At 63.5% G+C, this 115,343-nt stretch carries 75 protein-coding genes and 2 tRNA genes (2 of these 77 cut by a window edge); 34 read left to right on the top strand and 43 right to left on the bottom strand.

Annotation, left to right across the window (positions count from 1 at the left end; translation table 11 throughout):
• On the bottom strand, positions 1-318 hold the 5' end (the start) of the coding sequence (locus tag AB4Y82_RS13550; protein WP_441603696.1) for an AraC family transcriptional regulator. 567 nt of this gene lie to the left of the window's left edge; only the first 318 of its 885 coding nucleotides appear in the window; it begins with the start codon at positions 316-318; the stop codon falls past the left edge of the window.
• A gap of 194 nt (positions 319-512) precedes the next feature.
• Here AB4Y82_RS13550 and AB4Y82_RS13545 point away from each other — a divergent pair, with 194 nt between their 5' ends.
• The 5 genes from AB4Y82_RS13545 (at position 513) to AB4Y82_RS13525 (ending at position 6,204) form a co-directional block, all read left to right on the top strand.
• A complete protein-coding gene (locus AB4Y82_RS13545) occupies positions 513-2,438 on the top strand; it encodes a CocE/NonD family hydrolase (RefSeq protein ID WP_441611398.1) in 1,926 nt (641 codons plus the stop codon).
• Between the two features lie 113 nt (positions 2,439-2,551).
• The gene (locus tag AB4Y82_RS13540) at positions 2,552-3,214 is read left to right on the top strand and encodes a TetR/AcrR family transcriptional regulator (RefSeq protein WP_441603694.1); all 663 of its coding nucleotides are present in this window, start codon (positions 2,552-2,554) and stop codon (positions 3,212-3,214) included.
• A complete protein-coding gene (locus AB4Y82_RS13535; RefSeq protein WP_441603693.1) occupies positions 3,211-4,179 on the top strand; it encodes an HlyD family secretion protein in 969 nt (322 codons plus the stop codon). The genes AB4Y82_RS13540 and AB4Y82_RS13535 overlap by 4 nt, the downstream gene beginning before the upstream one ends.
• Positions 4,180-4,186: 7 nt before the next feature.
• Positions 4,187-5,116, top strand: a complete 930-nt coding sequence (locus AB4Y82_RS13530; RefSeq protein WP_441603776.1) for an ABC transporter ATP-binding protein — start codon at positions 4,187-4,189, stop codon at positions 5,114-5,116.
• Complete coding sequence (locus AB4Y82_RS13525) at positions 5,113-6,204, top strand: ABC transporter permease (RefSeq protein ID WP_441603692.1); 1,092 nt, start codon at positions 5,113-5,115, stop codon at positions 6,202-6,204. Before AB4Y82_RS13530 ends, AB4Y82_RS13525 begins: the two co-directional genes overlap by 4 nt.
• A gap of 64 nt (positions 6,205-6,268) precedes the next feature.
• On the opposite strand, the gene AB4Y82_RS13520 is transcribed toward AB4Y82_RS13525, so the two are convergent.
• The 9 genes from AB4Y82_RS13520 to AB4Y82_RS13480 all read right to left on the bottom strand — a co-directional run bounded on the left by AB4Y82_RS13520 (position 6,269) and on the right by AB4Y82_RS13480 (position 17,338).
• Positions 6,269-6,763, bottom strand: a complete 495-nt coding sequence (locus AB4Y82_RS13520; RefSeq protein WP_441603691.1) for a DUF3761 domain-containing protein — start codon at positions 6,761-6,763, stop codon at positions 6,269-6,271.
• Between the two features lie 261 nt (positions 6,764-7,024).
• A complete protein-coding gene (locus AB4Y82_RS13515) occupies positions 7,025-7,426 on the bottom strand; it encodes an RcnB family protein (protein ID WP_441603690.1) in 402 nt (133 codons plus the stop codon).
• Between the two features lie 256 nt (positions 7,427-7,682).
• Entirely contained in the window at positions 7,683-9,191 is a 1,509-nt protein-coding gene (locus AB4Y82_RS13510; RefSeq protein WP_441603689.1) for a chemotaxis protein CheW, read from the bottom strand.
• A 14-nt stretch (positions 9,192-9,205) separates the two neighbouring features.
• Entirely contained in the window at positions 9,206-9,682 is a 477-nt protein-coding gene (locus AB4Y82_RS13505; RefSeq protein WP_441603688.1) for a chemotaxis protein CheD, read from the bottom strand.
• Positions 9,675-10,508: a CheR family methyltransferase gene (locus AB4Y82_RS13500; RefSeq protein ID WP_441603687.1), complete on the bottom strand. Its 834-nt coding sequence runs from the start codon at positions 10,506-10,508 to the stop codon at positions 9,675-9,677. Before AB4Y82_RS13500 ends, AB4Y82_RS13505 begins: the two co-directional genes overlap by 8 nt.
• Positions 10,509-10,519: 11 nt before the next feature.
• Positions 10,520-12,217, bottom strand: coding sequence for a methyl-accepting chemotaxis protein (locus tag AB4Y82_RS13495; RefSeq protein ID WP_441611396.1), 1,698 nt, complete (start codon positions 12,215-12,217; stop codon positions 10,520-10,522).
• Between the two features lie 405 nt (positions 12,218-12,622).
• Positions 12,623-14,245, bottom strand: a complete 1,623-nt coding sequence (locus AB4Y82_RS13490) for an alpha/beta hydrolase (RefSeq protein WP_441603685.1) — start codon at positions 14,243-14,245, stop codon at positions 12,623-12,625.
• Positions 14,246-14,336: 91 nt separating this feature from the next.
• Positions 14,337-15,611 (bottom strand): alpha/beta hydrolase family protein, encoded by a 1,275-nt coding sequence (locus tag AB4Y82_RS13485; RefSeq protein ID WP_441603684.1) that lies wholly within the window; start codon positions 15,609-15,611, stop codon positions 14,337-14,339.
• 71 nt (positions 15,612-15,682) lie between these two features.
• Positions 15,683-17,338: a serine hydrolase gene (locus tag AB4Y82_RS13480; protein ID WP_441603683.1), complete on the bottom strand. Its 1,656-nt coding sequence runs from the start codon at positions 17,336-17,338 to the stop codon at positions 15,683-15,685.
• A gap of 138 nt (positions 17,339-17,476) precedes the next feature.
• Between AB4Y82_RS13480 and AB4Y82_RS13475 the strand changes: the two genes are divergently transcribed.
• The gene (locus AB4Y82_RS13475; protein WP_441603682.1) at positions 17,477-18,280 is read left to right on the top strand and encodes a phosphatase PAP2 family protein; all 804 of its coding nucleotides are present in this window, start codon (positions 17,477-17,479) and stop codon (positions 18,278-18,280) included.
• A gap of 420 nt (positions 18,281-18,700) precedes the next feature.
• Here the strand turns inward: AB4Y82_RS13475 and AB4Y82_RS13470 are convergent, their stop codons facing one another.
• The 5 genes from AB4Y82_RS13470 to AB4Y82_RS13450 all read right to left on the bottom strand — a co-directional run bounded on the left by AB4Y82_RS13470 (position 18,701) and on the right by AB4Y82_RS13450 (position 24,048).
• Positions 18,701-19,225, bottom strand: coding sequence for an Ivy family c-type lysozyme inhibitor (locus AB4Y82_RS13470; RefSeq protein WP_441603681.1), 525 nt, complete (start codon positions 19,223-19,225; stop codon positions 18,701-18,703).
• An 86-nt stretch (positions 19,226-19,311) separates the two neighbouring features.
• A complete protein-coding gene (locus AB4Y82_RS13465) occupies positions 19,312-21,579 on the bottom strand; it encodes a thiamine pyrophosphate-dependent enzyme (protein WP_441603680.1) in 2,268 nt (755 codons plus the stop codon).
• Between the two features lie 230 nt (positions 21,580-21,809).
• Entirely contained in the window at positions 21,810-22,304 is a 495-nt protein-coding gene (locus AB4Y82_RS13460) for a hypothetical protein (RefSeq protein ID WP_441611394.1), read from the bottom strand.
• Positions 22,301-22,840 (bottom strand): GNAT family N-acetyltransferase, encoded by a 540-nt coding sequence (locus AB4Y82_RS13455; RefSeq protein WP_441603678.1) that lies wholly within the window; start codon positions 22,838-22,840, stop codon positions 22,301-22,303. The genes AB4Y82_RS13460 and AB4Y82_RS13455 overlap by 4 nt, the downstream gene beginning before the upstream one ends.
• 38 nt (positions 22,841-22,878) lie before the next feature.
• A complete protein-coding gene (locus AB4Y82_RS13450; protein WP_441603677.1) occupies positions 22,879-24,048 on the bottom strand; it encodes an acyl-CoA dehydrogenase family protein in 1,170 nt (389 codons plus the stop codon).
• A gap of 254 nt (positions 24,049-24,302) precedes the next feature.
• Between AB4Y82_RS13450 and AB4Y82_RS13445 the strand changes: the two genes are divergently transcribed.
• From AB4Y82_RS13445 to AB4Y82_RS13420, 6 genes are all read left to right on the top strand, one after another.
• On the top strand, positions 24,303-25,178 hold the full coding sequence (locus AB4Y82_RS13445) for a DMT family transporter (protein ID WP_441611392.1): 876 nt from the start codon (positions 24,303-24,305) through the stop codon (positions 25,176-25,178).
• Between the two features lie 374 nt (positions 25,179-25,552).
• Entirely contained in the window at positions 25,553-26,716 is a 1,164-nt protein-coding gene (locus AB4Y82_RS13440) for an efflux RND transporter periplasmic adaptor subunit (RefSeq protein ID WP_441603675.1), read from the top strand.
• 19 nt (positions 26,717-26,735) lie between these two features.
• Complete coding sequence (locus tag AB4Y82_RS13435) at positions 26,736-29,846, top strand: efflux RND transporter permease subunit (protein WP_441603674.1); 3,111 nt, start codon at positions 26,736-26,738, stop codon at positions 29,844-29,846.
• Entirely contained in the window at positions 29,843-33,136 is a 3,294-nt protein-coding gene (locus AB4Y82_RS13430; protein WP_441603673.1) for an efflux RND transporter permease subunit, read from the top strand. Before AB4Y82_RS13435 ends, AB4Y82_RS13430 begins: the two co-directional genes overlap by 4 nt.
• A complete protein-coding gene (locus AB4Y82_RS13425; RefSeq protein WP_441603672.1) occupies positions 33,133-34,596 on the top strand; it encodes an efflux transporter outer membrane subunit in 1,464 nt (487 codons plus the stop codon). Before AB4Y82_RS13430 ends, AB4Y82_RS13425 begins: the two co-directional genes overlap by 4 nt.
• Before the next feature lie 608 nt (positions 34,597-35,204).
• Positions 35,205-36,083, top strand: coding sequence for an aldo/keto reductase (locus tag AB4Y82_RS13420; protein WP_441603671.1), 879 nt, complete (start codon positions 35,205-35,207; stop codon positions 36,081-36,083).
• 148 nt (positions 36,084-36,231) lie between these two features.
• Here AB4Y82_RS13420 and AB4Y82_RS13415 read toward each other — a convergent pair whose 3' ends face one another.
• The 4 genes from AB4Y82_RS13415 to AB4Y82_RS13400 all read right to left on the bottom strand — a co-directional run bounded on the left by AB4Y82_RS13415 (position 36,232) and on the right by AB4Y82_RS13400 (position 43,727).
• Positions 36,232-37,161, bottom strand: a complete 930-nt coding sequence (locus AB4Y82_RS13415) for a 5'-nucleotidase (RefSeq protein ID WP_441603670.1) — start codon at positions 37,159-37,161, stop codon at positions 36,232-36,234.
• Between the two features lie 122 nt (positions 37,162-37,283).
• Positions 37,284-38,045: an NAD kinase gene (locus AB4Y82_RS13410; RefSeq protein ID WP_441603669.1), complete on the bottom strand. Its 762-nt coding sequence runs from the start codon at positions 38,043-38,045 to the stop codon at positions 37,284-37,286.
• Between the two features lie 127 nt (positions 38,046-38,172).
• Entirely contained in the window at positions 38,173-43,107 is a 4,935-nt protein-coding gene (locus tag AB4Y82_RS13405) for an NAD-glutamate dehydrogenase (protein ID WP_441603668.1), read from the bottom strand.
• 338 nt (positions 43,108-43,445) lie between these two features.
• Positions 43,446-43,727, bottom strand: coding sequence for a hypothetical protein (locus AB4Y82_RS13400; protein ID WP_441603667.1), 282 nt, complete (start codon positions 43,725-43,727; stop codon positions 43,446-43,448).
• Positions 43,728-44,218: 491 nt separating this feature from the next.
• Between AB4Y82_RS13400 and AB4Y82_RS13395 the strand changes: the two genes are divergently transcribed.
• From AB4Y82_RS13395 to AB4Y82_RS13385, 3 genes are all read left to right on the top strand, one after another.
• Positions 44,219-45,433, top strand: a complete 1,215-nt coding sequence (locus tag AB4Y82_RS13395) for an efflux RND transporter periplasmic adaptor subunit (RefSeq protein WP_441603666.1) — start codon at positions 44,219-44,221, stop codon at positions 45,431-45,433.
• Positions 45,434-45,448: 15 nt separating this feature from the next.
• Positions 45,449-48,739 carry an efflux RND transporter permease subunit gene (locus AB4Y82_RS13390; protein ID WP_441603665.1) on the top strand — a complete coding sequence of 1,097 codons (3,291 nt, stop codon included), beginning with the start codon at positions 45,449-45,451 and terminating at the stop codon, positions 48,737-48,739.
• Positions 48,740-48,878: 139 nt separating this feature from the next.
• On the top strand, positions 48,879-49,940 hold the full coding sequence (locus AB4Y82_RS13385) for an FUSC family protein (RefSeq protein ID WP_441603664.1): 1,062 nt from the start codon (positions 48,879-48,881) through the stop codon (positions 49,938-49,940).
• A gap of 4 nt (positions 49,941-49,944) precedes the next feature.
• On the opposite strand, the gene AB4Y82_RS13380 is transcribed toward AB4Y82_RS13385, so the two are convergent.
• Both AB4Y82_RS13380 and AB4Y82_RS13375 read right to left on the bottom strand, forming a co-directional pair.
• The gene (locus AB4Y82_RS13380) at positions 49,945-50,889 is read right to left on the bottom strand and encodes a GGDEF domain-containing protein (RefSeq protein ID WP_441603663.1); all 945 of its coding nucleotides are present in this window, start codon (positions 50,887-50,889) and stop codon (positions 49,945-49,947) included.
• A 426-nt stretch (positions 50,890-51,315) separates the two neighbouring features.
• Complete coding sequence (locus AB4Y82_RS13375) at positions 51,316-52,476, bottom strand: acyl-CoA dehydrogenase family protein (protein ID WP_441603662.1); 1,161 nt, start codon at positions 52,474-52,476, stop codon at positions 51,316-51,318.
• A gap of 255 nt (positions 52,477-52,731) precedes the next feature.
• Between AB4Y82_RS13375 and AB4Y82_RS13370 the strand changes: the two genes are divergently transcribed.
• Genes AB4Y82_RS13370 through metH form a run of 3 tightly spaced genes read left to right on the top strand, consistent with a single transcriptional unit; the run spans position 52,732 to position 57,457 of the window.
• The gene (locus AB4Y82_RS13370) at positions 52,732-53,658 is read left to right on the top strand and encodes an ArsR/SmtB family transcription factor (protein WP_441603661.1); all 927 of its coding nucleotides are present in this window, start codon (positions 52,732-52,734) and stop codon (positions 53,656-53,658) included.
• A 16-nt stretch (positions 53,659-53,674) separates the two neighbouring features.
• The gene (locus AB4Y82_RS13365) at positions 53,675-54,754 is read left to right on the top strand and encodes a homocysteine S-methyltransferase family protein (protein WP_441603660.1); all 1,080 of its coding nucleotides are present in this window, start codon (positions 53,675-53,677) and stop codon (positions 54,752-54,754) included.
• A 6-nt stretch (positions 54,755-54,760) separates the two neighbouring features.
• Positions 54,761-57,457 carry a methionine synthase gene (gene metH / locus AB4Y82_RS13360; protein WP_441603659.1) on the top strand — a complete coding sequence of 899 codons (2,697 nt, stop codon included), beginning with the start codon at positions 54,761-54,763 and terminating at the stop codon, positions 57,455-57,457.
• Between the two features lie 235 nt (positions 57,458-57,692).
• Here the strand turns inward: metH and AB4Y82_RS13355 are convergent, their stop codons facing one another.
• A complete protein-coding gene (locus AB4Y82_RS13355; protein WP_441603658.1) occupies positions 57,693-58,034 on the bottom strand; it encodes a lipid-A-disaccharide synthase N-terminal domain-containing protein in 342 nt (113 codons plus the stop codon).
• 132 nt (positions 58,035-58,166) lie between these two features.
• Here AB4Y82_RS13355 and AB4Y82_RS13350 point away from each other — a divergent pair.
• The 7 genes from AB4Y82_RS13350 (at position 58,167) to AB4Y82_RS13320 (ending at position 76,592) form a co-directional block, all read left to right on the top strand.
• Positions 58,167-58,241 (top strand) — tRNA-Val (locus tag AB4Y82_RS13350).
• A gap of 632 nt (positions 58,242-58,873) precedes the next feature.
• Positions 58,874-60,520 (top strand): ShlB/FhaC/HecB family hemolysin secretion/activation protein, encoded by a 1,647-nt coding sequence (locus tag AB4Y82_RS13345; protein ID WP_441603775.1) that lies wholly within the window; start codon positions 58,874-58,876, stop codon positions 60,518-60,520.
• Positions 60,521-60,579: 59 nt separating this feature from the next.
• Entirely contained in the window at positions 60,580-70,845 is a 10,266-nt protein-coding gene (locus tag AB4Y82_RS13340; RefSeq protein WP_441611390.1) for a two-partner secretion domain-containing protein, read from the top strand.
• A complete protein-coding gene (locus AB4Y82_RS13335; RefSeq protein WP_441611388.1) occupies positions 70,842-71,183 on the top strand; it encodes a DUF6966 domain-containing protein in 342 nt (113 codons plus the stop codon). Before AB4Y82_RS13340 ends, AB4Y82_RS13335 begins: the two co-directional genes overlap by 4 nt.
• A gap of 314 nt (positions 71,184-71,497) precedes the next feature.
• On the top strand, positions 71,498-75,967 hold the full coding sequence (locus AB4Y82_RS13330; RefSeq protein ID WP_441611386.1) for an RHS repeat-associated core domain-containing protein: 4,470 nt from the start codon (positions 71,498-71,500) through the stop codon (positions 75,965-75,967).
• 18 nt (positions 75,968-75,985) lie between these two features.
• Positions 75,986-76,354 carry a hypothetical protein gene (locus tag AB4Y82_RS13325; RefSeq protein ID WP_441603654.1) on the top strand — a complete coding sequence of 123 codons (369 nt, stop codon included), beginning with the start codon at positions 75,986-75,988 and terminating at the stop codon, positions 76,352-76,354.
• A 28-nt stretch (positions 76,355-76,382) separates the two neighbouring features.
• Positions 76,383-76,592, top strand: coding sequence for an antitoxin Xre/MbcA/ParS toxin-binding domain-containing protein (locus AB4Y82_RS13320; RefSeq protein ID WP_441603653.1), 210 nt, complete (start codon positions 76,383-76,385; stop codon positions 76,590-76,592).
• A 541-nt stretch (positions 76,593-77,133) separates the two neighbouring features.
• On the opposite strand, the gene AB4Y82_RS13315 is transcribed toward AB4Y82_RS13320, so the two are convergent.
• Positions 77,134-77,400: a hypothetical protein gene (locus tag AB4Y82_RS13315; RefSeq protein ID WP_441603652.1), complete on the bottom strand. Its 267-nt coding sequence runs from the start codon at positions 77,398-77,400 to the stop codon at positions 77,134-77,136.
• A 415-nt stretch (positions 77,401-77,815) separates the two neighbouring features.
• On the opposite strand from AB4Y82_RS13315, the gene AB4Y82_RS13310 reads away from it, so the two are divergent.
• On the top strand, positions 77,816-78,832 hold the full coding sequence (locus tag AB4Y82_RS13310) for a transporter (protein ID WP_441611384.1): 1,017 nt from the start codon (positions 77,816-77,818) through the stop codon (positions 78,830-78,832).
• A gap of 68 nt (positions 78,833-78,900) precedes the next feature.
• On the opposite strand, the gene AB4Y82_RS13305 is transcribed toward AB4Y82_RS13310, so the two are convergent.
• From AB4Y82_RS13305 to AB4Y82_RS13295, 3 genes are all read right to left on the bottom strand, one after another.
• Complete coding sequence (locus tag AB4Y82_RS13305) at positions 78,901-79,857, bottom strand: hypothetical protein (protein WP_441611383.1); 957 nt, start codon at positions 79,855-79,857, stop codon at positions 78,901-78,903.
• 391 nt (positions 79,858-80,248) lie between these two features.
• Positions 80,249-81,517, bottom strand: a complete 1,269-nt coding sequence (locus tag AB4Y82_RS13300; protein WP_441603648.1) for an MFS transporter — start codon at positions 81,515-81,517, stop codon at positions 80,249-80,251.
• Between the two features lie 197 nt (positions 81,518-81,714).
• Positions 81,715-83,013, bottom strand: a complete 1,299-nt coding sequence (locus AB4Y82_RS13295; RefSeq protein ID WP_441603647.1) for a threonine/serine ThrE exporter family protein — start codon at positions 83,011-83,013, stop codon at positions 81,715-81,717.
• Positions 83,014-83,381: 368 nt separating this feature from the next.
• Here AB4Y82_RS13295 and AB4Y82_RS13290 point away from each other — a divergent pair, with 368 nt between their 5' ends.
• On the top strand, positions 83,382-85,091 hold the full coding sequence (locus AB4Y82_RS13290; protein WP_441603646.1) for an NAD-dependent malic enzyme: 1,710 nt from the start codon (positions 83,382-83,384) through the stop codon (positions 85,089-85,091).
• Between the two features lie 45 nt (positions 85,092-85,136).
• Here AB4Y82_RS13290 and AB4Y82_RS13285 read toward each other — a convergent pair whose 3' ends face one another.
• Genes AB4Y82_RS13285 through AB4Y82_RS13275 form a run of 3 tightly spaced genes read right to left on the bottom strand, consistent with a single transcriptional unit; the run spans position 85,137 to position 91,034 of the window.
• Positions 85,137-86,648, bottom strand: coding sequence for an efflux transporter outer membrane subunit (locus AB4Y82_RS13285; protein WP_441603645.1), 1,512 nt, complete (start codon positions 86,646-86,648; stop codon positions 85,137-85,139).
• A gap of 17 nt (positions 86,649-86,665) precedes the next feature.
• Complete coding sequence (locus AB4Y82_RS13280) at positions 86,666-87,829, bottom strand: efflux RND transporter periplasmic adaptor subunit (protein ID WP_441603644.1); 1,164 nt, start codon at positions 87,827-87,829, stop codon at positions 86,666-86,668.
• A 13-nt stretch (positions 87,830-87,842) separates the two neighbouring features.
• Positions 87,843-91,034: an efflux RND transporter permease subunit gene (locus AB4Y82_RS13275; RefSeq protein ID WP_441603643.1), complete on the bottom strand. Its 3,192-nt coding sequence runs from the start codon at positions 91,032-91,034 to the stop codon at positions 87,843-87,845.
• A gap of 146 nt (positions 91,035-91,180) precedes the next feature.
• Here AB4Y82_RS13275 and AB4Y82_RS13270 point away from each other — a divergent pair, with 146 nt between their 5' ends.
• The gene (locus AB4Y82_RS13270) at positions 91,181-91,861 is read left to right on the top strand and encodes a heavy metal response regulator transcription factor (RefSeq protein WP_441603642.1); all 681 of its coding nucleotides are present in this window, start codon (positions 91,181-91,183) and stop codon (positions 91,859-91,861) included.
• Entirely contained in the window at positions 91,861-93,252 is a 1,392-nt protein-coding gene (locus tag AB4Y82_RS13265) for a heavy metal sensor histidine kinase (RefSeq protein ID WP_441611381.1), read from the top strand. Before AB4Y82_RS13270 ends, AB4Y82_RS13265 begins: the two co-directional genes overlap by 1 nt.
• 67 nt (positions 93,253-93,319) lie before the next feature.
• Here the strand turns inward: AB4Y82_RS13265 and AB4Y82_RS13260 are convergent, their stop codons facing one another.
• Entirely contained in the window at positions 93,320-93,931 is a 612-nt protein-coding gene (locus AB4Y82_RS13260; protein WP_441603640.1) for a TetR/AcrR family transcriptional regulator, read from the bottom strand.
• 152 nt (positions 93,932-94,083) lie between these two features.
• On the opposite strand from AB4Y82_RS13260, the gene AB4Y82_RS13255 reads away from it, so the two are divergent.
• The 3 genes from AB4Y82_RS13255 (at position 94,084) to selD (ending at position 96,460) form a co-directional block, all read left to right on the top strand.
• On the top strand, positions 94,084-94,485 hold the full coding sequence (locus tag AB4Y82_RS13255) for a nuclear transport factor 2 family protein (RefSeq protein WP_441603639.1): 402 nt from the start codon (positions 94,084-94,086) through the stop codon (positions 94,483-94,485).
• Between the two features lie 21 nt (positions 94,486-94,506).
• Positions 94,507-95,268, top strand: coding sequence for an SDR family oxidoreductase (locus AB4Y82_RS13250; RefSeq protein WP_441603638.1), 762 nt, complete (start codon positions 94,507-94,509; stop codon positions 95,266-95,268).
• Positions 95,269-95,419: 151 nt separating this feature from the next.
• Positions 95,420-96,460 (top strand): selenide, water dikinase SelD, encoded by a 1,041-nt coding sequence (selD, locus tag AB4Y82_RS13245; RefSeq protein ID WP_441603637.1) that lies wholly within the window; start codon positions 95,420-95,422, stop codon positions 96,458-96,460.
• Between the two features lie 15 nt (positions 96,461-96,475).
• Here selD and AB4Y82_RS13240 read toward each other — a convergent pair.
• From AB4Y82_RS13240 to selA, 3 genes are all read right to left on the bottom strand, one after another.
• Positions 96,476-96,572 (bottom strand) — tRNA-Sec (locus AB4Y82_RS13240).
• A gap of 12 nt (positions 96,573-96,584) precedes the next feature.
• Entirely contained in the window at positions 96,585-98,519 is a 1,935-nt protein-coding gene (gene selB, locus AB4Y82_RS13235) for a selenocysteine-specific translation elongation factor (protein WP_441603636.1), read from the bottom strand.
• Positions 98,516-99,934: an L-seryl-tRNA(Sec) selenium transferase gene (selA, locus tag AB4Y82_RS13230; RefSeq protein ID WP_441603635.1), complete on the bottom strand. Its 1,419-nt coding sequence runs from the start codon at positions 99,932-99,934 to the stop codon at positions 98,516-98,518. Before selA ends, selB begins: the two co-directional genes overlap by 4 nt.
• 317 nt (positions 99,935-100,251) lie before the next feature.
• On the opposite strand from selA, the gene AB4Y82_RS13225 reads away from it, so the two are divergent.
• Positions 100,252-101,304, top strand: a complete 1,053-nt coding sequence (locus AB4Y82_RS13225; RefSeq protein ID WP_441603634.1) for a permease — start codon at positions 100,252-100,254, stop codon at positions 101,302-101,304.
• An 18-nt stretch (positions 101,305-101,322) separates the two neighbouring features.
• Here the strand turns inward: AB4Y82_RS13225 and fdhE are convergent, their stop codons facing one another.
• From fdhE to AB4Y82_RS13200, 5 genes are all read right to left on the bottom strand, one after another.
• Positions 101,323-102,273, bottom strand: coding sequence for a formate dehydrogenase accessory protein FdhE (fdhE, locus tag AB4Y82_RS13220; RefSeq protein ID WP_441603633.1), 951 nt, complete (start codon positions 102,271-102,273; stop codon positions 101,323-101,325).
• Positions 102,270-102,929, bottom strand: coding sequence for a formate dehydrogenase subunit gamma (locus AB4Y82_RS13215; RefSeq protein ID WP_441603632.1), 660 nt, complete (start codon positions 102,927-102,929; stop codon positions 102,270-102,272). Before AB4Y82_RS13215 ends, fdhE begins: the two co-directional genes overlap by 4 nt.
• The gene (gene fdxH / locus AB4Y82_RS13210) at positions 102,926-103,840 is read right to left on the bottom strand and encodes a formate dehydrogenase subunit beta (RefSeq protein WP_441603631.1); all 915 of its coding nucleotides are present in this window, start codon (positions 103,838-103,840) and stop codon (positions 102,926-102,928) included. Before fdxH ends, AB4Y82_RS13215 begins: the two co-directional genes overlap by 4 nt.
• Before the next feature lie 10 nt (positions 103,841-103,850).
• Positions 103,851-106,925, bottom strand: coding sequence for a formate dehydrogenase-N subunit alpha (gene fdnG, locus AB4Y82_RS13205; RefSeq protein WP_441611379.1), 3,075 nt, complete (start codon positions 106,923-106,925; stop codon positions 103,851-103,853).
• 274 nt (positions 106,926-107,199) lie between these two features.
• Positions 107,200-108,597 carry a serine hydrolase domain-containing protein gene (locus tag AB4Y82_RS13200; protein WP_441603629.1) on the bottom strand — a complete coding sequence of 466 codons (1,398 nt, stop codon included), beginning with the start codon at positions 108,595-108,597 and terminating at the stop codon, positions 107,200-107,202.
• Positions 108,598-108,844: 247 nt separating this feature from the next.
• Between AB4Y82_RS13200 and gnd the strand changes: the two genes are divergently transcribed.
• A complete protein-coding gene (gnd, locus tag AB4Y82_RS13195; protein WP_441603628.1) occupies positions 108,845-109,750 on the top strand; it encodes a phosphogluconate dehydrogenase (NAD(+)-dependent, decarboxylating) in 906 nt (301 codons plus the stop codon).
• Between the two features lie 24 nt (positions 109,751-109,774).
• Here the strand turns inward: gnd and tkt are convergent, their stop codons facing one another.
• From tkt to AB4Y82_RS13170, 5 genes are all read right to left on the bottom strand, one after another.
• A complete protein-coding gene (gene tkt / locus AB4Y82_RS13190) occupies positions 109,775-111,823 on the bottom strand; it encodes a transketolase (RefSeq protein ID WP_441611377.1) in 2,049 nt (682 codons plus the stop codon).
• A gap of 50 nt (positions 111,824-111,873) precedes the next feature.
• The gene (gene tal / locus AB4Y82_RS13185) at positions 111,874-112,956 is read right to left on the bottom strand and encodes a transaldolase (RefSeq protein WP_441603626.1); all 1,083 of its coding nucleotides are present in this window, start codon (positions 112,954-112,956) and stop codon (positions 111,874-111,876) included.
• A gap of 3 nt (positions 112,957-112,959) precedes the next feature.
• Positions 112,960-113,688: an HAD family hydrolase gene (locus tag AB4Y82_RS13180; protein ID WP_441603625.1), complete on the bottom strand. Its 729-nt coding sequence runs from the start codon at positions 113,686-113,688 to the stop codon at positions 112,960-112,962.
• Positions 113,682-115,073 (bottom strand): glucose-6-phosphate dehydrogenase, encoded by a 1,392-nt coding sequence (gene zwf / locus AB4Y82_RS13175; RefSeq protein WP_441603624.1) that lies wholly within the window; start codon positions 115,071-115,073, stop codon positions 113,682-113,684. Before zwf ends, AB4Y82_RS13180 begins: the two co-directional genes overlap by 7 nt.
• 140 nt (positions 115,074-115,213) lie before the next feature.
• Positions 115,214-115,343: the end of a RidA family protein gene (locus AB4Y82_RS13170; protein ID WP_441603623.1), read on the bottom strand. It continues 356 nt past the right edge of the window; only the last 130 of its 486 coding nucleotides appear in the window; its start codon lies beyond the right edge, outside the window; it ends in the stop codon at positions 115,214-115,216.

Here is a 115,343-nt window from a genome sequence, read left to right as displayed (position 1 = left end):
ATCGAAGGCCTGCCGGAACGCGCGTGCAAACGCCTGCGGTGTTTCGTATCCCACCGCCAGCGCCGTCTCGGTGACACGCTCGGCGGGCTCGGACAACAGCTGCAAGGCGCGCAGCCAGCGCAGGCGCGCAACCGTCTGGCCGATCGTTTCGCCAGCGAGCGCGCGGTAGATCCGATGAAAATGGAACGGCGAAAGATGGGCAGCGGCCGCCAGTTGCGCCAACTCCGGCAGCGCTTCGCCCTGGGCCACCGCCGACTGGAGCAGGGCGACCACGCGATCGATGCGTTGCAGATAGTCCTGACGCGTATGGGTTTTCATGACTGGGCTTCCTCTGGGAGTGGGCCCAGTGTGGTCGGCGCCTTCGGCGGCAGCGTTCCCATTCTTGCGCACTGGGCATCGTATAGGCAGGAAGTCATGGTGGGAGCTTGGGGGCCACTCGCTTACAGTCGTACCGGGGCTCCATCCACTCACTCGCCCGAACGGCTATCGCTAGCCGCTCGCCTGGAGGATTCATGCGTATCCGCCGTACCCTGCTCGCCGTTGCTCTCGCCACTGTCGGCGTCTCCTTTGTCCATGCGCAGACGGCGCCGCTCACGCCGGATATCACCTCCAAGGCCTACGCGGCCGACGCCGCCGGCTACGACTACGTGAAACGCGAGGTGATGATACCGATGCGCGACGGCGTGAAGCTGCATACGGTGATCGTGATACCAAAGAGCGCGCACAACGCGCCGATCCTGTTGACGCGCACGCCGTACGACGCGAGCGGCCGCGCCGAGCGCTTCACCTCCCCGCATATGGATGCCACCCTGCCGCAAGGTGACGAGGTGTTCGTGCACAGCGGCTACATCCGCGTGTTCCAGGATGTGCGCGGCAAGTACGGCTCCGAAGGCGACTATGTGATGACGCGTCCGTTGCGCGGGCCGCTCAACGCCAGCGACGTGGATCATTCCACCGATGCCTACGACACCATCGACTGGCTGGTGAAGAATCTGCCCGAATCGAACGGCCGCGTCGGCATGCTCGGCTCCTCCTATGAAGGCTTCACCGTGGTGATGGCGCTGATCCATCCGCATCCGGCGCTCAAGGTGGCCGCGCCGGAAAGCCCGATGGTCGACGGCTGGATGGGCGACGACTGGTTCCACTACGGCGCCTACCGCCAGACCAACTTCGACTACATCTACGGCCAGACCAGCAAGAAGGACGGCAAGAAAGGCGGCATCCCGCGCGTGGGCTACGACGACTACAGCAATTTCCTCAGCGCCGGTTCCGCCGGCGATTACGCGCGCGCAAACGGCCTGGAGCAGTTGCCGTTCTGGCGCAAGCTCGACGAACACCCCGCGTACGATGCCTTCTGGCAAGGCCAGGCGCTGGACAAGATCATGGCCGGGCAGCCGGCGGCCGTGCCCACCATGTGGCTGCAGGGATTGTGGGACCAGGAAGACATGTGGGGCGCGATCCACAGCTACGCCGCCACCGAAGGCAAGGACAAGGGCAACGACAAGAACTTCCTGGTGATGGGACCATGGCGGCACAGCCAGGTGAACTACGACGGGCGTTCGCTGGGCCCGCTGCAGTGGGATGGCGACACGGCATTGCAGTTCCGCCGCGATGTGCTCAAGCCCTTCTTCGATCAATACCTGGTCGCCGGCGCGCCGAAGGCAAACACGCCGCCGGTGCTGATCTACAACACCGGCGAAAACCATTGGGACCGCTATAAGTCGTGGCCGCTCAGCTGTGACAAGGGTTGCAGCAACAAACCGAAGTCGCTGTATCTGGGCAGCAACGGCTCGCTCTCGTTTACCGCACCCGCATCCGACGCCGCGAAATACGACGAGTACACCTCCGACCCGGCCAAGCCCGTGCCTTACCAGCCGCGCCCCGTGCATTTCGCCGATCACGATGCGTGGACGCGCTGGCTGGTCAACGACCAGCGTTTCGTGGATGGACGTCCGGACGTGCTGACCTACGTGAGTGAACCGCTCACTGCGCCCCTGCATATCGGTGGCGCGCCGCAGGTGAATCTGTATGCCTCCACCAGCGGCACCGACAGCGACTGGGTGGTGAAGCTGATCGACGTCTATCCGGATACGGTGCCGTCCAACCCCGAGATGGGCGGCTATGAGCTGGCCGTGTCGCTGGATATTTTCCGCGGCCGCTATCGCACCAGCTTCGAACATCCGCAAGCGCTGACGCCCAACCAACCGCTGCTTTACGCGTTTGGCCTGCCCACCACCAACCACGTGTTCCAGCCCGGCCACCGCATCATGGTGCAGGTGCAGTCGAGCCTGTTCCCGTTGTACGACCGCAATCCGCAGACCTTCGTGCCCAATATCTTCGACGCGAAGCCGGCCGATTACCGGAAGGCCACGCAGCGCGTATGGCACTCCCCGGGGACGGCCAGCTCCATCAGTCTGCCGGTGGTGCCCAACGGCTGACCGGCCGTTCAATCCACCCCGAAAGGCCGGCTCATGCCGGCCTTTCTTATTGGTAAATACCTATACCTTCCAGCCACTTGAAAATTAATTAAAGCTATGATTAATTAATGGGCATGACGACCAAACCACGCCCTCCGCAGTCGGCCGCCCGCCGCACCCCTGGCCGCCCCACCACGGACAGCCCCGACTTGCGCGCCAGCTTGATCGAGGCGGCCCTCGCCTGCTTCGTACGGGACGGCATCGCAGCGACCTCCTTGCGCAACATCGCCAAGGAAGCCGGCGTGACCCCCGCCATGCTCAATTACTACTTCGGCAGCAAACCGGCCCTGCAGAACGCCGTGTTCGAGGAACGCCTGCTACCCGCCGTCATGAGCCTGCGCGAAGTGGTGAGCACTGCAGGCGATGACGTGCACGCCATGGCCAGGCAATTCGTGCAGGGCGTGCTGGGACTGGTCGACGCCTTCCCATGGTTTCCCTCGCTATGGGTCCGCGAAGTCCTGTGCGAAGGCGGCGCCCTGCGGGAGCTCCTGCTTTCGCGCATCGGGCCCGAGCTGCCACAGATGCTGGCCCGCCGTTTTGCACAGGCGCAGCAGCGCGGACAGATCCATGCCTCGCTTGATCCACGCCTGATGGTCGTATCGCTGATCGGCCTGACGTTGTTCCCGGCGGCCAGCGCCCCGATCTGGCGGCAGATGTTCCAGGCCGACCTGGGCACGGACGTGCTGGTCCGCCACGCGCTTGCCCTGCTCGAACATGGCATGGGAGTCCCGCCATGAACATCCATCATCGTTTGGTCGCCACGCTGGTCGCCTCGCTGCTGCTGGCCGGCTGCCAAGACTCGCCCCCGCAGACGCTGGGCACCGTGGAATTCGACCGCATCACGCTACCCGCGCCGGCGGCCGAGCACATCGTGAAAATCGACGTACGCGAAGGCCAGTACGTTCCCGCCGGCACGCGCATCATGCAGCTGGAAACCACGCGTACGCAGGCCGCACTCAACTCCGCTCGCGCCGACCTGCAACAACAGCAGCAGGCTTTGCTCGAACTTCAACGCGGTCCGCGTGAAGAGCAGATTCGCCAGGCGCGTGCCAATCTTGCCGGCGCACAGGCGCAGTCCCGCGACGCCAATGCCTATTACCAACGGCTGTCCGCCCTGGGCAAACAGCAATTCATCTCCGCGGCGGATCTTGACCGCGCCAAAGCCTCGGCCGGCAATGCCGACGCAGCCGTGGCGGCCGATCGTGCAGCGCTCGATCAGCTCGTCAACGGATCGCGCGTGGAAGACATCGCCCAGGCACGCGCCGCCGTGACCGCGGCAACCGCCAACGCAGCTTCGCGAGCGGTCGATCTGGACAAGCTCGATCTGACCGCGCCGCGCGATGTACGCGTGGACAGCCTGCCCTACAAGTTGGGCGACCAGGCCCAGCCCGGCACGCCGCTGGTCATCCTGCTTGCCAGCGACACGCCCTATGCACGCGTCTACGTACCGTCGGCGCTGCGTCCGTCGATCAAGGTCGGCGACAAGGCGATCGTCAAACTGCACGACGGCAAGCAGCAATTCCATGGCACGGTGCGCATGATCCGCAGCGAGCCCACCTTTACGCCGTACTACGCCTTGAGCGGCGAGGACGCGACGCGACTGAGCTATCTGGCGGAGATTGCCCTGGGCACCGATGCCCGCGATCTTCCCCAGGGCTTCCCCGTTGCCGTTGCCTTCCCGGGCAAAGCCAGCCATGACTGACAACGCCATTCACGCGCAGGGACTGACCAAGCGCTTCGGCGCGCTGGTGGCCGTGAACAGCGTCAACCTGGACGTGCCGCGGGCCTGCGTCTATGGATTTCTGGGGCCCAACGGCTCGGGCAAATCCACCACGATACGCATGCTGTGCGGGCTGCTGACACCCAGCGAAGGCAAGATCGACGTACTGGGCTTGCGCATCCCCGAACAGGCCGAAGCGCTGAAGCGGCGCATTGGCTATATGACGCAGAAGTTCTCCCTGTTCGAAGACTTGTCGGTGCGCCAGAACCTGGAATTTCTCGCCACCGTGCAGGGCTTGTCGCGCCATGAGACGCGTGCACGCGTGGACGAGCTGTTGCAGCGCTATCGGCTGGACGATCGTCAGCAGCAACTTGCCGGCACCATGAGCGGCGGGCAAAAGCAGCGCCTGGCGCTGGCGGGTGCCATCGTGCACAAGCCGGAACTACTATTCCTGGACGAGCCCACCAGCGCGGTCGATCCCGAGTCGCGACGCGATTTCTGGGAAAAACTGTTCGAGCTCGCCGATGCCGGCACCACCATCCTGGTATCCACGCACTACATGGACGAGGCCGAGCGTTGCCATCGCCTGGCGATTCTCGACACCGGCAACCTGGTCGCCGACGGCACGCCCAAAGAACTGACCGAGACGTTGCTCGGCCGGACCTTTGTGATCCGCGCCCACTCCCCTCGCCAGGCGAAGGCAGCGCTGGATGACCGGCCCGAGGTGTTGAGCGTGGCCCAGATCGGCAACGAGCTGCGCGTACTGATGCGCGATGACAAGGTCACCGTGGAAACCCTGCGCCATGCGCTTGGCGATGCCGATGCCTCCATGGACATCCAGACCGTGGCACCCAATCTCGAAGACGTCTTCGTGGTCGCCACGCGCAGGCTCGGTCGACCTCAGGAGCGAGCGGCGTGAATCTGCGACGACTGTGGGCCATCATGGTGAAGGAGTTGCGCCAGATGCGGCGCGATCGCGTCACGCTCGCCATGATCATGGGCATGCCGATCCTGCAATTGCTGCTGTTTGGCTACGCCATCAATCTCAACCTGCGCAATCTGCCGGCGGCAGTCGTCGACCAGGCACATACGGCTGGCTCGCGCGCTGCCGTACAAGACATGCTGGCCAGCGGCGTCATCGAGCTCAAGGCCAGCGCGCAGTCGCCGCAACAGCTGGTCGACCTGCTTCGCGAGGGCCGCATCAGCGTGGGCATCGCCGTGCCGCCAGACTTCGAGCGTCGCAAGCTCGATGGTCGCGAGGCCATCCAGGTGATGGTCGACGGCAGCGACAACGTCGTCCAGTCCGCTGCCGCACAGCTGGCGCTGTACCCGCTCAACCAGCCGGACAATTTCCACGCGCTTGCGCCAACGCCGATCAGCGTGGTGAGTTTCTACAATCCGGAACGCCGCTCGCCGGTCAACATCGTGCCGGGACTGATCGGCGTCATCCTCACCATGACCATGGTGCTGTTCACCGCCGTCGCCATCGTGCGCGAAACCGAGCGCGGCAATATGGAGTTGCTGATCACCACGCCGGTCAGCCGCACCGAGCTGATGATCGGCAAGGTGCTTCCGTATGCCGCGATCGGCCTGGTGCAGACCACCGTGGTGCTACTGCTGGGCGTGTGGCTGTTTCGCGTGCCGATCCGCGGCAGCCTGTGGGACGTCTACCTGGCGTCGGGCCTGCTGATCCTCGCCAATCTGTCGCTGGGTCTGCTGATCTCGACGCGTGCACGCTCGCAGTTCCAGGCGATGCAGATGACGTTTTTTGTGTTCCTGCCATCGATCCTGCTCTCGGGTTTCATGTTCCCTTATGCCGGCATGCCGCTGCCCGCCCAGTGGATTTCCGAGGCCTTGCCGCTAACCCATTTCATGCGCCTGATCCGCGGCATCATGCTGCGCGGCGCTGACCTGGGTGATCTGTGGCATGACGCGGTCGCCCTGGTGGCGTTCATCGCAGTCATGCTCACGCTGGCCATTCGCCTGTTCCACAAGCGACTGGATTGAACCCTGCTCACGCCGGGCACAAAAAAAAGGCCCGCACGCGCGGGCCTTTTCAGGCGACACAGAATTACTGCGTACAAGCCTTGCCGTGATCCCCGTGATAACCCTTGGCCTTGGCATCGGCCTCGCTCATATACGCGCCCGACTTCGTCTTGCCGTACCACTTGTCGCCCTGGCAGTGATAGACCTTGCTGCTGTCGTTGACCCATACCATGCCCGGACCACCGCCCGGCGCGGCGTTGGCCGGCGGCTGCGGTCCCGCCGACTTGGCAGCGGCAGCGGGCGCAGCCGCCGTGCTCTTGGGCGCCATGCTGTTGCTGGCCGCAGCAGGCGCCGCTGCCGGCGCGGCTGCCGCTGCCGGAGCAGCCGTGGCTGCAGCGGTGTACCACTCCTTCACGCCCTGATGGCCCGAGCAGGCACCCTTCTTGGTGGCGTGATTGGTGTAGCTGCCGTCCTTGCACTGGCCGGTGGAACCGGCGGGTGCGGCGGACTGCTGAGCGTAGACGGCCGGCCCGGCCAAAAGACCTGCGAACAAAACGGCGATCAGACCATACGATTTCATCTTCGATCCCTCCTGCGAATGTCGCCTGCCTGATGGGCTGCTGCCCGGCGTGGCTGGCATGTCCCGGCGCCATCGACATCGACGGACCCACTGCCGATGCGTGACGCTTCCCAAGCGCCCGAGCGCTTGCGCGCAATATGCGCCTACCCCGTGACGCTTGGATCACGCTGCCGCACTCGGCGTTCATCTGGCGTGATGCTGTTTCGCAACTTCATACGACAACGGACCGCATCGCGATGCGCGCGATGCGGTCCGCGATCATCAGTGATTGATGACCAGGTCGGCGATCACGCCCGTGGCCACGGCAACCAGCAGGAAATCGCCGGTATCGCTGCGCACCCACACGTGTTCCGGCGGCGGCGGCGCGAGGTGGTAGGCGTGGTAGTCCACGTAGTAGCGACGGTCGTGGTAGTACTCCTCGGGCACGCGGCCACCGCGGTGATACCAGCCTTCGTGGTTGCCGCGGTCGTGCACGATCACGTAGTCGTGGCGATCGTGGTCGCGATCGCGGTCGTGGTCCCGGTCGTGACCCTGATCGCGGTGATCGTCGTGGCGATCCTGATCGTGCTGGTCATGGTGGTCGTCGTACTGAAACGGTGCTGCTGCGACGGTGGTGGAAGCCATCACTGCGCCCAGCATCAGTGCGAACAAGGTCTTCTTCATGCGAACTCTCCATGGGGTAGTGCCGTGGAGCAGGCGCGCCCCCTGGCGCACGTTTCCACGGCGGCGCCATGATGTGATTCGCAACGATGCACGATGGGTGAATCCGTTCGCAAAACGGTGCGCTTCAGGCGCGCAAGTTCATGCGTTGATGTGGCGTTAGGTTTGGGTGGTGCGATGCATCACCCGATAGAAGAAGCCATCCCTGGCCAGCCCCTGTTCCGTATGCGTAGATCAAGGGACATCCAAACGCGCCAACTCAATGCACCATCCGGCTGCTCAACCGCTGCTTGAGCGGCGCGGCATCGAGCAGCAGCAGGGTGCGGCGATCGGGCAGTTCCACCACTTCGCGCATGTCGTTGCGCAAATCCTGATCGATCTGGTTGCGCAGCACGCGGGGCACGCCGATCTTGTCCGCCGCGTCGATCGTCACGATGTTCTCGATCGCATCCACGATCAGGCCGAATTTTTCTTCATCGTTCTCCACCACCAGCACCTTCGCGCCATCCAGATCGGCATAGCCCTTCATGCCGTAGAGCGCACGCAGGTCAATGATGGTGATCAGTTTGCGGCGCAGATTGAGCATGCCGCGCACATAGTCCGGCGCTCCCGGCGGCTGCATCACCTCCGGCGGAAAATCGATCACCTCGCGCAGCTGGTCGATGCGCATGCCCATGAGCTGGTCGAGCTTGAAGGTCACATAGGTTTCGCGCGCGCCGCCGCGACGCTTACCCTGGCCGCGATCCGCCGCCGATTCGCTGGCGTACAACTCGCGATGGCCTTGGGTGAGGTCGGCGACCGTGGCGTCACTCAACAGAGCGGTCTCATCGATCAGGATGATGTCGGGCGCGCCCTCGCGACTGATGCAGCCGGTGAACAGCTGCGGCCGATCTGCATTGAATGATGGAATGGCCAGCAGTTCCTCGTCGCGATAGCCGACGATGCTCTCCACGTCATCTACCAGCAGACCGAAATCCATCGCCTGCTGGCGGATCACCACGATGCGCCGCGGATCCTCGAAGTCGCCGCAGGCCGCCGTCGCGGCAGCCGTGCCTGGCAGGCCAAGGAAACGGGCGAAATCCACGACGGGCACCGTATTGCCACGCAGATTGAGCAAGCCAATGCACAAATCGCTGGCCAGCACTGACTTGAGCAGCTCCGGCACGCGGATGATTTCGTGGATGGCGCCCATCGGCAGGGCAAGGCGCGTGTCGCCCACGCGGAAGGACACGCCCTGGCGACGCTGCCCCATGGCCGCACGCTGCCGGGCCGGTTCGGATGCAAGGCTGTCTGCCCTGGGCACCGGCATATCGTGCAGTTGATGGAGCGCGTCCACGCTCAGTATCTGCAGGATGCGGTTGCCGCCGTCGAGCTTGAGCGCGCCGCCTATCAGCGACGCTGCTTCGCCATCGCTGAAGATCACTTTCTGCTCGCTGGTCACGCGCAGGATCTCGCCGGTGGCATCGAACAGCAGGCCGATGCGGCCCTGGCGAAACTCCACGATGGCGATCTTCGAGGCATCGCGCGCGCCGCTCTCGGGCAGCTTCAATAACTGACCCAGATGCACGATGGGTATCAGGCGACCACGCAGGTTGAACAGCCCGAGCAGGTAGCTGGGAGCCAACGGCACCTGGGTGACCACGGCCGGGTAAGTCACCACTTCCTGCACCGCCGTCACCGGCAGTACGAGTTCGGTATCGCCCAAATGGAACGAACCGAACAGTTCAGTGGCTTCCTGCCGGGCCGACTTGGTAATGGAAGAGTCCATGACGTTGCTCCGGTTCACGTCGTGCGGCCGATGGTCTTGACCGCGTAGTGGTGTTGCGCGCAATCGATCACGAGCTGGCGGCCGTTCTCGCCACCTACGTCGAGGTGCACCAGCCTGATCCTGGTCTGGCCAATCAGCTGCTGCGCCATGCGCGCGTTCTGTTCGCCGATCAACCCGTGCCGTGGCGCCGCGGTGTGCTGCACCATGCAGGCACCGCCAACGATCACGGCTTCCACTTCATCCTGCCGCACGCGATCGAGCTCCATCATCGACAGCAAGGTGGGCACGGCGCCGGTGACGTATTTCGCGCCCTCGCCTGCCGGCCCCTGCGGCGACTCCGGCAACAGGCAGTGCGCCATCCCGTAGATGCCGCGACGACGCCAAAGCAGGCCGATGCCGACGCATGAGCCCAGGATCGCGCGCAGCACGTCATTGCCCCGGCCGATCCTCACCTCGCACATGCGTACCTGGATATCTTCCCCCTCAGGCATGCATGCGCTCCTGCCGGCGATAGATCAGCGGCTGCTCGAAATCGAATCCCACATTGAGCCGGGTCAGCGATTCCGATTCCCCGATGATCAGCACGCTGCCGGGCGCCATGGCGCGGCGCACGTTCTCCAGCGCGCTGCACTGCCCTTCCTCGTCGAAATAGATGAGGACATTGCGCAACAGGGTGATGTCGAAGCGGGTCGCGCCATCGAGCCGTTTATGCAGGTGATGCTCGCGGAACACGATGTGCGAGCGCAGCGTGGGCGACGCGAGATAGCCGTCGCTGCTCGGCTGGAAATACTTGGCCAACCAGCCGGGCCGGGCGCGCTTGAGGCCTTCGATGCTCTTGCCCTGATAGAAACCCGCCTTGCCCACGGCCAGCACCTGGCTGGCGATGTCGGTGGCGAGGATCTGGTACTTGAAGGCCGGATGATGTTCGCGAAATTCCTCGCACATCATGGCCATCGAGTACGCCTCCTCACCAGTGGACGCCGCCGCCGACCACAACTGCAGCGTGGCGCCGCGATGCTCGCGGAACCACTCCGGCAGCAGCTGCTGCCAGAGCTGATCCCAGATGCGCGGCGTGCGGAAGAACGAGGTCTCGTTGGTGGTCACCAGGTTGATGAAGGCAGACACTTCGTCCGGCTGCGCATCCAGCACCGCGAGATAGTCGCGGTACCGGTTGAGCGACAGCGCCTGCAGGCGGCGGCGCAGGCGCCCCTGCAGCAAGGTCCACTTGCGGTCCGCCATATGGATGCCCGTGTGGCGCTGCACCTTGTCCAGCAGCGCGCGCTGGGTGGCCAGGTCGATGTCGCTCTCGATCTCCATCGGCGCGATCCTCAGACCACGAACCGCTGGACCGTCCGATTCAGTTCATCGGCTCCCTGGGTGAGCGAGGTGGTGGAACGGGCAATGGTGTCGCAGGCAGTCGCCGACTTCTCGGTTTCTTCGGCCACCTGCTGGATCGCCGCGCTCACTTCGCGCGCCGCCACCAGTTGTTCGTCTGCGCCGCAGGAGATCTCGGAGATCGCCTGGGTAGTGCGGCCCACGCCGGCAACGATTTTCTCGAACGCTTCGCCGGCCTGCTTGGAGATCTCGCTGCCCTGCGCCACGCGCTTCACCGATTCGTTGATCAGCTTGGAGATTTCCTTGGTGGCCTGCGAGGAGCGTTCCGCCAGCTTGCGCACTTCGTCCGCCACCACCGAGAAGCCCAGGCCGTGCTCGCCCGCACGCGCCGCTTCGATGGCGGCGTTGAAGGCGAGCAGGTTGGTCTGGCTGGCGATCTCGCCGATCACCTTGATGATCTCGCTGATGTCTTCGGAGGATTTGTTGATCAGTTCCATCGACTCGATCGAGCGCGCAATCGCCTTGGCGCCGCGTTCGGCTTCCTGGTGCGTGTCCTTGGCGAGCTGGTCGGCGCTGCGGGAGTTGGTGGCGATGGAATTGATCGAGGCGGTGAGTTCTTCGATCGACGCATTCATTTCTTCCACCGTGGCGCCGAGCAATTGCGCGCCACTGGCCACGCCGCTGGCGCGGCCGGCGATCTCCTGCGAACTGCCGGAGAAGCCGCCGGCGTTGTCGACCACCTTGCCGATCACGCTGCGCAGGTCGCTCATCATTTGCTGGATGCCGTCGGCGAGCTGATCGATGGGATCGCTGCCCTCGACGCGTACTTCGCCGGTGAGATCGCCTTCCGCGGCCAGTCGCACCGTTTTGAGCAGGGCCTCGACCTTGCGCTGGTCGTCGGCGGCGCGGAGCTTCACGCCCTCTTCCATGGCCACTTGCGCGGTGACGTCGGTGGCAAACTTCACTACCTTGCTCAGTCGACCGTTGCCGTCGTAGATCGGGTTGTAAGTGGCCTGGATCCAGATCACCCGACCGCCCTTGCCCATGCGCTTGTAGCGGCCTGCGTCGAATTCGCCGCGGTTGAGCTTGGCCCAGAAGTCCGCGTAGGCCGCGCTGGCCGTGTAGCTGTCCTCGCAGAACATGCGGTGATGGTGGCCCTGGATTTCCTCCAGTTCATAGCCCATCGCCTTGAGAAAGTTGTCGTTCGCGCTGATCACGTGGCCACCGAGATCGAACTCGATCATCGCCTGGGCCTTGTCGATGGCGTTGACCTTGCCTTCGAACTCCGCCTTCTGCTGGCGATTGGCGGTCACGTCCGTGGCGAACTTGATCACCTTGTACGGCTTGCCGTTCTCGTCGAATACCGGGTTGTAGGAGGCGTTGATCCACACTTCGCGGCCGTCGCCGCCGATGCGCTTGTACTCACCGCGGTCGAGCACGCCTTTGCCGAGGTTTTCCCAGAATTTCTTGTACTCGGCGCTGGCCGCGTAGGCAGGTTCGCAAAAGATGCGATGGTGCTGGCCGCGAATATCCTCCAGCGTGTAGCCCATCGCCTTGAGAAAGTTGTCGTTGGCGTGGAGCACCTTGCCCTTGAGGTCGAACTCGATCACGGCCTGCACGCGATGCAATGCGTCACTGACGGCGCGAAGCTCATGCGGCACGAGCTGCAACTCCGGTGTCTCTTTTCCCATGGCCCTCTCCCCCGGTTTTTGAGCACGCATTGACTGCATGCCCGTGAAATCTCTGCGGGAGGGCGCTGGCACGGATCGCTGCGCGCAGCGATCCGGCTCCTCTTCCAACGACACAGCGCCGCCCCAGACACGTCGCGCGTGGGGCGTCGGCTACTGCGTTTGTCTCTCCCGCGTGAGAGGTATCGGCGTGGGAAAGATGCCCTTGAGGCCTGAAAACAAGGTGAAAAAGCGTGAGATTCGCAAGATGCGTGAGATTGGCGTGCCGATGGCTACCGCGTTGTCCGTTTCCCGAAAGTTGGATCGAGGCAATGTGATGGCCATCACAATGGATGGCCATCACATCATCAAGCATCACACCGACGGTCTATGGCTTAAGACATAGCAGTTTCGTCGGCGCGACGAACCTCAAGGTGCCGCTGCCCGCTTCAGATTCGACTGCGGACGCGCCACCGCATACATCTCCCAGGCGATCTGCTTGAGCAAAGCCGTGCGGTCCGCACCGACGGCGTACAGATCAAAGTGGGTCTTATTGGGCAGGAAGCGGATGTCCGACTTTGCATGCAGTCCATCGAGCACCGTCTTGAGTCGATGCGCCGAGCCATCCAGGTAGAACGTGTCGGCCGTACCCACGATGAGGTGGATCTTGCCGTCCAGGTCCGGCGCCAGCTGCGGCCACTGGGCCTGCAGGTGATGGGCGATGTCGTAATGGTCGCGCCAGTAGTCGACCACGTTCGTGTTCACCTCACCGGTATCGCGATCGAACATCGCCAGCGGACGGCCATCGGCGCCGCGCGGCGAAAACACCCATTCGAACGACGCCATCTGGCCGCCGTAGCTGCCGAACACGCGTTCCATCTGCGCGTACTGCTGGAAAGAGGCGACCACCTTGCCCTGGTCGCGGATCAGCGGGTACGCGGCGCCCTCAGGGTTGCGATAAACGTTGGCGTGCGCCGCATACAGATCGACGCCGGTGAAATCATGGAAGTCGCTGGAATCGGGCGAGGTGGACCAGGTGCCTCCAAACGTCTTCGGATAGCGCGTCTGCAGCCACAGCGTGGCCCAGCCGCCGGACGAGTGGCCGTTGAGGAACCGGCCCGACACTTTGGCGTCCATGCGATAGCTCGATTCCAGCTGCGGAATCAGCTCTTCGGTGAGCGCCTTGCCCCACGGTCCGTTGTTCACCGAGTCGGCAAACTCGTGTGTGCCGGTGGGCAATGATTCGTCGAGCAGCACCCAGATCATCGGCGGCATCTGGCCGTTGGACATGGCCAGCCAGGTGTTGGCGACGACGCCGGCGAAGTGATCCATGCCGCCGCCAAAGCCATGCGTGTAATACACCACGGGATAGGTCACCTTGGCCTTGGCATCGTAGCCAGGCGGCAGCAGGACCAGGCCGCGCATATGGATCGGCCGGCCCCAGAAAGCAGTGAGTGCGGGACTGACGAAGTCGATGGTCTGCACGTGCTTGCGCGCTTCGGGCAGCGCCTCGCGCGCGGCCGGATTGATCGAAGGCGACAGCGCCCAGGGATCGGCGGCAGGCAATCGGGTCGCGAGTTTGATCGGCGGCAGGCCGGTGGCCGGCAGATGCACCTTCATCACGCTGCTGACCAGATCGCCTTCGCCGCGGCCGCCATAGTTGTAGCTGTGGTTGGCGTCGAGCACCGCCTGCACGTAGTAATCGCCGGGCGCCAACTTGCTGAAGGCCGCCGGATAGGCCAGCTGGTCGGCGTCGATGTCGACGCCCTGCCCCGCCACCAGGCGATTCACTTCGCGCGCCGCCACATTGACCTTGTCCGGCGAGAGCTGATCAAGATCCACCTCCGCGACCTTGCCGTTCTTGGCTTCGGCCTCGGCGAGCTTGGCCGGTTCGGCGAACACCAGCAGCCGACCGGACGCGACGTCCGTGCCCGCTACCGCCAGGTCCACGTGGAAACGCTGCGCCACGCTGGCCGGCTCGGCGGCCATGCAAGTGGCGGTGGCCAGTCCCAGGCACAGCAGGACGGCAAGCTTCGATCGGTGTGACAGCATGACTAACTCCCTAGTGGGTGATCCCCTTTTAAACGAACCTTCAACGGAATCGCCGACAAAGTCCATCACCCTGGCTCACGCCGAAGCAGCGTCAGGGGATGCGTTCACCGGTGCCATACGGCGGCGCGTCCTGCTGCCTGATCCAGTCCGCGAGCAGGCGAAAATAGCCCTCGGTGATGCGCGTGACGCGGCGGCTGCCATCCGGGTTCTGCACGAATTCGTACATGCCGTGATCGGTGTGCGGGAACACATAGAGGTCGATAGGCTTGCCTGCGTGTTTCAGCGCGACCAGGCGTTCGCGCGTCACGCTGCCCGGCGCTTCGCGGTCGTCACCGGCCAGCACCCATAGCTGCGGGATGTTCAGCGCGCGGATGGCGGCTGTCGCGTCGTAGTTCCAGAGGATATTGAGATTGTCGTGGCGGGGCGCCCCAGTGCGGCGCAGATCAGCTTCCTGTTCGGCCAGCAACTCGCCGGTGAACTCACCTTCGATGGTGTGCAGCCAGGGTTCGTTGGCGAACTTGCGCTTCACCGCGGCCAGCTGGTCGTAGCCGGCGGTGAAGTGCGAGGCCATCACCGCGTCGGTGGCGTCGGTCACTTCGCGTGCCTTGGCGATCGCCGCCGTGTCATAGCCTTTCTCCTGCACCTCCAGCGCGACTTGCTGCTGGTCTTCCTCCAGCGGTGTCATCACCAGGCCGAAACCCACGGCCACATAATCCGCATGCGCCAAGGCCGCCGCGCGCGGCGCCACCCAGCCGCCCTGGCTGCCGCCGAAGAAACCGGCACGCGAATAGCGGCCCGCCGCCAGCTTGCGCGCCTGGTCGAGCGCGGCGGCGGCATCGTCGGCGAGCAATTCGAAATTCTGCGTGTAGTCACCGGCGGATGCACCGGTGCCGCGTTTGTCGTACGCAAACACGGCCAGGCCTTCGGCAGCGAACACCAAGGGGTAATAGCCGCCGATGCCAGGCGTCTTTTCCGAACCATGCACAAACACCACCAGTGGCGGCTTGCCGTTGGACTGCGCCGGTTCGATCAACACGCCCGCCAGTTCGGTGCCGTGGCTGGTGAAGTGCGTCGGCGTTTCGCGCAACGCCACTTTTGGCTGCGCGAGGTAGCGTCCATCCGACTGACGCACGCTCACCACGCCTTGTTCGCAGCGTACCGGTGCGTCTGCGCCGTTGACGTCGCCGCGATGGCCATCCACAAACGTATAGCGTTCCGGTGCACTCGCACCGCTGGCCGTGGGATTGGAGATGACGACGAGCGGCTTGCCCGCCTCGCCATACACACCGTAGTCGCACGTGGCCGGAGCGGCGAACGCGATACCGGCAACCGAAACACACAGCAAGCCTGCAACGAACCGTTTCATGCAACCTGCACTCCACCGTGGGGACGCCGCCACTATAGGCAGCGTCCCGCACGCATCGCCCCTGCTATTGGTCAGGGCGCGCTGGAGGTCTTGGCCGCCTTGGCGGGCGTCAGGCGCAGATCCTGGAAGTCGAAACTGAAATCGGTGAGTGGCGACACCGGTTCCATGCGCACGTCGCGAATCTTGCCATCGGCATCCAGCGCGTAGCTCACGAAGGCATCGGCGTTGAGCGCGCGATCATCCCAGCGCACGATGAAGGTGTCGTGCTGCCACGGCGTCATGGTGCCCACCAGTTGCGCGGTCTTTGAGAAACGCATGCGCAGCTTGCCGCCCTGCTGGCTGACCTCGATATCGCCGTACCACGGATCGTGGAACGTGCCCGCATAACTGGCCAACGGCAGCGTGGGCTTGCCGCTCTTGGCGCGCGCCGCCTCGTGCTTGCTCCAGCTGTCGTCGGCATTGCCTTCGGACTTCTTCACCGCAGCGGCATACGCGGCACACCAATCCTTCTTGTCCTTGCCCAGGTAAGCATCGAGCACGCGATATGTCACTGCGTTGAAAGCCGCGCCCGACTCCTGGTTGGTGAGCACCACAACGCCCAGGTGAAGTTCCGGCACCAGCGTCACGCGCGACACCATGCCCGGCCAGCCACCCGTGTGCCACACCAGGCGTTGACCCTGGTAATCGGAGAGGAACCAGCCTTCGCCATAGCCGGAGAAATTCGGGCGCATCGATTTGAGTTCCGGCACCGGCGGCTCGGAAATCTTCATCGGCGTGAGCATCGACCACATCTGCTTCTGGCTGTCTTCGGAGAACAGCGCCTTGCCGTCCGGCAGCTTGCCGCCGGCCAATTGCACGTTCATCCACTTGGCCATGTCGTGCACGCTGGCGTAAATGCCGCCCGCGCCGGAGTTGTTCGACCAGGCCATCGGCGGCACCGGTTTGAGTTCGGTGAAGTTGAACTTGGCGTGGCCCATGGCCACGTCCATCCCGGGTTTGAGCTGGGTCATGTCGACCAGCGACTCATCCATACCCACCGGCGCGAAGATGCGCTGGCTGATGAAGTCGGCATAGCTCTGGCCCGACACCTGCTCGATCACCAGGGTGGCCACGGCAAACAAAATATTGTCGTAGGCATAGGCGCTGCGGAAGCTGGTGGCCAGCGGCACGTTGCGCAGGCGCTGCACCACTTCCTTGGTCGAGTACGAAGTGGGCGGCCAATACAGCAGATCGCCTGCGCCCAGGCCCAGGCCGCTGCGGTGGGCCAGCAGATCGCGGATGCGCATCTCGCGCGTCACATACGGATCGGACATCTGGAACCACGGCAGATGATCGATCACGCGATCGTCCATGCTGAGCTTGCCCTGTTCGGCCAGCATCTGCAGCGCTGCAGACGTGAACGCCTTGGTGTTGGAGGCGATGGCAAAGCGCGTGCGCGCATCGACCGGCTCGGGCTTGCCCACTTCGCGCAGGCCGTAGCCCTGCTCCAGCACGATCTGGCCGTCCTTGACGATGGCGACCGCGATGCCCGGCACGTCGAACTGCTTGCGCACGCCGTCCACGTAGGCGGTGAAATCCTGCAGCTGGGCCGGCAAGGCCGGCTGTGCGCTGCTGGAGACGACGGCCGTCGGCACGCTCGCCGAGGTGGTCTGCGCACAGGCCGGCGCGGCCAGCACCAAAAGCGCGATACAGCCCGCCAGTCGCGGGGAAAGGGTACGCAAGAACATTCGGCCACTCCGCCAGGGCAAAGGGCAACACTATCGCGGCAAAGGCCTTGCTGATCCAGCACTGAAAGTCATGCTGGCGACCATCTCGACGCGGAGGCTCGCGCCCCGGATCATGCAACGTTGCATCGAGGACTGCGCATGAACGACTGGATTGAATGGATCGCCAAGCACGCCCTGCCGCTGTGGGCGGTGTTGCTGGTAGCGGCCTTGCTGGCCGGCGATCTGGCATGGCAATGGAATCGCCATCACGGGGTAAAGACCTTGGCCGCCGGCCGTGAGCCCGTGGCATTGCGCGGCTTCACGGCGTTTCTGCTGCTGGTGACGATGTGCCTGTTGTTTGCGGCCATCGCCATCGCGCTCAAGGAGGAAGCCACGCGCTGGCTGCCGACCTTCGACGAGACGCTGGCCGAAGACCTGCGCAGCGCCGTGCAGCCCGGCGCGCTGCGACTGGTGGCGGCCGTGTCCCACCTGGGCGATCTCGGCACGGTGGCGGCCATCACGGTGGTGGTCCTTGGCGTGTTGTTGTTCAAGCGGCAGCTGCGGCTTGCCGCTTGCTGGACGCTCGCCATGGCCGGCGTGGTGCCGATCAACAGCGGCCTGAAGGCATGGTTCGAGCGACCGCGTCCGCTGCACAACCATGGCTACCTGGTGGAACACGGCTGGAGTTTTCCCAGCGGCCACGCGTTTGGCGCGATGGTGTTCTACGGCATGCTCGCCTATGTGCTGCTGCGCCTGCTGCCGCATCGCTGGCATCGCTGGGTGGTGGCCGGCGCGGTAGCGATGATCAGCGTGATCGGCCTCAGTCGCATCGTGCTGCAAGTGCATTACTTCAGCGATGTGATGGCCGGGTATGTCAGCGGAATGGCGTGGTTGGTGGTGTGTATTGGGGGTGCGGAGTGGTGGAGGTTGCGGGGCGCGCGGAACCCGCCATCGTCGTTGTAGGAGCGAACCCTGTGCGCGAGAGCACCACAGTTCCGCCCTTGTGGGAGCGCACCCTGTGCGCGACTGCCTCAGTTCTACCTAAGACATCGACCTCATCGCGATAACCAGTCGCGCACAGGGTGCGCTCCCACAGGGAAACGGTCAGCGATGTGATGGCTGGGTATGTCAGTGGGATGGCGTGGTTGGTGGTGCGTATTCGGGGGGGGGGGGCGGAGTGGTGGAGGTTGCGGGGCGCGCGGAACCCGCGATCGTCGTTGTAGGAGCGCAGCCTGTGCGCGAGAGCACCTCAGTTTCGCCCTTGTGGGAGCGCACCCTGTGCGCGACTGCCTCAGTTCTACCCAAGACTTCGACCTCATCGCGATAACCAGTCGCGCACAGGGTGCGCTCCCACACAGGGGAAACGGAACGCGAGGGCTGCCCTCAATTCGGCGAATAAAGCTTCCGCCGCAGCAACTCTTTCGACGCCTCATCCGGCGACCCCAGCCACAGCAAATCGTCATTGGCCGGATCATTGCTGTCCGCATCGTTCAACGCATTGGCCTTGCGACGCGCAAACAACCCGGACATCGCGTGCGTGTTCTCGTCGTAGAGAATCAAAATGCGTTCGGCCGGGCAGTCATGCGGCTTGCAGGCGGTGGCGAGCAGTTGCGTGTGGCCATGGACGATGACCTGCTGCGCCGGTGTCGCGACGCCGCCCTGGCTGGTCCAGGCAGGCAATTGGTCGCCGCCGTACAGCGCGGCGAATGCCGTGGAGAAATCCGGGCGCTGCATCAGGTCGTAAAGATAGGTCAGGCCGCTGGGATTGCTCGCGCTCGTGGCGAGCGCGGGCGCTGCGGCAGCGACCGTGGCCGGCGTTGCGGCGGCGGCCGTCTTGTCTTCCGGCTGCTGCGAACAGGCGGCGCTGGCAAGCACGAAACCCAGCATCACTACGTAGCGGTAATCCATGAACGCCTCCTCGCGTGGCCGTGCACTCGCGCCCGTCGCGATGGAGACGACGTGGCGCCGGCAACCCGGCGCCACCATGCCACAGCTCAGCCCAGCTTGCGCGCCGCGGCGACCACATCGGCATCGCCGGGCAACACCAGCAAGGCAGCGCCAGCCAGCGGCGTATAGGTGTCGGCACCTACCACGCGCTCCAGCGGCGTGCCACCGCAACCGCCTTCGGCGATGGCGGTGATGATGCCCTCGCCCACGCCAGCACTCTTGCGACCTTCGTCCAGCACGATGATCCGTTTGGCGGACTTTGCCTGCGCCGCGATGAAGGCGTCGTTGAGAGGCGCCAGCCAGCGCAGGTCCACCACGCGCACCTTCCAGCCCAGCTCCGCTTCGATCGTGCGGGCGGCGCGCAAGGCCATCGTCACGCCATTGCCAAAGGTGAACACCACCAGGTCGTTGGCGTCCTGGCCGTAGACGCGGCCTTCGCCCAGCGTCATGGCCTCGCCCGGCGCGGGATAGCCGAATTGCCACTGGCCATCGCCCGCCTCGTACAAATCCTTGGTCATATACAGCGCGATCGGCTCGAGGAACGCACACACGCGGCCGTCGACCTTGGCCAGCGCCGTCATCGTGCGCAGCATCGTTGCCGCGTCGTCGCCGCGGCTCGGGCAGCCGACCACCAGGCCGGGAATATCGCGCAGCGCGGCGATCGAGTTGTCGTTGTGGAAATGCCCGCCAAAGCCCTTCTGGTAACCCAGGCTCGCCACGCGCATCACCATCGCATTGCGGAACTGGTCGTTGGAGAAGAACTGCAGCGAGGCCGCCTCGCCGCGGATCTGGTCGCATGCGTTGTGGAAATAGGCCAGATACTGGATTTCCGGCAGCGGCAGCATGCCCATGTTGGCATAGCCCTGCGCGAGACCGAGGATGATGGTCTCGTCCAACAGCGTGTTGAACACGCGGCTGCCCTTGAAGGTTTTGTTCAAGCCCTTGGTGACGGTGTAGACGCCGCCCTTCTGCGCCACGTCTTCGCCGAACAGCAGCGACTCGGGATACTTGGCCATGATGTCGTGCAGCGCCTGGCCGATCTGGATGGCCAGATGACGCGGCGGCTGATTCTCCGGCAGCTTCTCTTCGCTGCCGAAGGCGGCAAGGCGACGCTCCTGATAGTCCGTGCGCTCCGCTTCGGCCTTCACGGCCGCCGGCGTGTACGGCGCGAGCGGCTTCATCACCTGCTCCAGCGTGCTCAGGCGCGGGCGGCGGTCGGCATCTTCGGCCGCCTCGAAGCAACGCTTGCGCGTGGCTTCGTACAGCGCGAGCAGCGACTCCTTGGTGTACAGACCCGACGAGAGCGCGATCTCCGCCGAGCGCAGCAGCGGATCGGAGGCTTCGACGGCAAACAACTCTTCCACGCTGCGCCACTCGATTTCGAAATCGGTGCCGGCATGGCCCATCACGCGCGTGGTGCGCAGATGCAGGAAGGTCGGTCGGCGCGTGGTGCGGCAGTGTTCCACCGCCTCCTGCACCTGGGCATAGCCTTCGGCCAGGTCCAGGCCGTCGGCGTAGAAATAATCGAGATCGGCGCGATGACGGAAGTTGTTCGCGACCCAGCCGTTGGGCGTCTTCACCGAGATGCCGATGCCGTTGTCTTCGCACACATAGAGAACGGGCGCCGGCAGCTTCTGGTAGGCCGTCCATGCCGCGGCGTTGAATGCAGTCTGCGCGGTGGCGTGGTTGGACGAGGCATCGCCGAACGAGCAGACGGCGATGCTGTCCTCCGGAATCGGCAGCTTGTGGCCGATGCGGCGCGCCTGCTCGATGGCCACGGCCGTCCCCAGTGCCTTGGGCAAGTGCGAGGCGATGGTGGAGGTCTGCGGCAATACCCACAACGGCTTGCTGCCCCAGACCTTGTGGCGGCCACCGGAAGCGGGATCTTCCATGCTGGCGGCGAACGACAGCGCTGAATCCATCACCGGATCCATGCCCGGCAGCTTGCGGAAGCGCTCGGCCATGAAGCCGCCGGAACGGTAATGCAGGAAGGCCGGATCGGTATGCCGCGTGAGGCGCGCCACCATCGCATTGCCTTCGTGGCCGCTGGAGCCGATGGTGTAGAACACCTTGTTCTGCACGCGCAGCACGCGCGCCATCAAATCGAGATGTCGACTGATCAGCTGCGATTCGAGCAGCTCGCGAAAGCCCTGGCCGTTGAGCGCGCTACCCGGCAACACCGGCGAGTGGCCGCCCAGCGGCGCATGCACATCGCCCTGCCAGAGCTGCACGAACTCGATGAAATTCTGGTCGACGATCTCGGCGCGGTTGAAGCCTTTATGGCGGGCCGTGAGGGTGTAGGGGATGGCAGTCATGGTGGCTTGAGGTCTCGTCAACGAGTGGCCGTTTGGACGGCTGAAATTTGGTGTGTCAATTCGAAGCGAAGCAGCGCGAGCGGGCTGCGCCTTTGCTCCCTCTCCCCTGCGGGCGACCCGAAGGTAGTCCCCTCTTGGGAGAGAGGGCTGGGGTGAGGGGCCACGGTCGCGGCATGGCCTGTTCGAAGCAGGCTTCGTAGCAGCGTCATCGCGAGCACCCGCCCCTCACCTCAGTCCTCTCCCCGCAGGGGAGAGGAAGCTAGAGCGCGCAGCGCTTTCGCACGTTGTGCGTCCTTCTCACGTCCGAAGCTTTCAAGTATGCGAATCTGATCGTCGAGCGAAGGCACCGGCACCGCGAGACCATTGAGGCCCACCAGGGTCAACCGTCCGGCCTCCACCGGCCTCCAGCCATCGCCCTGATTGAGCTCCAGCCCGCCCATCACCTCGACGGGCAGCCCAGGAAACCGAAAGCGTGCGAAATGCGAACGGAAACGTTCGGCGCCTGCCGGTTCGTAGACCGATTCACGTCGCTCAGCCCACAGCGTCATCAAAGTATCCGCATCAGCGCGCGACACCAGCAGATCCACATCGGCCACGCCGACATCCGCACCGGCAAGCAAGGCCGCAGCACTGCCGATCACGCACCACGGCTCCACGCAATGCACGTGCAGCTCCGGCACGATCTCGGCCAGGGTGGCGTAGAGCGCGGGAGTGACGTGGCTCATGCGCGTTGCCGCCATTGCTCGCGGGTCTGTCCCCAGATTTCGATGGGGATATGCTCGAACGGTTCGGGCAGCCGACCGGGCCCACGCAGTGCGGAGCCGAGTTTTTTGGCCAGGGCCTTGGACGATTCGTTGGCCGGATCGATGCTGTGGATCACTTCATCCCAGCCCAGCCGATCGAAGGCAAAGTTCATGCAGGCGGTCGCGCCTTCGACGGCGTAGCCCTTGCCCCAGGCGTGGCGCGCGAGGCCCCAGCCGACTTCGCGACCGGGCCAGCCTTCGGGAAACCAGGGGCCCATGCGGCCGATCCACTGGCCGCTGCTTTTCTCGATCACCGAGAACATGCCGAAGCCCTGCACCGCCCATGCACCCACCATGGTGAGGAAGCCGCGCCACGCGACGGCGCGCGACTGCAGGCCGCCGATGAAACGCGCGGATTCGGCGTTGGCCAGGTTGGCGGCCCAGGCGTCGAAATCCTCCGCCTGCGGCGGGCGCAGGAGGAGGCGTTCGGTTTCGATGCGGGTGGTTTGCCAGCTCATGCCGAAAATCCCAACGTCGTGGCGATCAACGGGCAACCTCAGAACGCGTTGATCCCCGTCAACTCACGGCCCACCACCAGCTGATGCACCGTCTCGGTGCCCTCATAGGTGATCACCGATTCCAGGTTCAACGCATGGCGAATGGCCACGTGTTCGGTGGTGATGCCCGCGCCGCCGAGGATGTCGCGGCATTCGCGCGCGATATCGATGGCCATGCGGCAGTTGTTCCACTTGGCCATCGACACCTGGGTCGGCTGCATATTGCCGGCGTCCTTCAGGCGGCCGAGCTGCAGCGACAGCAGCTGCGCCATGGTGATGCGACGGGCCATCTCGGCCAGCTTGATCTGGATCGCCTGGTTGGAGGCCAGCGGGCGACCGAACAGGATGCGGTCCTGGGTGTAGTTCAGCACTTCCTGCAGGCAGGCCTGGGCCGCACCGATCGGGCCCCAGGTGATGCCGTAGCGCGCCTGCGTGAGGCAGCCCAGCGGACCCTTCAGGCCCTTCACGTTCGGCAGGCGGTTGGCCTCGGGCACGCGCACGTTGTCGAAGAACAGGCCCGACGTCACCGACGCACGCAGGCTCATCTTCTTGTGCACTTCCTGCGCGGCGAAACCCTTGCTGTCGGTCGGCACGATGAAGCCCTGGATGCCGTCCTCGGTCTGCGCCCACACGATGGCGATGTGCGCGACGTTGCCGTTGGTGATCCACATCTTGGCGCCATTGATGACCCAGTCGCCGCCGTCCTTCCTGGCGTTGGTCTTCATATTGGCCGGGTCCGAGCCGCCGTGCGGTTCGGTCAGGCCGAAGCAGCCGATGATTTCGCCCGCCGCCATCTTCGGCAGGTAGTGCATTTTCTGCTCTTCGGTGCCGTAGGCGTAGATCGGGTACATGCACAGCGAGCTCTGCACCGAGGCGAAGCTGCGCAGGCCCGAATCGCCGCGCTCCAGCTCCTGGCAGATCAGGCCGTAGCTCACGCCGTTCATGCCGGCGCAGCCGTATTTCTCCGGCAGCGTGGCGCCGAGCAGGCCCAGGCTGGCGATTTCAGGCACCAGTTCCTTGGGGAAACGGGCCTGGTCGAAGCAGTCCCCGATGATCGGCAAGACGCGCTCGTCGACGAAACGGCCGACGGTGTCCTGCACCATGCGCTCCTCATCGGAAAGCAGGGAGCGGACGTCATAGAGATCGAGGGGATTCAGGCGAGCGGGCATGCTTGAAGTTCCGTGACGTAGGGGACAATCCCCCATTCTAGCCCGGCCCACGGGATGAATCATGGCGGGGTGCAGCAGGCCCGGGGTAGGCGTGCGTGACGGGCTGTGGGACCATGCGCATTCCCGCGTCCCAGCCCCGGCTGGGACGCACGCGCCGTCTAGCCCGACGTCGAGCCCGGATCACCGCGGTACCGCCTGCGGCCGGCCTGGCCGGGGCATGACGGCCGACATTCCGCTTCCCCACCGGATCGTCCATGTTGAAAGGTGTGTTACTCGGCTTTGCCTGCTACGCCGCCTATGCGATCAGCGATGCGTTCGTCAAATCGCTGCACGGCACGTTGCCGGCCTATGAAGCGGTGTTCTTCGGCGCGGTGCTGATGCTCAGCGCCCTGCCCTTCATCCGTAACCCCGGCGATCGCTATCTCGACGTGTTCACCGCACGCAAGCCGCACCTGTGGTGGATCCGCGCGATCACCGGCGCCATCTGCAATATCTCCGCCGTGATCGCCTTCACCGCCTTGCCGATGGCCGAAGCGTTTGCGCTGATTTTCTTGTTGCCGATCTTCGTGACGCTGCTGTCGGTGATTTTCTTGAAGGAACACGTGGGCTGGCGACGCTGGTCGGCGGTGATCGTAGGCTTCCTCGGCGTGCTGGTGGTGCTGCGGCCGGGTTTTCGCGAGCTCGGCGTGGGGCACCTGGCGGCGATGACCTGTGGTCTTTCCGGTGCGGTGTCGGTGGTCGCATTGCGCATGGCCGGTCCGCATGAAAAACGCATCAGCCTTTACGGCGCCGGCGTGATGGGTCCGCTGGTGAGCGGCGGCGTGTTGATGCTGCCAAGTTTCATCTGGCCGGATCTGCATCAGTGGTGGTTGCTGGCCGGTTACGGTCTGCTCGCCGGGCTTGCCGGCGTGTTGCTGATGCTCGCCACCCATCACGCGCCCGCCAATCGCATCGCACCCACCCAATACAGCCAGATGCTGTGGGCGATTTTCTTCGGCTACTGGCTGTTCGGCGATCACCTGGATTGGTTCATGCTGATCGGCATCGCGCTCATTCTTGGTTCGGGACTCTTCACGCTGGTGCGCGAGGAAAAGGTCACGAACTGGTGGAAGCGCACGCGCATGGTCTGATCGACCTTAGATGAATATTTCTTAATCAAGCAGCTAAGGACCTGCGTCTTGCCGCGAGGCATCACTCGTCCGTGACAACGCTTGTGCCATCACTTTTTCCATTGCATGTCAGCCCCGCGCCCACGCGCTTTGCGGGCAAAGTCATGGCCGCGCGCGCCCCTGCCCGGGTCAACCACATGGACCACGGATCGTTAGAAGTCAGTCAACACGACGTCACGGCGCAACATCGTCGCCGCATCGTGCTCGCGAACAACGATACGAATGGTTGGTCTTGTGAATTGCATACTTGAGTTGCTGGGAGATGGTCGATGAGTGCCGACACTGCCCAAACGTCCGGGCACCCTCGTAGGAAGCGTGGCGTACTGATCGCGGCCGTGATCATCGTGATCCTGCTCGTGCTGATCGTGGTCCATATCCTCTCCGGGCAAAAAACCAAAACTGGGCAGCCACCCCAAGTGGTGAGTGCCGCCACCGCCACGCTTGGCGATATGCCCGAAGTGCTCACCGCGCTGGGCACGGTCACGCCGGTGGCAACGGTCAACGTGCTGCCGCAACTGAGCGGCTACCTGACGGGCGTGGGCTACCAGGAAGGCCAGGACGTCGAGAAAGGCCAGTTCCTCGCGCAGATCGACCAGCGCCAGTACGAGATCAACAAGCAGCAAGCGCAAGCGCAGCTGGCCAAGGATCAGGCGACGCTCGATCAGGCACGCGCTGACCTGGTCCGCTTCACCCAGTTGCATGAGCAGAAGTCGATCGCCGAACAGACCTATGCCGACCAGAAGTTCACGGTGGCGCAGAACGAAGCGGCCGTGAAAGCGGACAAGGCCGCCATCGCGCAGGACGATCTGGACATCGCCTATTGCCATATCACTGCGCCGGTAGCCGGCCGTGTGGGTTTGCGCCTGGTTGATCCGGGCAACTACGTGACGCAGTCCACCTCGCCCGGCATCGTCACCATCACGCAGATGAAGCCGACCACGGTGCAATTCACCGTGCCGCAGAATTCGCTGGGCAAAGTACTGCAACGCGTGAACGGCGGCGCCAAGCTGCCGGTCACCGCCTATAGCAGCGACAACAGCAAGCAGGTCGCCACCGGCACGCTGTACGCGCTGAGCAACCAGATGGCCACCAGCACCGGTACGGTCACGCTGCGCGCCACCTTCGCCAATGACGACGAAGCGTTGTTCCCCAACGAATTCGTCAACGTGCAGATGCTGGTCGACACACTGCAGAAGGCGGTGCTGGTGCCCACCTCGGCGGTGCAGAGCGGCGCGCCCGGCGACTATGTGTATCTGGTCAATGCGGACCAGACGGTATCCGTGCACAAGGTGACGCCCGGCCCCAGCGACGGCAAATCCACCGCCATCCTTGCTGGCCTCACCGCCGGCCAGCAGGTGGTGACCGACGGCATGGACCGCCTGAGCGACGGCGCGAAGATCCGCATCGCGCAGCCGCATCCGGCCGGCGCCAGCAGCGCAGGCGCGCCTGCCGCCACGCACACTGGCAAGCGCGCGCACGCCGCCAGCGCGTCGTCGTGAGTCGCGGGCGCAAGAACCGATGAATATTTCCCGCCTGTTTATCATCAGGCCGGTAGCCACCTCGCTGCTGATGATCGCCCTCGTGATGGTCGGCCTCGTGGCGATGAAGTTCCTGCCGGTGTCATCCCTGCCCAACGTCGACTATCCGACGATCCAGGTGCAGACGTTTTATCCAGGCGCCAGCCCATCGGTGATGGCCACCACGGTGACGGCGCCGCTGGAAGTGCAGCTGGGTGAAATTCCCGGCCTGCAGCAGATGACCTCCAATAGTTCGGCGGGTGCGTCGATCATCACGCTGCAGTTCGACCTGTCGCTCAATCTCGACGTGGCCGAACAGAATGTGCAGGAGGCGATCAACGCAGCGAACAGCTTGCTGCCCTCCGGCCTGCCGGCACCGCCCACGTACGCCAAGGTGAATCCGGCGGATCGCCCAATCCTCACGCTGGCCGTCACCTCCAATTCCATGTCGCTGCCCCAGTTGCAGGACGTGGCGAACAATCGCCTGGGCGCAAAGATCTCGCAGGTGCCCGGCGTTGGCCTGGTGACGCCGGCGGGCGGCAACGTGCCGGCCATCCGCATCGAGGCCGATCCCAAGAAGCTGGCTGGCTACGGCCTCAATATCGATGACCTGCGCTCGCTGATCGCCAACGTCAACGTGAGCCAGCCCAAGGGCAACTTCGACGGCCCCGATCTCGACTACACGATCAACGGCAACGATCAGATCCAGAATCCGCAGGATTATCTGGACACCGTCATTTCGTACCAGAACTCGTCGCCGGTTTATCTGCGCGATGTGGCCCGCGTCACGCAGGCCGCGCAGAACACCGAGCAAGGCGCGTGGTTCAACAAGACCCAGGCAATTGTGCTCAACGTGCAACGCCAGCCCGGCGCCAACGTGATCGCCACCGTCAACCAGATCATGAAGCAGCTGCCGCAGCTGGAGTCCACCCTGCCCGCGGGCATGAAGGTCGAAGTGGTTACGGACAGCACCGGCGTGATCCGCTCCTCGGTCAATGACGCCGCGTTCGAACTGATCCTCGCGGTGATCCTGGTCGTGCTGGTGATCTTCGTGTTCCTGCGCAACCTGCCGGCCACCATCATTCCCAGCATATCGGTGCCAGTCTCGCTGGTCGGCACGCTGGCGCTGATGTACGAGCTCAACTATTCCATCGACAACCTGTCGCTGATGGCCTTGATCATCGCCACCGGCTTCGTGGTGGACGACTCGATCGTGATGATCGAGAACATCGTGCGCTACCTGGAGGAAGGCAAGACGCCGCTGGAAGCCGCGCTCGAAGGCGCCGGCCAGATCGGCTTCACCATCCTCTCGCTGACGGTGTCGTTGATTGCCGTGCTGATCCCGCTGCTGTTCATGGGCGGCGTGATCGGCCGCTTGTTCAGCGAGTTCGCGGTGACGCTGGCGGTGACGATCGTGCTGTCGGCGGTGGTGTCGCTGACCCTGGTGCCGATGCTGTGCGCGCGCATTCTCAAGGCGCAGGCCGATCGTCATCCCAGCCGCTTCGAACGCATCAGCGAAGGCTTGTTCGACAAGACGCTGGCGGCGTACAAGCGCGGCCTGCACTTCGTGATGGCGCATCAGATGGCGACGCTGCTGACGTTCTTCGCCACGCTCGCGCTCACGATCGTGCTTTACATCGTCATCCCCAAGGGCCTGTTCCCGGTGCAGGACGTGGGTGTGCTGCAAGGCATCAGCGTCGCGGACAACTCCGTTTCCTATGGAGTGATGGTGGATCGCCAGAAACAGCTGGCCGATGCCATTCTCAAAGACGAGGACGTAGCCAGCCTCACCTCGTACGTGGGCATCGACGGCACCAATACCACGCTCAACAACGGCCGCTTCCTGATCAACCTCAAGCCGCGCGACGACCGCTCGTCCACCGCTGCGGAAATTTCGCGTCGCATCCAGCAGGAAGTGACCAACATCCCGGGCATCAAGCTGTACATGCAGCCCGAGCAGGACCTCACGCTCGACACCACCATCTCGCCAAACCAGTACCAGTTCGTACTGCGCGGGCCCAACCAGCAGGCCTTCCAGCAATACGTACCTGAGCTGATCACGCGACTGAAGAACATCAAGTCGATCACCGACGTCACCAGCGATCTCAACAACGATGGTCTGGCCGTCAATGTCGAAGTGAACCGCCAGCTGGCGGCGCGCTACGGCATCACTGCCGCCACCATCGACAACGCGCTTTACGATGCGTTGGGCCAACGCATTGTTTCCACCATCTTCGAACAGGCCAGCCAATACCGCGTGATCCTGGTGGCCAAGCCGGAAAGCATTCCTACGGTGGAATCGCTGGGTGATCTGTATCTGCCCAGCCAGACGGCGAGCAGCGGCCAGGTGCCGCTCAAGGGCATCGCCACCATCAAGATCACCAAGTCGCCGCTGGTGATCAGCCATCTCTCCCAGTTCCCGGCCGTCACCGTGTCGTTCAACCTGGCCAAGGACGCCTCGCTGAGCAAGGCTGTGAAGGAAGTGAACGCGGCAGAGGCAGCGGTGCATCTGCCGACGTCGATCACGTCCACCTTCCAGGGCGCGGCGCAGGCGTTCCAGGATTCGCTGTCCAGCGAGGTCTACCTGCTCATCGCCGCCCTGATCGCCGTCTATATCGTGCTGGGCGTGCTGTACGAGAGCTTCATCCATCCGGTGACGATTCTCTCCACCCTGCCCTCGGCCGGCATCGGCGCGCTGGTCGCGTTGATGATTGCCGGCAGCGATCTGGATGTGATTGGCATCATCGGCATCGTGTTGCTGATCGGCATCGTGAAGAAGAACGCGATCATGATCGTGGACTTTGCGCTCGAAGCCGAACGCGAACACGGCAAGCCCGCGGAGGAAGCGATCTTCGAGGCGTCCCTGCTGCGCTTCCGTCCCATCCTGATGACCACGCTGGCGGCGATGCTGGGCGCCTTGCCGATGTTGCTGGGTTCGGGCACGGGTTCGGAGCTGCGTCGTCCGCTGGGCCTGGCCATCATCGGTGGCTTGCTGCTCAGCCAGTTGCTGACGCTGTTCACCACGCCGGTGATCTACCTCTACTTCGACCGGCTGGCCCAGCGTTTCCGCCGCCAGCGCCTGCCTGAAGAGGCGGCTGGGGAAGGCGCGTGAACATCCCTGGCGTCTTCATCAAGCGGCCGGTGGCGACCACGCTGCTGGCCGTGGCGATCCTGCTGTCGGGCATGCTCGCGTATTTCCACCTGCCGGTGGCGCCGCTGCCGAACATCACCTTCCCCGTGGTGGTGGTGCAGGCGAGCATGGCGGGCGCCAGTCCCAGCATCATGGCTGCGACCGTGGCCGAGCCACTGGAGCGTCGACTGGGCACGATTGCCGACGTTTCCGAGCTGACCTCCACCAGCACCGTCGGCTCGGCGCAGATCGTCATCCAGTTCGGCCTCAACCGTGATATCAACGGCGCGGCGCGCGACGTGCAGGCGGCGATCCAGGCGGCTCGCGCCGACCTGCCGACGACGCTGCGCAACAACCCGACCTACCGCGAGTTCAATCCGGCCGACTCGCCGATCATGGTGCTCGCGCTCACGTCAAAAACGCTGACCCGCGCGCAGCTGTACGACTCGGCCGATTCGGTGATCCAGCAGCAGCTCTCGCAGGTCGATGGCGTGGGCCAGATCACCCTGGGCGGCAGTGCGCTGCCCTCAGTGCGTGTGGAACTGGAACCGGACCAGCTCAATAGTTACGGCATCGGGCTGGAGGATGTTCGCGCCGCAATCAGCGCGGCGAACGCAGACAGCGTGAAGGGTCATATCGACCAGACCGGCCAACGCTTCGAAGTGCTGTCCAACGACCAGATCAACAAAGCCGCGCCGTATCGCGATCTGATCGTCGCCTATCGCAATGGTTCGCCGGTGCAGTTGCGCGACGTGGCGCAGGTGCTCGATTCAGCGGAAAACCTGCGCAACGCCGGCCTCTACAACGGCCAGGACGCCGTGCTGGTGATCGTGTACCCGTTGCCGGGCAGCAATATCGTCAAGACGGTGGCGCAGATCCGCAAGGCGCTGCCGTCGATCGAAGCCACCTTGCCGCACAACGTGCATGTGGGCGTGGCGGTGGATCGCTCGCAGTCGGTCAACGCGGCAGTCAACGACACCGAGCGCACGCTGTTCATGGCCGTGCTGCTGGTGATCGGCGTGGTCTATATCTTCCTGCAATCGCCGCGCGCCGTGCTGGTGCCGGCGGTGGCCTTGCCGCTGTCCATCGTCGGCACCTTCGGGCCGATGTACCTGCTGGGTTACAGCATCGACAACCTCTCGCTGATGGCCTTGACCATCGGCACCGGCTTCGTGGTGGACGATGCGGTGGTGGTGCTGGAAAACATCGTGCGCCATGTCGAAGCGGGCATGGACGTACGCGAGGCCGCGATGGTCGGCAGCGCGGAGGTGAGCTTCACCGTGATTTCGATGAGCCTTTCGCTGATCGCGGTGTTCCTGCCGATCCTGCTGATGCCGGGCATCGTGGGCCTGCTGTTCCACGAGTTCGCCGTGACGCTGTCCATCGCCATCCTGTTTTCGCTGGTGATCTCGCTCACGGTGACGCCGGCGATGGCGGCCTTTGTGATCAGCCGCAAGTCGCTGCATTCCAAGGCGCGCTGGGCCGTGTGGTACGAGCGGCAGTTCGAGCGCTTCCGGCAGGCGTATGCGCGCTCGCTCGCGGTGGTGCTCGATCATGCGTTCGCGGTGATGCTCACCCTGATCGGCCTGATCGTGCTCAACGTGGTGCTGATCCGGCTGGTACCGTCGACCTTCTTTCCCGAGCAGGACAACGGCATCCTCAACGGGCAGATCATTGCCGACCAGAGCATCTCCTTCCAGGCGATGCAGAAGAAGCTCGCGCAGTTGCAGGCCATCGTGCAAAAGGATCCGGCGGTGGCCTCGGTGGCCGGCTTCACCGGCGGTCGTGCGCTGAACACGGCCAATGTATTCATCGAATTGAAGCCGCTGGCCGAGCGCAAGATTTCCGCCGCGCAGGTGGTGGATCGCCTGCGTCCCAAACTCAACGCGGTGTCGGGCGCCAAGCTGTTCCTGCAGGCGGCGCAGGATCTGCGCATCGGCGGCCGGCAATCGGCCTCCGAATATCAGTACACGCTGACCAGCGACGATCCGGAGGCCTTGTTCACCTGGGTGCCGCGCCTGGTGACGGCGCTGGGCAAGTACCACGACCGCATCACCGACGTGAATTCGGACCTGCAGCAGAACGGCTTGCAGCTGTATGTGAACATCGACCGCGCCACCTCGGCGCGCTACGGCTTCGCGCCCAACCAGATCGACAGCGTGCTCTACGACGCCTTCGGCCAGCGCACCGTCTCGACCATCTACAACGAACTGAACCAGTACTTCGTGGTGATGGAAGTGGCGCCCAAGTACTGGCAATACCCGCAGACCATCAATCGCATCCGCTTCAGTACCGCCGCGGGCAATGCATCGGGTACGCAGCAGACGCAGATGTCCAAATCCATCGTGAGCGGCGTCGCCGCCAGCACCACGAGCACGACGACATCCAGCACCAACTCGCGCAACAGCGACGCCGAGGCCAACCAGCTCACCAATGCCATCGCCAACGCCAAGGGCGGAAGCTCCAGCGGCAGTGCGGACAGCACCTCGGCGGAAACCCTGGTGCCCTTCCCCGCGCTGGCGTCATATGTGAGCAACCACACGGCCACCCAGGTGAATCACCAGGGCGGCCTGGTCGCCGGCACCATCTCGTTCAACCTGCCGCCGGGCGGCTCGCTCAGCGACGGCCTGGCCGCCATCAATGAAGCGGCGCAGGAGTTGGGCATGCCGGCTTCCATCCATGGCGCGACGGCAGGTGCGGCTCAAGTCTACGCACAGTCCATGGGCACCATGCCGTTGCTGATCCTCGCGGCACTCGCAGCCGTCTACATCGTGCTCGGCATCCTGTACGAGAATACGGTGCATCCCATCACGATTCTTTCCACCCTGCCCTCGGCAGGCATCGGCGCGACGCTGGCCTTGCTGATCTTCGGCACGCCGTTCTCGGTGATCGCGATGATCGGCATCATCCTGCTGATCGGCATCGTGAAGAAGAACGCAATCATGATGATCGACGTGGCCATCCACCTGCAGCGCGACGAAGGTCTGGAGCCGCGCAAGGCGATCCACGACGCCGCCGTGGTGCGACTGCGCCCCATCATGATGACTACGGCGGCAGCCGTGCTGGGCGCCGTACCGCTGGCGATCGGCATCGGCCAGGGCGCGTCGCTGCGCCAGCCGCTGGGCATCACGGTGATGGGCGGCCTGATATTCAGCCAGGTGTTCACCTTGTACACCACGCCAGTGATCTACTTATACCTCGACCGCCTGCGCGCACGCCTGGCGCGTTGGTCCGAGAGCCTGCCGTGGAACCGATCGGACGCAAAAGCATGAACAAGATCTTTTCCCGCCATCTACTGGCCGTTTCGCTGGCGACGCTGCTCGGCGGCTGCATGGTGGGTCCCGACTACCACCGCCCGCAGGTCAACGTACCGACCCAGTACAAAGAGATGCCCGGCTGGACCTCTGCCACGCCCGCCGACGACGCACCCAAGGGCGACTGGTGGAAGGCCTTCAACGACCCGCTGCTCGACGAGCTGGAACCGCAGGTGGCCGTGTCCAACCAGACCGTGGCGCAGAGCTACGCCAACTATCAGGCCGCCGTCGCCGAAGTGCAGGTGGCGCGCAGCGCGCTATTCCCCACCATCGGCATCACCGGCTCGGGCAGCAAGCAGCGCTCGGCCGCCGGTAACGCCGGCAGCGGCGTCGAACACCTGACTCCAGTGAGCACCTCCGGTTCACTGGAGGGCAATGTGAGCTGGGCGCCGGATCTGTGGGGCAAGGTTCGCCGTACGGTGGAGGAGAACAAGGCCACCGCACTGGCGAGCCAAGCGACTCTCGCCAACGCCACCTTGTCCGAACAAATCGCGCTTGCCACGGCGGTGATCAACTTGCGCGTCTCCGACGCCAACATCGACCTGCTACAGCAGACCGTCGACGCGGACAAGGAATACCTGCGCGTCGTGGCCAACCAGGACAAGGCCGGCACCATCGCGCCCTCGGATGTCATCACGGCGCGCACGCAGCTGGAGAACGCGCAATCCAAACTGATCGCGCTGGGCGTGGCGCGTGCGCAAGACGTGCATGCCATCGCCGTGCTGGTGGGCAAGAACCCCGAGGAGCTCGACGTTCCCCACAACGCCACCCTCCCCACCCTGCCCCAGGTCCCCGCCGGCGTACCTTCCACGCTGCTGCAGCGCCGCCCTGATATCGCGATAGCCGAGCGTCAGATGGCTGCGCAGAATGCCGCCATTGGCGTGGCGATCGCCGCCTACTATCCGTCGCTGTCACTCTCTGCCGCGGATGGTTTCTCGCAGTCCCCGCTCGCTGGCCTGCTGCATGTGGCCAATCATGTGTGGTCGCTGGGCGCCGACGCGAGCGAAACGATCTTCGACGCTGGCGCACGCCACGGCGAAGTCGCTGCTGCCCGCGCGAACTACGAAGCCGCTGTCGCCAACTATCGTGGCACCGTGCTGGGCGCTTTCCAGAACGTTGAAGACGATCTCTCAGGCATCAACATCCTCGCCCAACAAGCGCAGGTGCTCGACGCTGCGGTCAAAGATGCCACTCGTGGATCGCAGATCGCATTCAACGAATACCAGGCCGGCACGGTGGATTACACGACGGCCGCTCTGGCGCAGACGACCGAGCTGAGCACCAAGCAGGATGCCTTGAGTGTGCAGCAGCAGAGGCTGCTGGATGCCGTGTCATTGATGGGCGATGTGGGTGGTGGCTGGTCGGCGGATGAATTGGCGCATGCGCCGGTAGCGGCGACAGCGTCTGCGGCGCAATAGAGACCAGCCGTTGTAGGAGCGCACCCTGTGCGCGACCGCCACGCCCGGGCGTATCGCTCCGTAGGTTTGTCGCGCACAGGGTGCGCTCCCACAATAAAAGCCGACCAAAACCGTTATCCACACCCATGACCTGCGTCCCCTTGTAGGAGCGCACTTGTGCGCGACCGCAGCGCTGGGGTGTACCTCTCCGTCGGATGGTCGCGCACAAGTGCGCTCCTACAAGGTCACCGCAACTCTAAGCGCACGGCTCTGGCTCTAGGCCTTTGGCTCTTGGGGTCCCCGTATGACGCGGCGGACGGGTGGAGGAAAGCCCGCAGGGTGGCCGCATGGATGCGGCCAGTTTTTCGACCGCGCACCTGGAGGGCGCAGCCCGGAAGGCGCGCCATCCGGGGGGCCCTTCTCTTTGGTTACTTTCTCTTGGGCAAGCAAGAGAAAGTGACCCGGCCTCCGGCAGGAGGTCGGAAGCCCGCGGCAGGCAAGCTCATGAAAGCGAAACAACCAGCCCAGTAACGCTGCGCGCACACTGCAAACAAACCAAAAGATCTGAAGCTGGCGACAATCCCCCTAACCTTGTCACACTGCTCCCTCAACCACCCCAACCATTACCCATGCCAACCCCCAACCTCCCCCTCTCCCCCATCATCGCCGGCCTCTGGCGCATCACCAGCTGGCAACTCACCGTGCAAGAGCGCGTGCGCTGGATCGAACAAGCGCTGGAGCTGGGCATTACCTCGTTCGACCACGCCGACATCTACGGCGACTACCAGGCAGAAACGCAATTCGGCGAAGCGCTCAAAACAGCGCCGTCACTGCGCGAACGCATGCAGCTGATCACCAAGTGCGGCATCCGCCTTCGCTCCGCGCAACTCCCGTACCGCATCAACTACTACGACAGCTCCGCCCACTACGTGCGCCAGCAGGTCGAACAATCACTGCGAAAGCTGCACACCGAACAACTGGACCTGGTGCTGATCCATCGCCCCGACTATCTGATGGATGCCGCGGCGCTGGCACAGACGTTCGACACGCTCACGCGCGAAGGCAAGGTGGCGCACTGGGGCGTGTCCAACCACACGACCAGCCAGTTCGCCCTGCTGCATCAGCATCACCCGTTGCTCACCAACCAGGTCGAACTGTCGCCGCTGCAAATGGATGCGCTTGACGACGGCACGCTCGATCAGGCGCAGCAGCTGGGCCTGCGGCCGATGATCTGGTCGCCGCTAGGTGGCGGGAGGTTGTTTACCGGCGAGGATGAACAAGCCGTGCGCGTTCGTGCCGAGATGTCCGCGATCGCGGATCGCTGTGGCATCACGCTCACCACGCTGGCCTTCGCCTGGTCGCTGCGTCATCCGTCGCGTCCGCACGTCATCACCGGTACCGGTCGTATCGATGGTCTGCGCGAGGCGGTGGCGTCGCTGGATGTGAAGCTGGATGCTGAAGATTGGTATGCGATTTGGACGGCCAGCAAGGGGCATTCGGTACCCTGACAGCAGCCAAAACTGTGGGAGCGCACCCTGTGCGCGACTGCGACACCGCAACCTACATGATGGGCCGCTCAACTGAGCGGCGACTATGCACGGTGAGGGGCCTGTCGCGCACAGGGTGCGCTCCCACAAGGTGTCGTCAGGTTGGCGCTTAGCGGTTGCTTACGCCATGCGGCACATGCCCCGTCGCCACGTGCTTGCGCGCGGACTCCACGTTCGCCGGTGAATCATCGAAGAAGATATCGGCGCCGAACGCATCGAGGAACGGCCCCTTGTCGCGCCCCCCGAGAAACAGCGCTTCATCGATACGCACGCCCCAACGGCGCAGGGTCAGGATCACCCGCTTATGCGCCGGTGCAGATCTCGCAGTGACCAGTGCAGTGCGAATGGGTGAATCCTCGGCCGGAAACGCTGCCTGAAGGCGGTGCACGGCAGTAAGGAAACCGCGGAACGGCCCAACCGAGAGCGGCTCGTTGGCAAGCTTGTGCTCACTGCGATGGAACGCTTCGAGCCCTTCCTCACGCGATACCCGCTCGCCTTCATCGCCGAAGATCACCGCATCACCGTCGAAGGCGATACGCAATTGCTCGGTGGCACGCGGCGGCGCGGTCGACGGCAGGATGGTGGCGGCGGCCACGCCAGCGGCGAGCGCGCGACCCACGTCTTCGGCATTGGCGGAAAGGAACAGGTCGGCCTTGAACGGGGCGATGTAATCGGAGGTGGGCGCGCCGCTGGTGAACGCGGCGCGGCTGATCTCCAGCCCGTAATGCTGGATCGCATTGAATATACGCAGGCCGGTGTCGCCGGAGTTGCGCGACAACAGGATCACCTCGACCGGCGGCACATCGCCCGCCAGCTTGTTCAAGCCCAGCAGTTTCTGCACCAGCGGAAACGCCACGCCGGGCTGCAGCAGTTCGTTTTCGTGTTCGATCTGGAACGCGCGATAAGCATCCAGCCCCTGGTGCTCGAACAGCTCGTGACTGTCGCCCAGGTCAAACAAGGCACGCGAGGAAATGGCGACCACGAGACGATTGTCGCTGGCGGCCTTGGGATCGTGGGCGTCGGGTGTGGGGCGGGTCATGAGGGAAATCTATCACGCGGTCACGTGATGGGATGGGGGATGGGGCGCGGAGGCGCTAAAACCCGTGGGTTACGCACGGACACAAACGCGCGCCAACCACCCACTCCGCGATCCCAAGAACCTCAATCCGGCGCGAACTGCTCATCAAGAATACGCTGTTCCAGATTGTGCTCCGGATCGAACAACAAGCGCACACCCTGCCCCGCCGACTGGCGGATCTCCACCTCGCGGATGTCGCGCACCTCGTGATAATCGGCGGTGGCGCTGACCGGGCGCTTGCCGGGATCGAGCACCCGCATGGTGACCAGGGTGCGATGCGGCAGGATCGCGCCGCGCCAGCGACGCGGGCGGAACGGGCTGATCGGGGTCAGCGCGAGCACGTTGGCATCCAGCGGCAAGATCGGCCCGTGCGCGGAGAGGTTGTAGGCCGTGGAACCGGCCGGCGTCGACACCAGTACGCCGTCGCAGACCAGGTTGGGCAGCTTCACGGTGTCGTTGAGCTTCACTTCCAGATGCGCCGCCTGATTGCTCTGGCGCAGCAGGGACACTTCGTTGAACGCCAGCGCGTGATGCACATCGCCGTTGATGTCGACCGTGCGCATTTCCAAGGGATAGAGCACTGCGGCATGCGCGCGTGAAATGCGCTCTTCAAGCTCGTCGATGCGGTGCTTGTTCATCAGGAAACCGACGCGCCCCAGTTTCATGCCATATACCGGGGCCGGCAGCGCGCGATAGGCGTGCAGCGTGCGCAGCATGAAGCCGTCGCCGCCCAGCGCCACGATCACATCCGACTGCTCCGGCACCGCATCGCCATAGCGGTCGATGAGTTTGCGCCGGGCCTGCTGGGCGACATTGGTTTCGCTGGCGACGAAGGCGAAGCGCATAGGGTCGGGCAACGGTCAGGGCGAGGACGCCAGTTGAGCGTAGATGGACGAAGGGCGCAAGACCGTCGCCGGTTTGCGCCCTTCGTTGACCTTCACCGCGTCGGCGCCGTGAGACGCCGTGCGGGCGTCACTGGTTCACCGGCACCTGCGCCAGCTGAGCCAGGCGGCGGACCGCCACCGAGGCGATCGGGTAGTCCGCCTTCTCGGTGAGGATTTCCGCCAGCATGTTGCGCGTGTACTTGAGCGTGGCGTCGTCACGCTGCAGCCACGCCTGCACCGGCGAGACATCCTTGGCGCTGCCGGTCATCGACAGCACCTGCAGGGCCAGCGCGCGGTGCTGGTGGTTGAGCTCGTCCAGCAGCGAACCGCGTGCCTGCGCGTGCCATGCACCTTCCACCGGCAACGCTTCGATCTGGCTGCGCAGCCACTCCAGGTCCAGCGCCTGGCCCAGCTCGTAGAACACGCCGGCCACCTTGGCGATGGGCTGGCTGCCCTGCTGGGCCACCTCGACGATGTCGAGCATGGCGCGCAGCTCCGGCAGGCGGGCCATGCGCAGCGCGAGTTCGCCCGGCATGCCCAGGCCGTCCCACTTTTCCTGGCTGGTGGCGAAATCCTGCTTGCCCGTCTCGGTGAGCACGCCCGGCAAGGCCGCGCGCAGCTCGGTCACGCCGGTCTGGTAGCGCTCCACGTTGGCGTTGATGTCCAGCGTGCCGCCCGGACGGTTCAGCAGCCAGCGGGTGGTATGACGCAGCAGCGACCAGATCTGCAGAATCGCGTCGATCTGGGTGTTCTCCGCCACCTTGCCGTCCAGCGCCTCGATCTGTGCCCACAGTTCACGCGCATCGAGAATCTCGCGCGCTGCCGTGTACGCCTTGGCGATGGCTGCCGGACCCTGACCGGTGTCCTCCTGCATGCGCATCATGAAGGTGGCGCCCATGCGGTTGATGGTGGAGTTGGTCACGGCCGTGGCGATGATGTCGCGCTTCAGGCGATGGCGCTGCATGTGCTCGGCGTACTTGCCGTGCAGCGGCTCGGGGAAGTAGCGCACCAGTTCCTTGGAGAGATATGCATCTTCCGGCACGTCCGAGTCGAGCAGCTGCTGGTACAGCTTGATCTTGTCGTAGGACAGCAGCACCGACAGCTCCGGACGCGTCATGCCGATGCCACGCGCCTTGCGCTCGGTCAGCTCGGTTTCGCTCGGCAGGTTTTCCACCTGACGATCGAGCAGGCCTTCCGATTCCAACTGGCGGATGAAGTGCGCCATCGAGCCGATGCGATGCACCGACTGGTGCTCCATCAAGGTGATGGCCTGGTTCTGGCGGTAGTTGTCCCATAGCACCAGCTGGCCCACTTCGTCGGTCATGCTGGCCAGCAGCGTGTTGCGCTGCTCGGTGGTCAGCTCGCCGCGCTGCACGGCGTCACCGAGCAGGATCTTGATGTTCACCTCATGGTCGGAGGTGTCCACGCCGGCGGAGTTGTCGATGAAGTCGGTGTTGAGCAGCACGCCGTGCTGGGCAGCTTCGATACGGCCCTTCTGGGTGAAGCCCAGGTTGCCGCCCTCGCCCACCACCTTGCAGCGCAGCTCCACGCCGTTCACGCGCAGCGCGTTGTTGGCGCGATCGCCCACGTCGGCATGCGTTTCGGCACTGGACTTCACATAGGTACCGATGCCGCCGTTCCACAGCAGGTCCACCGGCGCCTTGAGGATGGCGCTGAGCAGATCGTTCGGCGCCAGCTGGGTCACGTCCGGCTTGAGGCCGAGCACCGCACGCACTTCCGGCGAAATCGGGATCGACTTGAGCGTGCGCGGGTACACGCCGCCGCCCGCGGAAATGAGCTGCTTGTTGTAATCGTCCCAGCTCGAACGCGGCAGTTTGAACATGCGCTCGCGCTCGACGAAGGAACGCTCGACATCCGGGTTCGGATCGAGGAACACATGGCGATGATCGAACGCCGCCACCAGCTTGATGTGGCGCGACAGCAGCATGCCGTTGCCGAACACGTCGCCCGACATGTCACCAACGCCCGCGCAGGTGAAGTCCTGCGACTGGCTGTCACGGCCCAGCGCACGGAAGTGGCGCTTGACCGACTCCCACGCGCCCTTGGCGGTGATGCCCATGCCCTTGTGGTCGTAACCGTTGGAGCCGCCCGAAGCGAACGCATCGCCCAGCCAGAAGCCGTGCTCGACCGAAATCGCGTTGGCGATATCGGAGAACGTGGCCGTGCCCTTGTCGGCCGCCACCACCAGGTACGGATCGTCGTTGTCATGGCGCACCACGTCGTGCGGCGGCACCACCTTGCCTTCGATCAGGTTGTCGGTGATGTCGAGCAGGCCGCTGATGAACATGCGGTAGCACGCGATGCCCTCGGCCAGCTGCGCATCGCGGTCGCCGTTGACCGGCGGACGCTTGACGAAGAAGCCGCCCTTCGAACCCACCGGCACGATCACGGTGTTCTTCACCATCTGCGCCTTCACCAGGCCCAGCACTTCGGTGCGGAAGTCTTCGCGACGATCCGACCAGCGCAGGCCGCCGCGCGCCACGGCACCAAAGCGCAGGTGGATGCCTTCCACGCGCGGTGCGCTGACGAAGATTTCGCGGTACGGCACCGGCTTGGGCAGATCCGGCACGCGGTGCGAGTCGAACTTGAAGCTGATGTAGCTGCGGTACTGGTCGTTCCACTGCTGGAAGAAGCTGGTACGCAGGGTGCCGCGGATCAGTGCCACGAAGCTGCGCAGGATGCGGTCGTCGTCGAGGCTGGAGACCGTTTCCAGCAGCGTGCCGATGGTCTCTTCGATCACCGCCAGCTGCTCGTCGCGCGGCTTGGACAGCGCCGCCACCAGGCCATCGACGAGGGCCGGATGTGCCTGGCGCAGCGGCTCGGGAATCAGCACCTGCATTTCGCCGCGCAGCAGGTCACCGGCGCGCTTGAGCTCATCCGTCGACAGCGACTCGCGGCGCGGATCGAACTTGGCCAGGAACAGCTCCACCAGCAGGCCGGCAATCGCCGGATAGCGGTTGAACGCGTCTTCCATATAGCTCTGCGAGAACGCCACGCCGGTCTGCAGCAGGTACTTGCAGTAGCCGCGCAGCATGGCGATCTGGCGCCAGCTCAGCTTGGCGCCAAGCACCAGGCGGTTGAAGCCGTCGTTCTCGGCGTTGCCGCGCCAGATCTGCTCGAAGGCGTCTTCGAACAACTGGTCCACCTGCTCCACGCTGAAAGCGAGGCTGCCGGCGGTCTGCACTTCGAAGTCCTGGATGTACAGCATGCTGTCGCCGACATGGATGTCGTACAGGTGCTCGGTGAGCACACGCAGGCCCAGGTTTTCCAACTGCGGCAGCACTTCGGACAGCGCGATGTCGCCGCCGCTGCGATAGATCTTGAAGCGCAGTTCTTCCGGGCGCGAGGCCGGGTGATAGAACGACATGCGCACGGCGTCGTCGCCCTTGAGCAGCGACAACTGGTGCACGTCTTCGGCGGCGGTGGCCGGCGAGACGTCTTCCACATAACCGGCGGGCAGCGCCTTGGCGTAGCGATTGGCCAACACCACGCCGTCGTGGTCGCCCAGGGTGCGCACGAGTTCATCGCGCACATCGTCGTGCCAGTTGCGCACGATGGTCGCCACGCCCTTCTCGAGCTCGGCCACGTCGTAATGCACCTGGTCGCCGATCTTCGGACGCACCACCACATGCAGGCGCACCAGCGCTGCTTCGCCCATCAGCACGGACGAATCGAGGCTTTCGCCGCGCATGGCATCCTTCAGCAGCGCTTCGATGCGTTCGCGCACCGTGGTGTTGAAGCGGTCACGCGGCACATAAACGATGCAGGTGACGAAACGGCCATAGCGGTCGCGGCGCACGAACAGGCGCGTGCGAGCGCGCTGGCGCAGTTCCAGCGTGCCCATGGCGGTGGTGTAGAGCTCTTCGTCGCTGCTCTGGAACAGCTCGTCGCGCGGCAGCGTTTCCAGGATATGGCGCAGCGCCTTGCCCGAATGCGAATCGCGCTTGAGGCCGGAATGCTCCATCGCGTATTCGAACTTCTGGCGTACCAGCGGCACATCCTGCGGACGCGCCATATAAGCGTTGGACGAGAACAGGCCGAGGAAGCGCTGTTCGGCCACCGGCTTGCCATTGGCGTCGAACTTGAGCACGCCCACGTAATCCATGTAACCCGGACGATGCGCGTGCGATCGCGCATTGGTCTTGGTCAGGATGATGGCGTCGGTCGAACCGGACTGCGGCAGGTCGCTGGCCACCAGCGAACGCAGCGAACGCGGCGCCAGCGAGCGCTCGCTCTTGTGCAGGATGCCCATGCCCGAGCTTTCATTGGCGCGCAGCACTTCCTCGCCATCGGCTTCGGTCACTTCGTATTCGCGGTAGCCGAGGAAGGTGAAGTTGTCGTCGGCCAGCCAGCGCAGGAAGGCGGAGGCTTCCTTCACGGCGGCGGCGTCCAGCGGCAGCTGGCGCGACGGCAGGTCGTCGGCGGTGGCGAGCGCCTGGTCGCGCATTTTCTTCCAGTCGGCGACGACCACGCGCACGTCTTCCAGCGCGCCTTCGAGTTTGGCCTTGAGCTTGGCCAGCTCGTCGTCGTCGGCCACGCGGTCCACTTCGAAATGCATGACCGATTCGGGCTGGCCGTCGGGGGCGCCGATCTTAAGCAGCTTGCCGGAGGCATCGCGTGCCACTTCCACCACCGGATGGATCACGGCGTGGATCTGCAGCTGCTCGGTCGCGACCATGGTGACGGTGTCGACCAGGAACGGCATGTCGTCGGTGACGACCTGGATGTAGCTGCGACCGGCGTGGCCCGTGGCCGGGTTGACCACGCGCACCGCGGCGCGGCCCGGCTGGCGCTGCTGCATGAAGCTGAGCAGGTCGGCGATCAGGGCAGCCCACTCGCGGGCGGTATGGAGCTGGAGGTCGCCGTCGGCGATGCGCGCGAAGAAAGCGCTGATAAAAAATTGCGCCTCATCAAGGCGCCCGGTAGGAAATCCGCTTTGCTTCAGTTCTTCGAAAACAACACTGGGGAACGAGCTGTTGCTAGCCGCACGAATCGCGTTCATGGCATCTACTGTGTTGGGGAGACGGAATGAGGCCGGGAGCCTGTTCTCGATCTCCGCATAACCCGTGTTGCTCACCTGCGCCCGCTAGCGAGTGCCGTGTGGCGCAGCGCCTGACTGGCTGTCAGGTCCAGCCGCACGGCACTCGCTAGCGGGCGCAGGTGAGCAACCCTCCGGGCCGGATTTGTTTGCCCACCATCCATCGTCATCACTCGGTTGTGTATCGACATACACGCCCTCGTTCTTCCTTGTCTGGCGGGCAAACAAATTCCGGCACGGGTCATGCGGAGATCGAGAACAGGCTCCAAAAAGCCTCAAAAGAATACGCCTCGCGCCATACCTTATCCACCTTTGCGAAAGATGCACTTCAGCTTGCGGCAGGCCATGACGCCCGTGCAGCAATGGCTGTGCATCGGAATCTTCGCGACGTTTGCGTGACAGCCCAGTGCATCGGCAACGTTTGCGTACGCGGACGAAAAACTTGCTGCGCTCGCGTGTTGCCGTTGCAGCGCCGCTGATTCCCGTCCATCGCGGGCCACCGATACCGCTGCGTATGTCACGACAGCGACGCATGCAAAACGTTGCAGCGCAGCAGATGAAATCATCGACTGACTGACCGCCATGCCGGCAACCCTGGTCCCGGCTTTCGCTGGCGTGGGAGCGTGTTGCAAGCAAGCGCGCTGCCGCTGCAACCGGACCATCGGCACAGGCGTTCGCAAGCCACCGCAGGCACCATAAAGCGGACGGCCGTCCCCCTGTCTTTGTGGCCGACACCCTTCCTTCACGGAATTCAGCCAAAATTAGCTCGCACGTCCCGTTGGGAGTACAGCCACCCAACCCAGCGGAACACATAGGACGCGTCTGAATGGCCCTGGGAGGCCGATCCGGCGTATCAGGGGTGTCTCTACAAATTGTAAACTGTACGGTATAGTCCAAGCTCGCCTGCCTGAACGAGCCACGGCTTTACCGACCCTGCCCTTCCCGGCCTGCCCGTTCACGGGACGCTCGGACTAGCGGGGCCGTTGCGTGTTCGTTGCAAGCCCCCTTTGTCGTCGCCCGGAGAGGCGTCGACGCGCTGCATCCCCGACCACATTAAAAAAGAAATGGAGCCCACATGAAGTCCACGTCACTGCGCACACCTCTGCTGTGCCTTGGCCTGCTCTCACTGGCCGCCTGTGGCAAAGGCAAGGATCAAGGCCCGCCGCAGGCGCCGCCGCCGGAAGTCGGTGTCGTCAAGGCCCAGGCTCAGAGCACGCCGCTAGCCAAGGATCTTGTGGGCCGCGTGTCGGCTTACCGTAGCGCCGATGTGCGCGCCCGCGTGTCGGGTGTGCTGCTCAAGCGCGTCTATCAGGAAGGCACCGACGTCAAAGCCGGCCAGGTCATGTTCGAGATCGACCCGGTGATCTATCAGGCAGCGCTGGACTCGGCCAAGGCCAATCTGGCCGCCGGCCAGGCGACCTATGTGAACTTCCACAACCTGGCCGAGCGCGACCGCAAGCTGCGCCCGCAGAACTACATCTCGCAGTCCGACCTCGACGCCGCCGAAGCCAACGAGCGCAGCGGCGCCGCCTCGGTCAAGCAGCTTCAGGCCGCCGTGGAAAGCGCCAAGATCAACCTGAGCTATACCCGCGTGGTAGCGCCCATCGACGGCCGCGCCGGTCAGCAACAGGTGACTGAGGGTGCCATCGTCGGCAACGGCGCCGCCGATTCCGGTTCCAGCTCGACGCTGTTGACCACGGTCGACCAGCTCGATCCGCTGTACGTCAACTTCACCGTCAGTGCCGCCGATCTCGATCGCCTGCGCGCCGCCCAGGCCGCTGGCAACGTGTCGCTGAGCGACCAGGGCAAGACCACCGTGAAGGTCACCCTGCCCGACGGCAGCAAGTACGCCCAGGACGGCACGCTGGACTTCTCCGGCGCCACCGTCGACCCGACCACCGGCTCGATCAACCTGCGCGCCCTGCTGGCCAACCCGGACCGCCGTTTGTTGCCGGGCACCTACATCACCATCACCGCCAACCTCGGCGAGCTCCACAACGTGTTCCTGGTGCCGCAGGCGGCCATCCAGCGCGACGTGGTCGGCGCCTATGCGCTGGTGGTGGGCCAGGACGGCAATGTCGCCCGCAAGAACGTCTCCGCGGACAACCTGGCCGGTTCGAACTTTATCGTCACCAGCGGCCTGAGCAACGGCGACCAGGTGATCGTCTCCGGCCTGCAGACGGTGCAGCCCGGCAAACCGGCCAAGGCGGCGCCTTACCAGCCCGACCAGAAGCCCGGCGCGCAGGGGCAGCCGGCAGCAGCGGGTCATGCTGCTGGCGGCAAGCAGTAAAGGGAGTCGACCGACATGCCGAGTTTCTTTATTGACCGCCCCATCTTCGCGTGGGTGGTAGCCATCCTGATCACCCTGGTTGGCACCATCTCCGTGTTGAACATGGGTATCGAGTCGTACCCGAACATCGCGCCGCCCCAAGTGGTGGTGTCCGCGACGTATCCGGGCGCCAACGCCGACACCATGGAGAAGAACGTCACCCAGGTGATCGAGCAGCAGCTCACCGGTATCGACCACCTGCTGTACTTCAGCTCCTCGTCCAACTCCAACGGCACGACCTCGATCACGCTGAGCTTTGAAACCGGCACCGATCCGGACATCGCCCAGGTGCAGGTGCAGAACAAAGTGCAGCTGGCCTTGCCGCGCCTGCCGACCGCCGTGACCCAGCAGGGCGTGGTGGTGGCCAAGAGCAACCCGGACTTCCTGATGTTCGTGTCGCTGGTGTCCAACAACCCGGACATCGACGGCAACCGCCTGGCCGACGTGATTGCGTCGCAGGTGGCGGACCAGGTCGGCCGTATTCCCGGCGTGGGCGCCACCCGCCTGATCGGCGCCGAGTACGGCGTGCGCATCTGGCTCAATCCGGACAAGATGCACGGCTACGGCTTGTCGCCCAGCGCGGTGTTCTCCGCCGTGGCGGCGCAGAACGTGCAGTTCGCCGCCGGTTCGCTCGGTGCCGATCCGTCGCCGAAGGAACAGGGCTTTACCGCTACCGTCTCCGCTGAAGGCCGCTTCTCCTCCCCGCAGGAGTTCGGCGAAATCATCCTGCGCGCCAACAGCGACGGCACGGTGGTGAAGCTGAGCGACGTGGCGCGCATCGACTTCGGCCCGCAGAGCTACGGCCTGGGCGCGACGTGGAACGGCCAGCAGGTCGGCGGCCTGGGCGTGCAGCTGCTGCCCGGCGCCAACGCGCTGGACGTGGCCGACGCCGTCAAGGCCAAGATGAACGAGCTGTCCAAGGACTTCCCCGAAGGCGTCACCTGGTTTGCTCCGTACGACACCACGCCGTTCGTGACGATCTCCATCAAGGAAGTGGTGCACACCCTGATCGAGGCCATCATCCTGGTCTTCCTGGTGATGCTGATCTTCCTGCAGAACTTCCGCGCCACGGTGATCCCCACCCTGGTGATCCCGGTGGCTCTGCTGGGTACCTTCATCGGCCTGGTGGCGCTGGGCTTCACCATCAACCAGCTGACCTTGTTCGGCATGGTGCTGGCGATCGGTATCGTGGTGGACGACGCGATCGTGGTGATCGAGAACGTCGAACGCATCATGAGCGAGGAGCAGCTCTCGCCCAAGGAAGCGACACGCAAGGCGATGGGCCAGATCACCGGCGCGGTGGTGGCCATCACCGTGGTACTGGCAGCGGTGTTCGTGCCGTCCGCGCTGCAGCCGGGTGCCTCGGGCGTGATCTACAAGCAGTTCGCGCTGACGATCGCAGTGTCGATGGGCTTCTCCGCCTTCCTCGCGCTGTCGTTCACGCCGGCGTTGTGCGCCACGCTGCTCAAGCCTGAGCACGAGCACAAGAAGAACATCGTCTACCGCAAGTTCAACCAGACCTTCGACTGGGTCACGCGCACCTATGGCGGCCACATCGGCAGCGCCACCCGCCATGCGCCGCGCTGGATGATCGTGTTCGCCCTGGTTGCCGTGCTTGCCGGCTTCCTCTACACGCGCCTGCCCACCAGCTTCGTGCCCAGCGAAGACCAGGGCTTTGCACTGGCCATCGTCAACCTGCCGCCGGGTGCCACCCTGCAGCGCACGCAGGCCGTGATGGCCGAAATGCGCGAGCGCGTCAAGAAGAGCCCGTACAACGATGACATCATCGGCATGTACCAGATCAGCGGCTTCAGCTTCATCGGCCAGAGCGAAAGCACCGGCATGGCCTTCATCAAGCTCAAGGACTGGGACTCGCGAGCGATCACCGCCGATGAGCTGATCATGAAGTTGAACGGCGTGTTCCACGGCATCCGCGACGCGCAGATCTTCGTGGTCAACCTGCCCACCATCCGCGGCCTCAGCCAGTTCGGCGGCATCGACATGTATCTGCAGGCCCGTGCCGGCCAGACGCATGGCGAGCTGATGCAGGCGATGGGCACCGCGGTGGGCAAGGCGAAGGACAACAAGGCGCTGTTCGGCGTGCGTCCCAACCAGCTGCCCGATGCTCCGCAGTGGGATATGAAGGTGGATCGCACGCAGGCGCAGGCGATGGGCATGTCGGTCAGCGACGTGTACTCGGCCATCCAGCTCACGCTGGCGCCGGTGTACGTCAACGACTTCGTCTACGGTGGCCGCGTGAAGCGCGTCTACCTGCAGGCGGACCAGGCCTACCGCATGGGCCCGGATGCGCTGCAGCACATCTACACGCCCAGCAGCCTGGCACCGGGTGCGGCGGCCAACAGCAGTTCGTCGAGCTCGTCGTCGTATCAGGCGACGGTCAATCCGTACAACATGATTCCGATCTCCAGCGTGGTCAACACGAAGTGGGACATGGGCTCGCCAGCCCTGACCCGCTACAACGGCTACGCTGCGGTCGAAATCGTGGGTAACGAAGCGCCGGGCTACTCGACCGGCCAGGCCATGAACGCCTTGCAGGGCATCGTCGACCACGACCTGCCCAAGGGCTTCGGCGCGGACTGGACGGGTCAGTCGTACCAGGAAATCCTGGCCGGCAACTCGGCCACCCTGCTGCTGGCACTGTCGATCCTGATCGTGTTCCTGTGCCTTGCCGCACTGTACGAGAGCTGGTCGATCCCGGTCGCCGTGCTCCTAGTGGTGCCGCTGGGCCTGCTCGGTACGGTCGTGTTCTCGATGTTGCGCGGCTTGCCGAACGACATGTACTTCAAGATCGGCATGATCACGGTGATCGGCCTGGCAGCGAAGAACGCGATCCTGATCGTGGAATTCGCGGTGGAGCAGCAACAGGACGGCAAGTCGCTGTTCGATGCCGTCATCACGGCGGCCCGCCAGCGACTGCGTCCGATCCTGATGACCTCCATGGCGTTCATCCTCGGCGTGTTCCCGTTGTTCATCTCGACGGGCGCCGGCGCCAACTCCCGCCATGCCATCGGCACCGGCGTGATCGGCGGCATGATCTTCGCCACCTTCCTGGGTCTGCTCTTGATCCCGGTGTTCTACGTGACAGTGCGCCGCGCACTGGGCGACAAGCTGGACGAACCGTCCCGCAAGATTCGCCCGGCCCATGGCGAAGCCGCTGCGGGTACGCCGCAGGGTGGCGGTGGCAACGGCGGTACGCCGAGCAGCGCCATGCAGCCGTTCGATTCGGATCCGCGTCGCGGCGGTTGATCCGGATCTGCGACAGTCAAAGCAAAGCCCCGGTCGAAAGGCCGGGGCTTTTTCTTTGGATCACCCTGCGTTTCCGAAAAGGCCGCGCGCGCCGCCCGCTGATAATGTGCGACTACGGCCATCTCCTGTTTTCGCCCGCATGCGCTCATTCGTCGACTGGCTTGAACGTATCGATCCCGGCACGCATCGCCGGATCAAGGGACTGCGGCTGGTCACCGCCTATGGACTGGCGGCTGCCATTGGCACCTTGCACGACGTGGCGCATCCGTTCGGCAGCCTCGTCGCCGTCGGCTCGTTGGCGGCGAATTTTGCGTTGTGGGCGAGTGTTTCGGAGGCGCGGCATACGCGTTTGGAATCCAGCCGCGATCTCGCCCTGCTCTGCCTGGCCGCCACGCTGGGCGCCTTGATGCAGGCTCTGATGGTGCCGGTACTTTCTCCGCTGTCGCAAAACGGCGCTGAATTCACGCTGGTCAGTGGTGCCTTCCTGGCCAGTTACCTCAAACGCTATGGCGTCACCGGCGCAGGCGTCGGTTCGCAGATCTACATTGGCCAGTTGCTGGCCTACACCATGCGGCTCGACGCTTCTGCGTGGCCGGCCATCCTGATCGCCGGATGCATCGCGGCACTGGCTTCCGTGGTGCCGCGCTTGCTCTCCGGTCCCGCCGAGCGCCCCGCCGAACTGGCGGTGCTTTCACCCGCGGACATTCCCGGCCGCTGGCATCTGTCGGCGCCCTTCATCATGGGCGTGCAGGCAGCGGTGGCAGCGCTGATCGTGGTGGCGCTCAATGCGCGACTGCACCTGCCCGAGTCGGCATGGGCGGTCACGGCCTGTACCTATGTGGTGGCCGGCAGCGCCACGGGCACCTCGCAACGCGTGCGACGGCGCATCGTGGGCACGCTGATTGGCGTGCCGCTCGGCCTCGCCTGTCTTCCGCTGGCCGAGCATGCGCCGCTGCTGATCTGGGCGCTGGCCGCCGTGGCGATGGTGGTTTACGCGATGGCGTTGCCGGAACGCTACGACATTGCCTGCGCCGCGTTCGCCTTCACCCTGATCGTCACGCTTGCCGCATCGGGCGAGCACTCGATCATGTTCCTGAGCGCGCGCATCTGGCAGACACTGCTCGGTGGCTTGCTCGGCCTGCTCGCCGCCCATCTGATCCTGCCGCTGCGCACCGCAGAATCACCCGCGGTGCGCGCATGAGGCATCAATCGTCGGCGTTGACGGTCGTATTGCGACCTTGCTGCTTGGCCTGATACAGGCGCCGGTCGACCAGCTCCAGGAACGACAGACGCTCATCGCCATGCATCGGCACCACCGTGCCCACGCCGATGCTCATGGTCAGCGACTTGCGCGCCATCGAGCGCTCATGCGGAATCCATTCCTGCTCGATCAGCGCGTGGCAACGCTCGGCCACTTCGCGCGCCGCGGCGGCGTCGGTATCGGGCAGCACCAGCACGAACTCCTCACCGCCGAAGCGCGCCAGGAAATCGTGCGAACGGCGCACCGCCTTCTCCAGCACCTTGGCCACCAGCTTGAGCGTATAGTCGCCCTGCACGTGGCCGTAGTGATCGTTGTACTGCTTGAAGTAATCGATATCGAGCATCAGCAGCGACAGCGGCCGACCGCTGCGACGCGCCTGCTCCCAGTCTTCCTCGAACACGCTGTCGAAGCGACGGCGATTGGCGATGCCGGTGAGGCCGTCCTTGAAGGACAGCGCCTCAAGTTCGCGCTGCAGTTCGATCAGGCGCTGCTCGGTACGCTTGCGTTCGCTGATGTCGAACATGAAACCGACCAGCGCATCCACGCTGCCGTCATCCTTGCGCACCACGTGCACCACGTCGCGGATCCACACATAGCTGCCGTCCTTGCACAGCGCGCGGTAATCGGCTTCGTGATCGACGCCCGCCTTGGACTGCGCCACGCAGAAATTGACCGCCCAGTCGCGATCTTCCGGATGGATGCGCTCGGCCCAGTCCTGCACGCTGACCCAGCTGTCCGGCGCCCAGCCGAGCAGATGCTCGATCTGCGGGCCGATATACGAGAACGACAGGCTGTCCCACTGGATGCGCCAGGGAATGGCCTTGGTGGACTCGAGCAGGGTCTTGTAGACCATGCTCTCTACTTCCAGCTTCTCAACGACATCGGTCATGGCGGCTCGCGGCGGGTGGTTGCGGATCCCTGGTGGGAAGCAACCATCGTGCCGCGGCGATGATTGGGCGTGAAAGCCTGCAAAAGCGCGCTTTGCGCCATCGAGCCATAGCGACCGCCTGAAGTCGATCTAGCCCAGCTCGGTCAGTTCCCGACGTGACGTGACGAGCCCGGGAGAGTCGCCATCCTTGGCGGGAGGGGACCTGTCTCCGTGGTGATCGCAAGTATTTGCGATGGCTCCCACGCCAGTCAACAAACCAAGGCCCCCTTGTGGGAGCGCCCCCTGTGCGCGACAGTCCGAGGGTGCCTCGGACGCCACGCCGTCGCGCACAGGGTGCGCTCCCACAAAAAAGCAGGTTGCGATTTCCCGGAAAAGAAAAGCCCCCGGTTCTCACCGAGGGCTTCGCCACACGAAAACCTTGCCGGCTTATCGCAGACCCGTCTCCGCACGCGCAATCACAATGCGCTGAATCTCACTCGTGCCCTCATAGATCTCCGTGATCTTGGCATCGCGGAAATAACGCTCCAGCGGCATTTCCTTGGAGTAACCCATGCCACCGTGGATCTGCACGGCCTGGTGCGAAATCCACATCGCCGCTTCCGAGGCGGTGAGCTTGGCCACGGAGGCCTCGGTGCCGAAGCGGCCGCCGTTCTTTTCGGCCTCGCCCTTGGTCCAGGCGGCGCGCAGCGTGAGCAGCGTGGCGGCGTCCAGCTTGCACTTCATGTCGGCAATCTTGGCCTGGGTCATCTGGAACGTACCGATCGGCGTGCCGAACGCCTTGCGGTCACGCACCCACTGCAGGGTGGCTTCGTACGCAGCGCGCGCAATACCCACGGCCTGCGATGCAATGCCGATGCGGCCGGCGTCGAGCACACCCATGGCGATGGAGAAGCCCTTGCCCTCGTCGCCCAGCAGGTTTTCCTTGGGCAGCACGTAATCGGTGAATTCGATTTCGCAGGTGGCCGAGGCGCGGATGCCGAGCTTGGGCTCGCTCTTGCCGGCGTGGAAACCCGGCAGCTGGGTGTCGACGATGAAAGCCGACACGCCCTTGGCGCCGATGCCCGGCGTGGTGATCGCAAACAGGATGATGTAGCGAGCGACCGGGCCGGAGGTGATCCAGCTCTTCTTGCCGTTGATCACCCAGTCGCCATTGGCGTTCTTGGTGGCGCGCGTATGCATGGCCGACGCATCGGAACCGGACTGCGGCTCGGTCAGCGCATAAGCGCCGATGGCCTCGCCCTGGGCGATGGCACGCACGTACTTCTGCTTCTGCTCCTCGGTGCCGTGCTTGAGGATGCCGTTGCAGAACAGCGAATTGTTCACCGACATGATGGTCGAGGTGGCGGCATCGGCCGCGGCGATCTCGACCATGGCCAGCACGTAGGCCACCGGGTCCATGCCCGCGCCGCCGTACTCGGTCGGCACCTCGATGCCCATCAGGCCCAGCTGGCCCATCTCGCGGATGTTCTCGAGCGGGAATTCACCCTTGGCGTCCAGTTCGGCGGCCACCGGCACGATGCGCTTCTGCGCGAAATCGCGGGCAATGGCCTGGATGGACAGCTGATCGTCGGTAAAGCGGAAATCCATGGAAGACTCCAAGGGGAATGGGAGACAGGAAGCCCACTATTTTAACCCGGCCAGCCAAGGGACTTCTGTGCGGGTGCAGCAAGGCCCCATCCCCTTGTAGGAGCGCACCCTGTGCGCGACCGCGGCCCCCAGGGCTTGCCCCTCCGTTCAGCTGTCGCCCACAGGGTGGGCTCCTACAAAAGAACGGCCCGACTTGACGCCCTGCACGCCGAAGCCTAGCCTTATGTATCTCTGCATCGCGATATAAGGATAACGATGGACCTGGCCACCGCCTCCAGCGTTCTGCGCCTGCTGGCGGATCCGACCCGGGTTCGTCTGCTGGCCTTGCTTGAGCGCGAGGAGCTGACCGTGGCGGAACTGGCTGCGGTCCTGCATCTGGCGCAGCCGCGCGTGTCCACCCATCTGGCCAAGCTCAAGGAAGCCGAGCTGGTGCGCGACCGCCGTGCCGGCGTGTCCGCCTATTACCGGGCCAACGCCGAGACGGACGAACACCTGCAGGTCCTGCTGAGGTCCCTGCGCGACAACATCGACGATGCCCTGCTGCGCGAAGACGCCGCGCGCCTACCCGGCGTGCTGGCCGAGCGCGCCCGCGAAGAAGGCTGGGCCGACACCGTCGCCGGCGACATGGAACGCCATTACTCCCCCGGCCGCACCTGGGAAACGCTGGCGCGCTCCCTGCTGCAATTGCTGGAAACCGGCGACGTGCTGGATATCGCCTCGGGCGACGGCATCACCGCCGAGCTGCTGGCGCCACACGCCCACTCCATCGTCTGCGTGGACAGCAGCGAGCGCGTGACCGAGGCCGCCGCGCAACGCCTCAAGTCCTTCGGCAACGTGGAAGTGCTCAAGGGCGACATGCACGCACTCGACCTCGGCGACCGCCGCTTCGACCTTGTGCTGATGCTGCACGCCCTCACCTATGCCGAGCACCCGGCCAAGGCCGTCGCGGAAGCCGCGCGCGTGTTGCGCAGCGGCGGGCGATTGCTGGCCGTCACCCTGGGCAAGCACGATCACCGCGCCGTGGTGGAACCCTTCGATCACCGCAACCTCGGTTTTTCATCCGACGAACTGACCGGCTTCGCAAAGCAGGCCGGCCTTCAATCCTTGAGCTGTACCCGCTTGAGCCGCGAACGCAAGGCACCTCACTTCGAAGTGATCAGCCTGCTCGCGCGCAAGCCTTGAAGCGAGGCATCCATCCATGAGCACCCTCCCCTGGCTTCACCCCGAACGCGTCGCCCTGCTGGAACGCCTGCTGCGCGAGCGCATCCTGATCATCGACGGCGGCATGGGCACCATGCTGCAGCAGCATCCGCTGGACGAGGCTGCTTTTCGCGGCGAGCGTTTCGTGGAAGGCCACGACAGTTCGCACGCGCATGACCATCCCGGCAGCTGCGACCTGAAGGGCAACAACGACCTGCTCACGCTCACCAACCCGGACATCATCCGCGGCGTGCACGTGGCCTATCTCGAAGCCGGCGCGGACCTGGTTGAAACCAATACCTTCAACTCCACCCGCATCAGCCAGGCCGATTACCACCTCGAACATCTCGCCTACGAGCTGAACCTCGAAGGCGCACGCCTCGCCCGCGCCGCCTGCGACGCCGTGGAAGCGAAAACGCCGGACAAGCCGCGCTTCGTCATCGGCGTACTCGGCCCCACCAGCCGCACCGCGTCGCTGTCGCCGGACGTCAACGATCCGGGCTTTCGCAACGTCACGTTCGAAGAACTGGTCGCCAACTACATCGAATCGGCCAGCGGTCTGGTCGACGGCGGCGCGGATCTGATCATGGTCGAAACCATCTTCGATACGCTCAACGCCAAGGCCGCGCTGTTTGCGGTGAGCGAACTGTTCCGCGAACGTGGCGTGCGTCTGCCCGTGATGATCTCCGGAACCATCACTGATCGTTCCGGCCGCACACTCTCGGGCCAGACCGCTGAAGCGTTCTACTACTCGGTGCAGCATGCGCGCCCGATCTCGGTGGGACTGAACTGCGCCCTGGGCGCAGCCGACCTGCGCCCGCACGTGCAGGTGCTGTCGCAAACCGCCAGCTGTTTCGTCAGCACGCATCCCAATGCCGGCCTGCCGAATGCGTTTGGCGAATACGACGAAACACCCGAACAGATGGCCTCCGTAATCGGCGGCTTCGCGCGCGACGGCCTGCTCAACATGGTTGGCGGCTGTTGCGGCACGACGCCTGCGCATATCAAGGCCATCGCCGAAGCCGTGGCCCATTGCGCGCCGCGCGCCCTTCCCTCCCAAAACGCCAAGGCTGCCTGAGTCCCGATGATGCCCCGCTACACCCGACTCTCCGGCCTTGAACCGCTGGTCATCACGCCCGACCTGTTGTTCGTCAACGTCGGCGAACGAACCAATGTCACCGGCTCGGCGCAGTTCCGCAAACTGATCAAGGAAGAACGCTACGAGGAAGCCGTCGATGTGGCGCGCCAGCAGGTGGCCAACGGCGCGCAGATCATCGACGTCAACATGGACGAAGGCCTGATCGATTCGGAAGCGGCGATGACGCGCTATCTGAACCTGATCGCCGCCGAACCGGACATCGCCCGCGTGCCGGTGATGGTCGACTCCTCCAAGTGGACGGTGATCGAAGCCGGCCTGCGCTGCCTGCAAGGCAAGGGCATCGTCAATTCCATCTCGATGAAGGAAGGCGAAGAGGTTTTCCTCGAACACGCGCGCAAGGTGCAGCAGTACGGCGCCGCCGTGGTGGTGATGGCGTTCGACGAGCAAGGCCAGGCCGACACCTGCGAGCGCAAGGTGGAAATCAGTTCGCGCGCTTATGAGCTGCTCACCACCAGGCTCGACTTCCCGCCCGAAGACATCATCTTCGACCCGAACATCTTTGCCATCGCCACCGGCATCGAAGAACACAACAACTACGCGGTGGACTTCATCGAAGCCACGCGCGAGCTCAAGCGCCGCTTTCCGCACTCGCACGTGTCGGGCGGCGTGTCGAACGTGTCGTTCTCGTTCCGCGGCAACAACATGGTGCGCGAGGCGATCCATTCGGTGTTCCTCTACCACGCCATCAAGGCGGGCATGGACATGGGCATCGTCAACGCCGGCGCGTTGATGATCTACGACGACCTGCCCGAGGACCTGCGCGAGCGCGTCGAAGACGTGGTGCTCAATCGCCGTTCCGACGCGACCGAGCGCCTGCTGGAAGTCGCCGATCAGTTCAAGGCGAAGAAGGGCGAAGTCATCGTCGAAAACCTCGCCTGGCGCGACAAGCCGGTGCGCGAACGCCTGAGCCACGCCCTGGTGCACGGCATCGACCAGTACGTGGTCGAAGACACCGAAACCGCGCGCCTGGAAACCTCGCGCCCGCTCGATGTCATCGAAGGTCCGCTGATGGATGGCATGAACGTGGTCGGCGACCTGTTCGGCGCCGGCAAGATGTTCCTGCCGCAGGTGGTGAAATCCGCCCGCGTGATGAAGAAAGCCGTGGCCCACCTCATTCCCTATATCGAGGAAGAAAAGGCGCGCACCGGCGATGCCGGCAAGTCCAACGGCAAGATCGTCATGGCCACCGTCAAGGGCGACGTGCACGATATTGGCAAGAACATCGTCGGCGTGGTGCTCCGCTGCAACAACTTCGATGTGATCGACCTGGGCGTGATGGTGCCCACGCAGAAGATCCTGGAAACCGCTATTGCCGAGAACGCCGACATCATCGGCCTGTCCGGCCTGATCACGCCGTCGCTGGAGGAAATGAGCCAGGTCGCGCGTGAAATGCAGCGCCAGAATTTCACGATACCGCTGATGATTGGCGGTGCAACGACGTCACGCGCGCACACTGCGTTGAAGATCGACCCGCATTACAAGTCGCCTACCGTGTGGGTAAAAGATGCCTCGCGCGCGGTGGGCGTGGCGCAGTCGCTGTTGAGCAAAGAGCTGGTCGACAACTTCATCGCCAAGGTGCAGGCCGAATACGCCGAAGTGCGCGAACGCCACAAGCATCGCGGCGCCGGCAAATCGCTGGTATCGCTGGAAAAGGCCCGCGGACAACGCTACACCACCGACTGGGCGAACTACACCCCGCCCCAGCCCAAGCAGCCCGGCATCACCGTGCTCGACAACTACGATCTTGCCGAACTGCGCCAGTACATCGACTGGTCGCCGTTCTTCAATGCGTGGGAACTGGCCGGCCGTTATCCCGCCATCCTCACCGATGAGATCGTGGGCAAACAGGCCACCGAACTGTTCAACGACGCGCAGGCGATGCTGGACACGCTGATTGCCGAGAAGTGGCTGACGGCGCGTGGTGTGATTGGCTTTTGGCCGGCTGCATCCGTGGGCGACGACATCGTGTTGTACGCGGAGGCGGAACGCTCAGGCAAGCCTCTGGCCACCCTGCACCACCTGCGCCAACAGGTCGACAAGCCCACCGATCGCCCCGACTTCTGCCTGTCCGACTTCGTGACGCCCAAGAACGCTGGCAAGCAGGACTGGGTCGGCGGCTTCGCCGTCACCGCCGGCATCGGCATCGACGAACACGTGGCACGCTTCGAAGCGGCACACGACGACTATTCCGCGATCCTGCTCAAGGCCCTGGCCGACCGTCTCGCCGAAGCCTTCGCCGAGCGCCTGCACCAGCGCGTGCGCCGCGAGTTCTGGGGCTACATGCCCGACGAGTCGCTCGACAACGTCGCACTGATCGAAGAGAAATACACCGGCATCCGCCCCGCCCCCGGCTACCCGGCCTGCCCCGACCACACGGAAAAAGGCACGCTGTTCCGTTTGCTCGACGGCACCGTCAACGCCGGCATCGAACTGACCGACAGCTACGCCATGTTCCCCACGGCCGCCGTCTCCGGCTGGTACTTCTCCCACCCCGACAGCCAGTACTTCGTCGTCGGCCGCGTCACCCGCGAACAAGTCGACGATTACGCCAAGCGCAAGGGCTGGACGCGCGAGCAAGCCGAGCGCTGGCTGGCGCCAAATCTGGACTACGACCCGGATTGATCAACCCGCCGATTGGCGTCTGCCCATAAGAGCGCTCCCCTTGCGGGAGCGCTTTCTTTTCTGTGGGAGCGCACCCTGTGCGCGACGGCCCACCGAAGCGGCAACGCCCGATGCCGCGGTCGCGCACAAGTGCGCTCCTACAGGTGATAGGTCGAGCTACGAAACTTGTAGGAGCGCACTTGTGCGCGACCGCAGAGCCTCGTCGTTACCGCTCCGCCCGGACGTCGTACCGTGGTCAAACCTCACTCTCAACCAACTCCCGCCGCCTAACCTCACGCATATGCACCACAAGGTTATAAATCGACACAAACGCCGGGAAGAAATTGGAAAGAATGCCCACCGAGTCGTTCTTGCCAAAAATGAAATACGACAGCAGCAACGCACTGCCAACCACCGACAACCACCAGAACGACAGCGGCATCACCACCCGCTTGAGCTTGCGCGTGTAGTACAGCTGCACAAACCAGCGACTGGTGAACATGATCGAGCCCAGCAGACCCACCATCTTCCAGGGCGTAAGCTCAAAGCGGCGCAAGGCTTCGAGGACGTGGCTGAGTTCGTGGGTCAGGAAGTCCATGGACGGCAGGCCGATAGCTGAAAAGCCGGATATTGTACTCGCCCACCTTTCAATCGCCTGCCATCCTGAGCACTTTTTTTGGCCGGGAGGCTTGACCTGCTAGGCGGCTCCTAATATATTTCCGGGCTCGGCGGGCGATTAGCTCAGCGGTAGAGCACTGCCTTCACACGGCAGGTGTCGCAAGTTCGATCCTTGCATCGCCCACCATCGAATCAAAGACTTAGGCCACCTCACAAGGGTGGCCTTTTTCTTTTCCGGTCCGCCGCGTCAGAAAAATCGGACCCAAAAGTCGCCATCTCTGCCGCTTGATGGTCCGCCATTGCCACGCCCTTTCGAGGGCGCGAACCGCGAAATGCCTCAGGGTGTGTCGCAGCATTTCCGGCGCCCCGCCCTTTTGATAGACGCGCCGGCGGTACGCCTGCGTTCTCAAAACTGACGCCCCAAGCCGCGCACAGCAAACTTCATCGCTGCCATCCCAGCGATGACATCCACGATCCGTTTGAGTCTGCAACGTCGGCGCATCGAGATAAATGTCTTGCGCTCTTTAGGACGCGTCCGATAGCCGTCGCACCGGCCGATCCATAGGCTGCTCTAGCCCTCTGACGCATCGGTTTCCCAACCCCGATCTGGCAGGACCGATGCGCTGGATGGCGCAGTTCGCGGAGAGGTGCGCCGTTTCGATTGCCCCGACAAGCGCCCTCCCGGTCCATGGAATTCATCACGTGATGGCTACGACTTTCGGTCGTGGCCATCGCGCGTCCGCGCGGGAAGGTGTGCAAGTGATTCAAGCAACGAAGATCGTCGGCTCGTGGCTGGTATTGGCGAGTGTGTGCCTGCCGATGACCGCAGCAATGGCGCAGTCAGCCGACACGGCCGCACAGGAACTCTTGCGCCAACAGGAACGCGAACGCGCGCTGCGCGAGCAACAACAGACTTCACCAGATGTGCGTCTGCCCACAGCGGCGCAAGCGCATGTCGATCGCCTGCCCACTGACGAAACACCCTGCTTTCCGATTCACACCATCCACCTGGAGGGCGACGACGCGGGCGCCTTCGCCTGGGCCGTGAGAGCTGCCAGCGCGCCGCATGACCCTGCCACCGGCCGCTGCCTGGGTACGCGTGGCATCGACATGGTGATGAAGCGGATACAGAACGCGATCATTGCGCGCGGCTACGTCACCACGCGGGTGGTGGCCATACCGCAAGACCTCAAGGCCGGTGTGCTGACCTTGACGGTTATTCCCGGTCGCATTCGCGCGATCCGATTCGCGCCCGGCACGGATGCCCGTGCCACTTCCTGGCGCGATGCCCTGCCCGCCCGTCCCGGCGATCTGCTCAATCTGCGCGACATCGAGCAGGCGCTGGAAAACTTCAAGCGCGTGCCTACGGCTGACGCAGACATAAAAATCGTGCCGGCCGATGGCGACTCAGCGCCCGGCGAAAGCGATCTGATGATCGTGTGGAAGCAGTCATCGCCTATGCGCCTGGCAGTCACGCTTGACGACTCGGGCAGCCAAGGCTCCGGCAAGGTGCAAGGCGGCACCACGCTGTCGCTGGACAACCTGCTGACCTTGAACGACCTGTTCTACGCCAATCTTGGGCAGGACGTGTTTGACGGCGACCGCAAGGGCACGCGCAGTTACACCCTGCACTACGACCTGCCCTACGGCTATTGGTTGCTCGGCGCCACCGCCAGCAGCTACGCGTATCACCAGACCATTGCCGGCTACGCGCAAGACTACGTCTATAGCGGTACCAGTCATAACGCCGATCTGCGCCTGAGTCGCCTCCTCTATCGCAACGCCACCATCAAGCTGAGCGCGTACGCGCGTGCGTGGGAGCGCGATTCCAACAACTTCATCGACGACACCGAAGTGCTGGTGCAGCGTCGTCGTCAGGCGGGCTGGGAAGCGGGCTTTACCTATAAGCAATTCATCGGTACGGCGACGCTCGACCTCGACGCGGCATATCGCCGTGGCACCGGCGCATTCAACGCATTGCATGCGCCAGAAGAGTCCTACGGTGAAGGCACCTCGCGTTCGGAAATCATCACCGCTGATGCCACGCTCACCGCGCCGTTCCAACTTGGTGATCAGCGCTTCCGTTACATCGGCAGCTGGCGTGCGCAGTGGAACCAGACGCCGCTCGTTCCGCAGGATCGTCTTGCCATCGGCGGGCGCTACACCGTGCGCGGCTTTGATGGCGAACTGCAGCTCACCGGTGATCACGGCTGGCTGATCCGCAATGACCTCGGCTGGATGGTTGGTGGTGGCCAGGAACTGTATCTGGGCGCTGATGTGGGTCACGTCGGCGGACCGCCCACTGCGTGGGAGTTGGGTCAGACCTTGGCCGGTGTCGCGCTCGGCTTGCGCGGAGGCTGGCATGGCTGGGCATGGGATGTCTTCGTCGGTGCGCCCATCAGCAAGCCCCACAGCTATCGCACCGCCAATCCCACCACCGGATTCAGCCTGAGCTGGTCGCTCTGACCAGTCTGAACACCTCTCGCTTTTGCCCGCCTGCCGCATCGCTTTGAAGGACCTCACGGATGAACAAGCACCTCTATCGCATCGTCTACAACCACGCCTTGGGTCTATTCCAGGTCGTGTCGGAATTGGTGCGCAGGCCAGGAGGCGGTGCATCGGCCAACGATGCCTCGATGACGACCGCCACAGTGCGACCGGTCAGTCTGAGTCTGTGGGTCGCGTTCGGCTGGATCGGCTTCGCCTCCCTGGCGACGGCCGGACAGATCGTCACCGACCCGAATGCACCGGGCAATCAGCGCCCCACGGTGCTGGGTTCATCCGGCGCGGCGCCGCTGATCAATATCACCACACCCAGCAAGGCCGGCGTGAGCCGCAACACGTATAGCGATTTCAGCGTGGACTCTGCCGGCGTGGTGCTCAACAACTCGCGCACCAACACGACCACGCAGCTTGCCGGCACCGTGGCGGGCAATCCTTGGCTCGCCACAGGCACGGCCAAGGTCATCCTCAACGAAGTTAGCGGCTCCAATCCGAGTGCGCTCAATGGCTACCTTGAAGTGGCCGGCGATCGCGCGCAGGTGATCATCGCCAACCCGGCCGGCATCAGTTGCGATGGCTGCGGGGTGATCAACGCCAACCGTTTCACGCTGACCACGGGTACGCCAGAACTCAACGGCGGTGCACTGGATGGCTATCGCGTCACCGGCGGCGCTGTCCAGATCGGCCCCAACGGCCTGGACGCGACGCGCGCGGATTACACCGACATCATCGCGCGTGCCGTGCAAGTGAATGGTGGCATCTGGTCGCCGCAGCTGCAGGTAACGACCGGCAGCAATCAAGTGAACGCGGACCAGTCCCAAGTCACCGCTATCACGGGAACTGGCGAGAAGCCCACGCTGGCGCTGGATGTGAGCGCGTTGGGCGGCATGTACGCGAACAAGATCGTCCTGCTGGGTACCGAGAACGGTGTCGGTGCGCGCAACGCCGGCAGCATTGGTGCCAGCGCCGGTGACCTGGTCGTCACCATTGATGGCCGTATGGAGAACAGCGGCAGCCTGCAGTCGCAGGGCAACACGCAGATCAGTGCCACAGGCGGTGTCACCAATACGGGCACCCTCAGCGCGGCGCGCGAACTCGCACTCACCACGCCGGCCGACGTCGACAACAGCAGCGGCACCATGAATGCCGCGCGACTCGCCGTCGATGCCGTTTCGCTGCGCAATGTGGGTGGCACGATCGCCCAAACGGGCTCGCAAGGCATGACGCTGGACGCGGGCGCCCTCTCCAACCGCAACGGCGGTCGTATCGGTGCGGCGGAATCGGCTGCGGGTGGCTCGACGGGCGCATCTGGCTCGACCGCCGGCCAAAGTGGAGGGTCGGGCGGTGGTGGGAGCGCAAGCGACAGCGGCGGTGGCACGGTGTCTGGCGGAAGCACTGCACCCGCCACACCCATCATCCCGCTGGCCGACGGCATCCTGCACATCAGCGGCCTGCTCGACAACGACGGCGGCCGCATCAGCGCCGCGGCCGGCTTTGATCTCGACAGCAGTACAGGCCTGTCGAACGATGGCGGCCAATTGGAACTGCGCCAGCTGACGCTCACTGGCGGCAACCTGAGCAACCAGGGCGGCACGTTGCTGATCGATGGCACCTCCACCATCCATGCGAATCAGATCAACAACGACGCAGGCAAATTGAACTTTGCCAGCGCCGTGGCCATGGACGCACAAGCCCTCTCCAACCGCAGCGGCACGCTGACGATGGCCGACAGCGCACCGATGACGTTGAGTGTCGCCGGCCTGTTGGACAACACCAACGGCACACTGGCCACCAACGCCACGCAGTTCACCTTGAACAGCGGCACGCTGATCAATGAGCACGGCACGATCAACCATGCCGGTAGCGACGGCCTCGCGCTGACCACCGGCGACTGGCACGGCGCTGGCGGAACCGTCGTTACCAGTGGTGCCGCTACCGTCAGTGTAGGCACAGTGGATCATCAGGGTGCCACGCTGAGCGCCACGCAACTGACGCTTCACGCCGCCAACCTCGACAACCGCGGCGGTGTCATCGCCACGGCCGGCGAAGCAAGCAACACGCTGCACGTCGAAGGCACATTGGACAACAGCGACAAAGGCGCCATCGAAACCAATGGCGATCTCGCCATCTCGGCCACGACCCTGGGCAATACCGGCGGCACCATCCAACAGGCCGGCACCACTCAAGGTCGCGCGGCCGGCACGCTGGCCATCGCCGCGACCACCTTAAACGGCCAAGGCGGCACGCTCGCCACCAATGGCACACTTGCCCTCAGCGGCACGACGACAGACCTGCGCAACGGCACCACTTACGCGCAGGCAGTGGCCATCGATACCGGCGTGCTCACCACGGCCGGTGGCACGCTACAAGCCATTGGCAATGGCGCCATGGTTGTGCGCGCCAACAGCGCCTGGGATAACACCGACGGCAAGGTCGCCACCAATGGCGCGCTGACGATTCAGGCCGGTGCCCTCGACAACACGCGGGGCACACTCAGCGCGGCGGGCTCGGACGCCACGCAGCTCACCATCGCCCACACTTTCACCAACTCGGGCGGCAAGCTGGCCAGCATGGGTGCCACCACCGTGCGTGCGGGCGCGTTACTCAATCAGGGCGGCACCATCCAGGCGGCCGCTGCGTCCCAAGAGGGGACTAGCTCCGCGTCGCCGCTTACGATCACCGCAGATGGCTTGTTGGATAACAGTGCACACGGCGTGCTGACCAGCGATGGCAACCTTACCGTCACTGCGTCCACGCTCGACAACACCCAGGGCACGATCGCCCACGCCGGCGATGGCGCGCTAACGATTGCCGCCGCCACGCTCAACGGCCAGAACGGCAGCATCGCCAGCAACGGCGCACTGACCCTCACGGGCAACACCACCAACCTGCGCGATGGCACCACTTACGCGCAGTCCATCGCCATCGACACGGGTTCGCTCACCACCGCAGGCGGCAGCCTGCAAGCGCTGGGCACCGATCCGCTGATGCTCCACGTCCACAACACGCTGGACAACACCAGCGGCACGATCGTCGGCAATGGCGCGCTTGCCCTTGACGCAGGCGCACTGACCAATCGAAACGGGCAGCTCACTGCCGCAGGTGCTGACGCTTCGTACCTGCGGGTCGCCGGGCTGTTCGACAACACCCGCGGCACCCTCGGCACGACGGGCGCCACCACGCTGCATGCCGGTGCGCTCGATAACTCCGACGGGAAGATCCAAGCCTTTAGCGCGGATATGTTCCATGTCACCGTAGATGGCCAGCTCACTAATGAGCGCGGTGCGCTCCAGACCAATGGTGCGCTCGACCTGACCGCTGGTGCACTAGGCAACCACAGCGGCACGATTCAAGCGCAACAAGCCATTGCGGCCCACGTCGCCGGCACGATCGACAACACGGGCGGCCTCATGGTGGCGGGCGGCGATCTCGACGTGCACGCGCAGAACCTGCTCAATCGCGACACGCTGACCATCGATCCTGCCGCATCACCGACCGGTCTGTACGGACAGCGCGTTACGCTCGATGCCGCCACCGTCGACAACAGGCAGGGCCAAGTCCAGGCGCGCGATGCCCTTTCCATCCAAGGCGACACACTCACCAATGTGCGTGGTGTGCTTGATGGCACCGGCGCGGTCAACATCACCGGCATGACGCTGGACAACACTGGCGGCCAGGTCAACCAGCGGGGTGACAGCGGCGCTCTCTCCCTCACGCTGAGCCAGGGCCTGACCAACATGCTTGGCGGCCGGATAGGCGCCGAAGGTGCAGCAAACCTGCATGCAGGCAGCTTCGACAACAGCGGCGGCACGACCTTCGCGCGCCACGACCTGAATGTCAGCACGGATGGTGACCTGCTCAACCGTAATGGCGGTGTGCTCCAGACCAACCATGCGCTCACGATCAATGCGTTGGGCACGCTCGACAACAGCGGCGGCAGCATGGGTGCCACGGACGCCGCCGCCATTGGTGCCGGCGCCATCGCCAATGTGGGCGGGCAAATTCTTGCTGGCAACAGTGGCAGCGCCGATGCGGCCTTACGAATCATCGTCAACAGCGCCATCGACAATCGAGGTGGCACGATCGGCGACCGGGGTGGTGATGCCACGGTTACGGCCGCCAGTATCGACAACAGCAGCCGCGGCACGCTAGTCGCGCAGCGTGACCTTAATCTCGACGCCGTCGGTACATTGAACAACAACGGTGGCACTGCCTACGCCACGCGCAAGCTCAGCTACCAGAATGGCAGCGCTACGCTCGACAACACCGGCGGCAAACTGGGTGCCGGCGATACGACGTGGCTTGATCTTGCCACGATCACCAATAGCAATGGGCGCATCCAGGCCAACACGATCTGGCTGACCACACCAACGCTAACCAACGACGGTGGCGAGGTCGACGGCTCCGCCGTCCATGCCACGCTGGCAAACCTCAATGGCCTGGGTCGCCTGTATGGTAGTGACCTACTCGATGCGAACTTCACCGGTGACTACACGCACCTCGTCAGCCAGCGCCTGGAAAGCGACGGCATCCTCAGCCTAACCGTGGCCGGCACGCTGACTAATCAAGGCACGCTGCAGACTGCAGGCGAGTTGGACCTCAGCGCCGCCCGCCTCGTCAATCTGGCCGGTGGCGTCATCAACGCCAGCAACGAGTCTGGCAACGGCGTGGTCCACATCGTGGCCACCGACTCCATCGACAATCAGACAGGTGCCTCGCTTCAGGGCGACAACCTTACGCTGAAAGCTCACGACGTCACCAACACCGGGGATATCACAGGCAACACCTTGCGCGTGGACGCTGCCACGCTCACCAATGGCGCGGACCTCGGTCAAACCACCGACAACGCGGCTTACCAAAGTGGCCTCATCGCCGCGGTCGATAATCTGTCGCTCTACATCACAGATACGCTACTCAACCGCGATGCCACGCTCTACTCGCAAGGCGATCTGATCATCGCCGGTAGCGACAGCGGCGCACGCACGCAGTCGGTGACCAATCTCTCAGGCGACATCGAAGCGCGTGGCAATCTGGTGCTGAGTTCGCAGCAGTTTGCCAACGCGCGCCGTGTGATCGAAACGAATACGTTCACGCTCTCACCGGCCGAGCAGACCACCAATGTGCAGACCGTCACGGCGCCCATGTACGTCTACGACGATCCGCTGGCCGCGCATCAAGTGCCCAACATCGATCCGGGCCAAATCGTCAGCGCTGCTCAAATTGCAAAAGCGCAAGCCTATTGCAGTGCCAACGAGGCATCCAACGACCGCTGCGTCTTCTTTCAGCAAGGAAACCATACGGGCGCTCCGGCCACCTACCAGAGCACGACCACCGACACACTGCTATCGGTGACCACCGTCACCGCTGCAAGTGCGGAAAGCCGCGTGCTTTCCGGTGGCGACATGGCGCTGGATGGCGCCGTCCTCAACAACGCCTCCTCGATCGCCGCGGGCCGCAACCTCGCCATCAATGGGCAGGACGGTGTCGCGAGTACCGATAGTGTGCAAAACATCAACTGGGTGCCGACGGGACTCATACAAACCACCGTAGACGACCAAGTTCAATCGCAATACCTCGTCCATAACCCTCGCACGTGGCTCCTGGGCGCGTGGTGGACCTACGACACCACCACCAGTTCGCAAACCGTATTGCTCCAACCCGGCAGCGTACCCGGCTGGATCACCTACGCCGCTGGCGATGGCTTGAAAGCATCGATCACCGCGGGCGGCGACCTGACCATCAACGGTGGCCCGATCACCAACACGGCCGTTGGTCGCGGCAAGACCGGTGACGCCATTACTCCCACTGACGTCTCCGGACCCGAGAGCAACTCACTCCATGACGTCCACGGCGCCGGAGCGGGCACAGTCGATCGCGTGACCGGCGCGTCCGGTGACACCGTCCATGGCGGCGGCAACACGTACAACGCCGCTGCACAAACCGTCGGCAACGCAACGCAGGCGCTACCCAACCTGGTGCCCCCGGCCAACGGCATATACAGCCAAAACGGAGACCCCGGCGCGCCCTTCCTGGTCACCACCGCGCCGCGCTTCGCGCATGGCCCGGTGACAAGCTCCGACTACCTGCTGCGCGCCTTGGGCGATGACCCTGGCAGCATCCACAAGCGTCTGGGCGATGGCTACTACGAACAAAATCTGGTGCTCGACCAGATCCTCCAATTGACCGGCCGTAAAACGCTTAACGGCGGCGACGGCCTGTCGCAATACACCGCCCTGATGAACGATGCGGCGGACGAAGCCGCGCGTCTTGGTTTGCAGTTGGGCGCCCCGCTCACCACCGCCCAGATTGGTGCACTGTCTTCGGACATCGTGTGGCTGGTCGATCAGGTAGTGAACGGCGAGCATGTACTGGTGCCGGTGGTCTATCTGTCTAAGGCCACCAGTGATGCCATGCACAGCGACGGCGCTCTGATGGCCGGCAACACGGTAAACATCCGATCGTCCGGGACGGTGCGTAACGATGGCACCATCACCGGCACGCAAGGCACCGCCATCAGTGCCGACACCTTGATCAACACGAGCACATTGAAGAGCGCGGGCACGCTGGCCATTGCCACGCGCAACGACACGATCAATGCGGGCACGCTCAGCGGCGGTGCCGTAAGCGTGATGGCGGGACGTGACCTGATCAATACGGGCGCCGTCACCAGCGCGAGCGATATGGCGCTCGTCGCCGGTCGCGATCTCACCACAGGCGCGGTACCCATCCAGGCCAATGGCAATCTCAGCCTGGTCGCCGGTCGCGATCTGACCGCCACGGCCAGCACGATACGCGCGGGCGGCAATGCCCAACTCGTCGCTGGCAACAACATCACCCTGGATGCCACCGGCCATACGACCCGCACGCAAAGCAGCCAAACCGTCCAGGAAAACCTCACCCACAACGTCACCGGCATCAGCGCGGGCGGCAACTTGGCGCTAGTCGCCGACAACGACCTCACCAGCTATAGCGCGCAGCTCAACGCCGGCAACCAGCTGGGTGTGGCGGCAGGCAACGACATCCACCTCAACACGGTCACCGACAGCCAAAGCGTGACCAGCATCAGCACCTCGGGCCGTACCGTCACCAAGACTGCGACCTACGACGAGAGCGTGCGTGGCACCACGCTGAGCGGCACCAACGGCGTCGTCGCCACCGCAGGCCACGACCTCACCGCTACTGCGGCCACCATCAGCAGTACCAACGGCGCCATCGGCCTGATGGCCAACAACGATCTCACGCTCAACACTGCGCAGGAAACCCACAGCAGCGTCACCGATACCAAGAAGACCAGCGGTAACGTCATCTCCAACAGCAGTACAGGCACGCACGATGCGGTCAGCGATAGCTACGCCATCGGCACCACGGTCAGCGGTAACAGCGTGACCATGGCCGCCGGCCACGACCTGACGGCCACCGCCGCGCAAATCGTCGCCGATCACGACATCGTGATGGCCGCGGGCAACAACCTCACGCTCAACACCGCAACCGACACCCACACCGAAGAGCATAGCGTCAGCAAAACCAAGAACGGCCTGATGGGTGCCGGCGTGGGCGTGATGGTGGGTCAAGCCAAGCAGAGCGAAACGGCCACCATCACCCAGACCACGCCCGAAGGCACCACGGTCGGGAGTATTGGCGGCAGTGTGACGATGAGTGGCGGCAACAACGTGCACCTTACTAACGCCACCGTTCTAAGCCACACCGGCACCGCCATCGTGGGCAAGAACGTCACTATCGATGCGGCGATGGGGACGATGGACGTGACACAAACCCAGAAGCAAAGCAGTAGCGGCCTTACCTTGAGTCTGGGCGGCGGCGGCGTCTCAGCGGCCCAAGGCGCGTATGCCTCTGTGCGTCGCGGGAGCGAAGTCAAGGACGATCGCCTCAAAGCGCTATACGCCGCCCAGGCCGGCTATGCGGTCAGCGACGCCGCGCCCGGCGTGGCGGCGATGGCCAATGCCGGCAGCGCCAAAGACGCCGCCTCGGCGAGCGGCGTCAACCTCCAACTGGGTATCGGTGGCAGCAGCGCCAAAGCCGCCACCACCTCGCACGACGAAACCGCTTACGGCAGCACCATCAAGAGCAACGGCAATGTCTTGATTGCCGCCACCGGCGGTGATCTCAACGTGATCGGCAGCCAGATCAGCGGTGACAACGTCGCCCTGGCAGCCGCCAACAACATCAACCTACTCAGCCTAGCCGAAGATCACACGCTCAAAAGCGAGAACAAGAACGCCAGCGGCGGCGTGGGCGTGCAGATCGGCACGGATGGCATAGGCTTCTACGCCCAGGCATCGGCTGGTAAGGGCGATGCCCACGGTAACGGCACCACACACGCCAACACCAGCGTGGATGCGAAGAACACCCTCTCGCTAGTCAGCGGCGGCGACACCACCATCCAAGGCGCCCAAGCCAAGGGCAATTCCGTGCTGGCCGATATCGGCGGCAATCTGAACATCCGCAGCGAACAAGACACCAACGACTACGCTAGCAAGCAACAGCAGGCCAGCGCCAAGGTCGTGGTCGGCTACGGCGGGAGTGTCAGCGGCAGTTACAACCAGAGCGATGTCGATAGCCACTACGCCAGCGTGACCACCGTCAGCGGCATCGGGGCAGGCGATAGTGGCTACACCATCCGCGTCAAAGGCAATACCGACCTCAACGGCGGTGTGATCGCCAGCACGGCCGATCCAGCCAAGAATCTGCTCGACACCGGCAGCCTGACCTTTGCCAACATCGAGAACAAGGCGGACTACAGCGCGAGCAGCTTTGGTGTTGCCGGCGGCACGGGTGGTGCGGCGGGCGGCCCTAAGGGCGTCGCCCCGAACATTGGTATACCGCAAGGGGACGACAGCCACAGCATCACCAAGGCCAGCATCGCTAGCGGCACCATCATCACGCGTAACGGCGAGACCGATCTGAGCGGTTTGGATCGCAACACAACGCTGGATCAGCAAGGGCTTAAACCCATCTTCGATTTGCAGAAGGCGCAAGAGCAGCAGGAGATGGGTCAGGTTGCGGGGGCCGTCGGTTTCCGTGCTGCGGGCGACATCGCCGGAAAGATGGGCTGGCCCGAAGGCAGTACGGAGCGCACCGTACTGCATGGTGTTGTGGGTGCCGGCGTGGCTGCGTTGGGCGGCGGTGATGTGATCGGTGGTGCGGCGGGCGCAGCTGCTAATCAACTCGCGATCAACGGCATGGCGCAGTACCTCGTCGATCAGGGCTATGACCCCAAATCAGCGGAATTTGCCACGATGTTGCAGGCTGGAAGCGTGGCCATCGGCGCCGTGGCGGGCGGTGGTGCAGGTGCGGCTACGGCGCTGGATGGTACGCAATACAACTATCTAACGCATCAGCAGGTGGATGCACTCAATAAAGCTTGCAAGGGCGGCGGTGCATCAGCTGCTTGTCAGCAGGCCGTCGCTGACGCAAATAAGCAATCTGATCAACAAAATACCGCAATGGTCGAGACCTGTACGAACAACCCTTCTGGGAATGCATGCCTGAATGCAATGAGTGAAGCCAAGGCCTATAGCACGGGCGCATATTACGGTTTTAATGGTAGTCAACTGGCCGGTGCGGGCGCTCTGATGACCAAAGACGTAGCCACCAGCTACGAGGCTTACAAAGAGGCCAATTATCAAGCAACCCCCATACTTCGCTATGGCAATCCAGTAGTCGACGGAGTCGTGAAAGAGATCTTCTCGTTGCTCGCCTGCGGCGGCTGCGACGTCGATTACAAGGCACCTACAGGATCGGGAGAGGTGACGCCGGTCGCGTTCCCGGGCGAGGTATTTCTCTACGGCGCGCGAGTTCCGGCAACTGCAAAGGTCGAGGGAGAAGCAGCCAGCGCCACAGGCAATACAGGTTATATGTTTGATGCAATGAATCCCGGGCCGCTGTCGAATGAGGCTGCTGGAACATTTGCTGGCGGGCGCTATAACGTTGGAGTAATCGAGGCAACGGACGGTGTACTTTATAAAGCCGGAGATGCAGCCAATGCCGGTGGATCGTACTTTAACTTCTTCCCTCCGACGAGCGTGACCCAGGCGCGTATTGACAATGCCGTGTTGCCAAATTGGACGAATATGAAAACGGGAGCGTTAACGGGACGGTCGCCGATGAACAGCGTAATCACCGCAGACTTTCCGGTCGGAACGGTTTACTACTATGGGCCGGTCGGGTCGCAGGGTGGAGCCTATCTCGGCAACAATTACAACATCCAAATATTCATTCCAAATGGAAGAAGCATTGGCACCTTTACGCCAATAGGACCTTTGCAATGACGAGAGAAGAGCAAATTAGGCTTTTGATCGACAGCTTGCGAGGGATGGTTTCCCTGTTGGAACGAGACTCGTCTTGCGGCTGGGTACGCCACTTTAAGATGAGTTTGGACGAAGCAATTGATCTGTCAATAAACGGCTGGAATGAACGGGATCTCGCTGCATTATCATCGTCAATCAGATCTGTATATGCGGGAATGGGTTCATTTAATGACTATTTTCCGGCACGCTACGATCCTGCCACAGGTCGCTATGCTTCGTTTCCGTGGGCTGATCAATTTGATCGACTGCGTGCGAGCACATTCAACCAGGCGGTCGCTCTCGTTGTTCGAACAAAGTAGATATAACTTAAGATTGTCCCGTCCACGCCTGAACAAAAAGGCGCCAGGGACAATTTCCAAAAAGGTGCCAGGGACAATTTCCGACATCAAATCGGCTGAACAGATGATGTTCGACTGACTGAGTCGCTACGTTATAAACAACGAAACAGTCGGACGTTCGTTGTAGGTGTAGGGCGTACTCTGATCTGTCGTCTGGAGTATTGCCTGCGTTGACGTGACACACATCACGCTAGTTTTCTGGAATCCACGATACGCCTCTGCTACAAGGCTATCCTATTGATCGCAAGCGTGCGATCGCGTTTCCAGGGGAATCCATGTTTTTTCGTCGCACGGCTTTCTGGCTGCTGGTGCTCTTTGGGCTGGCGTTTTCCCTCGCTACGGCTCCGACACCCGTACATGCTCAAGTCCAGAACAACGGATCGACGGAGTCCCAAGCGTACGCCGGGTGCGTGTACGACATTTCTTACTTTAATTTCTATCAGTATTACGGAACGTATTGCCGAAATGTCATCTCCCGATGTCAATGGGTGCTATACGCCCCCAGCGGCACCATCTTGGGAGGCTGGTTCTATAACTGCGGTTCTCCCCAAGATGATTTTCAAACCGCCGTCAAGAGTTTAGGTAATAGCACGGGTTGCCATTGCAGTGAGGGTGACTCCGGAGGTGGAAAGCCTTCCAGCGGAACGCCGATGGCGGGCGACCCCATAAACACATTCTCGGGCAACGCGTATCTGCAAGAAGAAGATTACAGCAGCGATCAATGGCTCACTTTTCGACGCTTTTACAATAGCTACAACGTTGTTGCATCGGCAGCGATGGGTCTGCAGTGGCGTCATAGTTTTGATCGTTCTCTGGATATCTCTGGCACACCGGCTACCGATATCGTGGTGCTTCGTCCCGATGGTACACAAGAGTTCTTTACTAAGACGAACGGGCAATGGAATACTGGTTTCGATAGCGCGGATACGCTCGCCGAGATCGATGACGGTCAAGGCAACCCCATTGGATACACGGTTTTCCTCGCTGCACTTGGCCACGTTGAGGCATATGATGCGAACGGTCTGCTTCAATCGGCCGTCGACAGGACCGGCAATGGCATCAACCTGACGTACAGCACGTCGCAGACTCCGACGACGGTCGCTCCTGCGTCAGGGCTTTTGCTGACGGTAACGGACCCTAAGGGGCGGCAACTCAAGTTCACATATGACGTCGGCTATCACCTCCATCAGGTCACGCTTCCCGATAGCGGAACACTGACATACGCGTACGACAGAGTCGGCAACTTGCAGTCAGTGCAGTATCCCGACAACTCCATTCGCACTTACGTATATAACGAATCCAATCTAACGAACGGTGGAACCCCTACGTCCGCCATGACCGGCCTGGTGGATGAGGCCTCTACGCGGTTCTTGACCACTGCGTTTGATTCGACCGGCCGGGCCATATCGACGTATCTAGCGGGTAACGTCAATGCCACCAGCGTTACTTACAACGCCGATGGCTCGTCCACCGTGCAGTACGCTTTGGGCGGTTCGACAACAATAAACTTCGCGGCCGCGAACAATGCCGTTCAAGTGGGCTCCGTCAGCCAGTCCTGCGGGACGTCGTGCGGCCAGCCCTGGAAGACACGCACCTACGATACGAACAGCAATCCAGCCAGCTACGTTGACTTCAACGGGTATACCACGGCGACCACCTATAGCAACGCCGCATTGTTGACCCAGCAGATTGACGCGAGGGGCCAGCCCACTCAGCGCACCACCAACTTCACCTGGGACACCGCACAGCGCGTCCCGCTCACCAGAACCGTCTTGGACAACAACGGCAACACCGTTGCCTACGGTGCATGGGTCTACAACAACGCCGGTCAGGCGAGCGCACGTTGCGAAGCGGACCCCACGGTCGCCGGAGGCCTGGGATACGCCTGCGGCAGCAGTGCCAATGCCCCTGCCGGCGTGCGCCAATCGCGCTATACCTACTGCACCGCCGTCAACACAACGCAGTGCCCGCTCGTCGGTCTGCTGCTGAGTGTTCATGGCCCACGCACCGATGTCTCCGACATCACTAACTACAGCTACTACCTCGGCACGGATGAATCCGGCTGCGGTACGCAAGGCGGCGCTTGCCACCATGTCGGTGATCTCTATCAGGTCACCAACGCGCTGGGTCAGGTCACAACCTATGTGGCCTACGACAAGAGCGGCCGTGTGGTGCGCCAGGCCGACGCCAATGGCGTGATCACGGATCTCACCTATAGCCCCCGAGGCTGGCTACTGACGCGGACGGTGCGTGCCAACAGCAATGGAACGCCCTCCTCCGGCGACGCCGTAACCACCATCGGCTACACGCCCTACGGCTCGGTGGCCTCGATCACGGATGCCGACGGAGTCAAGGTGAGTTACACCTACGACGCCGCGCATCGCCTCACCGACATCACCGATGCCTTGGGCGATCGCATCCACTACACGTTGGATGCGGCGGGCAACAAGACGCAGGAGCAGACGTTTGATCCCAGCGGCACGGTACGTCGCACGCTATCGCGTACGTACAACACCCTGGGCCAGCTCACCAAGGTGACGGACGGGCTGAGCCATGCCGTGTTCAACGCCACCTATAGCGACAGCTACGACGCCAACGGCAACCTGGTGCACACCGCCGATGCGCTCGGCGTCCAGCGCAAACAGGGTTATGACGGGCTGAACCGCCTGATCAGCACCATCGACAACTACAACGGCACCGACACCGCCACGCAGAACACGCAGAGCGTGTTTGCCTACGACGCCAATGATCGCCTGGAAGGCGTGGGCGATCCGGATGGGCTCAACACCACCTACAGCTACGATGGCCTGGGCAACGCGACTGGCGTGCAGAGTCCCGATACGGGCGGCACCACGTACGTCTACGATGCAGCGGGCAATGTCACGCAGCGCACGGACGCCAAGGGCGTAGTGAGCAACAGCACCTATGACGCGCTCAACCGTCGCACCGCCACCACCTATGCCGATGGCACGCTCAACGTCGCCTACGGCTACGACGAGCCCAACAGCGTCACCGGCTGCACGGCCTCGTACCCGACCGGTCGCCTCACCCGCATCGTCGAAACCGCCGTCACCACGGTCTACTGCTATGACGCGCATGGCAACGTCACGCGCAAGAGCCAGATGCAAGGCACGGGCACCGACATCACCGCCTACGGCTACACCCTGGCCGACCGCGTGGCCAGCACGCTGACGCCGTCGGGCACATCCATTCAGTACAGCCGCGATGCTGCTGGGCGGATTAACGGCGTCACCGCTCTGCCTCCGGGCACCAGCGGCGCGGGGGCGGGCAATGTGGTCACGGCCATCAGTTACCTGCCCTTCGGGCCTATCGCCAGCTACACGCTGGGCAATGGTCAGACCATCACACGCACCTATGACGCCAACTACGCGCTCACCGACGTGGTGAGTCAGGCGCTCAACTTGCACTTCGCGCGCGATGCGATGGGCAATATCACGGCCCTGGGTAATGCACCGGGCGCCAATCCGGCCGTGGAGAGCTACAGCTATGACCCGCTGTATCGCCTTACCAGATTGACCGACGGCAACGGCAACGTGGAAGAGGCGTACACCTATAGCAAGACCGGCGACCGCCTGAGAAAGACCGCTAGCGGCCTCGCGACGGGTGTCTACACCTATCAAGCCGGCACGCATCACCTGGCCAGCATCGGCAACGCCTCGCGCGCTTATGACGCGAACGGCAACACCACGGGTAGCGTCACCGGCGGCAGCACATTCGGCTACGGCTATGACGGCCGTAACCGCATGACGGTAGTGCAACGCGATGGCAGCACTGTAGGCACGTATACGTACAATTCACTCGGGCAGCGTACTGCGAAGGTGGCGACCTTCCCTGCAGCTGGCAGCCAGCGTTTTTCGTACGACGAATCGAGTCAGCTACTTGGCGAGTACGGCAGCGCTTTGCGCGACTACATTTGGCTAGGCGCCTTGCCGGTTGCCGTGGTGGATACGGCGGGCGGCGTCAGCGTGGTGAGCTATGTGCATGCTGATGGACTGAGTACGCCCAGAGTGGTCACGGACGCGACAGGCGCTTCCATCTGGCAGCTGGCGTATCAAGGGAATGCGTTTGGCGAGCAGCAGCCGACGACTTCAGGGGGCTTCGCCTATAACCTGCGATTCCCCGGCCAGTACTACGATGTGGAAAGCGGCCTTGTCCACAATGGTTACCGCGACTACGAGCCGGCCATTGGTGGATACGACCAGCCCGATCCGTCTGGGTTAGCTGCAGGACCGAGCTTGTATGCCTATGTAGGTAGCAATCCGCTGAGCTTCGTGGATTCGCAGGGATTGCAGGCAGAGAACGAGCGTGACTTACTCGAACCTGTCGATCTGGCCGGGCCACTCCAAGGCGCCAATTACCGGGAAACGCTCAATCGTGTTCGGCAGTATGACCCGGACTTCGAAGACTCCGTCGCCTCACGAAAAGAAGCAAACTACACGCGAGCTGACGTTGAGCGCTTGGAAGAAGTGTTGCGCGGGAAAGCGATGGAAGGATGCCGCGCTCCATCAGCGCAACGTCCGTCTAAGACTCCAAATACCGGAGCGCCGGGAACAACCTACACGAATCCAGGGAGCGGTCAGCAGCGCACATATGGCCCGGACGGGAAGCCGCTTTTTGACGTGGACTACGACCATGATCATGGCCAAGGAGTGCCGCATACGCACGATTGGACTGATGGTGTTCGCGGGCCTGGCGTGCCATTTAATCCCAATAATGGGAACTGACTTTTCTCGAGACCAATGATGACCGACACAATTGCACTAGTTTTAAATCCGCAGCCCGTGGAGAGCCTTTCTGCGCTCGCTGAAAAATTACCAGTGTGGGTCGTTTCGACATCGGAGAATGCAGCGGCGGTTCAAGCGTTGCGCTCATCGTTGCCGCCAGGGCATTTGACAACAATTCTTAAACGCCCCGGCGAGAGCGACGAAGATCTTGCTGTTCGATCGGCGCTGGATATTGATGATCACTACGGCGCAGCAAGCCAACCCAACCCCTACACCGTGCTTTGGGTTATTGGATCGAATGACAAAGTGCTTGCTGAGCAGTTAAAAGAAGATCTTGAGTTTAATGGGGTAGAAATGACTAGCGATGGGTTCAAGGTAATGCGCTAACGATTGCGCAGTCTGAAAGGCGGAGATCATGGACAATGATGATCGCTTGAGGCTTGCCGTGGAGCGTGTTGCCGATATCGCCGAATCGATCTCCGGCGACCGCGACAAAGCGATCGAGTGGATGAGCCAGCCACTCGCCACGTTCGCTGGAAGAACCGCGCTTGAACTGATCGCCGAAGGCAGCACCGATGACGTGATCGGTTATCTGCAATCTTGTTCATCTGGCTACGTCGGATGAACACCACGAGCACGTGACATCGGTAGCGCGATACTCCGCTACCGATGTCACGTGCCAGGAGAGAGGTTGATGAGCTACGCCACCGACGATGCATAAATGTCGAGCACGTGGGAAATCCTCTTCCATTGCAGCGGCCTTCTCTCGCCAGAGATACCCTAGAGGCCATCCGACACATCGCCCTGACTTGTAGTCAGGGGACAGACGTGGGTGGAGTGAGGCGTGGCGCTGACTGCAGAGGCATTGGATGAGCCAGCCGCWGTTTGGGGCGCACAGGGGGCGCCATATTCGTCGGCCGTGCGCACGGCGCGACGCGCGACGCGCGACGCGTTCAATCTCGCCGAGCAGCACCTCAACGCCACTGCTATCACCCTCGGCACGATGCAGCGCGAGAACGCCGCGCTTGAAGTCTTCCGCCGCAGCGTCAACGCGAGTGGTGATGTGCGGGGGTCGACCTCGGAGCGGATGCCGGTCTTTCGCTTCAGAGAACTGATCAACTTGCCAAGCTCAGCGGACGGGTCGAACGTCTTTACCTTCCGCCGGCTCATGCTTGCCTCACCGTTCTTGGCGTGTGTGGTGTCTTCCGCCCGTTCTCGTCGAGACCGTATTCGGCAAAGATCTGGGCCATCGTCTTTTCGCCAGAGGCGATTTGCTTCTTCTCAAGCTCGAACTGTTCTTTACCAATGATGCGGTCTCCCCGAACCTGGCTAAAGTCCGGCTCATACACCGGCCAGGCATATTTCGGTCGCGGCGGCAGCGGCTCAGCGTCCAGGTCGTCAGCGTCGTCGTACCTGACAATTGTGGTGGTCATTGGTTGGAGCCTTCCTTGGCCAAGAGATAAATAAATCTGACCCCGCTATTGCGCCGCAGCCCCTTCCGAACGGCACCGCCGGTTCATTGCCCCTGCGACCGCCAGGGCCGCCAAGGCTCTGCGTCATGCCCCGGAGGCCTCCAAACGTCGTCCTGACCCGGCGACGGCCATCGCCCGGCCACGAGGCAATCAGTGAACCGGTGGCGTCAGGAAGGCCGGCCCGGATCTGATCACCGGACCGCCGAACAGGGGCATTCCAAAATGGCTCCCGGCAGCCTTCTTTGGCGTTGCCATGGACTGCACCGACATAGCGCCACTCCCCGCCGCTTTGGAGAGTTGCCATACTGCGTTCCAGGGAGTTCCGGAGGCACCCGATCAGAGGCGTAGCTGGTTGGGGTCGTGACGCGGTCGTGCGATGCGCACGGCCATCGCGATGAGCGGCACATCGGACGGGGAGAACGGATATGGCCTTACCCCTGGCGGCACATGGCATCGATCTGAATTCACGATGATGCCTGCACGCATGAGTCGCTCGCTCTTGCAGGCGATACTTGCCGCGCTGCTGCTCCACGCAGCAACGGGGCACGCGCAGGAGCTGGAACCGCGAACCTATTCACCCTCCCCGACAGGCACGAATTTCGTCGGCCTGGCCTATAACCGCCTTACGGGAGACGTGCTGACGGATCCTTCGCTTCCGATCTCGCATGTCGAGGCACAGATCAACACCGTCGCACTTGGCTATGTGCGCACCTTCGGACTGGCTGACCACACGGCCTCGCTCGGCATCGTCATACCTGGCGTCAGCGGCGACCTCAGCGGTAACGTGATCGATGCGCCCACCGCCATTCACCGCGAAGGCATGGGCGACGTACGCCTGCGGTTCGCATTGAATCTCGTTGGCAATCCGGCGATGTCTCCCGAGGAATTCGCCAAGCGCACGCCCGAGACCTCGATAGGTGTGAGCCTGACCATGTCCGCGCCGACGGGACAGTACACGTCGTCCCGACTGGTGAACATCGGCACCAACCGTTGGTCGTTCAAGCCCGAAATAGGACTGATGCAACCGTGGGGGAAATGGTTCGTTGAAGCCTCCGTCGGTGCGTGGATCTTCACCACCAATCACGACTACTACGGCGGAAAGACGCGCAGCCAGGACCCGTTAATGACCGCCCAGTTGAACGGCGGATATACCTTTGGCCCGGGACTCTGGCTTGCGGCTGCCATCGGGTACGCAACGGGCGGCAGAACCAGCCTCAATGGCATCGATGATGACAACCGACAATCCAACGCCCGCTACGGGCTGACCCTGTCTGTCCCCTTCGCCCGAGGCTGGTCGGCGAAGCTCGCGCTGACCAACGGACTGGTGACACGCGTCGGTGGCGACTACAAAGGCGTCTCCCTGGCCATCCAGTATCACTGGTTCGATCGGTGAGTTGATCGCGTTGGCGTGGTGCTCTGACCACAAAGCGGTGATGGCGGCGACTCGGTTGCGGATTCTGATCAACGCATAGCCTGCCCAGCACGCGCCTCTCCCAACACCGCACCACGTCGCCCGGGGGCCTGAATCAACGCAGCGCGATAGGCCTCACGCGCCGCTGCGGCATCGCCTTGTAACAGCAGCAACTCGCCCAATTGCTCGCGTGCGGGAACTGCCGGGCCGGGTGTTACCGGGCGCTTCTCCAGGCTATCTTCGCGATCGGCGGCGGACTGCAGCAGCGACCGCGCCTGGTCGGCATGGCCCGTGGCCTGGCTCTGCCATGCGGCGACCTCGTCGGCGAGTATGGCCGTCTGGGTGGCCCAATAGTCATCGCCAGAGTCACGCAGCTGCTTTTCAAGCTGACGGAGCCGCGTGACTTCTGCACCGGCGTCCGCTGGGTGACCGGAGCGCGCAAGACCGATGCCTTTGGACCAAACCGCGATGGCGAGGATGGTAGGCGATGCCCGGGGCATCGGCGCCACCTCAGCCGCATCACTCCAACGACCGCGCTCGACCGCGAGCCGTATCGGCATGATGGTGGCTGCATAGGCGATCGCGAACTCCGTTACGTCCAGTGCACGCATGGCTTTCATCTCATCAACCACGCGTTGGGCGTCGCCATCTTTCCCCTCCTGAAGATAGGCGTAGACCAGGTAGTCCATGGCGTGAAACTCGCCCATCGTATCGCCATGCTGATGTGCGGATTCCTTGGAGGCGAGATTGGAGTGGACCGAATCGTCCCATAGGCCAAGCCGGGTGAAGATGTGCGAAGGCATATGCAGCGCGTGGGGTGCTGACGGGGCGATCTTCGCGTACACGCGGGCGGCCGGCAGACCTTGCTTGGCCAGTTCTTCGCTGTCGCAGGCATGGATCATGTAGTGGGCAAGGCCCGGATGATCTGGATGCGCGCGAAACAGCGGCTCCAATATTGCGACGGCATGCTTCTGCTTGGCGTGTGTCTTGTCGGCTGGTGATGCCATAGCCTGCGCGGTCGATCCGCAGCTCGGTGACGGCGAGCCGGATGCCCTGCTGCGTCTGCGCCCGCAGCACGCGCGGATTGCTGATCTGGAAGGAGCGACCGAGTCGCTCGCCAAAGGCACCTTGATACATGGATATCTCCGGGCCAACGTCTTCGTAGAAGCTTGCTGGCTCAGCTAGCCCCTGAGCTCAGCAAGTTACCGATGACGAGCTAGGCCCGATGCCTCCCTCCGGGTACCTGTGGTCACCCGAAGGCCTGAACAAAATGACTCGAAAGTGTCGAAAAGAAGCCCGGCCCCCGCGAGGGCCAGGCTGAAGTTATCGACTTCGCAGGATTTTGCCGCCGACCGTCGAGCAGCCTTGATCAGGCGCACGGTCTGGCAAGCGGTCGCCTCAGCTTGTAGTGCTGGTGGCTGGTTTGGCGCCCGGGCCGGTTTCATGCAAGAAGAACGAGACGACAATCCCGATCGCAATCACCACCACCCAGAACTCACTGGAGTGGAAGAAGTGAACGCGGGGATCCACCACCGACGAGCCCACCGTGTTGCCCAGTTTCCGCGCGAACACGGGGCCCACGAGCGCGGTGACACTGAACGTGATGAAGTTGATCGCACCCGTCGCACTGCCTTTCACGCGATCAGGATTGGCTTCCTTGATGATGGTGTAAGGGATCATGGCCGATCCGGAGGCCACGCCAAACAACAGCAAGGTCGCCCAATTGGGGATCAGATCGGGAAGCCAGGTCAGTTGTATCGCGCAGATCAACATCAGCACTGCGCCAGCGATGAGCGCCACCTTCCGCCGACCCAGCGCATCGGCAAGCCAGCCGAACAGCGGGCAACCGAAAACCCATCCCAGCGGAACCATCGAGATGGCGAGCACGGCGTCGTGATAGCTGAACTGCCGGTCCAGCTGAAAGAAGCGCACGCCCCACACCATGTCGCCGATGGTGGTGGGAACAAACAGCAGGCCGGCAACGATGCCGCACAGATACGACTGCGGGTTGCTCAGCACCACCTTGTATGGCGCCAGGAATCCACCCGGCTCATTCGCTTGCCCTGCCCGGCTCTCGCTGGGCGTCATGGCCAGCAGCGCGACGCCCACCAGCAAGACAATCGCCCCCATCGCATTCCAGAATTGCGGAACGCTCACCATCCCGTGAATCAGCGGCCCCACGGCGAGCTGCCCCATGGAACCACCGAGCATGCCCAGGCATTGGGTGAAGCCAATCACCGTGGCCAGGCGCGTCGCCGAAAAACCCCGCGACGCCAGGTAGACGGCGCCAGTAAATGCAAATGCCGAACCCGCGCCTTGCAGCAATCGGCCAACGGTGCCGGTATTGGCATGAGGCAGGGCAAACAGAAGACATCCGAGCGCCAGGATCAGCATGCCCGCGGGCACCACATAGCGCGCGCCCAGGCGATCCAGCAGTACGCCTGCCACCAGGCTGGTCACGGAATAGGTGTAGTAGTAAGTGCCAAGGATGCTGCTGACGCCCAGCGCATCGACACCGAAGGCCCGCATCAGCTCGGGCAGCATCACGGCGGGCGACGATCGCGAGGCGTACTCGAGAAAGTAGAAGATCGCCGCCAGACACCATGCGACCACAAAAGCCGTGTGTTGCCGGGAGGGAGACACGGAGACGGAAGGCTGGGTCTTCATCACATCGACGCCTCGTTGGCCAAAAGGCAGCTGCGCACACCCCGAAGCGAAAAGGCACACGCCACCGCGTTCAGGGCGGCATGTCTTCCAGCTTCATGTCGTCCCGAGCGTAAGGATCGCCATCGCACACTGATTGGAGGATTGTGTGCGGGGTTGGCAATTCCTGATCCGTCCATGCTGGCGATGCCCTGCACCACTCAGGCATCTGTCGTGGGTCGGCCACCGGGCGGAAAATAGTGCTCGATGAACATGCGCGGAAGAATAAGCCCGATGGTCATGAAGAGTACGACCAGAAAGGCGGTTGTTCCGTTGGCAATTACGCTGGTGATCAGCTCGATCGACGCTGCCTGCGAAGTACCGCCCACCAGACGAAGCAGCGCACTGGCCGATTCGAACAGATAGTACCCAGGCATCATGGAGACGACTGCCGAGAACGCGATCGCCGCAAACGGCAAACGCAGGCGATCCACCACGGGCGTGATGACGGCGCCCACCAGCAGGCAGGCGACGAGCGCCGCCGTTGTCACGTGAAAACCCGCCAACGCGATAAGCACCCAGCGCAGCGCGTGCGCGAGCATTCCGATGGCGATGGGAAATGGCAGGAGACGCCAGGGCATCGAGAAGAACGTGCCAAAACTCGCCACCGCGAAACCCGCGGCGATCACATCGGCTAGGAACGGCACCGCCGCCGGCGTATCGGCCGGCAATGCCGTGATGCCGCCTGCGCCGAGTCCCGCAAGCAAGCCCACGCAGGTCAACAGGATCAACACACCCGCATAGGCGAGCCGTGATATCCCCAGCGAAATGCGGGTGCGTGCCAGGTCGATCGCGCCGTTAAGGATATGCGGACCGGGAATCAGCACCATGCACGGGCAGAAGGCCACCAGCGTCGGCGACGTCGACAGATGCATGCGAATGACGATGGCTCCAAGCAGTCCCGCCATCGCCGAGGCACATAGCGGCTGCGCCAGCGGACTGGTCCGCAGCCGCGCCAACCCGCGGCGCGCCAGCGCACCCGCGCCGGCACTCAGTGCGATAAGCCACAAGCTTTGGGCACTCAGCGCGCCGAAGATTACGCCCAGCGCCGCGGCGCCCAGGGCCGAAAACAGAACAAAGCGCAGCGTGGAGACCGCGCCTGTGCGTCCGGCCTCAACCAGCAAGGAATACGCGGTTTCTCTGGGCAGGGACTGCTTGCACACCCGATCCACCGCGTGGGATACGGCGAGCACTTTCCCCATGTCCACGCTCAGAGGGGCGCTCGAGGACACCTCGGAGAGCAGCGTGCCCTCGATCTCAACGGTCAATTCGCCCCATTGCGGCAGCACCCTCACGTCCAAACCGAAGGATCGCCCAAGCTGCTCCGTGGCAACCACGGTCCGTTCGGTCGTCTGCCCGTTTGCAAAGAGCAGACCGGCGGCAAGAGCGACCGTATCCAGCGACAGATCGCGCTCTTTTCGAACCGCGGCCGAGGGTGGGCACTTGCCGGCATCTGTCATGGCCCTGGTCCCTGCTTTCGACGACAAAGCCTTGCCTGATGCAGGTTGCATCTATCGGTGGAATGTCCTGCGCCAGGATAGGCAGCGCGCGCTTCTGCGGATTGGAGATCTTTGAGTCGAGCTGGAGATTATTGATACTTTCTGCACGGCTCTGCTTCGAAAATGTGACCCTGATCGTCGCCATCAAACACGGTGAGACACACGGGCATGGCAACGATTTTTATACCTGCCGTGTCAAACCCATTCAATCCGGCGTGATCGATTGAGCGTAATGTTCGTCTGTTGGAATAGCCCCATGCATTGACGCCGGAACCTGGGTGCAACGAGTGGCCGCCATCGGCCGCCTCTGCCATACGAGTCTCAGTCATATGAACGAAATGCCCGCATTCGCCTCGGACGCTCCGATCGAGACCCATCTGTCCGGCTTCGACTTGATCAACACCTCGATGCTGAACAAGGGAACGGCTTTTACCAACGAAGAGCGCGATCGCTTTCGCCTCCACGGCCTGCTCCCTCCCCATATCGGCACGCTCGATGTACAGGTGGCACGCCGCTTGAAAGTCCTGCGCGCGTTCAACACCGATTTCGAGCGTTATGCGTTTCTGCGCGACTTGCAGGACATCAACGAAACCCTTTTTTATGCGTTGCTGGTGGGCAATCTCGCCGAGCTGCTGCCCTTGGTTTATACGCCCACGGTGGGCGAAGGCTGCCAGCGCTTCAGCGAGATATGGCGCAAACCCAGGGGCTTGTTCCTGAGCTATCCGAACAAGCACCGCATCCGCGAGATTCTGGCTGACCCGCGCTTGGACAAGGTTCGCGTGATCGTTGTCAGCGACGGCGAGCGCATCCTGGGGCTGGGTGACCAAGGCGCCGGAGGCATGGGCATTCCGATCGGCAAACTGTCGCTCTACACCGGTTGCGCCGGCATTCACCCGGAATTGACGCTGCCCATCCTGCTCGACGTCGGCACCAACAATCAGGAGCGTCTTGCCGATCCGCTCTATGTTGGCTGGCAGCATGAGCGCGTCACCGGCCAGGACTACGACGACTTCGTCGAAGCCTTCGTCAGCGCCGTGATCGAACGCTGGCCGAATGTTCTTCTGCAATGGGAAGACTTCGCGGGATCCAATGCCAGCCGCCTGCTGGAACGCTACCGCGACCGGCTGTGCACGTTCAACGACGACATCCAGGGCACGGCCGCGGTGGCTACGGCCAGCCTGTTGGCGGCGATCAATGTGACCGGTGTGCAGCTGACCGACCAGCGCATCGCGATCGTTGGCGCCGGTTCGGCGGGCTGCGGCATTGCTTCACTCCTACTGCAAGCGATAGTCGATGCCGGTGCCAGCGAAGCAGATGCGCGTCAGCGCTTCTTCCTGGTCGACCGCAATGGACTGCTGGTGGAGGGCATGGCGAATATCACGCCCGCGCAGGCGCCCTTCGTGCAGAAGCGCTCGGCGGTGGCGTCCTGGACGCAGGAAAGCGCGAGCGAAATATCCCTGCTCGATGTCATGCGCAACGCCAGGCCAACGGTCCTGGTCGGCGTATCGGGGCAACGCGGCGCGTTCACCGAGACGGTCGTTCGCACCATGGCGGAACATGCCGAGCGTCCGGTCATCTTCCCACTGTCCAATCCCACGTCTCGTTCCGAGGCGACGCCGGAGCATTTGCTGGCCTGGACCAATGGCCGCGCCCTGATGGGTACCGGCAGTCCGTTTGATCCGGTGGCGTGGGACGGGAAGATGGTTCCAGTCAACCAGACCAATAACTCCTACATCTTTCCCGGCGTGGGACTGGGCGTGCTCGCAGCAGGCGCACGACGGGTCACGGATGCGATGTTCATGGTCGCCGGCAAAGCCGTCGCAGCGATGTCGCCAACCGTCAACGACAAGAATGGTCGGCTTCTGCCCCCTGTCGCTCAGCTGCGTGACGTGTCCATCGCCGTGGCCAAGGTGGTCGCCCGGCAGGCCCAGCTCGATGGTGTCGCCGATGACTGTGACGAGGCGACACTGTCCGCACGCATCAGCGCCCTCTTCTGGGAACCGCACTATCGGCCTTATCAGACTGCAAACGAGGCGTGATCGATGGGCGCGTAGCCTCGCGACAGGTGGTATCGCTCGCCAGTTTCACGGTGCCGCTTGCTTACTCTGCTGAACATCCGTACCAGAGACCCTGGTGAGCGTGTCGACACTCCAGTCGCCACCAACGGCCTTGATCAAGCGGACATCGGACTCCAGCTGACGCCGGGACAACTCGACGTAGGCACGCCGCTGCGCAAGGCTCACGCTTTGCGTGGCGACCACTTCCAGGTAGTCGGTGGCTCCCGCCTTGTAACGAGTGAGGGCCAGCTGTTCGGCGCGGCCGGAAGCGTCGACTGCGCGTTGCTGCGTGCCCGCTTCTTCGTTCAATACATGCACGGACGCCAGGTTGTCTTCTACGTCCTGGAAGGCCGAGAGCACCGTCTGTCGATAGTCGGCCGCGGCACCGTCTTCCTGGGCCTCGGCCTGGTGCAGCGCCTGCTTGCGGCGGCCGCCATCGAACAAGGTGCCGACCAGCGCTGGGCCAATCGCCCAGAAGCGGCTGGGCAGCGTCGCCAGCTGGGTGAATCGCGAAGCCTCGACACCACCCGACGCAGACAGCAGCAAGTCGGGAAAGAACGCTGAGGTTGCTTCGCCGACATCGGCATTGGCGGCAGCCACCCTACGCTCGGCTGCGGCAATGTCAGGGCGTCGCTGCAGCAAGGTCGAAGGCAGGCCCGGAGGAACCACCGGCATGGCGATCGCGCTGGTGGATGCGGCAATGGACAACTCCGCCGGTGCCACGCCGACCAACGTGGCGATGGCATGTTCAAAACGCGCGCGACTCTCGCCCAGGTCCACCAGTTGCGCACTGGCGACCTGCAACTGGGTCTCTGCTTCGGCAAGATCCGAATCCGATGCAATGCCGCCAGTGAAACGTACCTGCACGAGATCGCGCGCCTGCGTAAAGTCGGCAACGGTCTGCTGCAGCAAGGCCGTCTCCGCATCCACGCTGCGCAGGTCCACATAATCGATGGCCAGTTCCGCATGCATGGCCAGTCGAACGGAGGCGAGATCCGCCTCGTCGGCCTGGTAGCGCGCCTTGGCAGCGTCGACCTGGTGACCGATGCGATCGAACAGATCCGGCTCCCACGAGACATCCAGTCCGGCCTGGTAATCCGACACGGTTTTGCCGGCCAATGAACGCCCGACGACGTTCTGCGAGGTGTGGTTGCGGTCGGCGGCGACACCGGCCGTGATGGTCGGGTAGTACGCGGCACGTGCCTCCTTTTCCTGCGCCTTCGCGGCCTGCAGATTGGCGATGCTCTTGGCGATGGACTGATTGCCTGCATCGACACGTGCTTCGAGCTGGTCGAGTGTCTGGTCATGGAACAAGGTCCACCAGTCGCCGCGGCGCACCGTGTCGTTCGGCTGCGCGGCAACCCAGCCTGGTGCGGCACGCTGTGCCTCGGTTGCAACGGGCGCCGCCTCCTTGAAGTGATCCGGCACGCTGATCGGCGGCCGCACATAGGCCGGCCCCGGCGTGCAGCCCACCGACAAGCCCAGGCCGACAGCAACAGCCAGCGTGCTGGCGACGCGCGAAATAGTTGGGTTACGCATGGCTATGCCTCCGTCGCTCAGGTTGCATCTGCGGGGTGCGTGTTGATGCTCACCGGTTGCCCGTTGCTGACGGCATCGCCCGGGTTGACGATCACACGCTCGTTGCCACTCAGGCCCGTGAGAATCTCAACGCGCGTGCCGAAATCCCGGCCCAGGGTGACCGTCATCAAGCGCACTTGCCCCTTGCCGTCGACCGTCGCCACCTGCACGCCCGATGGACGAAACAGCAACGTATTGGCCGGCAACGAAAGCATGGCCTTGGGTGCTGCAAGGGCGAGACTTACCTGGGCATAGGCGCCCGGGGGAACGGCGCCATCGGCGTTATCCATATCCACTTCCACGCGCAGCGTGCGGCTGGATGGATCGATCGCGCCAGCCGTGCGTGCCACGCTTCCCACAAAGGTCCGGCCCGGATACTGCGGCAAGGTCAGCGTCGCACGGGCACCGATGGCCACATCCGCGGCATTGTCCTGCGGCACGTTGACGAAGATGCGCAGCTTGTCCGTTTCGGCCAGTTTGAAGAGCGCAGCCGGCGTGCCACCGTTGCCGGCATCGATCAAGGCGCCGACATCGATATTGCGCACGGTGACGACGCCATCGAAGGGAGCGTAGACCTTCTCGAACGATTGCAGCTGCTGAAGTCGGTCCACGTTCGCTTGTGCGGCTGCGAACATGGCTTGCTTCGCCTTCATCGTGCTCACGTTCTCCTGGCTGGATTGCTCGGATACCGCATTGCTCTTGAGCATGCTCTCCCAGCGCGAGGCGGTGACCTTGGCGATCTGATAGTTGGCTGAGGCGGTCGCCGCGTCTGCACGAGCCTGCGCGAGCTGCGCATCAACTTCCGGCGATTGGATTTCGGCCAGCAGCTGTCCGCTGTGAACATGCGTGCCGATATCGGTCAGCCACCGTCCCAGGTAGCCGCTGGTGCGCGCATAGATGCTGGCCTCCTGGAACGCCTCCACGTCGCCTGGCAACACGAGTGACTGCTGGAGCGGTGCATGGTCCGGGGCAACCACGGCCACCGTCGGCGTGCTGAGCGCCGCTGTCTGGCGCACCACCGCCGCGTGTGCAGACAGCCTCGGCAATCCACCGGCAGCCAGCGCCAGGCAGATGGCAGCCACCGGCAGAATGGCGGGAAGGCGCGAACGTGACGATGTCGGAACTGGAATAAGCGCGTTCATGGTGACTCTCCCATCAGGGCGTCGGAAGCGGGGAAGGAAGTGCGGGCAAGACATGTTGGCGGCGGCCGAGCCACGCGTGCACGGCGGCGAACACCACCGGGACGAAGACCAGCGTGGCCACGGTGCCGAACATCAGGCCGCCGATGACCGCGCGGCCCAGGGGCGCGTTCTGCTCACCGCCATCGCCCAGGCCCAGCGCCATCGGCAGCATGCCGATGAGCATGGCCAGTGCCGTCATCAGCACCGGACGGAAGCGGGTGCTGCCGGCATCAAAGGCGGCTTGCAGTGCCGTCGCGCCTTGCTGGAGCCGATCGCGCGCAAAGCTGACCACCAGGATGCTGTTCGCCGTGGCGATGCCGATACACATGATGGCGCCGGTAAGTGCGGGCACGCTGATGGTCGTACGGGTGACAAACAGCATCCACGCCATGCCGGCCAGTGCGCCCGGCAGCCCGCTGATGATGATCAGCGGATCGGTCCATGACTGGAAGTTCACCACCATCAGCGCGTACACCAGCAGTACTGCAAAGGCGAGCCCGAGCATCAGGCCCTTGAACGAGGACTGCATGGTCTGCACTTCGCCGCGCACCGCGATGCTTGAGCCCGCCGGCAGATGCGCCTTTGCCGCTGCAACCAGGCGATCGATATCGCCCGCCACCGCACCCAGGTCGCGTCCCTGCACGCCAGCGAAGATGTCAATCACGGGCTGCACGTTGTAGTGCGATACCACGGCGTCCTGCGACGTGCGGCTGAGCGTGCTCAGGGAGCCCAGGATCGGCGGCGCCACTTGCTTGACGCTGCCTGCGGTCAACGGAATATTGCCCAGCGCCTGCAGCGAATCGATGGTGTACTGCGGCGCTTCCGTGGTCAGCGGATAACTCACCCCGTTCTTGGGGTTCAACCAAAAGTTGGGCGTGGTCTGCGCGCTGCCTGACAAGGCAATGAGCAGGTTCTGGGCGATCGTGCGCTGCTGGAAGCCTGCTTCAAGCGCCTTGACGCGATCCACATCGACATTGATGGATGGCGCATCGTTCGGCTGCTGGATGCGTGGATCGACCAGGCCATCCACGTGGCGAAGCTGGGCCAGCAGTTCTTCGGCGACCTTGCGATTGCCCTCCTTGTCGTTGCCCACCACCTGCACGTCGATCGGCGACGGCAAACCGAAGTCCAGTGTCTGGCTGATGATGTCCGCCGGCAGGAACGAGAACGTCACGCCGGGGAAATCGTGATTGAGATGATCGCGCAGCGCGCTGACGTACTCCTCCGTGGGCCGGTGGTCGGGCTTGAGGGAGATCAGGACGTCGGCATCCGCAGAGCCCACGGGCAACGAGGAATCATAGGTCATGTTGATGCCGCTGACCGGCAGCCCGATGTTGTCGAGCACGCTGCCCAGCTCGCGCGGCGGGATGACCACGCGGATGCGCTGCTCCACCAGATCGACAAGCCGTGCGGTCTGCTCGATGCGCGTACCGGTGTGAGCGCGCAGATGGAGGCGGATTTCGCCCGTATCCGAGGTCGGGAAGAAATCACGGCCGAGGAAGGGCACCAGCAGCAGCGAACCGCCGCACACCAGGGCGAATATCACCGCCAGCCCGCGTGGGTGGGCAAGCAGTGTCTGCAAGGCGCCCTGATACCGCCCGTGAAAGCGCTCGAAGCCACGCTCGAAGCGCTGCTGGAACCGACGCAGCGCGCCGGCGCGCCCCTGCCCTGCACCATCGGCCACGCGATCGTTGCGCAGCATGTACATAGCCAGCGTAGGGATCAGAGCGCGCGAGAAGAAATACGACGCCAGCATCGCGAACACCACCGCTTCGGCCAGCGGCACGAACAGATAGCGCGCCACACCGGACAGCAGGAACATCGGCAGGAACACGATGCAGATCGACAAGGTCGATACCAGCGTCGGCAAGGCGATCTGCGCCGAGGCATCGATGATCGCGTCATGCAGCGACTTGCCCATATCCCGGTGGTGGCTGATGGCCTCGATGGCCACGGTGGCATCGTCGACCAGGATGCCCACCGCCAGCGCCAGGCCACCCAGGGTCATGATGTTGATGGTCTGCCCGAGCACGGAAAGCGCAATAAGCGAGGTCATCACCGACAACGGAATGGTGATGGCGATAATGAGCGTGGACCGCCAGCTGCCAAGAAACAGCAGGATCATCATGGCCGTCAGACCAGCGGCGATGAGGCCCTCGCGAACCACGCCCGCCACGGCCGAACTCACGAAGACCGACTGATCGGACACCGGCTTGATATCGAGCGCCTTGGGAAGACCCGCGGCAATCTTCGGCAGCATGCCCTTGACGGAGGCAATGATGTCCAGCGTCGATGCGTCGCCTGATTTCTCCACCTGCAGCAAGGCAGAGCGCGTACCGTCGACGCGCACGATATTGGTCTGCGGCGCAAAGCCGTCGCGCACCGTCGCCACGTCGCGCAGATAGGTCACGCCACCGTCCGTCGCCCTCACCGGCAGCATGTTCAATGCATCGACCGAGGTCGGGCTGCCGTTGAGGTTCACGTTGTATTCGAGCTCGCCGATCTTGGCGGTGCCGCCGGGCAGGATCAGGTTTTGCGCGTTCACCGCGTTGACCACGTCCAGCGGCGACAGGCTGTGCGCCTGCAAGGCCTTGGGATCGATGTCGACCATGATCTGCCGCACCTTGCCGCCGAACGGCAGCGGAATGGCGGCGCCCTGCACTGTCGCCAGCTGGGTACGGATGAAGTTATTGCCAAGGTCATACAGCTGCTGCTCCGGCAGGGTATGACTGGACAATGCAAGCTGCAGGATCGGCACCGTGGAGGCGTTGTACGAGATCACCAGGGGTGGCAAGGTACCCGGCGGGAGCACGCGAAGAATCGACTGCGCATTGGCCGACGCCTCGGCAATCGCGCGGTTGATGTCCGCGCCTTCGTGGAAGTACACCTTGATCACCGCGGTGCCGTTGACCGTCTGCGACTCCACGTGCTCGATGTTGTCCACATCGGAGGTCAGGGCGCGCTCATAGGGCGTGGTGATGCGGTTGGTCATGTCATCGGCCGAAAAGCCGTTGAACGACCACACGATGCTCAACACCGGAATATTGATGTTGGGAAAGATATCGGTCGGCGTCCGCAACACCATGAGCGGGCCAATGATGGCCAGCAGCAGGGCCAGCACGATGAAGGTATAGGGTCGCCGCAGCGCCAGTTGGACGATCCACATAGCAGGCTCCGTCTTGGACAGGTCAGGTCAGGCTGAAGGCTAGATTCAGGGCGCTTGCATGCCCCTGACCGCTTCCTGACAAATCTGTAATCACGCCTCCCGGACGCCCCGCGTATGATCGGCCCAGGCACCACGCGAGACTCCCCATGCGCCTGCTGGTTATCGAGGATGAGAAGAAAGCCGGCGAGTACCTGAAGAAGGGACTCGAAGAATCCGGCTTCACCGTTGACGTGGTGGCCAACGGCATCGATGGCCTGCACCATGCGCTCGAAGAGGACTACGACCTGGTGGTTCTCGACGTCATGCTTCCGGGCATGGACGGATGGGAGGTGTTGCGCCGCCTGCGCACCAAGAAGGACACCCCGGTCCTGCTGCTGACCGCGATCGACGAACTCGAAGAGCGCGTGCGCGGGCTTGAGCTTGGCGGCGACGACTATCTGGTCAAGCCCTTTGCCTTCGTGGAGCTGCTGGCGCGCATCCGCACCCTGCTCCGGCGGGGACCGCCGCGCGATATTGAACACGTCCATATCGGCGACCTGGAAATCGATGCCGTGCGACGACGCGTGCGGCGCAGCGGCCAGCGCATCGACCTGACGCCCAAGGAGTTCTCGTTGCTGCAGTTACTGGCGAGACGGCGCGGTGAAGTGCTGAGCCGCACGCAGATCGCCTCCTATGTGTGGGACATGAATTTCGACAGCGATACCAACGTGGTCGAGGTCGCCATACGCCGATTGCGCGTGAAGATCGATGACGGTCACGACACCAAGCTCATCCACACCGTGCGCGGCATGGGTTATGTGCTCGATGACGAACGCGGGGACGACTGATGCGTCGCCTCTCCCTCGCCACGCGGCTGACCGTCACCTTCACGGTGATCACAGCGGCGTGTTTCATCCTGGTGGGATGGCTGCTCTACCGGGCGGCGGAACAGCGCATCCTGGAGCAGGACGAGACCAACATTGTGCTTTCAGCCCGCCATCTTCGACGGCTCGTGGCCGAGCTGGACTCCATGGAGGACCTGAAGACCCATCAGGATCGCATGGTGGTCAGCGTCCTCGGTGATGACAACAACGCCTTGCGCATGGTCGATGATGCCGGGCATGTCATCGTTGACCACAATCCGACAAACCTTCCGCTCGCCCCCCAGGGCGTCGTGCCCACCGGTCAGCGTATCGTCGCCAGCATGCTGAACACATGGCATGGCGATCATGATTTGCCCATACGCGGCGTGGCCGTGGTGGGCCAGATGCGGGACGGTGCACACGTGACCATCATGGTGGCGCGCTCGTTTGCCGACCGCGCAGTGTTGCTTCGAAGATACCGGCGAGACATGGCGCTGCGCCTGTTGGCGGGCATGATCGCAGCGATGGTGCTCAGCTATCTGCTGGTGCGCCGCGCCCTTCGGCCCTTGCGATCCATGGCTGCCGACGCGGCCACCATCCATGCACAGAACCTCCATACGCGCCTGTCGGCCGGCAATGCGCCGACGGAGTTGCACGCCCTCGCCCATGCCTTGAACGAGATGCTCGATCGCCTCGAAGGCGGATTCGCGCGGGTCTGGCAGTTTACGGTCGACCTCGCGCACGACCTTCGCACGCCAGTGGGCAACCTGCGCGGCACCAATGAGGTAGCGCTCACGCGTCTGCGCACGAGCGCGGAGTACCAGGCCTTGCTCGGTTCCAATATCGAGGAATGCGACCGCGTAAGCCGGACTATCGAAAGTGTGTTGTTTCTGGCGCGCGCGGATAACCCCCAATTTGCGCTGCAGCGTTCGACCCTCGACGTACGCGAGGAGCTGCAGCGTATCGCCGATTACTTCGAAGGCATTGCTTTGGATGCAAGAGTCGGCATCGAGATCCAGGGTTCCGCCACGATCAGCGCAGACCGCGAACTATTTCGCCGGGCCGTGGGCAATCTCTTATCCAACGCTCTTCGCTATACCCCGCCGGAACAGATCATCATACTCCTGGCCAGCCGGACAGATGAAGCGGTGACAGTCGCGGTGGAGAATCCCGGCGCAGGCATCTCAGCGGAGCACCTGGACAAGCTGTTCGACCGCTTCTACCGGGTGGATCGTTCCCGCAGCGACTCGGCCAACTCCACGGGACTTGGCCTGTCCATCGTGAAAAGTATCATCGAACTTCATGGCGGCCGGGTCACGGTAGACAGCCAGCCACAGGGCATCACACGTTTCGTGCTCTGGTTTCCCGTTCACTGAGCAAACAAGCCCAAGGTCGAACATCCCGTTGACACAGCGACTGCGCTGGGTCGGGAGCGTGTTTCATTTAGCCATCCAATGCCTGCAGCAGTTGCTGTCGACCATCCTTGAGTACTTCATCGGCCAGTTCGGGATCGGCCTCGACCACCGCACGCGAAAGCACGAGTGAACCGACCATCTGACTGAACAATGCGATGGCCTTGCTCCTGCGCTCCTGCGCATCCTCGCCTTTCAGCACACTCGCCAGCTGGTCGATATTCCAGGTCAGTCCCTGCGCATAGGACTGCCGCGCTTCCTTGCTGAGGCGCCGCACATCGCCGGCGAATCCGGTCAGCGGACAACCGGCCTCGACATCGGCCCGGTGTTCCTCGGACAGATACCAATCGACGTGGCGCTTCATCGGATCGGCCGCGTCGTCTTTGGACGCTTGAATGCCAGCCAGCAGCCGCTCCGCTCCCTCCTCCATGGCCTTCTCCATCACCGCCGCGACCAGGGCATCCTTCGACTTGAAGTGGTTGTAGAAGCCCCCCTGGGTAAATCCGGCGGCCTTGGTCAGCTCCGACAGGCCCACGGCAGCCACTCCCCGCTCGCGGAACAGCTTTTCCGCTGCGGCGACGATAGATCGTTTATTTTCAATGGCTTGCTGCTTTGTAACACCCATGTCGCTACTCCTGGCCAAGGCCCAACAAGACCATTATCTCAAAAAACAATGGTGATCACCATTGACAATGGTCCAACCCGGTGCCAGTCTACTCTACGTCAATGGTGATCACCATTGTGATCTCCAGCCGTCCGGTCAACTGAGCCGCCAGACTTCCAGAGGAAACGACCATGTCCACGACCTCCGCCGAACAAAACAAAGCCCTGGTGCTTGAGGCCTTCGACACGCTGTTCAACCAGCGCGACTACGAAGCGGCCAAACACTACTGGTCCGATCAATACATCCAGCACAGCGCGCATATCGAGCCCGGCCGTGACGGCCTGTTCAATCTGATCCGCAGCATTCCCGACACGCTGCGCTACGAACACGGGTTGATCCTGGCCGAGGGCGACTACGTCATCGTGCACGGGCGCTTCTCCGGGCACGGTCGTCCGGCTGCGTGGATTGCCGCCGATGTCGTGCGCATCGAGAACGGCAAGCTGGCCGAACACTGGGACGTGCTGCAAGACGAAGCCACCCAGGCCGAATCCAAAAGCGGTTTGCCGATGTTCGGCGAACGCTTCCCTTCCTGATTTCCTTCGAGGAGTACGCTCATGAAACTCACCGGCAACACCATCTTCATCACCGGCGGCGCCTCCGGCATCGGCCGCGGACTGGCCGAAGCCCTCCATCGATCGGGCAATAAAGTGATCATCGCCAGCCGCCGCAAAGCGCTGCTTGATGCGGTGACGCAAGCCAATCCAGGCATGCAATCGCTGGTCATGGATGTGAGCGACGTGGAGAGCATCCGCAGCGCCGCCGCCGAAGCCATCGAACGATTTCCCGACATCAACGTTGTCATCAACAACGCGGGGATCATGGATATCGACGACGCATCCCGCCCGCTGGACGACAAGCAGATGCTCGATACGGTGACCACCAATCTGCTTGGCCCCATGCGCCTGACCTCGGCTTTCGTCGAGCACCTCAAGACCCGCAAGAACGCCGTGATCGCGTATGTCACCTCGGTCCTCGGCTTCGTACCGCTGGCGCCCGCCGCTGTGTACTCGGCAAGCAAGGCCGCCATGCACTCCTACGCGATGTCGCAGCGATTCATGTTGAGCAACGATGATGTGCGCGTGCTCGAAATCGCCCCGCCCTGGGTGCAGACCGACCTGCTCAACAGCAGCGAAGAGCCGCGTGCGATGCCGCTCAAGCCCTTCATCGAACAAACCATGGCTGCGCTGGCCACCGATGCCGACGAAATCCTGGTGGAACGTGCTCAAGCGCTGCGCGCCAATCCTGGCCCGGGCGAAATGGCCTTCGTGACCGAGTTCAATGGCGCGTTTCTTTCGGGCGCGGCAGCCGCGGCCTAGATCAGACTGCACGTGAACGAAACGCCGGAGACATGCGAACGGCGCTGATACGCACCTGACAAACACCTCTCCACCCGAAGGCACGTCACGACCAGCCGCTTTTCGCTATGCTGCGCGGACCCTGGCCGACCTGCCATCGGGAGGAGCGTGTATGACCTCCGTTCGCTTGACTGATCTGGCCCACGGCGGTGGCTGTGGCTGCAAGCTCGCACCATCGGTGCTGCAGGAGTTGCTTGCCAACAAGCCCGCGACGATGCCGTATGCGCATCTGCTGGTGGGCACGGAAAACAGCGACGATGCGGCCGTGTGGCAGGTGGATGAAAGTACCTGCGTCATCGCCACCACCGATTTCTTTATGCCGGTGGTCGATGATCCTTATGACTTCGGGCGCATCGCCGCCACCAATGCGCTATCGGATGTGTATGCCATGGGCGGCAAGCCGATCATGGCGCTGGCCATCCTGGGCATGCCGCTGAACAAGCTCGATGTGGACACCGTGCGTGCGATTCTTGCTGGCGGCGAAGCGGTTTGCACGCAGGCCGGTATTCCGGTGGCGGGCGGCCACTCGATTGATTCTGCCGAGCCGATCTACGGACTTGCCGTGGTCGGTTTGTCGGCGGCGCGCAACGTGCGGCGCAACTCCACTGCACGCGCCGGCGACGCACTGATCCTGACCAAGGGCATCGGTGTCGGCATCTATTCGGCAGCCTTCAAGAAGCAGGCGCTGCCCGCCGACGCGTACACCGAGATGCTGGTATCCACCACTTTGCTCAACCGCATCGGTTGCGAACTGGGCAAGGACGAAGACGTGCATGCGATCACCGACGTCACCGGCTTCGGTCTGCTGGGACACGGCCTGGAAATGGCGCGGGGCAGTGGCCTGCGCATACGCCTGGAACAGGCGCGCATTCCGTTCTTCCGGCAGGCACAGGCCCTGGCCGAAGCGGGTTACGTCACCGGCGCTTCCAACCGCAACTGGAACAGCTACAGCGACGGCGTCACCCTGCCCGCGGATTTGCCGGCATGGCGCCGCGCCTTGCTGACCGATCCGCAAACCTCGGGCGGCCTGCTGGTGGCGTGCAAGCCCGAGCGGGCCGAAGCGATTCGGTCGCAGATCGAGGCGGCCGGCTATCCCTGCGCGAGCATCATCGGCACGCTGAGTGACGGAACGCCGGGCATCGACGTCGTATAAGACAACCGCCAGAGATGGCGGAAGAGCATGGGAGTCGAACCCACCCGAGACAGTCTTATCTGCCTCACCCGGATTTGAAGTCCGGACGCCCCACCGGAGACGATGCTCTTCCTTAATCGCGCGATCACGACGAGGCGGGTCCGTACAAGTCGAGGGAGCGCGCCTGCATCCTGCGCATGCTACCGCGATTGAGCGTGACGCCCTGCCGGTCGAGAAATTCTAGTATCTGGATGGCGACTTTACGACCATTGTCCAGGCGATCGCGAAACTGCGCCGCGGTGAACCGCCCGTCACTGGATTGCGCAGAAATATCCGCCGCGATCATGACCATCTCGTGCATGGTCGCGCGCAGGAAGAAGTGGTCATGCGCCACTTCGTCGGCCAGGCCCATGCGCGCCGCCAAATGCATCAGCTGCCGAATCTCCTGCTCGGGGCGCGACAGCACGCCGGCAATGTCGCGAACGCGCGGCGGACGAAAGCGCTCGCCGCCGCCCAAAAGCGGCGCCACGCGTTGCCACATCGCCTCGCTGGCCGGATTCATCTGCAGGGAGTGGCTGGCCAGGCGCACAAACGCACCGTCACGGACCACGCGTCCCGCGAGGTCGGCGTGTTGCAAGGCCAGCGCAAATGCCGACGGCGGCAATTTCGGTTGCACGGCCAGCCGCAGCTTTTCCCGGCCCATGCCTTGGACATCCGGGTTGTTGGCGTGAAACGCTTCCAGTCGCTCGATCAGATTGGCGACAAAGGTCGGCCAATGTGCCTGGCTGATCGCAATGCGTTCGTCGTCTGCCTGGAAGATGATCGGCGCCAGCGCCGCTACGACGCCTTCCATCACGGCATCGGAGAGTGCGCGATCCCGCGCGAAAGCCAGCAGATCCCAGGCGAACGGCGGCGCCTCCAGCAGGCTGGCCAAGGCTTGCCGAGGATCGCTGATCGCTTGCGCTTCACGCTGCGCTTCACGCGCTGCCGTTCGCCGTTGCCGCGATGGTGCGCGCAGATCGAAAAACTGTCCGCCACCCATGGTGCGCTGGGCGGACACGTCACGCAGCACGAAGCGATCAAACGCTGCCGCGGCAATCGGACGGCTCAACACCAGTTGCACGTCGGCCATCTGGCCAGGCAAGAGCTGCTGCCCTTCGAGCAGGACGATGCGTGCGCCCACTTCCACCGCGGCGTGATGCAGCCGTGCCGGAAACCATTGGCCGATCGGCCGGGGTTCGCCAGGCAAGAGCTGCAGGCGCGCATCGATGCGATCGGTGGGCGCGTGCAGGAAAGGATCGACCACCATGTCGCCGCGATGGATCGTGTCCTTGGCGATGTCCTCGCCGACCAGGTTGAGCGCGCACCGGTCGCCTGCACGCCCGCACTCCACGTCGCGGTTCTGCGCGTGCACCGAGCGCACGCGTGCGGCAAGCCCCGTGGGGCTGAGCAACACCTGGTCTTTGACACGAACCACGCCCGACAAGACGGTGCCCGTCACCACCAGTCCGATGCCGGGCAAGGTGAAAACGCGGTCGACCGCCAGGCGAAAACGGCCGTCGCTGGCGCGCTCGCCCAGGGCACGCGCCTCGGCGACGAGTCGATCGCGCAGTGCATCGACACCCTCACCCGTGATCGAAGAAACCGGCCATACCTCGGCGCCTTCCAGTACCGTCCCTGCCATCGCCTCATGGATCTGTGCACTCACCTCGGCAAGGCGTCCGGGCGTTACGCGATCGACCTTGGTCAGCGCAACCAGGCCACGCTCGACCTGCAACAGATCGAGGATGGCCAGGTGTTCGAGGGTCTGCGGCATCACGCCATCGTCGGCTGCCACCACCAGCAGCGCGATATCGATGCCGCTCGCACCCGCCACCATGGTGTGCACGAAACGTTCGTGGCCCGGCACGTCGATGAAGCCGAGGATGCTGCTGTCGTCCAGCGGAAGAAACGCGAATCCCAGGTCGATGGTGATGCCGCGGCGCTGCTCTTCCTTCAGGCGATCGCCCTCGACACCGGTCAGGGCGCGCACCAGCGCCGTCTTGCCGTGATCGATGTGGCCCGCCGTGCCTACGATCATGGAGCGTGCGTGGCGGCGGCTGGGAGCTGGGCGAGCGCCTCGAGGAATGCGTTCTCGTCCTGTTCGTCCAGGCAACGCAGGTCCAGTCGCAATGCGCCCACGGCGACCCGGCCGATGATGGGACGCGGCAGCGCACGCAGCGCCGCGGTCAAGCGCTCCAACGCGCTCTGGCTGCCACGCGCGCGTATCACCAGGGCAGCGCTGGTCAGCGTATCCAGCGGCAAGGCGCCGGAACCGACCTGGCTGAGGCAGTCGTCGACATCCACGGCAAAAGCGTCGCCGAGACGCTCTGCTACGGCGGGGAGCAATCGTTGCGCCTGCGCCTGGATATCGGACTGCTGGCGTGCAAGAAAACGCAACGTCGGCAGCCGTTCGGCCAGGCGATCCGGATCGTGATAGAGCTTGAGCGTGGCCTCGATCGCAGCGAGGCGAAGCTTGTCCACGCGCAGCGCGCGCTTGAGCGGATTGCGGTTGATTTGTTCGATCAGCGCACGATCGCCGACGATGAAGCCGGCCTGCGGACCGCCCAGCAATTTGTCGCCGGAGAAGGTGACCAGCCGCGCGCCCTCGCCCACCGCCTCGCGCACGGTCGGTTCCTTGGCCAGCCCGTAGTGCGACAGATCCACCAGGCTGCCGGAGCCCAGGTCGTTCAGCAGCGGCACACCGGCGGCATCGGCGATGGCCGCCAGCTCGGCGGCGCCCACTTCGGCGGTAAAGCCCTGGATGCGGTAATTGGAGGTGTGCACCTTGAGCACGATGCCCGTGCGTGGGCTGAGCACGCTGCGATAGTCGGCAGCATGGGTGCGGTTGGTGGTTCCCACTTCCACCATGTGCGCGCCTGCGCGAGCCATGATGTCGGGCATGCGGAAGGCGCCGCCGATCTCGATCAGCTCGCCTCGCGAAACCACGGCGTCACGGCCGAGCGCAAAGGTGTTGAGGCAGAGCAGCACGGCGGCGGCGTTGTTGTTCACCACGGTGGCGTCTTCGGCGCCGGTCAGGCTGCACAGCAGGGAGCGCAGATGATCGTCGCGGTCGCCGCGCCCGCCTTCGTCCAGGTCAAATTCGAGCGATACGGGATGACGCATCGCCTCCACCGCCGCATCGATCGCCGCCTCGGCCAGCAGCGCGCGACCGAGATTGGTGTGCAGCACGGTGCCGGTAAGGTTGAACAAGGGGCGCAGGCCCGGCGTGCGTGCATCCAGCCACGCGCCGGCACGCTGGGCGAGTTCGTCGGCGCCGGGTGCAGTGCCGGGAGCGGCGCGCAAGGCGGCACGCGCGTCGTCGATCATGCGGCGGATGGCGTCGGTGGTCGCCACGCGCCCGTGTCGTTCCAGCAACAGCATCGCTTCAGCCGTTGCCAGCACCGTGGCAACCGCCGGAAGTTGGCGCAGCGAGACGACATCGGGTTCCGCCATGGCGCGTATCCAGTGACATCGGCGGGCACGCTTGCGTGCCGACCGATGATGGCTAATGTTGGCCCTATGCTGCTGGGCGCGTTCAAGCCGGTCAAGGCGCTTCGTCACCACGCCTGCCTGCACATCGGATTCACGAACGACCGTGGCTATGGCCTTCGCTAGGGTGACATTGGCCAAATGCCGTAGCATGCTCTCTCGCGCGACTGCACCGCAGCCGCGATGGGCTTGCCCCTGCACAGTGCGTCCGGCCTGTGGCAGAGGTGGCAATGGCGTGCCCTGTCAGGGCCGTGATGTCACGACTGTTCGTGGGGATGTCCATGTCTGCTGCAATTCAAACAGCGCGTCATGTCCGCTGGTTCGTGTTCCTGTTGCTGGTGGTTGCCGGCTTGTTCTACGTGAAGTGGCATCCGTATTACGGACGCGCCTTTGTCGCCGCATCCCAGCATTCGATCGGCCACTCGATCCTGATGGGCGACCAGGCCAGCGCACCAGCGCCGTCCTGGAGCGCCGCACTCGGCTATGCCGTCGCTTATGGCAAGGCCATCTGGCAGGCGATGGTGCTCGGCTTGTTGCTGGGCTCGGGCGTCCAGGCCTTGCTGCCGGTACGCTGGGTGGAGCGCGTGCTTGGTCGCTACGGTTTCGGCAGTGTGCTGGCCGGCGGGCTCCTCGCGGTGCCGGGAATGATGTGCACCTGCTGCGCCTCGCCGGTGGTGGTGGGCCTGCGCGCACATCGGGCGACGCCCGGTGCGGCGGTCGCTTTCTGGCTGGGCAACACGATGTTGAATCCGGCGACGCTGATCTTCACCGGCTTCGTCCTCGGCTGGTACTGGACCGGGCTGCGCCTGCTGCTCAGCGTGCCGATGGTGTTCGGGCTGGGCTATCTGGCCAACCGGATGTCGACACCGGGCGCGGACGTGCCGATCCCGGCGCAGCCGCTGGAGTCCGAACCCGTGTCATGGGGCGAAACGCTGAAGCGCTGGGCGCGCATCTTCCTGAGGATGACGGTGCGACTGATTCCCGAATACGTGGTGATCGTGTTGCTGCTGGGCGCGGCGCGCGCCTGGATGTTCCCGCATATCGGTCCGGAGATCGGCAACCAGTGGTTCTGGATCGCGGCGCTGGCCGTGGCCGGCATGCTGTTCGTGATTCCCACCGCGGGTGAAGTGCCGATCGTGCAGGCCATGCTGGCCCTTGGCATCGGCGCCGGGCCTGCGGCGGCCTTGATGATGACCTTGCCGCCGGTCAGCCTGCCCTCGCTGGTGATGGTTGGCCGATCTTTCAATCTGCGCCTGCTGCTGGCGCTGGCAGCGGCCGTGGTCGGCTTCGGCATCCTGGGTGGCGCGCTGGCGTCAGGGCTGGGTCTGCACTGAGGCACGCGATGGCGGTGGCTAGTCGGCCACCGCTTCGCCATCGCCCACCAGCAGCAGCGGGTTGGGCGCGTGGCGGGCAAAACCCGCTTCGGTGACCAGGATGTCCAGGCCGAGCGAGGCCAGATCGTCCGCATACGGATCGACCTTGGTGTCCTTCAGCTGATAGAGGACCTTGGCGTAGGTGTGGCATTCGGCGCAGGTTTCGGCCTTGACGATGCCCGGGTCATCTTCGATGCCTTGCAGGAACAGCTTGCGTGTACCGCCGCAGGTGATGCACACCGCACGCATGTGGTTCCACGCGGCGGAGCACATCGAGCACGACAGATAGCGCGTGCCGGGCGTCACGCCGGTCGCCGTGATCACGCCCGATACCGAAGGCGAGCCGCAGCATGGGCAGAGCGAGCGTTCTTCGAGCAGGCGCAGATCGTCGGCCCGCAGACGCGCTGCCGAACAGGTGAAATACACTTGCAGCGCCGCGGCAACGAACACCACCGCGCCCACTTCGGCAGCCTCCAGTTCGCCACGCAGGAAGTGGTCGGCCAGTTCGTCCAGCGCGGCGGCATCGCTGCGCTGCAGTTGCTCCATCGCATGCACGGCCGCCGGTGGCAGGCCAACGCGATCGATGCGTTCGAGCAGCAGCGCGAGGCCAGCACGCCATGACGCGTCACGACGATGGCCGTCGGCGGCCAGCGGCGGCAGGCGCGCTTCCACTGCCTGCGCTACCCACGCCTCACTGAGTTCCGCTGCAGGCGTCAACGTGGTTGCCACTTCGTGCTGCGCTCGCGAGAGCATCGACATGAACTGCAACCAAGCCTCCATCGGATGCCCGTCTGCCAGCTGCTCCAAGCGCTTTGCCGTGGCTGCAAAGCGCTTGCCCGGATCGGCCAGCACGATCGGATCGGGCGAACGGACGCCGGCGTGCTGCGGGCCGGTCCATTTGCCCTCGGGCGGTGCGCCAGCCTGCTTCATGGACGCTTCCTGATGCTGTTCTTGCCGTTCTGGCCGGACGCCAGCTCCCACAGCCATTTGCGGTGATGGCGCCAGGCCCAGCCCGGCGTCACATAACCTTGGGTCATCGCACGCACCGAGTGACGCACCCAGATGCCGGCATACACGTGGACGATCCAGATGATGATGGCAAGGAAGGCTGCGGTGCTGTGGATCAGCACGGCGGCGCGCTGCACCGGAATGGAGGTGGCTTCGCCGAAATACACTTCCCAGATCGTCAAGCCGGTGATGAACAAGGTGGGGATCAGCAGGGTCATCGACCAGAACACCAGTTTCTGGCCGGCATTGTTGTGGCCAACCGCGGGTATGTGTTCCTCATCGTCCTCGATCACCGCGGGCACCGACTTCATCCACGCAGTATCTTCCTGGCGCCAGAGGTTCGCACGCCAGAACTGCGCGATCATCCCGATATAGCTCGCCATCAGCACGCAGCCTATCCAGGGATGGATCGCGCGCGTCCACTGGCCGCCGCCAAACAGATTGGACAGCCAGAACATGATCGGGTGAAACATCGACAGGCCCGACAGCACCATCAAGGTAAAGCAGATGGCATTGATCAAGTGGTTGACCCGCTGGGAGGTGGTGTAGCGAACAATGACGGTCCTGGGCCGGTTCATGGCGTCTTCTCCGCGGCATCCTCCAGCACGCGCTCGCCCTGCACCTCGTCCTCTTCAGTCACTTCGTTGGGACCCTTCACGATGTAATGGAAGAAGCCCACCACGGCAGCCAGCGCGATGCCCACCATCGCCAGCGGCTTGGCAATGCCCTTCCATGCTTCCACCGCAGCGCTGATGCGCGGGTTGTCGGGCAGGCCCGAATACAGCGAGGGCTTGTCGGCGTGATGCAGCACGTACATCACGTGGGTGCCGCCCACTTCCGGCGGGTCGTACAAGCCAGCCTTTTCGAAACCGCGCGATTTCAGGTCGACGATGCGCTCGCCCGCCCAGTGCGCCATGTCGGTCTTGGTGCCGAACATGATGGCGCCAGTGGGACATGCCTTGACGCACGCCGGCTCCAGGCCCACGGCGACGCGATCCGAACACAGCGTGCACTTGTAGGACTTGTGGTCCTTCTTGCTGATGCGCGGAATATCGAACGGGCAACCCTTCACGCAGTAGCCGCAGCCGATGCATTTGTCGCTGATGAAATCGACGATGCCGTTGGCGTATTGCACGATCGCCCCCGGCGCCGGACACGCCTTGAGGCAGCCGGGATCTTCGCAGTGCATGCAGCCGTCCTTGCGGATCAGCCATTCCAGATTGCCCTGCTCGTTTTCGTATTCGGCAAACTTCATCAGCGTCCACACATCGGGGCTCAGATCATTGGGATTCTGATAAGAGCCTTCGAAGTGGCCAATTTCCTGGCGAAGGTTGTTCCACTCCATGCACGCCGACTGGCAGGCCTTGCAGCCGATGCAGCGGGTCACATCGATGAGCTTGGCCACCTGCTCCTCGGTGCTGCGCGCCATGGGCGGCGTCATCGTGGAGGCGGAACGCCGGATGTAATCTTGCGATTGCAGATCGGACATGACGGCTTCCTCAGGCGGCGACTGGCGCCGTGGTCTTTTCAATGTTGACCAGGAACGCCTTGAACTCCGGCGTCTGCGTATTGGCGTCGCCCACGGACGGCGTCAGCGTGTTGGCCCCGTAGCCCTTCCTGGCCTGGCCGGTGAAGCCCCAATGCAAGGGCACCCCGATCACATGGGTCGGCTTGCCATCCACGGTCATCGGCTTGATGCGCTTGGTGACATAGGCCTTGCAAATCACTTCGCCGCGCTTGGACGACACCTTCACCCAACCGCCCTGCTCGATGCCCTTCTCCTTGGCCAGCACCTCGCCGATCTCGATGAATTCCTCCGGCTGGAGGATCGCGTTGATCAGTGCGTGTTTGGTCCAGAAGTGGAAGTGCTCGGTGAGGCGATACGTGGTAGCCACATAGGGAAAGTTCTTTGGACTGCCAAACGCAGCGCGGTCATCGGCGAACACGCGGGCTGCCGGGTTGTTCTGCACCTTGGGATGCAGCGGGTTCGCCACCGGCGATTCCAGCGGCTCGTAGTGCTCGGGGAACGGCCCCTCCGCCATCAGCTTGCGGGCGAACAGCCGACCCAGGCCTTCGTCGTTCATGATGAAAGGACTTGCGCCTGCCGACGGTGCCAGGGTGGGCGTGTAATCGGGCACGTCGATGCCCACCCAGCGTATGCCGTTCCACGAAATGACCGGCTTGGCCGGGTTCCATGGTTTGCCTGCGGGATCGGCACTGGCACGGTTGTACAAGATGCGCCGGTTCGCCGGCCACGCCCACGCCCAGTTCGGCGCGATGCCTTGCTCGCGTGGATCGGTGGCGTCGCGCCGCGCCATCTGGTTGCCCTTCTCGGTGAACGAGCCGGAGAAGATCCAGCAGCCGGACGACGTACTGCCGTCATCGCGCAATTGCCCAAAGCCATCGAGCAAGGTGCCGGCCTTGGTCACTGCACCGGTGGTCGCATCGGTGAGATCGGCCAGGGCGCGACCATTCATTTCCTTCGCCAGCTCTTCCGGGTCGGGACTCAGCGGATCGGTGTATTTCCAGGTGAGGTTGAGCAGCGGATCGGGGAAGGCGCCGCCTTCCTTGCGATACAGCTCGCGCAGCCGGTGATAGATGCCGCTCATGATCCAGATATCGGACATCGAATCGCCCGGACCTTCCGCCGCTTTCCAGTGCCACTGCAGCCAGCGCGCCGAATTGACCAGGGAGCCGTTTTCTTCGGCGAAGCAGGTGACCGGCAGCTGGAATACTTCGGTCTGGATCTCGGCCGAATTGGCCGGGTTCTGCGGACCGAAGTCCTGCCAGAAACGCGAGGTTTCCGTATCCAGCGGATCCATCGTCACCAGGAACTTCAGCTTGCTCAGGCCGCGGCGGATCTTGCCGCGATCCGGGAAGGCCTGCAGCGGGTTGAAGCCCTGGCAGATGTAGCCCGTCATCTGGCCGTTGTTCATCATCTCGAACGCCTTGATGATGTCGTACAGCGGGATGTCGAGCTTGGGCAGCCAATCGAACGCCCAGTTGTTTTCCTGCGTGGCGGCGTCGCCGTAGAACGCCTTCATGAAGCTCACGAACAGCTTGCGGGTGTTTTGGTAGTAGCTGATCTGTCCCGGGCGCAAAGGCTTGAACTGACGGGTCGACATGTAGATGTCGAAGTCGGTTTCCTTGTCGGTGGGCAGGTTCATATAGCCCGGCATCTGATTGGACAGCAGGCCGACGTCGGTCAAACCCTGGATGTTCGAATGCCCGCGCAAGGCATTCATGCCGCCACCGGCCACGCCGATATTGCCCAGCAGCAGCTGGATCATCGCCATGTTGCGGATGTTCTGCGCACCCACCGAGTGCTGCGTCCAACCCAGTGCAAACAGGCTGGTCATGGCCTTGTCGGGCGCGCAGGTGCTGGCGATCAACTCGCAGATATGCAGGTACTTGTCCTGCGGCGTGCCGGTAATACGCGAGACCATCTCCGGCGTGTAGCGGGACACGTGATGCTTGAGCAGGTTGATCACGCAACGTGGGTCTTGCCAGGTGTCGTCGGCGCGGGCAAAGCCGTCCTTGTCCAGGTCGTAGTCCCAGGTCGACTTGTCGTAGGTACACGTTTCCTCGTTGTAGCCGGTAAACAGGCCATCCTGGAAATCGAAACCGTCCTTCACGATCAGGCTGGCATTGGTATACGAGCGCACATACTCATGCTGGATCTTGTCGTGCTCCAGCAGGTAACGAATCACGCCATTGAGGAAGGCGATATCGGTGCCCGGGCGTATCGGCGCGTAGTAATCGGCCACCGAGGCCGTGCGCGTGAAGCGCGGATCGACCACGACGAGCTTGGCGCCGTTCTCGATCTTCGCCTCGATCACCCATTTGAAGCCGCACGGATGCGCCTCGGCAGCGTTGCCACCCATGACGATAACGACATTGGCGTTCTTGATGTCCTGCCAGGTGTTGGTCATTGCACCGCGACCGAATGATGGGGCCAGACTGGCCACCGTCGGTCCGTGTCAGACACGCGCCTGGTTGTCGAACACCACCATGCCGAGCGAGCGAACCACCTTCCAGGTCAGGTAGGAGGTTTCGCTGGACGACGCCGACGCCGCCAGCATGCCCACGCTGGTCCAGCGGTTGACGGTGTCGCCCTTGGCGTTCTTCGCGATGAAGTTCTTGTCGCGATCGTCCTTCATCAGACGCGCGATGCGGTCCAGCGCGAAATCCCAGGACACGGTCTTGAACTCGGTGCCGCCGGGCGCACGGTAACGCGGCTCTTTCAGTCGCGTGGGTGCATGCACAATGTCGAGCAGCGCCGAACCCTTCGGGCACAAGGTGCCGCGATTGACCGGATGATCCGGATCACCCTCGATGTGGATGATGTTGGACAGCGCGTTCTTGGCGCGATCACCCATGCTGTAGATGATGATGCCGCAGGCCACTGAACAATACGTGCAGGTGTTGCGTGTTTCAGTGGCGTGGGCAAGCTTGAAAGGTCGAACGGCGGCGGCTTGCGCCACCCCCGATTCGCCAAAGCCCAACACGCCGAGACTGGATGCTGCCAGCCCCAAGCCTGTGAACTTGATGAACTCGCGGCGAGTCATTGGCATCGCGTAGCGCTCCCGGAAATCTGGCTGGACCAACCGCCCAATCCAGGGCGTCGACGTGGCTCGAAAACTCCGTGGCGACGACGGCAATGAAGCTGTCGCCTGCTCAAAAAGGTAGCACAGTTCTCCGGTCCGAGGGGTCGGATTTCTTGCGAATTTCCGTTGCCCTGAAAAGCGTTTTTGGCGGATGCAAATCGTCACATTTCTCTTAGACGAAAGTATGAAGCCGGACCCGAATAAACACGTCCGATCACACTTTCGTCACGCTGCCCTTCGGCTACGGATGGGCAGCGTTGACTGCATTGGCTATCCGCGGCATGGCCACGGCAGGCGCATCGCCGCCATCGAAATAATCCAGTCGCGTGACCTTGCCCGCGGCGTCGCGCACGGGCACGAAGTAACTGAGTTCGTCCGGCACGAAATAGAGCTTTCCATCCGCGGCGACCTGCATCGGCACCGCATGACGACCCGTGCGTTGGGCGTAGAGCTGGTGATCCTGGACCGACAGCGTCTGCGTGGTGGTGGCGTCGATGCGATACGCGCCTTCCAAGGCACTCAGCGCGGCATCGGTTGACGTCGCCGCCGCCGGCGTCACATAGGGCCGGCCCAGCGCGATGGCGGCCAGCCGGCGGCTCATGGTGCGGGCATCGAAATTGTCATCATTAGCCAGCACAATCACTGTCACATCTTGCTTCGGCAGGTACGCGACGGCGGAACAGAAGCCGTCGATCTGCCCGGTATGCCCAACCATCTCGCTTGCGCGCACGCGCCAGAGATACATGCCCATGCCGTAGGGATGCGCAGCGCCGGGCACGGCCGGCGTGATCATCATCTGGAAGTCCTGAGCGCTGATCACACGCCCATGCGTCAACGCACGCATCCAGCGCACCAGATCCTCCGCCGTGGCAACCAGGCCGCCTGCCGCTGCGGGGATGCTCATGCTGATAAACGAAGCATTCTTGACCTGGTGTGCCGGGTTGTCCGTCGTGTAGCCGGCAACGCGCCCTGGCATGACCACGGCATTGTCGCCATAGCGGATGTGTTGCAGACCCAAGGGCTCCAGCAAGAGGCGCGTCATGGCCGCATGCCAGGGTTCGCCCGTCACCTTCTCGATCACCGCTCCCAGCAGGATGTAACCACCGTTCGAGTACTGCTGCTGCGCGCCCGGCGCAAAGGTCGGCGTGCGCTTGCGGATTTCGTCCACCAGCGTGGCCGTATCCACATCGCGCTTCATGAAGCCGGGCTGCGGATCCTTGGTCTTGTCGGAAACGCCTGCGGTGTGATTCAACAGTTCCCGCAGCGTGATGTTGCCGGCATCGGGGAAGTCGGGAAGATAAGTGGCGAGCTTATTGTCCAGCGACAGCTTGCCCATCTCGGCAAGCTTGATCACCGTGGCGGCGGTGAACATCTTGGTGACCGACGCAATGCGGAACACCTGATCCGGATCGAGCGGCACGCCCAGTTCGATCTGGGCCAGCCCGGTCGCACCGCGAAACACGATGGCGTCGCCCTTGGCAATCACCGCCACTACACCTGGGCCGTTCTTGATCGATGCACTCTCCAGCGCCGCCTGCGCGGCTTTGGCCAGCGGAGTATCCGACGTGGGGGATGTGGTGGCCGTCGCCGTCAGCGAGAACACCAGGGCAAACACAGCCAGGCCGATACGCAAGCGCATTCCCGTCTCCATAGGGGCACCCGGACGCAGCATGCGTCCATCCACCAGCGCGCGAAGGTATGACACCGTGCCTCTGCCTCGCAACTGTTCCCGCACGATGACGACGCGGCTCAACTTCTTTCGATGGGTCGCGTCAGGCGCTCCTCAGCAGTGAGTTCGCCTTACTCTCACGCAGACTTGCCTGCAACGAGCGCAAAATGCAGGCTTGTCGCAACACTTTGTATCCCTATCGGGCTTAGGAAGACCAATGAAACTCGGCATGATCGGTTTGGGCAGGATGGGAGCCAATATGGCTCAGCGGCTGATGAAGGGCGGACATCAGATCGTCGGCTTCGATCCGCAAGAGGCAGCGCGCAAAGCGCTGGAAAGCAGCGGCGCGCAAACAGCCGAATCGCTTGCAGCGCTGGTTGCCGCCCTGCCCGCTCCGCGCACGCTGTGGCTGATGGTGCCCGCCGGCGACGTCACGGATGCCAGCCTCGACGCGCTGCTGCCGTTGCTCGCCGCAGGCGACACCATCATCGACGGCGGCAACTCCTACTACAAAGACACGTTGCGCCGCGCGCAGCGTTTCGCCGGGCATGCCATCGCCTATGTCGACTGCGGCACCAGCGGCGGCGTCTGGGGACTGGCCGAGGGTTACAGCCTGATGATCGGCGGCGATGAGGCAGCGGTAGAGCGTCTGCGTCCGATTTTCGAAGCGCTGGCACCTGCCAGGGATCAGGGTTGGGCGCGTGTCGGGCCGGTGGGTTCGGGCCACTTCACCAAGATGGTTCACAACGGCATCGAGTACGGCATGATGCAGGCGTATGCCGAAGGCTTCTCCATCCTGCGGCACAAGGCTGAATTCGAGCTCGACTTGCAGCAGGTCGCCGAGATCTGGCGCTATGGCAGCGTGGTGCGTTCATGGCTGCTCGATCTGACCGCCGACGCACTGAAAAAGAATCCCGATATGTCCGGCATCGCTCCCTACGTGGCCGATTCCGGCGAAGGCCGCTGGACGGTTGATGAAGCCATTGAGCTGAACGTGCCCGCGCCGGTCATCACCCAGTCGCTGATCGAGCGGCTGCGCTCGCGCGACAAGGATTCGTACACCGACAAACTGCTGTCGGCCATGCGCAACGAGTTTGGCGGTCATCCGATCAAGAAGGAATAACTCGCCAGCCGCCAGGCCCTGCCGCTATCGAGCGAGCAGGGCCTTGGCGCGTTGGCAGACCGCATCGACGGTGAAGCCGTATTCTTTCAGCAGCACTTCGGCGGGTGCGGATGCGCCGAAAGTCTCGATGCCCATCATGTCGCCGCGCGAACCCACGTAGCGCTCCCAACCTTGGGATATGCCCAGCTCCACGGCCAGTCGCGCCGTCACCGACGGCGGCAATACCTCGTCACGTTCGGCTTGCGGCAACGCCTCGAACAACTCCCAGCTCGGCATCGACACGCAGCGCACAGCGACGCCCTCTTCTTCCAGACGCTGGGCGGCCTCCACGATCAGGCCGACTTCCGAACCGCTGGCGATCAGGATCAGCTCGGGCTTTTTACCCGGTGTATCGAATAGCACATAGGCGCCGCGACGCAGCCCATCGGCGGATGCCATGCGCTCGCGATCCAGCGTGGGCACGTTTTGCCGGGTCAGCACCAACAGCACCGGACGGCCCTTCGTTTGCAGGGCCACACGCCAGGCGACCGCGGTTTCGTTGGCGTCGCCCGGGCGTATCAGCGTGAGATTGGGAATGGCGCGCAGCGCGGCGAGCTGCTCCACCGGCTGATGGGTCGGCCCGTCTTCGCCAAGCGCAATGCTGTCGTGCGTGAACACATGGATGACGTGCAGCTTCATCAGCGCCGCCAAACGCATCGGCGGACGCATGTAATCGGAGAAGATCAGGAAGGTGGCTCCAAACGGAATCGTGCCGCCATGCGCTGCCAGTCCGTTGACGATGGCGCCCATCGCATGTTCGCGCACGCCGAAATGCAGATTGCGGCCTTGGAAACTCCAGCCCGACACATCGGAACCCTGCAGATCCCCGCCCTTTGACGCGGGCGGATTGAAGTCGCCCAGGCCCTTCATGGCAGTCTTGGTGGAGGGATTCAGATCCGCTGAGCCGCCGGTAAAAGCAGGCACTTTGGCGGCAAACGCATTCATCACCTTGCTAGATGCGTCACGTGTCGCCATGCCCTTGGCATCGGCGGGAAACACCGGGATATCCGCGTCCCAACCGTCGGCCAGTTCGCCGCGCAGGCTGCGTTGCACTTCATCATGGAGATCGGGGAACGCCTTCGCATACGCCTGTATCCGATCGTCCCACGCCGTTTCAAGTTCTGCTCCGCGCGGCAGCGCCTTGCGGAAATGGGCGAGCGCATCCTCCGGCACGTAGAAGTCCGGCTCTAGCGGCCAGCCGAGATTCTCTTTCGTCCGGCGCACGCTTTCCGCGCCCAGCGGCGAGCCATGCGCCTCGAACGTATCCTGCTTTGGCGAACCATAACCGAGGCTGGTGCGCACCAGGATCAAGGTGGGTCGCGTGGCTTTGGCGCGCGCCGTCTCCAGCGCCGCATCGATCGCCACCAGATCGTTGCCGTCGGTCACGGCGATGGTGTGCCAGCCATACGCATCGAAACGCTGCCGCACGTCTTCGGTAAACGTCATGTCGGTGGCGGCGGACAGCGTCATCGCATTCTGGTCATACAGGCAGATCAGCTTGCCCAGCCGCAGATGCCCCGCCAGCGATGCGGCTTCCGAAGCCACGCCTTCCATCAGATCGCCATCGCTCACGATGGCATAGGTGTGGTGATCGATCACCGCATGCTGCGGACGGTTGTAGCGCGCCGCCATCTGCGCCTCCGCCATCGCCATGCCCACCGCATTGGCCAGACCCTGCCCCAACGGCCCCGTGGTGGTCTCCACGCCGGGCGTGTCGCCGCGCTCGGGATGTCCGGGCGTCTTGCTGTGCCATTGGCGGAACTGCTTGATGTCGTCGAGCGATACGTCGTAACCGGTGGCGTAGAGCAGGCTGTAAAGCAAGGCTGAGCCATGACCTGCGGACAGCACAAAGCGGTCGCGATCAAACCACTCCGGGTTGGCCGGGTTATGCCGGAGCCAGCGTGTCCACAACACATAAGCCATCGGCGCCGCATCGAGCGGCAGGCCGGGATGCCCGCTATTGGCCTTCTGCACCATGTCGACCGACAGGAAGCGCAGCGTGTTGATGCCTTTCAGATCGAGCTCATCGGTCATGCGGGTCACCTGTGGGAGTGCGTACCAGACTGCTGAAACAGCGCGTGGACTTATGCCTTGGCCAACTGTGCGCTCTTGTCGGTGATGCGCTGGAGCAATTGCTTCCACGACGTTACGAAGGCCGCCGCGCCTTCCTGCTGCAGCTGTTTTGCCAGCGCGTCGAGATCGATACCGGCATCGGCAAAACGCTTGAGAATGACGTCCGCGTCCCCGCCATGCTCGGGCAACACGCCCGTCACTGCGCCATGCGTGGCGAAGGCCCACAGGGTTTTCTCGGGCATGGTGTCGACCGTATCCGGTGCTGCCAGTGCCTCGATGTAGAGCGTGTCGGACACGCTGGGATCCTTGGTTCCCGTGCTCGCCCATAGCAGACGCTGCGGACGCGCGCCCGCTTGGGCGAGCTTCTGCCAGCGCGACGAGGCCAACAGCTCGCGATAGGCGCGATAGGTCTGCTTGCCTACCGCTATGCCCAATGTGTTGCGCAAATCCTGCGGAACCTTGTCCTTCACCGCAACATCCCAGCGGCTCACGAACAGCGAAGCCACCGAGCCAACATGAGGATCCAACCCAGCTTCGATGCGACGCTCGACGCCGCGCAGGTAAGCCTCTGCCGCAGCCAGATACTGATCGCGAGAAAACAGCAAGGTCACATTGATCGGTATGCCTGCAAAGATCGCTTCCTCGATCGCCGGGATGCCTTCCGGCGTGCCGGGTATCTTCACGAAGAGATTGGGCCGATCGGCCTTTTTGAAGATGTCCCGCGCCGCCTGGATGCTGGCCTGCGTATCGAAGGCCAGCAAAGGCGACACCTCCATCGATACCCACCCGTCGACATGCTGGCTGGACTGGAACACGGGCTGGAACAGATCCGCGGCGCGACGAAGATCTTCCAGCGCCAACTCGACGAACAGGCTTTCGCCAGCTGCACCGTTGCGTGCCTTCTCGCGTATGCCGTCGTCGTAGGCATCGCCATCGCCGATCGCGGCATTGAAGATCGAGGGATTGGAGGTAAGGCCGGTGACTGACAACTCGTCGATGTAGCGGCGCAAGGTACCGTTGTCGAGGATGTCGCGGGTGATGTTGTCCAGCCAGAGGCTCTGGCCGAGGGCGTGCAGTTGTGCGGTGGCTTTCATGATTCAGTCCGGTGCTGCGGCGTGCGGCGCCTGTTCAAGACGAGTCTGGCCGGCGGGCTCGCCCATGGGAAAATCGGACGAGGTCAGGCTGACCAGATCGGCAATGTGCATCACGGTCTTGTCGGGCATGGGATCGATCACCAGATGCTCCGCTTCGCGCGCGTAATGCCCCTGGTTCACGAAGATGGTGGTGATATGCGCGCCAAAAATGCGCTTCATCGCCGCCAGCAGCTGCGGCTTGTCGTCGACCATCACATAATGCGTGGCCGGAAACGCGCGCTGGATGGCTTCAGTCATGCGCTCCTTGTGCACATACACCAGCACCCTGCCCTCCACCGCCGCCCCCAGGCCGGAGTGCGCGATCTTGCGCGGCTGGAAGACGATGTCGCCATCGGACAGGATCACTGTCGAGCCCAGGGTGCCCATGTGTGCGAGTGCGTCCAGCGCGCCGGGAAACACCTTCTCGGCGAACGGATAGTCGAGCAGGAAGTTGGAGAGCGGCACCAGGCCCGGGTGGTACTCATGGCCCAGCCGGAATTGCTGCAGCGCGCCCAGATAATCGGCAAAGCCGAGCTCGTCGCGCAGCTTGTTGTAGATGGACCAATAGCGCTCGCGCTCCATCGCGCCAAAATCGCGATCGAGCCGTGCGGTGAGATCGGCGGCAAAGCCGTCGTTGTCGAGCAAGGTGTTGTCGACGTCAAGCAAGAACACCAGTGATGTAGCAGTCAGCACGGACGTGTTTCCTCCGGTTTGGGATCATGCCAACCGCCGTCGTCGGCGGTCAGCGTATTGGCTGCGGCCGGGCCCCAGCTGCCGGGCGCATATTCGTGCACCGGGTCGGTGTGATCGAGCACGGGATCGACGACGGCCCATGCCGCCTCCACGCTGGCATCGCTGGTGAACTGCGAGCCGTCGCCGCGCATCGCGTCACCCAGCAGGCGCTGGTAGGCCGATTGCTCGTGCACTGAGCGATGGCGCGCGACCAGCTCGACCGGTTCACCGCGCATTGCTTCGCCGGCCCGCTTCACGCGGGCACCGGTGGAGATGACGACGTCGGGGCTGAGGCGAAAGCGGAAGTAGTTGGAGTTCTGCACGGGCGAGCCGTCGAACACGGCCAGCGGCGGCTGCTTCAAGGTGACCATGACTTCGCACGCCGTCACCGGCAGGCACTTGCCGGCGCGGATATAGAACGGCACGCCCGACCAGCGCCAGGTATCGATATGCAGGCGCAGCGCCGCGTAGGTTTCCACCTGAGAGTCGGCTGCCACGCCCTTTTCGTCGCGATAGCCGCGGAACTGGCCGCGTACCACCTGGGCAGGATCGAGCGGCCGCATCGCCTGAAAGAGCCGCTGCTTCTCCGAGCGCATCGCAGCCGCCTCGTGCCCCACCGGCGCTTCCATCGCCAGCAGCGCGGTCACCTGCAGCAGATGGTTCTGCACGACGTCGCGCAAGGCACCGGCTTCGTCATAGAAACTGCCGCGGCCCTGGATGCCGAAGTTCTCCGCCATGGTGATCTGCACGTTGTCGATGTACGTGCGATTCCACACCGGTTCCAGGAAGGCATTGGCAAAGCGGAAGTACAGCAGATTCTGCACCGCCTCCTTGCCCAGGTAGTGATCGATCCGAAAGATGCTGGCTTCGGGAAAGACCTCATGCAGCGTCAGGTTCAATCGTCTGGCCGAAGCCAGGTCGCGGCCGAACGGCTTCTCGATGACGATGCGCGCATTCTCGGCGCAGCCTGAGCTCGCCAGGCCCTGCACTACGGTATCGAACATGGTTGGCGGTATCGCCATGTAATGAATCGGGTGCATGGCCTCGCCCAAGGCCTGCTTCAGGCGGGCGTACGTCGATGGGTCCTGGTAGTCGCCGTCGATGTATTGCAGCCTGGCCGAAAGCTTTTCGAACGCCGCTGCGTCGAAGTGGCCGTGCTGCTGCAAGCTGTCTTTTGCGCGGTCGCGCAATTGCTCCAGCGTGTAGTGTCCATACGCCACGCCGATGATGGGCATGTCCATCTCGCCCGCCTGGACCAACGCCTGCAGCGCCGGAAAGATCATCTTGTAAGCGAGGTCGCCCGTGGCACCAAAAAATACGAACGCATCCGAACGCGAACCACTCATGTGACTTGCCGACTCCCAAAGCCTCAGGAGCCCACGGCGGTCGGCGCCCTGGGCAGGATCCCCACCCTGACGCACGGCGCGTTAAATTCAGGCATGGACGACATGCGATTGATGTGATGTCGCCCGCGGGTTCTTGCGCCTCAAGGATGCAGCGATAGCTCACCCTCGATTTCCACCGGGATATTGAACGGAAGCTCGGCCATGCCGACGGCGCTGCGCGTATGCGCGCCACCCTCCGCTCCATACAAGGCGAGGATCAGGTCGGAGAAG

Origin of the sequence: Dyella sp. 2YAF14 (assembly GCF_052114725.1) — a bacterium.
Classification (GTDB): Bacteria; Pseudomonadota; Gammaproteobacteria; order Xanthomonadales; family Rhodanobacteraceae; genus Dyella.
Note: the sequence above shows the minus strand (reverse complement) of the source record. Positions and strands in the feature narration are given on the sequence as shown.

What these genes read in the sequence shown, in the direction of transcription:
- AB4Y82_RS13545 (WP_441611398.1), top strand. Translation starts at nt 513, where the DNA reads ATGCGTATCCGCCGTACCCTGCTCGCCGTTGCTCTCGCCACTGTCGGC.
- AB4Y82_RS13540 (WP_441603694.1), top strand. Translation starts at nt 2,552, where the DNA reads ATGACGACCAAACCACGCCCTCCGCAGTCGGCCGCCCGCCGCACCCCT.
- AB4Y82_RS13535 (WP_441603693.1), top strand. Translation starts at nt 3,211, where the DNA reads ATGAACATCCATCATCGTTTGGTCGCCACGCTGGTCGCCTCGCTGCTG.
- AB4Y82_RS13520 (WP_441603691.1), bottom strand. Translation starts at nt 6,763, where the DNA reads ATGAAATCGTATGGTCTGATCGCCGTTTTGTTCGCAGGTCTTTTGGCC.
- AB4Y82_RS13515 (WP_441603690.1), bottom strand. Translation starts at nt 7,426, where the DNA reads ATGAAGAAGACCTTGTTCGCACTGATGCTGGGCGCAGTGATGGCTTCC.
- AB4Y82_RS13510 (WP_441603689.1), bottom strand. Translation starts at nt 9,191, where the DNA reads ATGGACTCTTCCATTACCAAGTCGGCCCGGCAGGAAGCCACTGAACTG.
- AB4Y82_RS13505 (WP_441603688.1), bottom strand. Translation starts at nt 9,682, where the DNA reads ATGCCTGAGGGGGAAGATATCCAGGTACGCATGTGCGAGGTGAGGATC.
- AB4Y82_RS13500 (WP_441603687.1), bottom strand. Translation starts at nt 10,508, where the DNA reads ATGGAGATCGAGAGCGACATCGACCTGGCCACCCAGCGCGCGCTGCTG.
- AB4Y82_RS13495 (WP_441611396.1), bottom strand. Translation starts at nt 12,217, where the DNA reads ATGGGAAAAGAGACACCGGAGTTGCAGCTCGTGCCGCATGAGCTTCGC.
- AB4Y82_RS13490 (WP_441603685.1), bottom strand. Translation starts at nt 14,245, where the DNA reads ATGCTGTCACACCGATCGAAGCTTGCCGTCCTGCTGTGCCTGGGACTG.
- AB4Y82_RS13485 (WP_441603684.1), bottom strand. Translation starts at nt 15,611, where the DNA reads ATGAAACGGTTCGTTGCAGGCTTGCTGTGTGTTTCGGTTGCCGGTATC.
- AB4Y82_RS13480 (WP_441603683.1), bottom strand. Translation starts at nt 17,338, where the DNA reads ATGTTCTTGCGTACCCTTTCCCCGCGACTGGCGGGCTGTATCGCGCTT.
- AB4Y82_RS13475 (WP_441603682.1), top strand. Translation starts at nt 17,477, where the DNA reads ATGAACGACTGGATTGAATGGATCGCCAAGCACGCCCTGCCGCTGTGG.
- AB4Y82_RS13470 (WP_441603681.1), bottom strand. Translation starts at nt 19,225, where the DNA reads ATGGATTACCGCTACGTAGTGATGCTGGGTTTCGTGCTTGCCAGCGCC.
- AB4Y82_RS13465 (WP_441603680.1), bottom strand. Translation starts at nt 21,579, where the DNA reads ATGACTGCCATCCCCTACACCCTCACGGCCCGCCATAAAGGCTTCAAC.
- AB4Y82_RS13460 (WP_441611394.1), bottom strand. Translation starts at nt 22,304, where the DNA reads ATGAGCCACGTCACTCCCGCGCTCTACGCCACCCTGGCCGAGATCGTG.
- AB4Y82_RS13455 (WP_441603678.1), bottom strand. Translation starts at nt 22,840, where the DNA reads ATGAGCTGGCAAACCACCCGCATCGAAACCGAACGCCTCCTCCTGCGC.
- AB4Y82_RS13450 (WP_441603677.1), bottom strand. Translation starts at nt 24,048, where the DNA reads ATGCCCGCTCGCCTGAATCCCCTCGATCTCTATGACGTCCGCTCCCTG.
- AB4Y82_RS13445 (WP_441611392.1), top strand. Translation starts at nt 24,303, where the DNA reads ATGTTGAAAGGTGTGTTACTCGGCTTTGCCTGCTACGCCGCCTATGCG.
- AB4Y82_RS13435 (WP_441603674.1), top strand. Translation starts at nt 26,736, where the DNA reads ATGAATATTTCCCGCCTGTTTATCATCAGGCCGGTAGCCACCTCGCTG.
- AB4Y82_RS13425 (WP_441603672.1), top strand. Translation starts at nt 33,133, where the DNA reads ATGAACAAGATCTTTTCCCGCCATCTACTGGCCGTTTCGCTGGCGACG.
- AB4Y82_RS13420 (WP_441603671.1), top strand. Translation starts at nt 35,205, where the DNA reads ATGCCAACCCCCAACCTCCCCCTCTCCCCCATCATCGCCGGCCTCTGG.
- AB4Y82_RS13415 (WP_441603670.1), bottom strand. Translation starts at nt 37,161, where the DNA reads ATGACCCGCCCCACACCCGACGCCCACGATCCCAAGGCCGCCAGCGAC.
- AB4Y82_RS13410 (WP_441603669.1), bottom strand. Translation starts at nt 38,045, where the DNA reads ATGCGCTTCGCCTTCGTCGCCAGCGAAACCAATGTCGCCCAGCAGGCC.
- AB4Y82_RS13405 (WP_441603668.1), bottom strand. Translation starts at nt 43,107, where the DNA reads ATGAACGCGATTCGTGCGGCTAGCAACAGCTCGTTCCCCAGTGTTGTT.
- AB4Y82_RS13400 (WP_441603667.1), bottom strand. Translation starts at nt 43,727, where the DNA reads ATGGCGGTCAGTCAGTCGATGATTTCATCTGCTGCGCTGCAACGTTTT.
- AB4Y82_RS13395 (WP_441603666.1), top strand. Translation starts at nt 44,219, where the DNA reads ATGAAGTCCACGTCACTGCGCACACCTCTGCTGTGCCTTGGCCTGCTC.
- AB4Y82_RS13390 (WP_441603665.1), top strand. Translation starts at nt 45,449, where the DNA reads ATGCCGAGTTTCTTTATTGACCGCCCCATCTTCGCGTGGGTGGTAGCC.
- AB4Y82_RS13385 (WP_441603664.1), top strand. Translation starts at nt 48,879, where the DNA reads ATGCGCTCATTCGTCGACTGGCTTGAACGTATCGATCCCGGCACGCAT.
- AB4Y82_RS13380 (WP_441603663.1), bottom strand. Translation starts at nt 50,889, where the DNA reads ATGACCGATGTCGTTGAGAAGCTGGAAGTAGAGAGCATGGTCTACAAG.
- AB4Y82_RS13375 (WP_441603662.1), bottom strand. Translation starts at nt 52,476, where the DNA reads ATGGATTTCCGCTTTACCGACGATCAGCTGTCCATCCAGGCCATTGCC.
- AB4Y82_RS13370 (WP_441603661.1), top strand. Translation starts at nt 52,732, where the DNA reads ATGGACCTGGCCACCGCCTCCAGCGTTCTGCGCCTGCTGGCGGATCCG.
- AB4Y82_RS13365 (WP_441603660.1), top strand. Translation starts at nt 53,675, where the DNA reads ATGAGCACCCTCCCCTGGCTTCACCCCGAACGCGTCGCCCTGCTGGAA.
- metH (WP_441603659.1), top strand. Translation starts at nt 54,761, where the DNA reads ATGATGCCCCGCTACACCCGACTCTCCGGCCTTGAACCGCTGGTCATC.
- AB4Y82_RS13355 (WP_441603658.1), bottom strand. Translation starts at nt 58,034, where the DNA reads ATGGACTTCCTGACCCACGAACTCAGCCACGTCCTCGAAGCCTTGCGC.
- AB4Y82_RS13345 (WP_441603775.1), top strand. Translation starts at nt 58,874, where the DNA reads ATGACCGCAGCAATGGCGCAGTCAGCCGACACGGCCGCACAGGAACTC.
- AB4Y82_RS13340 (WP_441611390.1), top strand. Translation starts at nt 60,580, where the DNA reads ATGAACAAGCACCTCTATCGCATCGTCTACAACCACGCCTTGGGTCTA.
- AB4Y82_RS13335 (WP_441611388.1), top strand. Translation starts at nt 70,842, where the DNA reads ATGACGAGAGAAGAGCAAATTAGGCTTTTGATCGACAGCTTGCGAGGG.
- AB4Y82_RS13330 (WP_441611386.1), top strand. Translation starts at nt 71,498, where the DNA reads ATGTTTTTTCGTCGCACGGCTTTCTGGCTGCTGGTGCTCTTTGGGCTG.
- AB4Y82_RS13325 (WP_441603654.1), top strand. Translation starts at nt 75,986, where the DNA reads ATGACCGACACAATTGCACTAGTTTTAAATCCGCAGCCCGTGGAGAGC.
- AB4Y82_RS13320 (WP_441603653.1), top strand. Translation starts at nt 76,383, where the DNA reads ATGGACAATGATGATCGCTTGAGGCTTGCCGTGGAGCGTGTTGCCGAT.
- AB4Y82_RS13315 (WP_441603652.1), bottom strand. Translation starts at nt 77,400, where the DNA reads ATGACCACCACAATTGTCAGGTACGACGACGCTGACGACCTGGACGCT.
- AB4Y82_RS13310 (WP_441611384.1), top strand. Translation starts at nt 77,816, where the DNA reads ATGCGCACGGCCATCGCGATGAGCGGCACATCGGACGGGGAGAACGGA.
- AB4Y82_RS13305 (WP_441611383.1), bottom strand. Translation starts at nt 79,857, where the DNA reads ATGGCATCACCAGCCGACAAGACACACGCCAAGCAGAAGCATGCCGTC.
- AB4Y82_RS13300 (WP_441603648.1), bottom strand. Translation starts at nt 81,517, where the DNA reads ATGAAGACCCAGCCTTCCGTCTCCGTGTCTCCCTCCCGGCAACACACG.
- AB4Y82_RS13295 (WP_441603647.1), bottom strand. Translation starts at nt 83,013, where the DNA reads ATGACAGATGCCGGCAAGTGCCCACCCTCGGCCGCGGTTCGAAAAGAG.
- AB4Y82_RS13290 (WP_441603646.1), top strand. Translation starts at nt 83,382, where the DNA reads ATGAACGAAATGCCCGCATTCGCCTCGGACGCTCCGATCGAGACCCAT.
- AB4Y82_RS13285 (WP_441603645.1), bottom strand. Translation starts at nt 86,648, where the DNA reads ATGCGTAACCCAACTATTTCGCGCGTCGCCAGCACGCTGGCTGTTGCT.
- AB4Y82_RS13280 (WP_441603644.1), bottom strand. Translation starts at nt 87,829, where the DNA reads ATGAACGCGCTTATTCCAGTTCCGACATCGTCACGTTCGCGCCTTCCC.
- AB4Y82_RS13275 (WP_441603643.1), bottom strand. Translation starts at nt 91,034, where the DNA reads ATGTGGATCGTCCAACTGGCGCTGCGGCGACCCTATACCTTCATCGTG.
- AB4Y82_RS13270 (WP_441603642.1), top strand. Translation starts at nt 91,181, where the DNA reads ATGCGCCTGCTGGTTATCGAGGATGAGAAGAAAGCCGGCGAGTACCTG.
- AB4Y82_RS13265 (WP_441611381.1), top strand. Translation starts at nt 91,861, where the DNA reads ATGCGTCGCCTCTCCCTCGCCACGCGGCTGACCGTCACCTTCACGGTG.
- AB4Y82_RS13255 (WP_441603639.1), top strand. Translation starts at nt 94,084, where the DNA reads ATGTCCACGACCTCCGCCGAACAAAACAAAGCCCTGGTGCTTGAGGCC.
- AB4Y82_RS13250 (WP_441603638.1), top strand. Translation starts at nt 94,507, where the DNA reads ATGAAACTCACCGGCAACACCATCTTCATCACCGGCGGCGCCTCCGGC.
- selD (WP_441603637.1), top strand. Translation starts at nt 95,420, where the DNA reads ATGACCTCCGTTCGCTTGACTGATCTGGCCCACGGCGGTGGCTGTGGC.
- selB (WP_441603636.1), bottom strand. Translation starts at nt 98,519, where the DNA reads ATGATCGTAGGCACGGCGGGCCACATCGATCACGGCAAGACGGCGCTG.
- selA (WP_441603635.1), bottom strand. Translation starts at nt 99,934, where the DNA reads ATGGCGGAACCCGATGTCGTCTCGCTGCGCCAACTTCCGGCGGTTGCC.
- AB4Y82_RS13225 (WP_441603634.1), top strand. Translation starts at nt 100,252, where the DNA reads ATGTCTGCTGCAATTCAAACAGCGCGTCATGTCCGCTGGTTCGTGTTC.
- fdhE (WP_441603633.1), bottom strand. Translation starts at nt 102,273, where the DNA reads ATGAAGCAGGCTGGCGCACCGCCCGAGGGCAAATGGACCGGCCCGCAG.
- AB4Y82_RS13215 (WP_441603632.1), bottom strand. Translation starts at nt 102,929, where the DNA reads ATGAACCGGCCCAGGACCGTCATTGTTCGCTACACCACCTCCCAGCGG.
- fdxH (WP_441603631.1), bottom strand. Translation starts at nt 103,840, where the DNA reads ATGTCCGATCTGCAATCGCAAGATTACATCCGGCGTTCCGCCTCCACG.
- AB4Y82_RS13200 (WP_441603629.1), bottom strand. Translation starts at nt 108,597, where the DNA reads ATGCGCTTGCGTATCGGCCTGGCTGTGTTTGCCCTGGTGTTCTCGCTG.
- gnd (WP_441603628.1), top strand. Translation starts at nt 108,845, where the DNA reads ATGAAACTCGGCATGATCGGTTTGGGCAGGATGGGAGCCAATATGGCT.
- tkt (WP_441611377.1), bottom strand. Translation starts at nt 111,823, where the DNA reads ATGACCGATGAGCTCGATCTGAAAGGCATCAACACGCTGCGCTTCCTG.
- tal (WP_441603626.1), bottom strand. Translation starts at nt 112,956, where the DNA reads ATGAAAGCCACCGCACAACTGCACGCCCTCGGCCAGAGCCTCTGGCTG.
- zwf (WP_441603624.1), bottom strand. Translation starts at nt 115,073, where the DNA reads ATGAGTGGTTCGCGTTCGGATGCGTTCGTATTTTTTGGTGCCACGGGC.